At 53.5% G+C, this 107,149-nt stretch carries 77 protein-coding genes, 1 tRNA gene, 2 rRNA genes, 21 pseudogenes, 1 riboswitch and 1 other annotated feature (2 of these 103 only partly in view); of the genes and pseudogenes, 48 read left to right on the plus strand and 53 right to left on the minus strand.

Annotation, left to right across the window (positions count from 1 at the left end; genetic code table 11):
* The 5 genes in view from A4S02_RS04685 to A4S02_RS04705 are tightly spaced (at most 55 nt apart) and all read left to right on the plus strand, a layout consistent with a single transcriptional unit that may run on beyond the window.
* A protein-coding gene (locus A4S02_RS04685; RefSeq protein ID WP_070323101.1) for a TonB-dependent siderophore receptor crosses the window boundary here: on the plus strand, positions 1-86 show its end. 2,242 nt of this gene lie to the left of the window's left edge; only the last 86 of its 2,328 coding nucleotides appear in the window; its start codon lies beyond the left edge, outside the window; its stop codon occupies positions 84-86.
* Positions 16-1,776, plus strand: a complete 1,761-nt coding sequence (locus A4S02_RS04690) for an ABC transporter ATP-binding protein/permease (RefSeq protein WP_082246862.1) — start codon at positions 16-18, stop codon at positions 1,774-1,776. Before A4S02_RS04685 ends, A4S02_RS04690 begins: the two co-directional genes overlap by 71 nt.
* A gap of 29 nt (positions 1,777-1,805) precedes the next feature.
* Positions 1,806-2,561, plus strand: a complete 756-nt coding sequence (locus A4S02_RS04695; RefSeq protein WP_019088921.1) for a DUF72 domain-containing protein — start codon at positions 1,806-1,808, stop codon at positions 2,559-2,561.
* Positions 2,562-2,581: 20 nt separating this feature from the next.
* Positions 2,582-3,229 (plus strand): SOS response-associated peptidase, encoded by a 648-nt coding sequence (locus A4S02_RS04700; protein ID WP_070323103.1) that lies wholly within the window; start codon positions 2,582-2,584, stop codon positions 3,227-3,229.
* Positions 3,230-3,284: 55 nt separating this feature from the next.
* Positions 3,285-4,601 carry an Hsp70 family protein gene (locus tag A4S02_RS04705; RefSeq protein WP_070323104.1) on the plus strand — a complete coding sequence of 439 codons (1,317 nt, stop codon included), beginning with the start codon at positions 3,285-3,287 and terminating at the stop codon, positions 4,599-4,601.
* A 19-nt stretch (positions 4,602-4,620) separates the two neighbouring features.
* Here A4S02_RS04705 and A4S02_RS04710 read toward each other — a convergent pair whose 3' ends face one another.
* Both A4S02_RS04710 and A4S02_RS04715 read right to left on the minus strand, forming a co-directional pair.
* Positions 4,621-6,072 (minus strand): efflux transporter outer membrane subunit, encoded by a 1,452-nt coding sequence (locus A4S02_RS04710; protein WP_228142452.1) that lies wholly within the window; start codon positions 6,070-6,072, stop codon positions 4,621-4,623.
* A complete protein-coding gene (locus A4S02_RS04715) occupies positions 6,069-6,893 on the minus strand; it encodes an efflux RND transporter permease subunit (RefSeq protein ID WP_228142453.1) in 825 nt (274 codons plus the stop codon). Before A4S02_RS04715 ends, A4S02_RS04710 begins: the two co-directional genes overlap by 4 nt.
* Before the next feature lie 252 nt (positions 6,894-7,145).
* Here A4S02_RS04715 and A4S02_RS04720 point away from each other — a divergent pair, with 252 nt between their 5' ends.
* Complete coding sequence (locus A4S02_RS04720) at positions 7,146-8,228, plus strand: IS5 family transposase (protein WP_208858931.1); 1,083 nt, start codon at positions 7,146-7,148, stop codon at positions 8,226-8,228.
* A 106-nt stretch (positions 8,229-8,334) separates the two neighbouring features.
* Here A4S02_RS04720 and A4S02_RS04725 read toward each other — a convergent pair whose 3' ends face one another.
* Both A4S02_RS04725 and A4S02_RS15500 read right to left on the minus strand, forming a co-directional pair.
* Positions 8,335-9,744, minus strand: a complete 1,410-nt coding sequence (locus A4S02_RS04725) for an IS1380 family transposase (protein WP_070323106.1) — start codon at positions 9,742-9,744, stop codon at positions 8,335-8,337.
* A 31-nt stretch (positions 9,745-9,775) separates the two neighbouring features.
* On the minus strand, positions 9,776-10,135 hold the full coding sequence (locus tag A4S02_RS15500) for an efflux RND transporter permease subunit (protein ID WP_070323107.1): 360 nt from the start codon (positions 10,133-10,135) through the stop codon (positions 9,776-9,778).
* Between the two features lie 132 nt (positions 10,136-10,267).
* On the opposite strand from A4S02_RS15500, the pseudogene A4S02_RS04735 reads away from it, so the two are divergent.
* Positions 10,268-10,900: pseudogene (locus tag A4S02_RS04735) on the plus strand (IS5 family transposase); the annotation flags it as partial.
* Positions 10,901-11,084: 184 nt separating this feature from the next.
* Here A4S02_RS04735 and A4S02_RS04740 read toward each other — a convergent pair.
* A complete protein-coding gene (locus A4S02_RS04740; RefSeq protein ID WP_070323109.1) occupies positions 11,085-12,470 on the minus strand; it encodes an IS1380 family transposase in 1,386 nt (461 codons plus the stop codon).
* Positions 12,471-12,566: 96 nt separating this feature from the next.
* Between A4S02_RS04740 and A4S02_RS04745 the strand changes: the two are divergent.
* The 23 genes and pseudogenes from A4S02_RS04745 to A4S02_RS04875 all read left to right on the plus strand — a co-directional run.
* Positions 12,567-13,361 (plus strand): annotated as a pseudogene (locus A4S02_RS04745) (ABC transporter substrate-binding protein); the annotation flags it as partial.
* 20 nt (positions 13,362-13,381) lie between these two features.
* Entirely contained in the window at positions 13,382-14,344 is a 963-nt protein-coding gene (locus A4S02_RS04750) for an ABC transporter permease (protein ID WP_070323110.1), read from the plus strand.
* Positions 14,344-15,258, plus strand: coding sequence for an ABC transporter ATP-binding protein (locus tag A4S02_RS04755; RefSeq protein ID WP_019088048.1), 915 nt, complete (start codon positions 14,344-14,346; stop codon positions 15,256-15,258). The genes A4S02_RS04750 and A4S02_RS04755 overlap by 1 nt, the downstream gene beginning before the upstream one ends.
* Positions 15,259-15,269: 11 nt before the next feature.
* On the plus strand, positions 15,270-15,749 hold the full coding sequence (locus tag A4S02_RS04760; protein WP_019088047.1) for a CopG family ribbon-helix-helix protein: 480 nt from the start codon (positions 15,270-15,272) through the stop codon (positions 15,747-15,749).
* Between the two features lie 41 nt (positions 15,750-15,790).
* Positions 15,791-16,594, plus strand: coding sequence for an urea amidolyase associated protein UAAP1 (locus tag A4S02_RS04765; protein WP_019088046.1), 804 nt, complete (start codon positions 15,791-15,793; stop codon positions 16,592-16,594).
* A 16-nt stretch (positions 16,595-16,610) separates the two neighbouring features.
* Entirely contained in the window at positions 16,611-17,255 is a 645-nt protein-coding gene (locus tag A4S02_RS04770; protein WP_003624240.1) for an urea amidolyase associated protein UAAP2, read from the plus strand.
* Positions 17,256-17,273: 18 nt separating this feature from the next.
* Positions 17,274-17,944, plus strand: a pseudogene (locus A4S02_RS16265) (biotin carboxylase N-terminal domain-containing protein); the annotation flags it as partial.
* Between the two features lie 91 nt (positions 17,945-18,035).
* Positions 18,036-18,984 (plus strand): IS630 family transposase gene (locus A4S02_RS14825; RefSeq protein ID WP_249023703.1). Its coding sequence is split into 2 segments (ribosomal slippage): positions 18,036-18,376 and positions 18,375-18,984, totalling 951 coding nucleotides; the frame shifts between segments, so codons are not numbered across the junction.
* A gap of 12 nt (positions 18,985-18,996) precedes the next feature.
* Positions 18,997-21,609 (plus strand): annotated as a pseudogene (locus tag A4S02_RS04790) (5-oxoprolinase/urea amidolyase family protein); the annotation flags it as partial.
* Positions 21,610-21,696: 87 nt separating this feature from the next.
* Positions 21,697-22,176: pseudogene (locus A4S02_RS04795) on the plus strand (transposase); the annotation flags it as partial.
* Positions 22,177-22,230: 54 nt separating this feature from the next.
* Positions 22,231-23,159: pseudogene (locus A4S02_RS16030) on the plus strand (IS3 family transposase); the annotation flags it as partial.
* Positions 22,509-22,625 (plus strand) — a sequence feature (AL1L pseudoknot). It overlaps the preceding pseudogene by 117 nt.
* Before the next feature lie 257 nt (positions 23,160-23,416).
* Positions 23,417-24,496, plus strand: coding sequence for an IS110 family RNA-guided transposase (locus tag A4S02_RS04810; RefSeq protein WP_070323115.1), 1,080 nt, complete (start codon positions 23,417-23,419; stop codon positions 24,494-24,496).
* 16 nt (positions 24,497-24,512) lie between these two features.
* Positions 24,513-24,821 (plus strand): annotated as a pseudogene (locus A4S02_RS04815) (integrase core domain-containing protein); the annotation flags it as partial.
* A gap of 736 nt (positions 24,822-25,557) precedes the next feature.
* Positions 25,558-25,782, plus strand: a pseudogene (locus A4S02_RS04820) (transposase); the annotation flags it as partial.
* Positions 25,783-25,857: 75 nt separating this feature from the next.
* Positions 25,858-27,243: an IS1380 family transposase gene (locus A4S02_RS04825; protein ID WP_070322584.1), complete on the plus strand. Its 1,386-nt coding sequence runs from the start codon at positions 25,858-25,860 to the stop codon at positions 27,241-27,243.
* Between the two features lie 187 nt (positions 27,244-27,430).
* Positions 27,431-27,700 (plus strand): annotated as a pseudogene (locus A4S02_RS04830) (acetyl-CoA carboxylase biotin carboxyl carrier protein subunit); the annotation flags it as partial.
* A gap of 38 nt (positions 27,701-27,738) precedes the next feature.
* Complete coding sequence (gene atzF, locus A4S02_RS04835) at positions 27,739-29,541, plus strand: allophanate hydrolase (protein ID WP_070323118.1); 1,803 nt, start codon at positions 27,739-27,741, stop codon at positions 29,539-29,541.
* Between the two features lie 49 nt (positions 29,542-29,590).
* Positions 29,591-30,387, plus strand: a protein-coding gene (locus A4S02_RS14835) for an IS5 family transposase (RefSeq protein ID WP_198912025.1) whose coding sequence is annotated in 2 segments (ribosomal slippage) — positions 29,591-29,930 and positions 29,930-30,387 — 798 coding nt in all. Because the reading frame shifts where the segments join, the coding sequence is not laid out codon by codon here.
* Positions 30,388-30,609: 222 nt separating this feature from the next.
* The gene (locus A4S02_RS04850; protein ID WP_070323119.1) at positions 30,610-31,554 is read left to right on the plus strand and encodes an alpha/beta hydrolase; all 945 of its coding nucleotides are present in this window, start codon (positions 30,610-30,612) and stop codon (positions 31,552-31,554) included.
* 145 nt (positions 31,555-31,699) lie between these two features.
* Positions 31,700-32,454, plus strand: a protein-coding gene (locus A4S02_RS14840) for an IS5 family transposase (protein ID WP_099046878.1) whose coding sequence is annotated in 2 segments (ribosomal slippage) — positions 31,700-32,039 and positions 32,039-32,454 — 756 coding nt in all. Because the reading frame shifts where the segments join, the coding sequence is not laid out codon by codon here.
* A gap of 90 nt (positions 32,455-32,544) precedes the next feature.
* On the plus strand, positions 32,545-33,405 hold the full coding sequence (locus tag A4S02_RS04865; RefSeq protein WP_082246756.1) for an IS5-like element IS12528 family transposase: 861 nt from the start codon (positions 32,545-32,547) through the stop codon (positions 33,403-33,405).
* 241 nt (positions 33,406-33,646) lie between these two features.
* On the plus strand, positions 33,647-35,230 hold the full coding sequence (locus tag A4S02_RS04870; protein WP_228142455.1) for a DUF4011 domain-containing protein: 1,584 nt from the start codon (positions 33,647-33,649) through the stop codon (positions 35,228-35,230).
* Between the two features lie 67 nt (positions 35,231-35,297).
* Positions 35,298-35,645 (plus strand): annotated as a pseudogene (locus A4S02_RS04875) (transposase); the annotation flags it as partial.
* A 196-nt stretch (positions 35,646-35,841) separates the two neighbouring features.
* On the opposite strand, the gene A4S02_RS04880 reads toward A4S02_RS04875, so the two are convergent.
* Positions 35,842-37,227: an IS1380 family transposase gene (locus A4S02_RS04880; RefSeq protein WP_070323124.1), complete on the minus strand. Its 1,386-nt coding sequence runs from the start codon at positions 37,225-37,227 to the stop codon at positions 35,842-35,844.
* A gap of 93 nt (positions 37,228-37,320) precedes the next feature.
* Between A4S02_RS04880 and A4S02_RS04885 the strand changes: the two are divergent.
* A pseudogene (locus tag A4S02_RS04885) lies at positions 37,321-38,046 on the plus strand (transposase); the annotation flags it as partial.
* A gap of 130 nt (positions 38,047-38,176) precedes the next feature.
* Positions 38,177-42,637: pseudogene (locus A4S02_RS04890) on the plus strand (DUF3320 domain-containing protein); the annotation flags it as partial.
* Positions 42,638-42,779: 142 nt separating this feature from the next.
* Here the strand turns inward: A4S02_RS04890 and A4S02_RS04895 are convergent.
* The 3 genes and pseudogenes from A4S02_RS04895 to A4S02_RS04910 form a co-directional block, all read right to left on the minus strand.
* Positions 42,780-43,550, minus strand: a pseudogene (locus A4S02_RS04895) (LLM class flavin-dependent oxidoreductase); the annotation flags it as partial.
* 5 nt (positions 43,551-43,555) lie between these two features.
* Positions 43,556-44,353: pseudogene (locus A4S02_RS14845) on the minus strand (IS5 family transposase).
* 21 nt (positions 44,354-44,374) lie between these two features.
* A complete protein-coding gene (locus A4S02_RS04910) occupies positions 44,375-44,689 on the minus strand; it encodes a TetR/AcrR family transcriptional regulator (protein WP_070323127.1) in 315 nt (104 codons plus the stop codon).
* Between the two features lie 283 nt (positions 44,690-44,972).
* On the opposite strand from A4S02_RS04910, the gene A4S02_RS04915 reads away from it, so the two are divergent.
* Positions 44,973-45,995 carry an adenosine deaminase gene (locus tag A4S02_RS04915; protein WP_070323128.1) on the plus strand — a complete coding sequence of 341 codons (1,023 nt, stop codon included), beginning with the start codon at positions 44,973-44,975 and terminating at the stop codon, positions 45,993-45,995.
* 145 nt (positions 45,996-46,140) lie between these two features.
* Here A4S02_RS04915 and A4S02_RS04920 read toward each other — a convergent pair.
* A protein-coding gene (locus A4S02_RS04920; RefSeq protein WP_099046879.1) for an IS3 family transposase occupies positions 46,141-47,228 on the minus strand; the annotation gives its coding sequence in 2 pieces (ribosomal slippage) (positions 46,141-46,967 and positions 46,967-47,228; 1,089 coding nt in all).
* A gap of 150 nt (positions 47,229-47,378) precedes the next feature.
* Positions 47,379-47,611, plus strand: a riboswitch (cobalamin riboswitch).
* Positions 47,612-47,896: 285 nt separating this feature from the next.
* Between A4S02_RS04920 and A4S02_RS04930 the strand changes: the two genes are divergently transcribed.
* Both A4S02_RS04930 and A4S02_RS04935 read left to right on the plus strand, forming a co-directional pair.
* Positions 47,897-49,012, plus strand: coding sequence for an aromatic ring-hydroxylating oxygenase subunit alpha (locus tag A4S02_RS04930; RefSeq protein ID WP_070324181.1), 1,116 nt, complete (start codon positions 47,897-47,899; stop codon positions 49,010-49,012).
* A 150-nt stretch (positions 49,013-49,162) separates the two neighbouring features.
* The gene (locus A4S02_RS04935) at positions 49,163-49,987 is read left to right on the plus strand and encodes an IS5-like element IS12528 family transposase (RefSeq protein ID WP_082246712.1); all 825 of its coding nucleotides are present in this window, start codon (positions 49,163-49,165) and stop codon (positions 49,985-49,987) included.
* 8 nt (positions 49,988-49,995) lie between these two features.
* Here A4S02_RS04935 and A4S02_RS15505 read toward each other — a convergent pair.
* A pseudogene (locus A4S02_RS15505) lies at positions 49,996-50,145 on the minus strand (acyl-CoA dehydrogenase family protein); the annotation flags it as partial.
* A gap of 427 nt (positions 50,146-50,572) precedes the next feature.
* Between A4S02_RS15505 and A4S02_RS04940 the strand changes: the two are divergent.
* Positions 50,573-51,724 carry an acyl-CoA dehydrogenase family protein gene (locus A4S02_RS04940; protein ID WP_070323130.1) on the plus strand — a complete coding sequence of 384 codons (1,152 nt, stop codon included), beginning with the start codon at positions 50,573-50,575 and terminating at the stop codon, positions 51,722-51,724.
* Between the two features lie 32 nt (positions 51,725-51,756).
* Positions 51,757-52,374: a nitroreductase family protein gene (locus tag A4S02_RS04945; protein ID WP_070323131.1), complete on the plus strand. Its 618-nt coding sequence runs from the start codon at positions 51,757-51,759 to the stop codon at positions 52,372-52,374.
* Positions 52,375-52,516: 142 nt separating this feature from the next.
* Here A4S02_RS04945 and A4S02_RS04950 read toward each other — a convergent pair whose 3' ends face one another.
* From A4S02_RS04950 to A4S02_RS04985, 8 genes are all read right to left on the minus strand, one after another.
* Positions 52,517-52,909: a type 2 periplasmic-binding domain-containing protein gene (locus A4S02_RS04950; RefSeq protein ID WP_070323132.1), complete on the minus strand. Its 393-nt coding sequence runs from the start codon at positions 52,907-52,909 to the stop codon at positions 52,517-52,519.
* A gap of 42 nt (positions 52,910-52,951) precedes the next feature.
* Positions 52,952-53,776 carry an IS5-like element IS12528 family transposase gene (locus tag A4S02_RS04955; RefSeq protein ID WP_082246712.1) on the minus strand — a complete coding sequence of 275 codons (825 nt, stop codon included), beginning with the start codon at positions 53,774-53,776 and terminating at the stop codon, positions 52,952-52,954.
* Between the two features lie 270 nt (positions 53,777-54,046).
* Positions 54,047-54,367 carry an antibiotic biosynthesis monooxygenase family protein gene (locus A4S02_RS04960; protein WP_070324182.1) on the minus strand — a complete coding sequence of 107 codons (321 nt, stop codon included), beginning with the start codon at positions 54,365-54,367 and terminating at the stop codon, positions 54,047-54,049.
* Positions 54,368-54,387: 20 nt separating this feature from the next.
* Entirely contained in the window at positions 54,388-55,200 is an 813-nt protein-coding gene (locus tag A4S02_RS04965; RefSeq protein WP_070323133.1) for an ATP-binding cassette domain-containing protein, read from the minus strand.
* Positions 55,197-56,249 carry a FecCD family ABC transporter permease gene (locus A4S02_RS04970; protein WP_070323134.1) on the minus strand — a complete coding sequence of 351 codons (1,053 nt, stop codon included), beginning with the start codon at positions 56,247-56,249 and terminating at the stop codon, positions 55,197-55,199. Before A4S02_RS04970 ends, A4S02_RS04965 begins: the two co-directional genes overlap by 4 nt.
* On the minus strand, positions 56,246-57,232 hold the full coding sequence (locus A4S02_RS04975) for a heme/hemin ABC transporter substrate-binding protein (RefSeq protein WP_208858919.1): 987 nt from the start codon (positions 57,230-57,232) through the stop codon (positions 56,246-56,248). Before A4S02_RS04975 ends, A4S02_RS04970 begins: the two co-directional genes overlap by 4 nt.
* On the minus strand, positions 57,232-57,561 hold the full coding sequence (locus tag A4S02_RS04980; RefSeq protein WP_070323135.1) for an antibiotic biosynthesis monooxygenase family protein: 330 nt from the start codon (positions 57,559-57,561) through the stop codon (positions 57,232-57,234). The genes A4S02_RS04975 and A4S02_RS04980 overlap by 1 nt, the downstream gene beginning before the upstream one ends.
* Positions 57,562-57,749: 188 nt before the next feature.
* Positions 57,750-59,183: a coniferyl aldehyde dehydrogenase gene (locus A4S02_RS04985; protein ID WP_070323136.1), complete on the minus strand. Its 1,434-nt coding sequence runs from the start codon at positions 59,181-59,183 to the stop codon at positions 57,750-57,752.
* Positions 59,184-59,270: 87 nt separating this feature from the next.
* On the opposite strand from A4S02_RS04985, the gene A4S02_RS04990 reads away from it, so the two are divergent.
* A complete protein-coding gene (locus tag A4S02_RS04990) occupies positions 59,271-59,879 on the plus strand; it encodes a TetR/AcrR family transcriptional regulator (protein WP_070323137.1) in 609 nt (202 codons plus the stop codon).
* Here the strand turns inward: A4S02_RS04990 and mntR are convergent, their stop codons facing one another.
* Entirely contained in the window at positions 59,880-60,353 is a 474-nt protein-coding gene (gene mntR, locus A4S02_RS04995; RefSeq protein ID WP_070323138.1) for a manganese-binding transcriptional regulator MntR, read from the minus strand.
* A 190-nt stretch (positions 60,354-60,543) separates the two neighbouring features.
* Between mntR and A4S02_RS05000 the strand changes: the two genes are divergently transcribed.
* From A4S02_RS05000 to A4S02_RS05010, 3 genes are all read left to right on the plus strand, one after another.
* Positions 60,544-61,917: an Nramp family divalent metal transporter gene (locus tag A4S02_RS05000; protein ID WP_070323139.1), complete on the plus strand. Its 1,374-nt coding sequence runs from the start codon at positions 60,544-60,546 to the stop codon at positions 61,915-61,917.
* 173 nt (positions 61,918-62,090) lie between these two features.
* Positions 62,091-62,915, plus strand: a complete 825-nt coding sequence (locus A4S02_RS05005; protein ID WP_082246712.1) for an IS5-like element IS12528 family transposase — start codon at positions 62,091-62,093, stop codon at positions 62,913-62,915.
* Positions 62,916-63,413, plus strand: a complete 498-nt coding sequence (locus tag A4S02_RS05010) for a DUF4142 domain-containing protein (protein WP_070323140.1) — start codon at positions 62,916-62,918, stop codon at positions 63,411-63,413.
* A 208-nt stretch (positions 63,414-63,621) separates the two neighbouring features.
* Here the strand turns inward: A4S02_RS05010 and A4S02_RS05015 are convergent, their stop codons facing one another.
* Both A4S02_RS05015 and A4S02_RS05020 read right to left on the minus strand, forming a co-directional pair.
* The gene (locus tag A4S02_RS05015; RefSeq protein ID WP_070323094.1) at positions 63,622-64,701 is read right to left on the minus strand and encodes an IS5 family transposase; all 1,080 of its coding nucleotides are present in this window, start codon (positions 64,699-64,701) and stop codon (positions 63,622-63,624) included.
* A gap of 257 nt (positions 64,702-64,958) precedes the next feature.
* Positions 64,959-66,344 (minus strand): IS1380 family transposase, encoded by a 1,386-nt coding sequence (locus A4S02_RS05020; protein WP_070323141.1) that lies wholly within the window; start codon positions 66,342-66,344, stop codon positions 64,959-64,961.
* Between the two features lie 304 nt (positions 66,345-66,648).
* Here A4S02_RS05020 and A4S02_RS14865 point away from each other — a divergent pair.
* Positions 66,649-67,445, plus strand: a protein-coding gene (locus A4S02_RS14865; RefSeq protein ID WP_198912025.1) for an IS5 family transposase whose coding sequence is annotated in 2 segments (ribosomal slippage) — positions 66,649-66,988 and positions 66,988-67,445 — 798 coding nt in all. Because the reading frame shifts where the segments join, the coding sequence is not laid out codon by codon here.
* Here A4S02_RS14865 and A4S02_RS05035 read toward each other — a convergent pair.
* The 5 genes and pseudogenes from A4S02_RS05035 to A4S02_RS16035 form a co-directional block, all read right to left on the minus strand.
* Complete coding sequence (locus A4S02_RS05035; RefSeq protein WP_228142459.1) at positions 67,442-67,915, minus strand: tannase/feruloyl esterase family alpha/beta hydrolase; 474 nt, start codon at positions 67,913-67,915, stop codon at positions 67,442-67,444. The two genes, A4S02_RS14865 and A4S02_RS05035, sit on opposite strands and share 4 nt — an antisense overlap.
* A gap of 395 nt (positions 67,916-68,310) precedes the next feature.
* Entirely contained in the window at positions 68,311-69,615 is a 1,305-nt protein-coding gene (locus A4S02_RS05040; RefSeq protein ID WP_070323142.1) for an MFS transporter, read from the minus strand.
* Positions 69,616-69,785: 170 nt separating this feature from the next.
* Positions 69,786-71,453: a phosphoglucomutase (alpha-D-glucose-1,6-bisphosphate-dependent) gene (gene pgm / locus A4S02_RS05045; RefSeq protein WP_019088636.1), complete on the minus strand. Its 1,668-nt coding sequence runs from the start codon at positions 71,451-71,453 to the stop codon at positions 69,786-69,788.
* 197 nt (positions 71,454-71,650) lie between these two features.
* Positions 71,651-72,724 (minus strand): alkene reductase, encoded by a 1,074-nt coding sequence (locus A4S02_RS05050; protein ID WP_070323143.1) that lies wholly within the window; start codon positions 72,722-72,724, stop codon positions 71,651-71,653.
* 277 nt (positions 72,725-73,001) lie between these two features.
* Positions 73,002-73,157, minus strand: a pseudogene (locus A4S02_RS16035) (metallophosphoesterase); the annotation flags it as partial.
* A gap of 76 nt (positions 73,158-73,233) precedes the next feature.
* Between A4S02_RS16035 and A4S02_RS05055 the strand changes: the two are divergent.
* On the plus strand, positions 73,234-74,265 hold the full coding sequence (locus A4S02_RS05055) for an IS110 family RNA-guided transposase (protein ID WP_070323144.1): 1,032 nt from the start codon (positions 73,234-73,236) through the stop codon (positions 74,263-74,265).
* Positions 74,266-74,725: 460 nt separating this feature from the next.
* Here A4S02_RS05055 and A4S02_RS05060 read toward each other — a convergent pair.
* From A4S02_RS05060 to A4S02_RS05145, 18 genes and pseudogenes are all read right to left on the minus strand, one after another.
* Positions 74,726-75,692, minus strand: a pseudogene (locus tag A4S02_RS05060) (metallophosphoesterase); the annotation flags it as partial.
* A 106-nt stretch (positions 75,693-75,798) separates the two neighbouring features.
* Positions 75,799-76,536, minus strand: a pseudogene (locus A4S02_RS05065) (SDR family NAD(P)-dependent oxidoreductase); the annotation flags it as partial.
* 16 nt (positions 76,537-76,552) lie between these two features.
* Positions 76,553-77,377, minus strand: a complete 825-nt coding sequence (locus A4S02_RS05070) for an IS5-like element IS12528 family transposase (RefSeq protein WP_082246760.1) — start codon at positions 77,375-77,377, stop codon at positions 76,553-76,555.
* A 61-nt stretch (positions 77,378-77,438) separates the two neighbouring features.
* Positions 77,439-77,630: pseudogene (locus tag A4S02_RS16040) on the minus strand (SDR family NAD(P)-dependent oxidoreductase); the annotation flags it as partial.
* A 109-nt stretch (positions 77,631-77,739) separates the two neighbouring features.
* Complete coding sequence (locus A4S02_RS05080; protein WP_070323147.1) at positions 77,740-78,819, minus strand: IS5 family transposase; 1,080 nt, start codon at positions 78,817-78,819, stop codon at positions 77,740-77,742.
* 342 nt (positions 78,820-79,161) lie between these two features.
* Complete coding sequence (locus A4S02_RS05085) at positions 79,162-79,893, minus strand: AAA family ATPase (protein ID WP_070323148.1); 732 nt, start codon at positions 79,891-79,893, stop codon at positions 79,162-79,164.
* 131 nt (positions 79,894-80,024) lie between these two features.
* Complete coding sequence (locus tag A4S02_RS05090) at positions 80,025-81,410, minus strand: IS1380 family transposase (RefSeq protein ID WP_070323149.1); 1,386 nt, start codon at positions 81,408-81,410, stop codon at positions 80,025-80,027.
* A gap of 50 nt (positions 81,411-81,460) precedes the next feature.
* Entirely contained in the window at positions 81,461-83,128 is a 1,668-nt protein-coding gene (locus tag A4S02_RS05095) for an AAA family ATPase (protein WP_070323150.1), read from the minus strand.
* Positions 83,129-83,179: 51 nt separating this feature from the next.
* Positions 83,180-84,128, minus strand: a protein-coding gene (locus A4S02_RS14890; protein WP_249023703.1) for an IS630 family transposase whose coding sequence is annotated in 2 segments (ribosomal slippage) — positions 83,180-83,789 and positions 83,788-84,128 — 951 coding nt in all. Because the reading frame shifts where the segments join, the coding sequence is not laid out codon by codon here.
* A gap of 363 nt (positions 84,129-84,491) precedes the next feature.
* Positions 84,492-85,176: pseudogene (locus A4S02_RS05110) on the minus strand (YoaK family protein).
* A complete protein-coding gene (locus A4S02_RS05115; RefSeq protein WP_070323151.1) occupies positions 85,176-86,438 on the minus strand; it encodes a cation:proton antiporter in 1,263 nt (420 codons plus the stop codon). The pseudogene A4S02_RS05110 and the gene A4S02_RS05115 overlap by 1 nt, the downstream one beginning before the upstream one ends.
* Positions 86,439-86,569: 131 nt before the next feature.
* The gene (locus tag A4S02_RS05120; protein WP_070323152.1) at positions 86,570-86,863 is read right to left on the minus strand and encodes a type II toxin-antitoxin system RelE family toxin; all 294 of its coding nucleotides are present in this window, start codon (positions 86,861-86,863) and stop codon (positions 86,570-86,572) included.
* Positions 86,860-87,120: a type II toxin-antitoxin system RelB/DinJ family antitoxin gene (locus tag A4S02_RS05125; protein WP_003618686.1), complete on the minus strand. Its 261-nt coding sequence runs from the start codon at positions 87,118-87,120 to the stop codon at positions 86,860-86,862. Before A4S02_RS05125 ends, A4S02_RS05120 begins: the two co-directional genes overlap by 4 nt.
* Positions 87,121-87,269: 149 nt before the next feature.
* The gene (locus A4S02_RS05130) at positions 87,270-87,575 is read right to left on the minus strand and encodes a CcdB family protein (protein WP_012813344.1); all 306 of its coding nucleotides are present in this window, start codon (positions 87,573-87,575) and stop codon (positions 87,270-87,272) included.
* Positions 87,576-87,776: a type II toxin-antitoxin system CcdA family antitoxin gene (locus A4S02_RS14895; protein WP_012813343.1), complete on the minus strand. Its 201-nt coding sequence runs from the start codon at positions 87,774-87,776 to the stop codon at positions 87,576-87,578.
* Positions 87,777-87,970: 194 nt separating this feature from the next.
* On the minus strand, positions 87,971-88,375 hold the full coding sequence (vapC, locus tag A4S02_RS05135; protein WP_003630720.1) for a type II toxin-antitoxin system tRNA(fMet)-specific endonuclease VapC: 405 nt from the start codon (positions 88,373-88,375) through the stop codon (positions 87,971-87,973).
* Complete coding sequence (vapB, locus tag A4S02_RS05140; protein WP_019088952.1) at positions 88,375-88,686, minus strand: type II toxin-antitoxin system VapB family antitoxin; 312 nt, start codon at positions 88,684-88,686, stop codon at positions 88,375-88,377. Before vapB ends, vapC begins: the two co-directional genes overlap by 1 nt.
* An 18-nt stretch (positions 88,687-88,704) precedes the next feature.
* A complete protein-coding gene (locus A4S02_RS05145; RefSeq protein ID WP_070323153.1) occupies positions 88,705-90,138 on the minus strand; it encodes a DUF6880 family protein in 1,434 nt (477 codons plus the stop codon).
* Between the two features lie 11 nt (positions 90,139-90,149).
* Here A4S02_RS05145 and A4S02_RS15600 point away from each other — a divergent pair, with 11 nt between their 5' ends.
* The 4 genes and pseudogenes from A4S02_RS15600 (at position 90,150) to A4S02_RS05165 (ending at position 95,254) form a co-directional block, all read left to right on the plus strand.
* Positions 90,150-90,647 (plus strand): hypothetical protein, encoded by a 498-nt coding sequence (locus tag A4S02_RS15600; protein ID WP_157885528.1) that lies wholly within the window; start codon positions 90,150-90,152, stop codon positions 90,645-90,647.
* 15 nt (positions 90,648-90,662) lie between these two features.
* Positions 90,663-91,745 carry an IS5 family transposase gene (locus tag A4S02_RS05155; protein WP_208858931.1) on the plus strand — a complete coding sequence of 361 codons (1,083 nt, stop codon included), beginning with the start codon at positions 90,663-90,665 and terminating at the stop codon, positions 91,743-91,745.
* Positions 91,746-91,861: 116 nt separating this feature from the next.
* Positions 91,862-92,197: pseudogene (locus A4S02_RS05160) on the plus strand (integrase core domain-containing protein); the annotation flags it as partial.
* Between the two features lie 582 nt (positions 92,198-92,779).
* Positions 92,780-95,254 carry a heavy metal translocating P-type ATPase gene (locus A4S02_RS05165; protein WP_408736038.1) on the plus strand — a complete coding sequence of 825 codons (2,475 nt, stop codon included), beginning with the start codon at positions 92,780-92,782 and terminating at the stop codon, positions 95,252-95,254.
* Positions 95,255-95,256: 2 nt separating this feature from the next.
* Here the strand turns inward: A4S02_RS05165 and A4S02_RS05170 are convergent, their stop codons facing one another.
* From A4S02_RS05170 to recD2, 3 genes are all read right to left on the minus strand, one after another.
* A complete protein-coding gene (locus A4S02_RS05170) occupies positions 95,257-96,579 on the minus strand; it encodes a ClC family H(+)/Cl(-) exchange transporter (protein ID WP_228142460.1) in 1,323 nt (440 codons plus the stop codon).
* An 88-nt stretch (positions 96,580-96,667) separates the two neighbouring features.
* Entirely contained in the window at positions 96,668-97,945 is a 1,278-nt protein-coding gene (locus tag A4S02_RS05175; protein ID WP_070323155.1) for a type II restriction endonuclease, read from the minus strand.
* 179 nt (positions 97,946-98,124) lie between these two features.
* On the minus strand, positions 98,125-100,311 hold the full coding sequence (gene recD2, locus A4S02_RS05180) for an SF1B family DNA helicase RecD2 (protein ID WP_070323156.1): 2,187 nt from the start codon (positions 100,309-100,311) through the stop codon (positions 98,125-98,127).
* Between the two features lie 443 nt (positions 100,312-100,754).
* Between recD2 and A4S02_RS05185 the strand changes: the two genes are divergently transcribed.
* Entirely contained in the window at positions 100,755-102,281 is a 1,527-nt protein-coding gene (locus A4S02_RS05185) for a recombinase family protein (RefSeq protein ID WP_228142461.1), read from the plus strand.
* Positions 102,282-102,423: 142 nt separating this feature from the next.
* Here A4S02_RS05185 and A4S02_RS05190 read toward each other — a convergent pair whose 3' ends face one another.
* The 5 genes from A4S02_RS05190 to A4S02_RS05205 form a co-directional block, all read right to left on the minus strand.
* Entirely contained in the window at positions 102,424-103,809 is a 1,386-nt protein-coding gene (locus tag A4S02_RS05190) for an IS1380 family transposase (protein ID WP_070323157.1), read from the minus strand.
* 57 nt (positions 103,810-103,866) lie between these two features.
* On the minus strand, positions 103,867-104,001 hold the full coding sequence (locus tag A4S02_RS16445) for a hypothetical protein (RefSeq protein ID WP_456303823.1): 135 nt from the start codon (positions 103,999-104,001) through the stop codon (positions 103,867-103,869).
* A gap of 61 nt (positions 104,002-104,062) precedes the next feature.
* Positions 104,063-104,139 (minus strand) — tRNA-Met (locus A4S02_RS05195).
* A gap of 55 nt (positions 104,140-104,194) precedes the next feature.
* Positions 104,195-104,310 (minus strand): 5S ribosomal RNA (gene rrf, locus A4S02_RS05200).
* 108 nt (positions 104,311-104,418) lie between these two features.
* A 23S ribosomal RNA gene (locus A4S02_RS05205) occupies positions 104,419-107,149 on the minus strand (it continues 12 nt past the right edge of the window).

Raw genomic sequence — 107,149 nt, forward strand, 5'->3', positions numbered from 1 at the left:
ATTATGAACGTGCCAGTGGTATATGGCAGTTCAACATTCCCGCAGCCCCTCGCAATTTCATGGCAACGCTTCGTGCTACGTACTGATACCTCATCTCCTTCCCACTCCCTTTCAGACTGGAAAATTCTGTTTCCTTTTTGGGTATCTGCAGAAAAGTGGAAAGCATGGGGGCTGCTGGGGCTAATTATTGGGCTTTCGCTGCTTTATGTGCGCACTGCCGTATGGTTTGGCATTTGGGACCAGAAGTTTTTTGATGCCTTTTTTGCATTCCATGTAAGCAAAGCTCTGGGCTTGCTGCCGGTTTATATTGCGGCTTGCGTGCTTTCGGCTGGCATTTATGTGCTGCAAACCTATCTGACTCAGATCCTTTCCATGCGTTGGCGCTTATGGAACACAAAGATTTATCTGCAACACTATTTGAAAGACACAACCTATTACCGTTTGGAGCATGATGCCGCACAGGCAGATAACCCAGACCAGCGTATTGCAGATGATCTTGCACAAATGACAAACCTTGTTCTCAAACTTGGGTTGGATGCGATTCAGGCTGTGATGACGTTGCTGTCATTCTCTATTGTTTTATGGGAAATTGGCGGCGCGTTATCTGTACCACTTTGGGGGCATATCTATCATATTCCCGGCTATCTGTTTTTTGGAACAGTTCTTGCTTCTGTATTGGTTTCCTTTGTTATAGAAAAAGCAGGTGGCCCGTTAGTTAATGCCGATTATCAGCAACAACATTATGATGCTGATTTACGTGCAAGCCTGCTTGATTTGCGGCGCAATTCTGAACAGGTTGCGTTTTATAAAGGGGAAGATGCAGAGCATCTGCGCTTTTCCACCCACCTTTCCCATATTGCCAAAAACTGGCGTAAGGTTGTGCATTACACGTGGCGCGCCAATTTTGTGGGAACGTTTTATAATCAAACAGCTTCCATTATTTTATGGGTTTTGCTTGTGCCCAAAATTATGGTGCATGCGCTCACTTTTGGCGCTTATGCGCGTATTAATGCAGCTTTCATGCAGGTTCGGAGCAGCTTGCAATGGTTTGTTGATAATTATACAGATCTGGCCAGCCTGCGTTCTACACTGCAACGCCTTGCTGAATTTGAACGCATAATACAGCAGAAATCCATACCCGGCATTGTGTGTAAACCCACAAACCAAAACACAGTTTCAACCCATAATCTGGTTCTTAACCTGCCTTCCGGGCAGACACTTCTGGATTTTGGCAGCCTGACATTTCAAGCTGGCGAGCGATGGGCCATTTATGGTGCATCAGGCAGCGGGAAGAGCACATTTTTACGCAGTTTAGCCGGGTTATGGCCATATGGCAGTGGAGAAGTATGCCTTAACAGCCCAAAAGCCATGTTTGTTCCGCAGCAAAGTTACGTGCCAGCGGGGTCTTTGCGGCAAGCCCTCTCTTACCCCTTGCCCCCAGAGCAGCATGACCTCCACGCGTATGAAGTAGCACTTCATGCGACAAATCTGGGTGGTTATGTGTCTCGTCTGGATGAAGAGCAAGTATGGGGGAATATTTTGTCTGGCGGGGAGCAACAGCGCTTGGCCTTGGCCCGGGCTTTTCTATTTTGTCCTTCCATTCTGTTTCTGGATGAAGCCACTGCTGCACTGGATGCGGACAATGAGCGCTGTTTATATGATGCGTTATTAACTTTTTTGCCGAATTGCACAATTATTAGTGTGACACACCATCAAGCGCTGCAAGATTATCATCAAAAACAAATTATTTTGCAAAATGGCAGGGCTTTCTTTTAACCCTTGGCAAACGAGAGGAGAAACCGTTTATGCCTATTCGCATCGGCGTTGCGGGCTGGTCGGTTCCTACCAAACTTGCGGCAGAGTTTCCTTCAACCGGCACGCATCTTGAGCGCTATGGTACGCGTTTTTCTGCTGTGGAGATTAACAGCAGTTTCTATCGTCCTCATCAGCACAAAACTTACGTGCGTTGGGCGGCAAGCGTACCGCCGGACTTCCGTTTTTCCGTCAAACTCCCCAAGGTAATTACGCATGAGCAGCGCTTTATAGGGTGTCAGGATCTTGTCGCGCGCTTTGCTGAGGAAACCAGCGGTTTGGGCGATAAGCGTGGCCCTGTTTTGGTGCAACTTCCTCCTAGTTTTGCTTATCCCGGAGATATTGCAGAACAGTTTCTTCATGCTCTGAAAGTTATCATCAATGGCCCGGTTGTGCTGGAACCAAGGCATGTTAGCTGGTTTCAGCCAGAAGTGGATCTTATGCTAAAAAGGCAGCATGTCTCACGGGTTGCGGCAGATCCGGCTAGATTTGCTTCTGCTGCACAGCCCGGAGGATGGGATGGTCTTGCCTATTTTCGGCTGCATGGTTTCCCGCATATTTATGAATCATTGTATAGTGCGGAATCTGTACAGGCACATGCAAACAGTATTGCTGCGTTGAGCGCATGTGGCACGGATGTCTGGACAATTTATGATAATACTACCTTTGGTGCTGCCACACAGAATGCACTTGAACTGATAGAGGCATTGCAGGTGTTGAAACCTTTACCTGCAGCCAGCACGGATTAACGCGCCTTTGGAGCAAATAGATGTGTAATCTCTATTCCATGACATCCAACCCACAGGCCATTCGCAAGGCAGCAAAGGTGGTGGCAGATCATACAGGTAATCTTCAGCCATTGCCAGATATCTACCCCAACACCATGGCGCCAATTGTGCGTAATACAGCACAAGGACGGGAATTGGTGATGGCACGTTGGGGTATGCCCACTCCTCCAAACTACCTTAAAGGGCACAAGGTAGACCGGGGTGTGACCAACATCCGCCATCCGGCCTCTATGTGGTGGAAGCGTTGGGAGCATGTGGGGCATCGCTGCCTTGTGCCGCTAACAGCTTTTTCGGAACCCACTCGTTTGCCAGATGGTAAATCACAACCGGTATGGTTTGCCCGTAGCGATAATGAACCTCTGGCATTTTTTGCCGGTATCTGGTGCCAGTGGACATCCGTGCGCAAACTGGCAGATGGAGAAACAACGGATGACCTTTTTGGGTTTCTGACCACAGAAGCCAACCGAGAGGTTGGGGCAATTCACCCAAAGGCTATGCCGGTTATTCTCACACAGCCGGAAGAGCTGGACATATGGATGAATGCGCCAGCAGAAGAGGCCCTGCAGCTACAAAGACCCTTGCCAGATGGTGCGCTAAAGATGATTGCGCCAGCTAACGCCCCAAACTAATCCTGCTTGCTATCGAGAAAAATGCAGATATCTGGCGCGCGAGAGCATCAGAGGCATGGACAGCATGGCAAGTGGACACTATTTTCCGCCGGCCATGACTATTTCAGCCCGCCCTATCCAGATCGGCATTGGTTTCGGTACGACCAATAGTGTTATCGTTATCGCGCGCCCTGATCGTACCATCCAAACCATTTCTTTCCCCACGCCGGATGGTGGTTCCTCTCAAACCTGTCCCACACTTCTTGCTTTGTGGCAGGAAATGGAAGGGGGCAGGAGGCTGCTCCAGCGGGCCGTAGGTGCTTACGCTATTGAGGCGCATCTTGATGATCCGTCCGAAACGCGCCTTATCATGTCCATGAAGTCTTATCTGGCTCAAGCCAGCTTTCGTGAGACTCAGGTTTTTAGTCGGCGCCTTTCGTTGGAAAATCTGATTGCTACTTTTCTACAGGAATTGATGGCGCTTACAAATATTACCCCGGCAGAATGCCATGTTACGGTTGGGCGGCCGGTTCATTTTGTAGGCGAAAACGCAGATAACGCCTTGGGAGAAGCCCGGTTAAGGGCGGCATTTACGCAGGCCGGCTTTGCAGATGTTGCCGTTATGATGGAGCCAGAAGCTGCAGGTTGGCGCTTTATGCAGCGGCTAGATAGGCCCGCAACAGTGCTGGTTGGAGACTTTGGCGGCGGCACGAGTGACTTCTCAATCATGCGTTTTGATCCTGCCCGCAATCAACGGGCGCAACCACTTGGCCATACAGGTGTTGGGCTGGCTGGGGATCAGTTCGATTTTCGTATTATTGATAATGTTGTGGCCCCTTACCTTGGGCGTGATTGCACATTCCGCATTATGGGAGGCGAGCCTCTTCCGGTGCCGATTGAATGGTACCACTCTCTGGCCCGCTGGCATCGCCTCTCTCTCATGCGCACTCCGCGTATTCTTAATGAGATTGCAGACGTTGCCCGAACAGCTTCTGAGCCGGAAAAGCTGAAAAGTCTGATTGAGCTTGTGCGTGAGCAGCATGGGCAGGAACTTTACAACGCGGTTTCTGCCATCAAGCGTGCTTTATCCTCTGCGGAAAGTGCTGAGCTTTCTTTCTCGCAACCCGGTCTGGATATTAAAGCGACCGTCTCACGCGCAGATTTCAACCGCTGGATTGCCCCAGATATTGCCAAACTTGGTGCCGGTATTGATCAGGCACTTAGCCAAGCCTCTCTTGCGCCAGAGCAGATTGACCGAGTGTTTCTAACAGGGGGCACATCTTTCGTGCCCGCAGTTCGGCAGCTCTTTACCTCTCGGTTTGGAGAAGATCGGGTTGAATTGGGCGGGGAGTTTGTTTCTGTTGCTGAAGGGCTGGCATTGGCCTCTGTGTAGCTCTTGATAGGGCTACACTTTACCCGCCTGAAACGACATGCAGGCGGATGTAATTTTCCATCAGACGTTGTTGCAGGTTTAAAAGTTCAATCTCACTATCCAAATTTGCGAGTTGGCTGACAAGAAATTCCTCTTTGGATTCATCCCCACGGCGGTAAGAGGCCTCTACCCTTTTTGTGCTGATTTTTGCATTTTCAGCCATCTGCACAGCATTTCCATACTGCGTGCGTGTCATATTATAATTGGCAAGTGCATCTTCTGTTTCTTTCCACGCATTCATCACCGTTCGCTTATATTCCAGCCCGGCGCTTTTTAGTTCAGATTGGCGTAATTCTACTTGCCGCGCAATTTTACCACCTTCAAAAATAGGTAGTGTGAGTGTTGGGCCAAACTGGGTATTTCGTGCACCCCATCCAAATTCGGTTAAAGTTAACGCATCTATGGACAATTCGCCGGAAAACGTAATTCGTGGGTAAAAATCTGCTCTGGCAATACCAACCATGGCCGAAGCTGCATGCAGTCTTTGTTCCGCCGCACGGATATCCGGCCGCGTTTTTACCAATACTGATGGAATTTTCAAAGGTTCTGGTGTGATCTGAGTATAATCAATAGGTAAAAAATTCTGATCATTCACAGATAAGGCGTCAGGGCGGTTATATACCAGCATGGAAAGTGCTCGGCGCACAGCCTGTTCCGCATTGTCCAGCTCCTGATACTTCATAAAAACTTTATGGAACTGGTTGCTTTGTTCAAGAAGAACTGTTTGTGAAATGAAACCCCGTTGGTATGAGACATTATTTATGTTTTCTATTTCTTTTAAAATATCCGATGCCTTTTTTTCTACCTCTACCATTTGGGTAAGATTGACCCAGAGAAAATAGAGACGGCAGATTTCGGCCTCAAATGAAAGAGACACAGCATCAATATCATCTTGAAAGGCCTGACGGTTGGCATCCGCTACCTTTCGCATTAATTTATAGCGGCCCCATAGGTCTAACTCCCACGAGGCAAACATACCTGTGTTAAAATTACTATAAGAAACCCCTTTAGGCTCTAGATAAGATCCGCCCTGATCTAGCCCTAATAAAGGCCGCAATACATCCCCTATGCCTGCTGTAGATGTATAATTTCTGCTGTATCCTGCTGTACCATTAATTTCGGGCATATTTGCTGCATAGGCGATTTTTGTTTCAATACGAGATGCCTGTAGCTTTTCATAAGCAATATTGATGTCAATATTTTCCTGTAGACCAATACTTACTAGATTATTTAACTTTGGTTGATTAAAATTCTGCCACCAATTTTTTTGTGTTTTACCATAAAATGATTGAGCTGGTGCATTCTCCCATGTTTGTGGCAATGAGACTTTGGGGAGTGATGTTTTAGGTTGCAAGGAGCATGCACCCAGCAATACGGCTAGCGATAACAGTGCAATGCTATTTTTCTGGGATATAGAAAATATAAAAATCATTGCACAGCCTTATATTTTTGTTTTTCATCAAAAATGAGCAAGTAAAAAGCTGGTAAGGAAAGAAGAGTGAGAAATGTAGCAACACTCAGCCCGCCGATCATCACTATGGCCATAGGCCCCCAAAAAATATTGAATGCCAAAGGAATGAAGGCAAAAACAGAGGCCAAGGCCGTAAGTATAACAGGGCGCGCACGCAATATTGTCGCGTCAATAACAGAGTTATTTAAGGTTGATCCGTGGTGTTTGTTATATTCTATTTGATCAACCAATAATATGGTATTGCGCATAATCATGCCAGATAAAGCAATTAAGCCTAACAAAGCAACAAAACCAAATGGTGCATTAAAGATAAGTAAAGCCAATACGGCACCTATCAGACCTAAAAAGCTGGAGCATAAAACCAGTATAACACGGCTGAATTTTTGCAATTGCAGCATTAAGATAAGCAACATAATGCCTATTGTTGGGGGTAATAAAGCAAATATGGCATCATTTGCTGTTTGAGAAAGCTCCGCGTCTCCTCCTACTTCCACCCTATATCCGTATGGCAGATGTTTTTTTATATTATCTATTTCCTGTTTTATTTGTTCTACAATTTCCAAAGGTTCAACACCCGGCATGACGTCGGATTGAACTGTTATGCAAGGCTCTCCATTTCTTCTCCATAAGACTGGGAAAACCTGCTTGATTTCCAAGTTTCCTAATTGGCCTAGAAATACGTTTCCGATCTGTGTTTGTATTGGAAGCAGCGCCCATAATTGCGGATTATGACGGAATTTTTCTTCTGCACGAATAAATAATATTCGACGCGGATTTCTCACACTTGAGGCAATTTCGGGTCATTTTGTAGAATTCAGTCATCCCACAGGAGCCCGATCTGGAATATTGACGATATTCTGCTTCTGGCGGCGGGTTCTGAACGCAGTGAGGGTGTCACGGCCTGAGAAGGCAGTGTTGGTGGAAGCTATGTGGTCTGTGCACTGTCTGTTTCTTCAGATGGAGGGTTCGAAAAACCCTCTGGTTTTAGGTCTCTCTGTGTGATTCCCTCTCTTGTGTGATGACTGGAGGAGTGGCTGATGACGCAGTCTGGTTTCTTTGATGTTGAAGAGCGGCTTGCTCGGTTGAGTGGGCTTGGTGACCAACTTGAAGCATTTTCCCAGACTGTGGATTTTGAGGTATTCCGTCCGGAGCTGAACAAGGCGTTGGCCTATTCAGACAGAAGCAAAGGCGGGCGTCCTCCGTTTGATCCAGTGCTAATGTTCAAAATTCTGGTCATCCAGACGCTGAACAATTTGTCCGACGAACGGACGGAATACCTGATCAACGACCGCCTGTCCTTCATGCGCTTTCTTGGTCTGGGGCTGTCTGACCGCGTGCCTGATGCCAAGACCGTCTGGCTGTTTCGTGAGCGTCTGACACAGGCGGGAGCAATTGATGTTTTGTTCAACCGCTTTGATGCGACCCTGCGGAATGCCGGTTATCTCCCCATGTCAGGTCAGATCCTGGATGCTACACTGGTAGCGGCCCCAAAGCAGCGCAATACCAATGAAGAGAAGGCCGATCTGCGCGAAGGACGGATCCCGCAGGATTGGCAGGACAAGCCCTCAAAGCTGTCCCATAAAGATCGTCATGCCCGATGGACATTGAAGTTCACGAAAGCAAAGCGTCAGGATGACGGGAGTATGCCCGCAACAGATCTGGCCATCCCTTTCTTTGGCTATAAATCGCATGTTTCCATCGACCGGAAATTTCGGCTGATCCGCAAATGGAAAGCGACCGATGCAGCGGCCAGCGATGGTGCCAGACTACGCGAGGGCCTGCTGGATAAAACCAATATGGCATCAACAGTCTGGGCGGATACAGCCTACCGCTCAAAAGCCAATGAGGACTTCATGGACAAGCATGGCTTTGTCTCGAAGGTTCACAGGAAAAAGCCTCATCTCAAGCCGATGCCACGACATATACAGAGATCCAACGCCGGAAAGTCCGTTATTCGGTCGCGTGTCGAGCATGTTTTTGCCGATCAGAAATCGCAGACAGGACTGTTCATACGAACCGTAGGGATAACCCGAGCCACCATGAGGATCGGGCTGGCCAATATCGTCTATAATATGCGCCGCTTTCTCCTCCTGGAGCGGATTAACGCGAGCGCGTAGCAATTCAGGGCATGAGACCCTCTCTCTGCTCAATACGCAGAGTGAAAATCAGGTCCACGAACCAGCAATCAACTCGCTAAAAACCTGAAATCAGGCAGAAGGGAAATCAATCAACGGTTCTTCGAACCCTCCAGATGGCCTGCCGGAGCCTTCGCAATCGTGCATGAGCGAGGGCGAATTCATGCTGACAGGGGAACATGTCCGGCATGGACAGGACAATCCGACGGACGCTGAGCGTTACACGTGTCGCGATTTTGAGCAGTCGTGCGCGTATGGTGCCACAGGTCGCCGTCTCCAGGCTGGTCTGCCCAAGGGCCATCTTTTGCAGAGCGGTGAGCAGGACATAGGCTGCGGCCGAGAACCACAGCCGGAGCTGGTTGGCCCGGATGGTGTGGGACGAGGTCCTGTCTGAGAACAGATCCATCTGGCATTCCTTGATGCGGTTTTCCATATCCCCGCGTGCGCAGTAAATCTGTTCGTAGAGATGGCGGGGGTCGGACATTCCCTGCGGTAGCGTGGTGACAATAAAGCGATGATAGCGGTTGCCGTGGCGCCATTCGGCCTTGGCCACGACCCGCCTGCGGCGCGTCCAGCTGTCCTTTGTGATCCAGTCAAAGGAGGCAAAGCCGCGCGCCGCTTTGCCTGTCGTGGCGGCTTCGTCACGAACCTCAGCGGACAAAGAGGCAATCCGGTCATACAGGCGGGTGTTGCCTGCAAGCCCGAACAGGAAGTCAACGTGGTTGTCTTCGCACCATGTCATCAGACTGTCCCGGGCGAAACCGCTGTCCCCACGCACCAGGATACGCACCCGGGGCCAGCGGCTCCTGATCTGCTCCACGATCCGGCGGATGTCTGCCAGTGCTTCCTTCCTCGGGTCCCTGTCTGCCGTGCGCAGGGTAGCGCTGAGGAGATGGTCCCCGCAGAAGATGTATAACGGCAGATAGCAGTTATGGCCGTAATATCCATGAAAGGCCCGGCCTTCCTGATGGCCATGGATACGGTCATCGGTGGCATCCACATCCAGAACGATCCGGGCGGGTGCGCGCTCATGCTGGTCCATGAAAAGCGTCACGAACAGGGTAGCCAGGGCCTCATGATCAGCAATGATGCGGCAGTAACGATCTGCCTGCTGCCCACTGCGCTCTAGCCGGTTCAGCGTGGATTTTCCTGCCAGTGCCGCACAGTTGGCCCGGCTTCCTGACAGACGTCCCGATACCAGACCCATGACAGGATCATGACGTAAAGCGTCATGGTCATTAAGGTCTTCATAGCCCAGTGCCAGGCCCATGATCCGCTGACGGACAAGGTCTTCAACCCGGTATTCCACAAAGGCAGGATGCCGCTCATCGCGAAAACAGGCAGCAAAACGGCGACTGAACCCCAGACTATCATCGACCTGCTTTACCAGGATGACACCGCCATCCGAACTCATGCGACCCCCGTCAAAACGGGCTACAACACGCCGTCCATAGGAGGCTGGAAATTCATACGCGCCTGCGCTACACTCTGTCTGCATCGGGTTTTCTTATAGCTTACGAAAATTTCTTTTACACAAAATAGACTTTTTCATAATCTAACCCGATGTACAACCCTTCTGTGAGATTTCCGCGTCGATGAGTATCCGCATTAAAAACTGTCCCTACCGTCTCTCCCGAAAGAAAAGCCTGCATTTGTTGTGCAATAGCAATACGGTTACTTTCAAAGTGAACAATTTTTCCTGCATCCAAATTGAATAATTCTGAGATTATACGGTTGCCCCAATCAATCTGTACATCAGAGGTGCCGTGTGTATTTTTAAGAATATCTCTTATTTCATGTGAAATATTTATAATTTCACCTACATTAGGACCAATAATACGATACTGTACGGGAAAATCTGCGGTTGGCCCCAGGGAGAGCCTTTGCACATGAAGGCTTGCGGGAATATTACTAGAAAACTCTTTAATATTTTTGAAAAGTTCTTCTCTAGCCTTCAGAGCCCTTTTGGAAATTCGCTATGATAGGTTTTCAAGAGGTTTTGAGCGTGATTCAAAGGCAGGATGTGGACGCCAGCACAACGAGGCCGCATGGCCGGAATTACACGCAAGACGAAACGCTATCCGTCTGATCTGACAGATGAGGAATGGGAGCGCATAGCGCCTCTGATGCCCCCTGCGAACCGGCGTGGTCGGAAACGGACAACCGATTTCCGTGAGATCATCAATGCTCTGCGCTATCTCGTGCGCTCAGGCTGCGGTTGGGAGATGCTTCCGGTTCATTTTGGCCCATGTCAAACGGTTTACTGGTGGTTCCGCAGGCTGATGCGCCGTTTCCTGTTCCAGACCATTCATGATGTCTGTCTGATGCTCGATCGTGAAGCGGCAGGATGCGAAACCAGTCCATCGGGTGGTGTCATTGATAGCCAGAGTATCAAGGCACCCCACGCAAAGACACGTGGTTATGACGCAGGCAAGAAGATCGTCGGTCGGAAACGTCACATCGCAGTTGATACGGATGGCCGCCTTCTCCTGGTCCAGCTGACAACAGCCGATATTTCGGACAGTGCAGGAGGACAGATGATCCTTGATGCCATTCGTAAACGCTGGCCTTGGGTGAAGCACCTGTTTGCCGATGGAGCCTATGACCGCCTCCAGTTGATGGATAAGGCCACTTTTCTCGACTTCACAGTCGACGCGGATTTCTCACACTTGAGGCAATTTCGGGTCATTTTGTAGAATTCAGTCATCCCACAGGAGCCCGATCTGGAATATTGACGATATTCTGCTTCTGGCGGCGGGTTCTGAACGCAGTGAGGGTGTCACGGCCTGAGAAGGCAGTGTTGGTGGAAGCTATGTGGTCTGTGCACTGTCTGTTTCTTCAGATGGCCTGCCGGAGCCTTCGCAATCGTGCATGAGCGAGGGCGAATTCATGCTGACAGGGGAACATGTCCGGCATGGACAGGACAATCCGACGGACGCTGAGCGTTACACGTGTCGCGATTTTGAGCAGTCGTGCGCGTATGGTGCCACAGGTCGCCGTCTCCAGGCTGGTCTGGCCAAGGGCCAGTCTTTGCAGAGCGGTCAGCAGGACATAGGCTGCGGCCGAGAACCACAGCCGGAGCTGGTTGGCCCGGATGGTGTGGGACGAGGTCCTGTCTGAGAACAGATCCATCTGGCATTCCTTGATGCGGTTTTCCATATCCCCGCGTGCGCAGTAAATCTGTTCGTAGAGATGGCGGGGGTCGGACATTCCCTGCGGTAGCGTGGTGACAATAAAGCGATGATAGCGGTTGCCGTGGCGCCATTCGGCCTTGGCCACGACCCGCCTGCGGCGCGTCCAGCTGTCCTTTGTGATCCAGTCAAAGGAGGCGAAACCGCGCGCAGCTCTGCCTGTCGTGGCGGCTTCGTCACGAACCTCAGCGGACAAAGAGGCAATCCGGTCATACAGGCGGGTGTTGCCTGCAAGCCCGAACAGGAAGTCAACGTGGTTGTCTTCGCACCATGTCATCAGACTGTCCCGGGCGAAACCGCTGTCCCCACGCACCAGGATACGCACCCGGGGCCAGCGGCTCCTGATCTGCTCCACGATCCGGCGGATGTCTGCCAGTGCTTCCTTCCTCGGGTCCCTGTCTGCCGTGCGCAGGGTAGCGCTGAGGAGATGGTCCCCGCAGAAGACATACAGGGGAAGATAGCAGTTATGGCCGTAATATCCATGAAAGGCGCGGCCTTCCTGATGGCCATGGATACGGTCATCGGTGGCATCCACATCCAGAACGATCCGGGCGGGTGCGCGCTCATGCTGGTCCATGAAAAGCGTCACGAACAGGGTAGCCAGGGCCTCATGATCAGCAATGATGCGGCAGTAACGATCTGCCTGCTGCCCACTGCGCTCTAGCCGGTTCAGCGTGGATTTTCCTGCCAGTGCCGCACAGTTGGCCCGGCTTCCTGACAGACGTCCCGATACCAGACCCATGACAGGATCATGACGTAAAGCGTCATGGTCATTAAGGTCTTCATAGCCCAGTGCCAGGCCCATGATCCGCTGACGGACAAGGTCTTCAACCCGGTATTCCACAAAGGCAGGATGCCGTTCATCGCGAAAACAGGCAGCAAAGCGGCGGCTGAGACCCAGAATGTCATCAGCCTGCTTCACCAGAATGACGCCCCCATCCGAACTCATGCGACCCCCGTCAAAACGGGCCACAACACGCCGTCCACAGGAGGCTGGAAACTCATACGCGCCTGCGCTACACTCTGTCTGCATCGGGTTTTCTTATAGCTTACGAAAATTTCTTTTACACAAAATAGACTTTTTCATAATCTAACCCGATGTACAACCCTTCTGTGAGATTTCCGCGTTGATTACAGCGCCTCTCTTGATGCCTTTTCTGCGCACAAACTTGATGCCGTTATGGCAACAAATGGTGATGCACTGGTAACAGGCGCAAACGGACACAAGGGTGAGATGATCCTTGTGACAGACTATTCCGATGGCAATGATATGGTGGTGGCTCAGCCGGGCATTACCGATATGCAGGGCCTTAAGGGGAAGTCTGTCGCGGTTGAAGAAGGATTGGTAGACCATCTTCTTTTGCTTAAAGGTTTAGAAAAATCCGGTATGAGCGAGAAAGATATCAAACTGGTCAACACCAAAACCAATGAAACACCTCAGGTTCTGGCTTCTGGCGAAGTTGCTGCCGTAGTTGCTTGGCAGCCTAATGCCGGACAAGCCTTACATATGGTGCCCGGTGCACGCCCAGTGTTTACATCGCACGAAGCGCCCGGCCTGATTTATGATACGATTGTTGTTGATCCACAGTCTTTGCATGATAACCGTGATCAATGGCAGCGTCTGGTTGGTGTGTGGGATCATGTTGTAACTTACATTAATGACCCTAAAACGCAGCCCGATGTTCTGCGCATTATGGCAACCCGTACAGGGGTTTCTCCAGATACTTACAAACGCTTCCTTAAAGGCACGCATCTTCTGACACTTTCAGATGATAAGTCTGTCTTTACAAAAAAGGATGGTCTGGACTCTCTCTACGGTTCTTCTGCTATCTCTGATGCCTTCAATGTACGTTACGGCGTGTACAAAACGCCACAAAATATAAGCAGCTACATTGATCCATCTTTCGTAAACGCCGTGAAATAAGACTGAGGTAGGAGACCGCTATGCAAGGCCTTGCCGCCTCATGGAGATTGTGTGGCCGGACAGACCGAACGGCCCGTGGAGTGTTCGGTATTCTGGCGGTTCTCCTCCCTTTGCTTACATGGAGCGCTGTAAGCTACCTTCCTTTTGTATGGCATCCGCAAGTGCTCATCACTGATCCTGGTGGAGAGGATTATCTTGAATCTGGCATGCGGATGAAGCGTGCAGACTTCAACCGCGCTGTGGATGAGATGCGTGCAAAAAAACTGCCTGCTCCACAAGGGATTGCAACAAACCCAGTTTATTTCCCATCCCCCGGAGAAGTGCTTTCAGCTTTTGTGCATGCGTTTACTTCTTCGGCTCCAACAGGTGCAGAGCATTCCATCACACAGGCTTTCGGGCACAGTATTCGGATTATTTTCTGGGGTTTTGTCATATCTTCACTCATTGGTGTGCCGCTGGGTGTGCTGTGTGGTGCCTTACCGGGTATGGCGCGCCTTATTGAGCCATCTGTAGATTTTTTTCGCTATCTGCCTGCACCTGCCTTTGGTGCGCTCGCTGTTGCTATTCTTGGTATTTACGATGCGCCCAAGATTGCCATTATTGTTATTGGCACGCTGTTTCAGCAGATCCTTGTGATTGCCAACACAACACGGAAACTGGACTTTGCCCTGATCGAAGCGGCACGCACGCTTGGCGCAAGAGGATTACGGCTTCTTTTTCGGGTAGTCATTCCCGGCATTCTGCCCGATCTGTACCGCGATCAGCGCATCCTGCTGGGTTGGGCTTGGACGTATCTGATCGTAGCGGAACTGATTGGCACATCCTCTGGCATTACATGGTTTATTACACAACAAGCCCGCTACCAGCATTTTGATAATGTTTATGCCGCTATGGCTCTTATCGGAATTGTGGGGTTAGGTACAGACATGGTTTTGGGCCTGCTGGCACGTAAATTCTTTACATGGAAAAGGGAGAACGCCTGATGACCCAAAATTCTCTCCCTGACTACCGCATCTTACCGCCAGATGTGGCCGAGCGCATGGCGCATATCAAACAACGCGAATGTGTGTTGAAAATTGACCATGTCGGAAAAGTTTTCACCCAAAAGCGGAACCAGACTGTAGCGCTTGAAGACATCAATTTCGATATCCATCGGCGTGAATTTGTATGTGTTGTTGGCCCATCTGGTTGCGGCAAATCTACACTCATCCGCATTCTTGCCGGGCTGGAAGATACGACATCAGGCCGCATCCTTGTAGATGGAAAACCAGTAAACGGCCCAGGCCCTGATCGTGGCATGGTGTTTCAGAAATATACGCTTTTCCCGTGGATGGATGTTTGCCGCAATGTGATGTTTGGGATTGAAATGGGCGGAACTTCCAAGGTGGAAGCACGCCGAGAAGCCATGCAATGGCTCCAAATTGTGGGGCTGGAACAATTTGCCTCATCTTTTCCGCATCAGCTTTCGGGCGGCATGCAACAACGTGTTGCCATTGTGCGCGCATTGGCCGCACGCCCCCGCGTGCTGCTGATGGATGAATCCTTCAGTGCGCTGGATGCCCAAACACGCCTGAAAATGCAGAATTATCTGATGGAGATCTGGCGCAAAATAGACATCACCATTGTTTTTATTACGCATGATCTGGATGAAGCTATTTATCTGGCAGACCGGATACTTGTGCTTAAGCCTCGTCCGGGCCGGGTAGAGGAAGTTATCGAAGTGCCTCTTTCCCGCCCTCGTCGGGCTACACAGATGACCTCGGACGAATTCCTCGCGACAAAAGCCCATCTGGAGGCACTCATTCGCTCCTTTGGTGATAACACCGAGGAAATGGATGAAGGAGAGGAAGATTTTAACATCCCCCTTCTCACCCTCGTAACAGATAAGGCCGAATAGGAATAACAATAATGAGCAGCCGGGAAGCAAAAGAACAGGTTAGCCGTATCAGCGTTTCTCTGCCGCCGGGTATCCTGCATGAACTGGATGCCATGGTGGCTGAAAAAGGCTATGCCAGCCGCTCACAAGCCATACAGAACATCCTGCATCAGGAGCTTATGGCATCGCGGAAAGATTGTGCTGAGGAGTTGATGGCCGGTGTCATCATTCTCTTCTACAACAATGCCGCAACTGGCCTTTCTCAAAAACTGGCTGAACTGCAATACGAAAATCTGGCTGAAGTTATCAGTTCCCTGCATGTTAACCTTGTGCGTCGTCAGACACTTGAGGTGCTTCTGGTGCAAGGGCAGGTCAAAAAACTTCAGGAAATTGCAGATCAGTTCATGACGCAATCTGGGGTTATTTCGGGAAAACTCCATCTGATCGCGTCTCTTATCCCGCCTGTTCATGAAAAAGGTCGCCCCCCCAAGCTCGACACAGTGCCGTGTTGAGCAGCATTTTTTCAATTCACTCCATAATACAGGAGCGTTCCATGCAGATCGATCAACAGACTCCAGAATGGTATCGCGCCCGCTACAACCAGCTCCGCGATCAAGCACTCCTTAAGGAAAACAGTGCACGTCCTGCTGCTGCGCCTATCGAAATGGCGGAAAGCAGCATTCTACATCGTGAAACCATACCAGGAGGGTGGTACTGGAGCACGCTCCTGCCACGAGGGCAGGCCCTGCGGCTGATCAATACCTCTGGCAATAATGGTGTTTCCGTAGGTATTTGGAATGCGGATGATCATAGCGAGCGCTACAACGCAGGGGACACCATCAAACTGCAATGGACCACATGCCTTACAACAGGGCGTGTTCTGTTTTCTGATATGGGGCGCGTTCTTGCTTCCATTATCAATGATTCCTGCGGCTTTAGTGACACATTGATGGGTGGCAGCACGCCACAAAGCAATGCACACAATTTTGGTAATGCTGGCCTTCGCAATACCCGGAACAATCTGCGCTTGATTGCTGGCAAGCATGATATGGCCCAGCATGATGTTACGTCTTGCATCAGCTTCTTCTCTCATATCAGCACGCAGGCAGATGGCAGCTTCCGCTGGATTGAAGGTGATGTGCAGCCGGGGGATTACGTAGATTTACGTGCTGAAATGAATCTGCTTGTTGCTGTCTCCAACTGTCCGCACCCGTTGGCGCCAGATAAAGCCTTTGCCCCTGCCCCAATTGATGCCGTGCGCTGGCAGGCACCCGCCATTAAAGCGGATGATCTCTGTCGGACATTTTGTGAAGAAGCCCGCCGTGGTTTCGAAAACACAGATCCCCTCTTTGCCTGATCCAGGAGTCAGATCCATGCCAGAATATGATATCAGCAAAGTTTTCTCTGCCATCACTCTAGATCAGGTTGTGCCCGCCCGCGTGCCGTGGTCCGGCGTTGTGCGCAAGGGGCAGGTTTTGCGCATTATTGATCTTGAAAGCCAGCAGGCAGTGGATGCCCTGTTCTATAATGCACACGCTTATTACGAACGTTACAGTGCACAAGACACCCTTCTGAATCAGGGATCTGCCTATATTGGCAAGGGTGGCCGTCTGTTTTCTAACGAAGGTAATGTGCTCATGACCGTTGTGGAGGACACCTGCGGGCGCCACGATACACTGGCAGGTGCCTGTAGCTGTGAATCCAATACCGTACGCTTTGGCCACGAAACGAAATATATGCATGCATGCCGTGAAAACTTCCTTCTGGAAGTAGAAAAATACGGCATGGGCAAGCGCGATATCGTCAACAATGTCAATTTCTTCATGAACGTTCCCATTATGCAAAATGGTGAACTGGTTATTGACGATGGCCTTTCCGTCCCCGGTGGTTTTGTCGATTTGCGTGCCGAAATGGATACGCTTGTTGTTCTGTCAAACTGCCCACAGGTTAACAATCCCTGCAACGGTTTCACACCCACGCCTATCCGCGTGGTTATTGGTGACCCCGCTTCTATTTGACGCACCGAAAGATCAGCTATGTTCACTAAGGTTCTTATCGCCAATCGTGGAGAAATCGTCCGGCGTGTTAGTCGCACACTCCGGCGTATGAACATCGCCTCTGTAGCGGTGTGTTCAGAAGCAGATCGCTTCACCCCCCCCCTGTTCTGGAAGCAGATGAAGCCGTGCTGATTGGTCCGGCTACAGTAACTGACAGCTACCTGAACATGGATGCCATTCTGGATGCCTGTGCCGCTACGGGAGCACAGGCCGTTCACCCCGGCTATGGGTTCCTTAGCGAACGTGCGGAATTTGCTGAAAAACTGGCCGAACGCGGCATACGCTTCATGGGGCCGCGCCCTGAACACATGCGTATGTTCGGCCTTAAGCACACAGCGCGTGAACTGGCGAAACAGAACAATGTGCCGCTTCTGCCCGGCTCCGACATCCTAAATTCAGCCGATGAAGCGGCAACTGAAGCCACGCGCATTGGTTATCCCGTCATGCTTAAAAGCACGGCTGGCGGCGGCGGTATTGGCATGCAGGTGTGCCATAACGAGACAGAATTGCGAGATTGCTTTGCTGCTGTCTCACGCATGGGCGGTAATAATTTTGGTGATGCGCGCGTTTTTCTTGAAAAATTCATTGCCTGCGCACGTCACGTTGAAGTGCAAATTTTTGGTGATGGCAAAGGCAATATTCTCACACTAGAGCATAATCCGATCTAATAGGTTCATTTTAAGATTCCCATACTGGTCGAAATCTGATTCATACTATGTGCCGGTATGGAGGCCGGCCCGTATGACCCGAGCCCTGTCTGCTGACCTTCGCCGCCGCACGATTGCGGCTGTTGCCTCTGGCATGACCCGTCGTGCGGCGGCGGTTCGTTTTGGTGTGTCTTCGTCGAGCGTTATCCGCTGGGTTGCTGAGTGGCAGGCCAGCGGTCGTGACCATGCGCTTAAACAGGGCGGCGATCGCCGTTCTCACCGGATTGAAGCGTGGTCAACCTTCCTGCTGGCCGCGATTGAAACAAAGGCCGATATTTCCCTTGTCGAACTGGCGGAGACACTTGCAGCGGAACACGGTGTCCGCTTTGCGCCGAGCACGATCTGGCGCTGTCTCGACCGTCACGACATGACCATCAAAAAAAACGGCGCACGCCAGCGAGCAGACACGGCCCGACGTCGCACAGCAGCGCGAGGCCTGGTTTGACAGCCAGCCTGACCTTGATCCGACCCGTCTGATCTTCATCGACGAAACAGCCGTCTCAACGAAGATGGCTCGCCTGCGGGGGCGGTCACAACGGGGCACGCGCTGTCGGATGTCCGTGCCCCACGGGCACTGGAAAACCACGACGTTCATCGGCGGGCTGCGCCTCTCCGGCATGACAGCACCGATGATGCTGGACGGCCCAATGACCGGCGAATGGTTTGCCGCCTATACCCGCAAGGTGCTCGTTCCAACCTTATCACCGGGAGACGTCGTCATTCTGGACAATCTGCCCGCCCATAAAGGAGCCGTTGCCCGCGAGGCTGTGGAGGCAGTCGGCGCCAGGTTGTTGTTCCTGCCGCCCTACAGTCCTGATTTCAACCCGATCGAAAACATCTTCGCCAAAATGAAGGCGTGGATCAGACGGGTGGCACCGCGAACCCTCGACGCTCTTCAAAATACCGTCTGTGGAGCAATTGACGATATCTCTCATCGCCAGGCCGCCGCGTGCTTCACCGCCGCTGGATATGAACCAGACTGATCGGATTATGCTCTAGGTGAGCGCGATTGTTCCCTTCAGCGCCGCAACCAGAAGGTTATTGAAGAAACCCCAGCCCCCGGCCTGTCGGATACAACCCGCAAAGGCCTGCGTGAAGCGGCGCATGCATTGGGTTCTGCCGTTGCATATGAATCCGCTGGTACGGTGGAGTTTATTTACGATACAGAAAGTGGAGAGTTCTATTTTCTTGAAGTCAACACCCGGCTGCAGGTTGAGCACTGCGTTACCGAAGAAGTGTTTGGTATCGACCTTGTGGAATGGATGGTGCGTCAGGCAGATGGCAGCCTGACTTTACCACCGCAAGACAGCCTTATTCCGCAGGGTGTGGCGGTAGAAGCGCGTGTTTATGCGGAAAATCCTGCCGAAAATTTTCGGCCTTCAACTGGTCGCCTCACCGATGTGCGTTTTGCATCGAACGTGCGGGTAGATGGATGGATTGAGACCGGCACCGAAGTTACCCCTTATTATGACCCAATGCTGGCAAAAGTTATTGCGCATGGGGCCACGCGGGAGGATGCGTTCTGTAAACTTCATGAGGCTCTTTCAAGCTCTCGTATCGGTGGCCTAGAAAGTAATCTGGATTATCTGCGTGCCATTACAGCGGCCCCTGCCGTGCTTGAGGGGCGTGTTTTTACAGGCCTTCTCAACAACTTTGCCTATACGCCGACGACTATTGAAGTGATCTCTCCGGGTTTGCAATCCACCGTACAAGATTGGCCCGGACGCATTGGATATTGGGATGTAGGTGTTCCCCCCAGTGGCCCTATGGATGATCGTAACTTTCGTCTGGCCAATCGCATTGTCGGCAATGCGGATGGTGTGGCGGCGCTAGAATTCACCGTTTCTGGCCCGGTTCTGCGCTTTAACGCACCTGCCACCATAGGCCTTTCTGGGGCATTTATGCCAGCTACACTGGAAGGCAAAGAAATACCTTATTGGGAACCTGTTGAGGTCAAGGCCGGTCAGGTTCTAGCGTTGGGGCAGATTAAAGGGGCTGGTCATCGTACTTACCTTGCCATTCGGGGTGGTATTGATGCGCCGCTTTATCTGGGGTCTCGCGCCACATTCATGCTTGGGCAGTTTGGTGGCCATGCGATAGGCCAACTGCGTACAGGTGATGTTCTACGACTTGCCGCTCCACAGGTAGATGCTCAGCCTACAACCGCCATTGCACAGGAAGATCGTCCCGAACTCACGCGTATGTGGGAACTGGGCGTGCTATATGGCCCACATGGTGCACCGGATTTCTTCCGGGATGAAGATATTGCAGAGCTATTTTCTAGCGAATACGAGGTGCACTTCAACAGCGCGCGCACTGGTGTGCGGCTGATTGGGCCCAAACCGCGCTGGGCACGCACAGATGGCGGTGAAGCCGGGCTGCATCCTTCCAACATTCATGACAATGCTTATGCTATTGGCGCAATTGATTTCACGGGGGATATGCCTATCCTGTTAGGCCCGGATGGTCCCAGTTTGGGCGGTTTTGTCTGCCCTGCCGTGCTTGTGCGTGATGAACTGTGGAAGATGGGGCAGTTGCATCCCGGAGACAAAGTGCGTTTCCGCCGTGTGCAGCCTCAACCACTGAATGTAGGTTTTCTGCCAGCACCCATTATGGGTGACAGCCCTATTCTCTTCCGCTCGGAAGGTGAAATTCCCGTTGTTTACCGCCGCGCGGGCGAAAACTATCTGCTGCTTGAGTTCGGCCCCCCAGAACTGGACGTCACATTGCGGCTACGCGCGCAGCTTGTGCTGGAACGCCTGAAAGCCGAGGACATAAATGGTATTATAGACCTCACACCCGGCATCCGCTCCTTGCAGGTTCATTACAACCCCGATGTTATCTCTCTGTCCGCTCTGCTGGAAACCCTGCACGGCATTGAGCAGGCCCTGCCTTCGGGAGATGATGATATTATCGTGCCAAGCCGTATCGTGCATCTGCCCGTATCATGGGATGATGAGCAGGCACGACTGGCCATGCAGCGTTATCAGGAACTGGTGCGGCCCAATGCACCATGGTGCCCGTCTAACATTGAGTTCATTCGGCGCATCAATGGCCTTCCTTCTATTGAGGCTGTAAAGGATATCATCTTCAACGCATCATATCTTGTGATGGGGCTGGGCGATGTTTATCTGGGCGCCCCTGTTGCCACCCCTATTGATCCGCGCCATCGGCTTGTAACCACCAAATACAACCCTGCTCGTACATGGACACCAGATAACGTGGTGGGCATTGGCGGAAGCTATATGTGCATCTATGGCATGGAAGGTCCCGGTGGTTATCAGCTATTTGGCCGCACCACGCAGGTTTGGAATACATGGCGCACAACGGATGTATTCCATGAAGGCACGCCGTGGCTTTTAAGATTTTTTGACCAAATTCGTTTCTATCCTGTCTCACACGATGAGCTTATGGAAGCCCGTGCTGCTTTTCCGTATGGCCGGTTTTCCGTCAAGATTGAGGAAACACATTTCAGCCTAAAGGAATATCGCGCTTTTCTTGAAGCCAACAAAGAAGAAATTGCTGCCGCCCAAGCCCGACAACAGGCCGCCTTTGAAGCTGAACGGCAAGACTGGATTGCAAAGGGCCTTGATACCTTCGACGCGGAAATCTCACGGAAGGGTTGTACATCGGGTTAGATTATGAAAAAGTCTATTTTGTGTAAAAGAAATTTTCGTAAGCAATAAACGAACCCGATGCAGACAGAGTGTAGCGCAGGCGCGTATGAGTTTCCAGCCTCCTGTGGACGGCGTGTTGTGGCCCGTTTTGACGGGGGGCGCATGAGTTCGGATGGGGGCGTCATTCTGGTGAAGCAGGCTGATGACATTCTGGGGCTCAGCCGCCGCTTTGCTGCCTGTTTTCGCGATGAACGGCATCCCGGCTTTGTGGAATACCGGGTTGAAGACCTTGTCCGTCAGCGGATCATGGGCCTGGCACTGGGCTATGAAGATCTCAATGATCACGATGCCCTGCGGCATGACCTGATCTTTGGTCTGGCCTCGGGCCGTCTGTCAGGAGGCCGGGCAAACTGCGCAGCATTGGCTGGCAAATCTACACTGAACCGGTTGGAACGCAGTGGGCACAAGGCAGATCGTTACTGTCGGATCATTGCTGATCATGAGGCCCTGGCTACCCTGTTCGTCACGCTCTTCCTTGACCAGCATGAGCACGCCCCCTGAATTGCCCCGGGTTTTGTGGAGACGGAACGACCCGAGAGGTAAGAAGGATTCATGAGCAACAAATCGAAGCGTTTTCCACCTGAGTTTCGTGAACGTGCAGCCCGCATGGTTCTGGAGGAAGAGAAGAACCATCCATCACGCTGGTCTGCGGTGATGATGATCGCGCCAAAGCTGGATATTCATCCTGACACGCTGTCAAAATGGACCCGTCTGCATGAACGTGCCAATGCGCCTGCGGTGAGTGAGCTGCCTGATCGAGAGAAGATCAGGCAACTGGAGCGAGAGAACCGCGAATTGCGGCAGGCCAATGAAATCCTGCGCAAGGCGTCGGCATATTTTGCCCAAGCGGAACTCGACCGCATCTTCAAGCCATGACACGCTTCATTGAGGAGCATCGGCAGACATATGGTGTCGGGTCAATCTGCAGGGTTCTGTCGATTGCACCATCTGCCTATTATGCAACTGTTGCCAGACAGAAAAATCCGTGTGTGCGCAGCCAGAAAGACAAAGAGCTGTGCGATGACATCCGTAGAGTGTGGAATGATAATTTCTGCGTCTATGGAGCGCGCAAGGTCTGGCATCAGCTCAAACGTGAAGGCCTGGATGTCGCCCGCTGCACGGTAGAGCGGCTGATGCGCCGGATGGGGCTGAAAGGCGTCATTCGTGGCAAGGGGGTCAGAACCACACGGCCTGATCCGCAACGTCCGTGTCCGCAGGATCTGGTGCAGCGCCAGTTTCATGCTCCTGCCTCCAACAGACTGTGGGTTTCGGATTTTACTTACGTTTCCACATGGCAGGGCTTTGTTTATGTGGCCTTCATCATTGACGTCTTTGCACGGGTTATTGTGGGTTGGCGTGTCTCCTCAACGGCTCATACCGACTTCGTATTGGATGCCCTTGAGCAGGCTCTGTGCCAGAGGCAACCTGAGGGAAAAGTGACCCATCACTCAGACAGTCAGAAGATGGTCGCTAGCTTCCGGACGGTTTGTCTCACACTCCGATCGACCACGGTAGACTGGCACTGTGAGGTGCCCGGAACGGTTTGACCCGTATTCCGATCGACCGTTGTGTCTTTCCACGGACCTGTCGACTGTCCGGAAGCACCTCGCGGAAAGGCTATGCCTTGGCCATTGCCTGTGACCCGAGAAGGGCCTGACCTGATGAGGTCTCATGACTGTCCTGTCCATGCAGCGGACCTTGGCCTAGCCATCACGACAGAGAAGCGCGAGGAACCGTCATGGACAAAAACGAAGAAAGACTGCGTCAGGTTGTTGGCGGTGTCGACACCCACAAGGATCTGCATGTTGCAGCCATTGTTGACGAGCAGGACCATGTGATCGGCACACAGAGTTTCCCCACGACAAGACAGGGGTATCGGCAGATGCTGGCCTGGATGCGAGCCGCAGGTGATCTCGTGCGTGTGGGTGTTGAATCAACCGGCAGCTATGGTGCTGGCCTGTTGCGTTATCTTCAGGCTGCTGAGGTTGAAGTTCTGGAAGTCACGGCGCCGGATCGACATGATCGGCGTCGGCGTGGAAAGAATGATGATCTGGACGCCCAGAACGCAGCGCACGCCGCCTTTGCAGGCCAACGCACCGTTACACCACGACGCAGGGACGGCATGGTGGAAGCACTCCGGGTCTTGAGAGCGTGCCGCAAAACTGCCGTAAGTGCACGACGGATTTCCCTGCAGATGATCCAGAACACCATCATTGCGGCCCCAGATACCCTGCGTGAGCATCTTCGCTCCATGACCCGCATGCAGTTGATCCGCACTCTTGCTGCCTCCCGACCGGATCTCACGGCTTATCGCGATATCGAGGCAGCTTATCGGATCAGCCTGAAATCTCTTGCGCGTCGCTACCTTGAACTGCATGACGAAATTGGTGAACTGGATCTGATGATCAAGGCTATTGTTGAGGAACTGGCACCTGACCTCATTGCCAGAAATTCCATAGGCTATAATGGAGCAGCGCAACTTCTTCTGACGGCCGGCGACAATCCAGACCGCCTGAAATCAGAGGCCAGCTTCGCTGCCCTTTGCGGTGTCACGCCTGTTCCGGCGTCCTCTGGAAAAACAATTCGTCATCGTCTGAACCGAGGTGGTGATCGGGCGGCTAACAGCGCCCTGCATATCATCGCGATTAGACGCCTGCGAACAGATGAAAAAACACGCGCCTATGTTGCCAGGCGTGTGGCAGAAGGACATTCCAAACTTGAGGTTATCCGTATCCTCAAGCGCTATATCGCCCGTGAGGTCTACGGGATCATCATACGCCGACATCGGGACATCAACGCCACACGTTTTGCTACTTGACAAACAGAAGGGCGTCCGCGGCTGTCAATATGTGTCCATTCTCTACACGCAAAGACTGGCTGAAGCGGGGCTCGTTGCTTCTGTCGGCAGTGTTGGGGATTCCTATGATAACGCCTTGGCAGAGACCATTAACGGGCTCTACAAAACCGAACTCATCTATCGGCAGGGGTCATGGAAAAACAGGGAAACTGTTGAACTGGCAACACTTAAATGGGTCGACTGGTTCAATAATCGGCGGCTCCTGTCCTCCATTGGAAACATCCCGCCAGCAGAAGCTGAGGCACGCTTTTATGCACAACAGAAATCACATGCATTAGCCGCTTAAATCAGATAAAAAACGTCTCCACAAAACCCGGGGCAATTCAGAACGCTGCTTTCTGTCCCGGATAAAATCCTGTCCGGGGCAGAGGTGTGCTACTCATCAAGTTAAATGCCACCTGCGGCTCAAGTGATACGAAGAAATGGTATATGCCTGCTTTGGCAACCGCACGATTAGTCATCGAATGACCGGAACTAGGCGTAAGCGGAATGCCTGGATCTGTCCGCATGGTTGTCGGGACTTCTGCTTGATTGGCAGATTTATCATTATCTTCTGGCTTTCGACAAACCTCCCTTTTTCCGTGCGCCACCTACTTGCGATAAGTGGAATTATCGCAAGTAGGTGGGGGGGAAGGGGGGCGGATTTTCGAAAAAAGATGGAGTTTGAAGTTAATGGCCTTATAGAGTAAATCAAATAGAAGCTCACCGTTGAATATTGCACCATTACGAGACCGCTTATCTGTCTCATTTATCGTATCAATGGAGTTCAGATTTTCTTCGCAAGTTGGTTTCACGAGCAATAGGATTTGAGAGCATTTGCAGGATCTGTTCCATGTTCGCCGATAAGCTTGCTACCAATACGATCAGTACGTCGACTTATGACGGTTATCTTGTAACGGAAACCCACAATCCCGCCCTTCCTACTCGACGCGGAAATCTCACAGAAGGGTTGTACATCGGGTTAGATTATGAAAAAGTCTATTTTGTGTAAAAGAAATTTTCGTAAGCTATAAGAAAACCCGATGCAGACAGAGTGTAGCGCAGGCGCGTATGAATTTCCAGCCTCCTATGGACGGCGTGTTGTAGCCCGTTTTGACGGGGGTCGCATGAGTTCGGATGGCGGTGTCATCCTGGTAAAGCAGGTCGATGATAGTCTGGGGTTCAGTCGCCGTTTTGCTGCATGTTTTCGCGATGAGCGGCATCCTGCCTTTGTGGAATACCGGGTTGACGCGGAAATCTCACAGAAGGGTTGTACATCGGGTTAGATTATGAAAAAGTCTGTTTTGTACAAAATAATTTTTCATAAGCAATAAACGAACCCGATGCAGACAGAGTGTAGCGCAGGCGCGTATGAGTTTCCAGCCTCCTGTGGACGGCGTGTTGTGGCCCGTTTTGACGGGGGTCGCATGAGTTCGGATGGGGGCGTCATTCTGGTGAAGCAGGCTGATGACATTCTGGGTCTCAGCCGCCGCTTTGCTGCCTGTTTTCGCGATGAACGGCATCCCGGCTTTGTGGAATACCGGGTTGAAGACCTTGTCCGTCAGCGGATCATGGGCCTGGCACTGGGCTATGAAGACCTTAATGACCATGACGCTTTACGTCATGATCCTGTCATGGGTCTGGTATCGGGACGTCTGTCAGGAAGCCGGGCCAACTGTGCGGCACTGGCAGGAAAATCCACGCTGAACCGGTTGGAGCGCAGTGGGCAGCAGGCAGATCGTTACTGCCGCATCATTGCTGATCATGAGGCCCTGGCTACCCTGTTCGTGACGCTTTTCATGGACCAGCATGAGCGCGCACCCGCCCGGATCGTTCTGGATGTGGATGCCACCGATGACCGTATCCATGGCCATCAGGAAGGCCGGGCCTTTCATGGATATTACGGCCATAACTGCTATCTGCCGTTATACATCTTCTGCGGGGACCATCTCCTCAGCGCTACCCTGCGCACGGCAGACAGGGACCCGGGGAAGGAAGCACTGGCAGACATCCGCCGGATCGTGGAGCAGATCAGGAGCCGCTGGCCCCGGGTGCGTATCCTGGTGCGTGGGGACAGCGGTTTCGCCCGGGACAGTCTGATGACATGGTGCGAAGACAACCACGTTGACTTCCTGTTCGGGCTTGCAGGCAACACCCGCCTGTATGACCGGATTGCCTCTTTGTCCGCTGAGGTTCGTGACGAAGCCGCCACGACAGGCAGAGCTGCGCGCGGTTTCGCCTCCTTTGACTGGATCACAAAGGACAGCTGGACGCGCCGCAGGCGGGTCGTGGCCAAGGCCGAATGGCGCCACGGCAACCGCTATCATCGCTTTATTGTCACCACGCTACCGCAGGGAATGTCCGACCCCCGCCATCTCTACGAACAGATTTACTGCGCACGCGGGGATATGGAAAACCGCATCAAGGAATGCCAGATGGATCTGTTCTCAGACAGGACCTCGTCCCACACCATCCGGGCCAACCAGCTCCGGCTGTGGTTCTCGGCCGCAGCCTATGTCCTGCTGACCGCTCTGCAAAGACTGGCCCTTGGCCAGACCAGCCTGGAGACGGCGACCTGTGGCACCATACGCGCACGACTGCTCAAAATCGCGACACGTGTAACGCTCAGCGTCCGTCGGATTGTCCTGTCCATGCCGGACATGTTCCCCTGTCAGCATGAATTCGCCCTCGCTCATGCACGATTGCGAAGGCTCCGGCAGGCCATCTGAAGAAACAGACAGTGCACAGACCACATAGCTTCCACCAACACTGCCTTCTCAGGCCGTGACACCCTCACTGCGTTCAGAACCCGCCGCCAGAAGCAGAATATCGTCAATATTCCAGATCGGGCTCCTGTGGGATGGCTGAATTCTACAAAATGACCCGAAATTGCCTCAAGTGTGAGAAATCCGCGTCGAGGAAGAAACGCATGACAATCAGGCAGATGAATCTATCCTGCCCGAAGGCCATATGGGTGTGGATAGCCCGGTACCCGGCAATGTATGGCAACTGCCCGTAAACGTAGGAGATCACGTTACGGTAGGTGATACGGTGGCCATTATTGAATCCATGAAAACGGAAATGAAGATTTCCTCACCAGCCACCGGTGTTGTGACTGAAATTCTCTGCCGCAAAGGGCGTGAAGTGCGAGGCGGTGAACGCATTATGGTTGTTCGCACAAGCTGATTTTTATGCGCCCTAACGCTGATAGAACAGGAAAAAACATGACCGTGCCCAATATGTTGCAGATCACTTCGCTGCTTTCCGCCTATCGCGCCGGAACGCTTACACCTACCAACATGGTGCATGACGTTATTGCACGTATTGATGCCTATACCACCAAAGACCCAGCTGTATGGATCAGCCGGGTTTCAGCAGAGAAGCTTTTGGCCCGAGCTGCTGAACTGGAAAAAGAAACTGCCACTGACCTTCCGCTTTACGGCATTCCGTTTGCTGTAAAGGATAATATTAACGTTGCAGGCCTCCCCACAACTGCCGCCTGCCCAGCTTTTGCCTATTATCCCCAAGAAAGCGCTGAAGTTGTACAGCGTTTGGAAGCTGCAGGAGCTATTGTTATTGGCAAAACCAATCTTGACCAGTTTGCAACTGGTCTTGTTGGAATGCGCTCACCTTATGGCCAGCCACATTGTGTGTTTAACCCAGAATATGTCTCGGGCGGTTCAAGCTCCGGGTCTGCTGTAGCTGTTTCCGCGGGGCTGGTATCATTCGCGCTTGGCACAGATACAGCAGGTTCGGGCCGCGTGCCGGCTGCATTTAACAACATTGTCGGGCTTAAACCATCACGAGGCGCGCTTAGCACATACGGCCTTGTTCCTGCCTGTGAATCTCTTGACTGTATCTCAGTTTTTGCAGGCTCTACTGCTGATGCGTGGGAAGTTGAACACATTGCAGCTGCGCCCGATGCGCGTGCTCCCTATTCGCGCACGTTAGATGCTCGGCCATTGCCTCTCACAACCTTTCGTTTTGGAGTGCTGAAAAAAGAAGATCAGTTTTTTGATGGAAACACAGCAAACGCAGCGCTCTATGCTCGTGCTATCCATCTACTTGAACAGATTGGCGGTACGCCCGTTGAGCTGGATTTTGCTCCGCTAAAAGAAACTGCAGCTCTACTCTATAGCGGCCCCTTTGTGGTGGAAAGATTAGCCGCAATAAAGGATTTTTATAGTAATCATCGTCAGGATATGGATCCAACAGTTGGTTCTATTATTGACGGTGCCAAAAATTATACAGCCACAGATGTATTCGAAGGCATTTATCGCCAGCACAGCCTCCAGCAAGTGGCACAACGTATGTGGGCTGATTTTGACATCATGCTGTTGCCAACTGCACCGCGCATTGTCACAAAACAGGAGGTTATGGAGCAACCCATCGCAGCAAACAGTTTGCTTGGGGCCTATACCAATTTTGTAAATCTACTTGATATGGCTGCCTGTGCCGTACCAGCCGGTTTTGCGCCAGATGGCCTTCCTTTTGGGGTGACATTTATTGCCCCTGCCTTCACTGATAAAGATTTGGCAGCATTGGCTGGGCGTTTTCATAATGCGTTAGATGAGGCTATTGGGGCTGCACGCACTGATAAACTAGCATCGAAAGCAGATGATAATACACCCCCGCATGGTCGTGTGCTTCTGGCTGTAGTTGGGGCGCATTTAAAAGGCTTTCCCCTGCACTGGCAGCTTGAGCAGGAACACGCTGTTTTACGGAGCACTACGCGCACAGCTCCAGATTACCGCCTGTTTGCCTTACCCAATGCCACACCCCCCAAACCGGGCCTTGTGCGAGAGCAAGGCTTTAAGGGTAATGGGCTGGAAGTGGAGGTTTATGAACTTGATGCCGCAGGTTTTGGGCGCTTTGTAGCCTCTGTTCCGCAACCCATGTCCATTGGTCGGATTACGTTAGAGGATGGACAAGAAGTTTGCGGCTTCCTTTGCAGTGAAGCTGTGGCACGTAGTGGTGCTGATATTACGGAAACAGGTGGTTGGCGGTATTATATGCAAACGCGTTAAACAACGCTTAGGGCCTGTTAGATCTTGAATTTCTTCCCATATTGTAGGGATGGAAGAAGGAGACAGAACAGGCACCTTTACGGACGAGACATGGGCGATCTGGGAACCTCTGATTGAGGCGGTTCGCCCAAGGGGCAAGACGCCGCCCCATGATCTGCGGCGTACGATAGCAGCAATTTTCTGGCGTCATGAGAATGGCGCGAAATGGCGGAGCATCCCCGCTGAACTGGGTCCATGGTGGCGAGCGGCGCAGCTTTTCATCCGCTGGGCGAAGCTGGGTGTGTGGGAACGCCTGCTCGCACTGGTTCAGGAACAACAGGGAGTAGCACTCGGCATGACTTTTCTGGATGGCACGAATATCAGAGCTCACCACAAGGCGGCGGGAGCCCCAAAAAAGGGGGCTCTTTTGAAGAGCGAGACCATCGTGAAGCACTTGGCCGCTCTCGCGGCGGCTATGGCACAAAAGTCTGCGTGATAGCAGACGGGCATGGAAAGGCTGTTGGTTTTGCCCTGGCGCCCGGCCAGGCCCATGAACTGCCGCTGGCTCCAGATATGCTCGATAGCCTTCCCGCCATTCCTTTGTGGGTGGTGGCGGACAAGGGCTATGCCTCGGACGCCTTCCGTGAACGTATCTGGGACATGGGAGCCCGACCGGCCATTCCCGCAAAACGACGCGATGCGCCGGTTGCCTGCCCCAGATGGGTCTATCGGTGTCGGCACCTGGTCGAGAACCTCTGGGCCCGTCTCAAGGAGTGGCGTGCTGTTGCAACCAGATACGAGAAAACCGCAGCGTCGTTCCTGGCCGTCATACACATCGCTGCAGCCGCAGACTGGATCAAGTGCTAACAGGCCCTAGCTGCTCTTTACCGTTTCCCGCCGTATAACGCTATGCTTGCGCCCTTAGGCATCTGCCCGCCCGATCTTGGATAGGGTGGGTAGATGTAAGCGCAATCGCATACAAATCTCCAAAAAACTACGGTAATTCAAATTATTGTAGGGTCATTGTTATCTCGATCGACAGATCTTTATGATCCTGTTGCCCCTCAAGAGAAATGGAGAGTTCTCCCAATGACTACCCTTGCTTTGGTTGATGCCGAACAACGCGACATGATCGCTTCGTTTCCATCCTTCGATCCTGAACAGGATGATCTGATGGAATTCCGCCGTGGCCTCGTTGAAGGCACAACAACTCTTCTAAACTCTGGATCGGTTAAATATGAGGAACGATTGATCCTCGGTCCTGTTTCAGCCCCAGATGTTCGCGTTCTCTTATTTCAACCACCCAAAACCAAGAGAACGAGATCTGCCATTCTCTATATTCATGGTGGCGGTATGATTGCTGGTACACCTGATATGCAGGCCGGTATGTTTAACCGACTGGCCTTAAAAACAAACACCCTGATTGTCTCTGTTGATTATCGGCTTGCACCGGAAACGCCTTTTCCTGGTGGCTTGGAAGACGTTTATGCTGCCCTTGTATGGTTACATGAGTGTGCAAAAGAACTGGGAGTGGATCCCGATCGTATCATGATTATGGGTGACAGTGGTGGAGGTTGCTTAGCTGCGGCTACAGCTCTTCTGGCGCGTGATCGCGGTAAGGCAAAATTGCATGCCCAAGTTTTAATTTACCCAATGCTTGATCTGCGCACAGGTGGGCCAGATGCCCTTTCCGATGATCCTACAACAGGGGAATTTGTATGGACACGCGCTCAGAACCAACACGCTTGGTCCGCCGTGCGCGGAGGATTGACAGTGGATGATCCACGATTTGCCTATTTGTCACCTGCTTTCATGCATGATCTCTCTGGGTTGCCGGAAACATTCATGATTACGGGTGCTTTGGATCTGTTTCGCGATGAAGATATAACTTTTGCGCAGCGCCTATGGAAAGCCGCGGTCCCGACAGAACTTGTCGTCTATGCAAATGCGGTGCACGCTTTTGACCTGTTGCCTTCCGCCCTTGGTGAACGTGTCCGTCATGATGTGTTAGAAGCAGTGCGTCGGCTACTGTAACGCGCATGTGTCTGTTCACATCGAAAAAATCTGAAGCCCTCAGTTACGGCGTGTCGTCAGTTAAGCCCTGAGAGTGGCACGTGAGGGTTGTACTTTGTGTCTGCGTGTGCTGACTGTTTTCCCGTTTTTTTGGGGAGACAGACAGATGCGGCGCTATAGTTTACGCGATGACCAGTGGGAGCGGATAAAGGATCTTCTTCCTGGTCGAGAAGGCTATGTCGGCGGCACTGCGGTGAACAACCGTCTGTTCGTGGAGGCGGTGCTGTATCGCTATCGCGCGGGTATTCCATGGCGCGACCTTCCTGCCCGTTTCGGTGACTGGAAAAACGTGCACCGGCGTCTGCGCCACTGGTGTGAAAGCGGCGTCATCGAACGGATATTTCGTTATCTGGCCGCTGATTACGACAACGAATACATGATGATCGACAGCACAATTGTCCGAGCGCATCAGCATAGTGCCGGAGCTCTCAAAAAAGGGGCACGGATCAGGCCATCGGACGATCACGAGGCGGGCTAACTACAAAGATCCATGCCATCTGCGACGCTCTGGGCAATCCAGTGGAACTCGGCATCACACCGGGACAGGATGCCGATATCACCCAGGCAGAACCACTTCTGGAAAACATCGAACCGGATGCTTTCCTTGCTGACAAGGCGTATGACGCGGACAGGTTGATCGATCGGCTGATACAGCGCGGGATTACCCCGGTCATCCCGCCAAAACGCAACAGAACGACACGACGGAAAACCGATTTTTCTCTCTACCGCGAACGGAACCTTGTTGAGAGGTTCTTCAATAAACTCAAGCAGTTTCGCGCTATCGCAACCCGCTACGATAAACTGAAATCGACCTTCCTCGCAGCCGTACAGTTCGCCTCAATCATCATCCTGCTTAACTGACGACACGCCGTAGAGCTACTTTCTTAGAGCCCTTTTGGAAATTCGCTATGATAGGTTTTCAAGAGGTTTTGAGCGTGATTCAAAGGCAGGATGTGGACGCCAGCACAACGAGGCCGCATGGCCGGAATTACACGCAAGACGAAACGCTATCCGTCTGATCTGACAGATGAGGAATGGGAGCGCATAGCGCCTCTGATGCCCCCTGCGAACCGGCGTGGTCGGAAACGGACAACCGATTTCCGTGAGATCATCAATGCTCTGCGCTATCTCGTGCGCTCAGGCTGCGGTTGGGAGATGCTTCCGGTTCATTTTGGCCCATGGCAAACGGTTTACTGGTGGTTCCGCAGGCTGATGCGCCGTTTCCTGTTCCAGACCATTCATGATGTCTGTCTGATGCTCGATCGTGAAGCGACAGGACGCGAAACCAGTCCATCGGGTGGTGTCATTGATAGCCAGAGTATCAAGGCACCCCACGCAAAGACACGTGGTTATGACGCAGGCAAGAAGATCGTCGGTCGGAAACGTCACATCGCAGTTGATACGGATGGCCGCCTTCTCCTGGTCCAGCTGACAACAGCCGATATTTCGGACAGTGCAGGAGGACAGATGATCCTTGATGCCATTCGTAAACGCTGGCCTTGGGTGAAGCACCTGTTTGCCGATGGAGCCTATGACTGCCTCCAGTTGATGGATAAGGCCACTTTTCTCGACTTCACAGTCGAGATCATCCGGCGGTCAGAGACAGCAAAAGGGTTTGAAATCCTGCCGCGTCGGTGGGTTGTGGAACGGACCTTCGGTTGGATGATCCGCTGGCGTCGCCTTGTGAAGGACTACGAACAGCGGATCGACGTCGCAGAGGCCATGATCCACATCGCCATGGGAAGCCTCATGCTACGCCGAAACGCTCATCCGTCAATTTCCAAAAGGGCTCTTAACCTGCGGGCCTTCTAGCCTGCTGCTTTTGGGGAATGGCACCAGAATTCTGGCACTTAAAGCGGACCCAACCAAAAGATAAGAGGGTTCGCCCAATATATTACCCTGCATGTCAGCTAAAAGCTGACCACCCTATCAAGCACCCGCATTCTACCATCACTTGCAAATCTGTTACCAATTACACACACTCCTCTTTCTCATGAAACAAGAATAACTTTGTCATAATACGATAGATAGTTGTGTTATTGAGCGCATGAATATGGAAGATAGAAGGGAATTTTCGGTGGATACAGAGCATAAACAGATTTCTGAAGACACCGATCAACCCTTGCCTACCGAAACACCATCTCTGCAAATTGCACTGCAAGAAGCCGTAAATGCAAGCCTTTGGGAAAACAGTGTTCCCATTCTTGAAGAGCTTGCCTTCGACAACAAAACCGATATCGAATATCCCGTTGTTGACATTACCATCAGCAGCGAGCCCCCGTTTCTTACGCCGCGTTCATGGAAGTTGCAGCAGGTAAGGCCCCAAGAACTGCGCGTGTTGAATGACCGTGACATCACACTTGATGGAGCCTTGCTCTCTGCCCAAACCGAAGCATCCAAAGCAGTAGTAACAGTGACTGCGTGTGCTGGAGAGCTGGAGCTAACCAAAACCACCCGTGATGTGCGCGTATTGGCTCGTAATGAATGGGGAGGCCTGTGTGGCATTCCTGATATTCTTGCCGCATTTGTTTTACCGAATGATCCTGCTGTTGCTCGCATTTTACGCACGGCATCCGATATTTTGCGGCAGGCAGGGCAAACCCACTCGCTGGAAGGATATCAAGGCGATAAAGCCAGAGTATGGGCACAAGCACAGGCAATCTGGTGTGCCATTTGTGGGCTGAACATCACCTATATCAATCCACCAGCATCGTTTGTGGAATATGGACAACGCATCCGCCTGCCCTCTCAGGTCTATGAAGAACGGCTGGCAACCTGTTTGGATACCACCGTTCTATTTGCAGCTTGCCTTGAGGCCATTGGTCTGCGCCCCTTGATTGTTCTTACCAAAGGGCATGCCTTTGCAGGTTTCTGGCTTTCCCTGCAGGATGCTGGCGCATCTGTTGTTCAAGATTTGCCGGGTATACGCAACCGCCTGAAGCTTGATGATCTGCGCGTTTTTGAAACAACGCTGGTAACAGCTACCCGCAAACCCAGCTTTGCAACAGCTTGTGAGCGCGGAGAAGCTAATCTGCGTGATATCGGCGATGAGGATGAGGACTCATTCCGCGAAATTATTGATGTGCATCGCGCTCGTCTGCGCCGCATTCGTCCTCTTTCCACTCCGGGTTCTCGCGCAGATACTGATCTCGATGAAACCTCGGATGACACTTCCGAGCAGCCGCTCTTTGAAGCCCCACCAGATCTGCGTGAGGAACGCGAGGAAGAACAGCTACCAGATCGCCCGGCTGATCGTGTTCAGCGCTGGTGCAATCGTCTTCTTGATATGTCGGCACGTAACCGCTTGCTCAATTTGCCAAAGTCTGACCGCCAGCAGATTGAGATAAATTGCCCAGAGCCTGCCAAACTGGAGGATATGCTGGCAGACATGCGCGCAGGCGGTAACGCTAAGCCTTTGCGCTTTATTTCTGCACCAGATCTGATGGATGAGGATGATCCTCGCAACAAAGCCCTTCATCAAAGCCGCTATCAGGAGGATGCCGCACGTGCCTATGCTATAGAGGCTCTTGCACGGCGCGAAATTGTTGTACCGCGCAAGAAAGAAAATCTTCAGAACGCTCTTATCGAGATTTATCGCCAAGCTAGATCAGCCGAGCAGGAAGGTGGAGGGTTCTAAAAACCCCCTGGTTTTGAGGTCTTCTGTATGATTCTATTTCTTCTGCGTTGATTGAGGGAATGGCGATATGAAGCAGTCTGGTTTCTTTGATGTTGAAGAGCGTCTTGCCCGGCTGAGTGGGCTTGGCGATCAGCTCGAAGCGTTTTCCCGGACTGTGGATTTTGAAGCGTTCCGTCCTGATCTGGACAAGGCCCTGGCGTATTCCGATGGAAGCAAGGGCGGACGACCGCCATTTGATCCTGTGCTGATGTTCAAGATCCTGGTGATCCAGACGCTCAACAATTTGTCTGATGAGCGGACGGAATATCTGATCAACGATCGCCTCTCCTTTATGCGTTTCCTTGGGCTGGGACTTTCAGATCGGGTGCCGGATGCCAAAACGGTCTGGCTGTGTCAAAAGCGTCTGACCCAGGCGGGTGCGATCGACGCGGATTTCTCACACTTGAGGCAATTTCAGGTCATTTTGTAGAGTTCAGTCATCCCACAGGAGCCCGATCTGGAATATTGACGATATTCTGCTTCTGGCGGCGGGTTCTGAACGCAGTGAGGGTGTCACGGCCTGAGAAGGCAGTGTTGGTGGAAGCTATGTGGTCTGTGCGCGGTCTGTTTCTTCAGATGGCCTGCCGGAGCCTTCGCAATCGTGCATGAGCGAGGGCGAATTCATGCTGACAGGGGAACATGTCCGGCATGGACAGGACAATCCGACGGACGCTGAGCGTGACACGTGTCGCGATTTTGAGCAGTCGTGCGCGTATGGTGCCACAGGTCGCCGTCTCCAGGCTGGTCTGGCCAAGGGCCAGTCTTTGCAGAGCGGTCAGCAGGACATAGGCTGCGGCCGAGAACCACAGCCGGAGCTGGTTGGCCCGGATGGTGTGGGACGAGGTCCTGTCTGAGAACAGATCCATCTGGCATTCCTTGATGCGGTTTTCCATATCCCCGCGTGCGCAGTAAATCTGTTCGTAGAGATGGCGGGGGTCGGACATTCCCTGCGGTAGCGTGGTGACAATGAAGCGATGATAGCGGTTGCCGTGGCGCCATTCGGCCTTGGCCACGACCCGCCTGCGGCGCGTCCAGCTGTCCTTTGTGATCCAGTCAAAGGAGGCAAAGCCGCGCGCCGCTTTGCCTGTCGTGGCGGCTTCGTCACGAACCTCAGCGGACAAAGAGGCAATCCGGTCATACAGGCGGGTGTTGCCTGCAAGCCCAAACAGGAAGTCAACGTGGTTGTCTTCGCACCATGTCATCAGACTGTCCCGGGCGAAACCGCTGTCCCCACGCACCAGGATACGCACCCGGGGCCAGCGGCTCCTGATCTGCTCCACGATCCGGCGGATGTCTGCCAGTGCTTCCTTCCCCGGGTCCCTGTCTGCCGTGCGCAGGGTAGCGCTGAGGAGATGGTCCCCGCAGAAGACATACAGGGGAAGATAGCAGTTATGGCCGTAATATCCATGAAAGGCCCGGCCTTCCTGATGGCCATGGATACGGTCATCGGTGGCATCCACATCCAGAACGATCCGGGCGGGTGCGCGCTCATGCTGGTCCATGAAAAGCGTCACGAACAGGGTAGCCAGGGCCTCATGATCAGCAATGATGCGGCAGTAACGATCTGCCTGCTGCCCACTGCGCTCTAGCCGGTTCAGCGTGGATTTTCCTGCCAGTGCCACACAGTTGGCCCGGCTTCCTGACAGACGTCCCGATACCAGACCCATGACAGGATCATGACGTAAAGCGTCATGGTCATTAAGGTCTTCATAGCCCAGTGCCAGGCCCATGATCCACTGACGGACAAGGTCTTCAACCCGGTATTCCACAAAGGCAGGATGCCGCTCATCGCGAAAACATGCAGCAAAACGGCGACTGAACCCCAGACTATCATCGACCTGCTTTACCAGGATGACACCGCCATCCGAACTCATGCGACCCCCGTCAAAACGGGCTACAACACGCCGTCCACAGGAGGCTGGAAATTCATACGCGCCTGCGCTACACTCTGTCTGCATCGGGTTTTCTTATAGCTTACGAAAATTTCTTTTGTGCAAAACAGACTTTTTCATAATCTAACCCGATGTACAACCCTTCTGTGAGATTTCCGCGTCGATGGGCTGTTCAACCGCTTTGATGCGACCCTGCGTAACGCCGGTTATCTCCCGATGTCCGGCCAGATCCTGGATGCAACACTGGTGGCTGCTCCAAAGCAGCGCAATACGAACGCTGAGAAAGCGGATCTCCGGGCAGGACGTATTCCTGAAGACTGGCAGGACAAACCCGCAAAGCTGTCGCACAAGGATCGTCATGCGCGCTGGACACTGAAGTTCACGAAGGCGAAGCGGCAGGATGATGGAACCATGCCATCCAGCGATCTCGCCATCCCGTTCTTTGGCTATAAATCGCATGTTTCCATCGATCGGAAATACCGGTTCATCCGCAAATGGAAAACAACGCATGCCGCTGCCAGTGATGGCGCGCGATTGAGAGAGGGGCTTCTGGATAAAACCAATATGGCCTCAAGTGTCTGGGCCGACACGGCCTATCGCTCAAAAGACAACGAAGACTTCATGGAAAAGCAGGGCTTTGTCTCCAAGGTTCATCGCAAAAAGCCGCATCTCAAGCCTATGCCCCGGCATATCCAGAAATCAAATGCTGGAAAGTCGGTCATCCGCTCGCGTGTCGAGCATGTCTTTGCCGATCAGAAGTCACAGACGGGGCTGTTTGTCCGGACTGTCGGTATCAGTCGAGCCACCATGAGGATCGGGCTCGCCAATATCGTCTACAATATGCGCCGCCTCCTCTTCCTCGAAAGATTGAACGCGAGCGCATAGCCATCCAGCGAGAGACAACTCCCAATCCGCTCAAAACGCAGACTGGACGCCATCGCAAAAACCGTCAATCAAATCGCCAAAACCCAGAAATTACCGGCCAAGCACATCAATCAAGGGTTCTTCGATCCCTCCAGGTGGCACAAACGTGCTCTTTCTGACCATAGGAGCCTTAGCATGGACACCAGAGGACAAGAGCAAACCTTACCTTGCGCCGCTAATCCTTGTGCCGGTTATTCTAGAGCGCGCCAGCATCAAATCGCCCTTTACGCTGCGTGCGCATAGCGATGAAACTCGCATAAACACGACTCTGCTGGAAATGCTGCGCGCGGATTATGATATCCGCATCCCCCTACTAGAGCATGAAAACCTTCCCGAAGACGGTTCTGGACTGGATGTGCCAAAAATTATTGAAGCATTTCGGCTTCATCTGCGCCACATTCCGGGTTGGGAAATCCGTGAACATGTTAGCCTGACAACATTAAGTTTTTCAAAATTCTTAATGTGGAAAGACCTTCTTGAACGGCGGGACAAGCTCGCCACCAACGATGTTGCTAGCCGCCTGTTAAATGGTATCAAAGAGACTGAACAAGATGGCGCAACACCATCTGCTGTGTTTGATGCTTCTCAGGATCTTGATACAGCATTGGCCCAAGCTGATCTTGTCTGCCCGATGGAAGCTGATTCATCACAACTCAAAGCTGTGGCACGCGCCGCTGCGGGCGAAAACTTTGTGCTGATTGGGCCACCCGGAACAGGTAAAAGCCAGACAATTGGCAACATCATTGCCAATACCCTTGCGCAAGGCCGTACCGTATTATTCGTGGCCGAAAAACGCACTGCACTGGAAGTTGTGCGTAATCGGCTGGAAAAGCTAGGTATTGCCGAATTCTGTCTGGATCTGTTCTCGCCAAAAGCCAGTAAAATGGGCGTGCTCCAACAATTTCAGACAGCCCAAGCCGCATTGGAAGATTTTCAGCAGGAAGAATACGCACACACAAAACAGACACTTGATGCGTTGCGCCTTGAGCTAAATGCTTATGTTCACGCGCTTCATGCCCCTCGCCGAAATGGCTGGACGCCATATCGGGGCATTGGCATGACTTTGCGTGCGCAAGAAGAAAAAATCGTACGCATTCCCCTTGTATGGGCCAATGCTGATACGCATTCAAAAACAGATTACGACACTCTCGTGCAGGCAGCCGAAGACCTCGCCACGCTGTATACTCGTATTGGCGATATTGTTGTGTCACCCCAATTGGCTGGGCTTGGGCAGACAGAATGGTCTCCGTTATGGGAGGCTCGGTGGCTGGATACAGTCAATGCAACATTGTCTGCCTTAGGAGAGCTCCGCAACGCAGTAGATGATATGGGTAAAGCGCTTGCATTAGGGACCGATGATTTATCATTTGTGCGCCTTGGCCAGATTGATGCGCTATGTGCACATTTATTACAGCCGCATGCTGCTGGCTGGGCGTTTGGAGATACCGCGCAGGACATTTGCAACCAAGTGCTTGCAGAAAAAGAACGTATTGCCCAACATCGCGCTTTGACTGAAGACCTGAATACCCGCTGGAAAGAAAGTGCTGGCATACTTCCTGTGTCTGACATTCTTGCTGAATGGCGCACGGCAAAGGAAAAATGGCTGATAGCGCGTTCCATGGGGCAAAAAGCCATCCGCAAGCGGTTGAACGAGCATGCCATAGCCATGCCAGAAGATTGCGAAAGCGATCTGGAAAAGCTGGTGGAACGCCAGACCATTGCCAGCAAGTTGGAGGAAGCTCCGCACAAGGCACATATTGGTGGCTTATGGCGTGGACTTGATACGGATTTCGATCAGATAAATCTTGTTTTTGAATGGGGCCAACAAGCCAGAAGTCACCTTGGCGAGTGTATGGCGGATACTGCTGCCCTTCTCTCGGCTCGTACTCACCTCAAAACCTTATTGACCGAAGGGCAAGATCTGCTAGCACCGGGAGGCAGCGTTCATACTGCGCTGACACAGTATCGGGCTGCCTTTTCAACACTGGAAGTAGCCTTGAAAACGCTTGCCGAGTGCAGTGCTAGTAATATCAGCGCTTTGGTAAGCCCCAAGGCTCCAGATTGGCTGCGCGAAACCAACAAAAAACTACAAAACTGGAAAAATTCTGCGCGTGAATTGCGAGATTGGTGCGCGTGGCAACGTGCCTGCCACCATGCAGCACAACTGGGCTTAACGCCTTTGGTAACTGCAATTGAGCAAGGCCTGGTTGCGCAGGAAGATGTTCTTTCTGTTTTTGAAGCAAATTATGCCCGTTGGTGGACCATGCATGCCGTAAGCGATTCCGCCCTGTTAAGCGGTTTTGTGGCAGCAACGCATGAAGGCCGTATCCTGCGTTTTCGTGAGCTTGATGAAAAACTGAAGAACCTTGCGATACGGTTGATACGTGCACGCTTGGCAGGAAAAATTCCGGGGGAAACCGAACGGCAGCACGACCCCGAATATAAAATATTAACCCGCGAAATTGCAAAAAAAACGCGCCACCTTCCGGTACGCCAATTGGCTGAGAAAATGCCCAGTGCCCTACGGACTTTAACGCCTTGCCTGATGATGAGCCCTCTTTCAGTGGCTCAATATCTGCCAGCAGATGCAGAACCTTTCGATCTGGTGATTTTTGATGAAGCCTCCCAGATTGCAACATGGGATGCCATTGGCGCTATTGGCCGGGGGAAACAGGTTATTGTTGTAGGAGACCCCAAGCAGCTTCCGCCAACCGATTTTTTTGTAGCCGGCAAAGCGGCTGACGATATTGCAACATCTGATGAAATAACTGACCTTGATTCCATTCTCGATGAATGTCTTGGAGCAGGCATTCCTGCCATTAGTCTGGAATGGCATTATCGAAGCCGGCATGAAAGCCTGATCGCCTTTTCTAACCAGACATATTATGGCGGCAACCTTGTTACCTTCCCCTCACCTGTCACGTCCGATCAGGCTGTATCGTTCCGTTTCGTGCCCAAAGGTGTTTACGAACCCGGACGCAACGGGTCCCACACCAACCCTATAGAAGCACGTATGGTGGTTGCGGAAGCTATAAAAATCATACGTGATGGGCGCGAACGCTCGGTTGGTATCGTCACCTTTAATGGTGAGCAGCAAAAACTGATTGTTGATTTGCTAGAAGCGGAAGTTCGCAAAGATCCAAGTCTTGAAAGATTTACGGGTGATGCCGCGCCAGAGCCTCTGCTTGTAAAAAATCTAGAAAATATTCAGGGTGAAGAGCGTGATGTCATGTTATTCTCCTTAACTTATGGTCCTGATATTACAGGCAAGATTTCCATGAACTTCGGCCCCCTTAACCGGGAGGGCGGTGAACGACGGCTGAATGTTGCCATCACCCGTGCCAGAGAGCAGTTGATTGTGTTCGGTTCACTCCGTGGAGATCAAATTGCCATTGAGCGAACACGTGCCGCAGGTGTGCGTGATTTGCGCCGCTTCCTGCTATTTGCTGAACGTGGCGCAACCGCACTGGCAGGCGCACATGAAGGGTCCGTGGGCGGTTATGACAGCATATTTGAAGTTGAAGTTGCCACCATGCTGCGCGCCAAGGGATGGAACGTTACAACGCAAATTGGCGTATCTGGATTCCGTATTGATCTGGGCGTGATAGACCCTGATCTGCCCACCACATTTTTGGCCGGTATTGAATGTGACGGGACAACTTATCACCGCAGTGCTACTGCCCGTGATCGGGATAGACTGCGGCAAGCTGTGCTCGAAAACCTTGGCTGGAACATCCTCCGTATCTGGTCCACAGACTGGTGGACCAATGCACCGCGTGAAGTGGAACGGATTGACCACGCCTTGAATGGTTTTTTGGAAGAAACCCGCAAAAAACGTGCTGAACAAGCAGAACACGATGCGGCAATGGCGGCTACGAGCCATAACGAAATTTCCCCCGATATAGAGGATATTTCAGATCACCCTCTCGACGCGCAGCAGGCAGAACCAACCCCGGAAACAGCACCACCAGAAGCGCTAGCAATATCTGCACCACCAGCAGAACCTCTTTATGCCAAAGCACCTACTGAGGATGTTGTATCTCCTACTCAAAAACCGGTTATTGATCCCTCCCGTTTTAATCAAGAAGATTATCTTCCAACCTTAACACAACTCATTCGTCAGATTGTGGATGAGGCAGGTGTTATGCGTGAAGACGTGCTAATTCAGACACTCTCGCGTGATCATGGCTTCGCACGGGTGGGCAGAGAAATACGCGAGCGCATTCAAAGCGCTGTTCCTGCATCACTTGGCCGCACCGAGGAAAGTGTTGGTGCTTTCCTGTGGTCAGAGCGCCTTCCTGTGACTTCACGCTTGCCTTTGGCTTCGTGCACTTCAGAAAAAAACGTAGATCCAGCCAAGGTGCCCCTGCCTGCTCTTGTTGACCTTGCCTGCCGCGCTATTGCGATTGACTGCCCTGATGATGAAGCCATTACGCGTATGCGTGATGCCTGCGGTATGAGCCGAATGGGGCAAGCAACGCGCGCACGCTTTGCTGAAGCTTTGCAAGAAGCACGTCAGATGAATGGTAATCAAAGTGAGGTATTATTCTAAAATATCAGCACCTTACGCAGCTACCATTGGGTAGCTGTGCTGCAGGATATACGGCAGTTATTGAAAGATACTGGATCAGGCCCCATCATCCCCAATACTGCCGGGCTTGCGCACCATTCAAACTAGATTACTCATATCAGTATCAGTTGCCGATATGGGCATTATCAAGCTTATCGCCGCGGCCAAATAGCTTGTTGCGCAATGTTCCCGGCTGGTAAGCTGTTTTATAGCGGCCTCGTTTCTGAAGTTCAGGAATAATAAGGTCTACAATGTCCTCAAACGTTTCGGGGGCTACTGCATAGGCAAGATTGAACCCATCAATGCCTGTTTCTTCCATCCACGCTTCCATCTGGTCAGCAATTTCGGTAGGGCTGCCAACAATTGTAACCCCCATGCCCCCGATTGCCGCGTGCCGCGCCAGTTCACCCACTGTCCATATCTTGTCTGGGTTAAGTATAGTCAGAGAATCAATGGCGGAATTAATAGCATCATTTCGCACGTGCCTTATGGGGGCATCAAGTTCGTACTGCGAAAAATCAACGCCAGTCCATCCCGACAAAAGTGTTAATGCTCCTTCCAAACTGATATACCGTTTATAATCTTCATATTTTTCCCATGCGGCCTTTCGCGTTGGTGCCGTGATAATAGTTAACAAAGAGAAAATAAGTGGATCTTCTGCGCGGCGCCCTTGAAGTCTGGCTTGGTTGCGTATGCTGGCAACCGTTTTGCCAACAATTTGCTGAGATGGCCCTGCAATAAAAACACATTCTGCATGGGCTCCGGCAAACTGTTGCCCTCGTTTAGAGGCCCCAGCCTGAAATAGCACAGGCGTGCGTTAAGGTGATGGTTCTGACAAATGAATGGCATCTACTGTGAAATATTTACCATCATGGCGCACCGGATGCACTCTAGGGCCTGTTAGCACTTGATCCAGTCTGCGGCTGCAGCGATGTGTATGACGGCCAGGAACGACGCTGCGGTTTTCTCGTATCTGGTTGCAACAGCACGCCACTCCTTGAGACGGGCCCAGAGGTTCTCGACCAGGTGCCGACACCGATAGACCCATCTGGGGCAGGCAACCGGCGCATCGCGTCGTTTTGCGGGAATGGCCGGTCGGGCTCCCATGTCCCAGATACGTTCACGGAAGGCGTCCGAGGCATAGCCCTTGTCCGCCACCACCCACAAAGGAATGGCGGGAAGGCTATCGAGCATATCTGGAGCCAGCGGCAGTTCATGGGCCTGGCCGGGCGCCAGGGCAAAACCAACAGCCTTTCCATGCCCGTCTGCTATCACGCAGACTTTTGTGCCATAGCCGCCGCGAGAGCGGCCAAGTGCTTCACGATGGTCTCGCTCTTCAAAAGAGCCCCCTTTTTTGGGGCTCCCGCCGCCTTGTGGTGAGCTCTGATATTCGTGCCATCCAGAAAAGTCATGCCGAGTGCTACTCCCTGTTGTTCCTGAACCAGTGCGAGCAGGCGTTCCCACACACCCAGCTTCGCCCAGCGGATGAAAAGCTGCGCCGCTCGCCACCATGGACCCAGTTCAGCGGGGATGCTCCGCCATTTCGCGCCATTCTCATGACGCCAGAAAATTGCTGCTATCGTACGCCGCAGATCATGGGGCGGCGTCTTGCCCCTTGGGCGAACCGCCTCAATCAGAGGTTCCCAGATCGCCCCATGTCTCGTCCGTAAAGGTGCCTGTTCTGTCTCCTTCTTTCATCCCTACAATATGGGAAGAAATTCAAGATCTAACAGGCCCTAGCGTTTGTCTTACACAACCATCTTCTAACACAAGTCCTTCAAGTGGCTTTGCCAGCTTCCGGCACTCGTCTGTTATAACTGCAACAAACAGTCCTTCTTTACCACCAAAGCGCTCATATATGTTGCGTCGTGATCCCCCTACTTTTTGGATCACCATGTCCATGGAAGTGGCTTCATAACCATGTTCAAGGAAAAGGTTTGTGGCAGAATCCTTTAGCTTTTTCAGCCGTTCAGCCCCCTTGGGACGTAACCTTTTTTCTGATGATACAGAATATTGGGGGCTAGAAGACATCATAAACAAAAACCACTCCTTCACATTTTAGATATGGTATTATACCGTACCTAAAATGCAATAGATAAATTGCTTATCTGCCACCTATAGCCATTCGTAATGTATGGGCTTTCATGCACCCGCCCCTTTTAAATTTCATAGATTTCAAAACATTATTATATATTCGCCTTATATCATAATATTTTTAATTACATCTGGTGATATATGCGGCAATGGTCTTCATCTGCCGCTGCTGCAAATATATAGAGCAACTTGTCAAATGGTCGCAGAATGATAATAATACACCATGGTACACGATACATTCATCACCAATATTCCCAAAGCGGAACTACATCTACATATCGAAGGAAGCCTAGAGCCGGAGCTGATGTTCCGACTAGCTAAGCGCAACCGGATATCAATTCCTTTCCAATCTGTTGAAGATGTCAAAAAGGCTTATAATTTTAACAATCTTCAGGATTTTCTAGATATCTATTATGCTGGCGCTTCTGTTTTGCAAACTGCAGAAGATTTTCATGATCTGGCCACTGCCTATTTTGCACGTGCCGCAGCAGATGGCGTGACCCATACAGAAATCTTTTTTGATCCGCAAACGCACACAACACGGGGCATTCCCTTTGATGTGGTGATGGAAGGCCTACTATCTGGAATTGCAGAAGCAAAGGCCCAACATGGCATAAGCGTTCTGCTTATTATGTGCTTCTTGCGTCATCTGGACGAAGACTCTGCGTTTGCAACCTTTAAGTCAGCAGAAAAATGGATCCCTCATATCTCTGGCGTTGGCCTTGATTCATCTGAACTAGGCCACCCTCCTTCAAAATTTGCACGTGTTTTTGCCGCTGCTGGAAGTGCCGGCCTCATGCGAGTTGCACATGCGGGAGAGGAAGGTCCGCCATCTTATGTGGTGGAAGCCTTGGACTTGCTGAATATTAATCGTCTTGATCATGGTAATCGTGCATTGGAAGATGCCGCCCTAACGGCACGTCTGGCCCGAGAAGCGATGACACTAACGGTCTGCCCTTTGTCTAATCTGAAACTGTGCGTTGTAGATAATCTGAATAACCACCCAGTAAACCGCATGCTGGATGCTGGATTGCGTGTCACCATCAATTCAGATGATCCTGCGTATTTTGGTGGATATATAAACGATAACTTCCGAGCATTAGTGGCCGCAGGAAAAGTGTCGCGCGAAGACATTATCACTCTGGCCCGAAATAGTTTTCTGGGCTCGTTTCTGAAGGATGAGGATCTCGCAACACAAATTGAGGCACTCAACACTTTTGTTGCAGCACACACTGTAAGCCACTGAAATAAACAAAAAGACAAGCCGGAAAATACCTTTTCGTTCACAACGGTTATCGGCAGGTATTTTCCGGCATAAAAGGCTATTTTATATTCAGTCTCAACTGGCATTGGGTAATCCCCCCATTTTTAGTGGGGTGCTGAATGAGAATTCAGGCAGCTGTTTTTAGTTTCTGGGCGGGGGGTAGCCCGCTGTTCCCCATGTTGGGTCTGTCATGGTTATATGTCCAGAGCCATTGTGTTGCGACCTCCTGCACGTCCTGAATGCTTTCAAACAGATACTGCTCCAGCCATTCCTGCCGGACAGTTCTGTTGTAGCGTTCAATATAGGCGTTCTGCTGCGGATTACCCGGTTGCGTATAGATCAGGGTAATCCCCTGTTTTTCGGCCCATGAAACCAGCGTATGACTGACATATTCAGGGCCATTATCCATTCGGATGGCTTCTGGCCTGCCACGCCACTCCATAACCTGTTCCAGACAGCGGACAACCCGACAGGCTGGCAGGGAAAAATCAACCTCGATCGCCAGTCCTTCACGATTGAAGTCATCCAGAATGTTCAGGAGCCGAAAAGCACGTCCATCCATCAGCCTGTCCGCCATAAAATCCATGGACCAGACCCTGTTGGGAAGGGCCGGAACCGACAGCTTTTCTGGCTTTTCGCGAACCAGACGCTTGCGGGGTTTAATCCGCAGGTTGAGTTCCTGTTCCCGATAGATCCGATAAACCCGCTTATGATTCCAGAGCTGTCCCTGCACATTGCGCAGATACAGGAAACACAGACCAAATCCCCATCTCCTGTGAGCCTGGGTCAGTCCCACCAGAAGAGCGGCAATCCTGTCGTTCTCCGCTGCCAGTCGCGGACGATAGCGAAAGCAGGCCTCGGATATCCCAAAAATCCGACAGGCCAGCGCAATGCTGACCCCATGATGCGCCACAGCTTGTGCGGCCAGTTCCCGGCGCTGGGCTGGCCGCTTCATTTTTTTCCAAGGGCTTCCTTCAGGATATCCGTCTGCATGCTCAAATCCGCATACATGCGCTTCAGCCGACGGTTCTCCTCTTCCAAAGCCTTCATCTGACTGATCATCGAAGCATCCATGCCGCCATATTTCGCGCGCCACCGGTAAAACGTGGCGTTGCTAATCCCATGCTCCCGGCACAGGTCAGGAACCGGGACACCGCCCTCAGCCTGGCGGATCACACCCATGATCTGGGCGTCAGTAAAGCGATCACTCTTCATCAGAATCTCCTCAATTCTTACGCTGAGAAAATTCTCATTCAAAAGCCACTCTTTTTATGGGGGGATTACCATTGCACAAATTTGATATCAGCATTTCATCCTATTCTGTAATTCTGCTTTGCTCTTATCAAAAGATAAGTTACAAACTGCCTCACCAAAAACCACGATGGCCCCGCGCGAGCGGGTTAATAGGGAACACCGTCAGCATCTGGTCTTATCGTTTTTTTCAGATGCCTAGTCGGGGCTGCTCCCGCAACTGTAAGCGGTAGCCGCTGGTTCGTTCACGGATAACGTGAACCACTGTCTCCAAATGGAGATGGGAAGGTAGAGCCAAGCGGTTCTGATCCGCAAGCCAGGAGACCTGCCATCGTTCAGCCACCATACCGTCGGGCGGGATGTACCGAAGGTGGGGGAAGTTACTATGTCCAACTGCCTTACCTCGTATGCTGCAATATCTTCTACAGTCTGGTGCTTTGCCAGTTATCTGTGCAGGATAGTGTAAATAAACCCCTTTTTCCCCTGTCAGTACATCTATTCCAAAAGAGCATCATTTAGTGATGCGGCTTTGGATGACATTTGTCTGCTGATACGTACAGAACGGCAAGCATTATCAATTCTTATTGCCTTACTCTTTCGTTTCCAGCAGGCCTTAATGAATGGCCCAAACAATGCAAAATGGATTCCGCGCAGCCGGTTCAAACACCGTCGATCTCAAACAAACTGATTTAAGACGCGTCAAAAGTAATCCAAACTTCTGGTATCCTCTCGCATGGTCGCGCGAAGTAAAACGCGGAAAGGCCCTCGATGTTGTTTTTGCCGGGCATCATATTGTTATTGTCCGCCCGCTCACTGGGCTACCTTATGCCCTAGATGGACTTTGCCCTCATCGCCAAGTGCTCCTTGGTAAGGGAGACGTGCATAACAACCTCATCACCTGTATGGCGCATGGCATAACATTTAACCGCGAGGGACAATCTGTTGCACCAAACCCCCAGCCCGGAGCAACCTGCCTTAAGCTGAAAACATGGGCATGTCAGGAAAAAGGCGGCCTTCTTTTTGTGTTTATGGGAGACCAAACACTTGCCAACACCGTACCGTTGCCTAACTTTCCGCGGGTAAGCGACAGGCATTACCGGACGCGCCGTTTCGGACAGGTGGTGAATTGCCATTACAGTTTTATGCATGAAAACCTCATGGATATGAATCATCAAGTTTTGCACAGCAAACTTGTGGGCAAGATGAAACCGCGTTTTCTTGGCATGGAGAGTGGAGAAAATTTTGTTGAAGCGCGTTACACCTTTGCCAGAACAGGAGGCAAGCAGCCTATTAGTGAAGCACTGATTTATGGCCAAAGGCGGCGCGATGGCCGTGACTTTGCTTATCGTGATATCATGACCATTCGTACTCAATATCCTTATCAAACTCTCAGGATCGAAACGCAGGGCATTGATGAACCCGTTATGGAGCTATGGATTTCCTACGTTCCGCAAGATAGCGAAGAACTGACCAATCGTGTTTTTGGTTTGCTCTCTATCCGACGATTAAAAGTGCCCCTATTGCTAGATCTGGCATGGCCATTACTTATTGCTTTTACAGAACGTGTCTTTTTCGAAGATCGTGAAATTGTGGAGCTTGAGCAGCGCGCATGGAAAGATCTTGGCGGTGATCATAACGCCGAGGTTTTTCCGGTTATTCTGGCACTAAGGCAACTTTTGCGTGCACGAGGTATCTCGCCTGATACTGGAGGACTGAATCATGATACTCAAAAACGTGCATCTTCATAAAATGATTGCTCAAGGAAATTATTATACCCAACAAGGCTATCATCAATAAAAGCCATTGTACGTGCACCCCGGCCCATCGCCTGTTAGAGCCCTTTTGGAAATTCGCTATGATAGGTTTTCAAGAGGTTTTGAGCGTGATTCAAAGGCAGGATGTGGACGCCAGCACAACGAGGCCGCATGGCCGGAATTACACGCAAGACGAAACGCTATCCGTCTGATCTGACAGATGAGGAATGGGAGCGCATAGCGCCTCTGATGCCCCCTGCGAACCGGCGTGGTCGGAAACGGACAACCGATTTCCGTGAGATCATCAATGCTCTGCGCTATCTCGTGCGCTCAGGCTGCGGTTGGGAGATGCTTCCGGTTCATTTTGGCCCATGGCAAACGGTTTACTGGTGGTTCCGCAGGCTGATGCGCCGTTTCCTGTTCCAGACCATTCATGATGTCTGTCTGATGCTCGATCGTGAAGCGACAGGACGCGAAACCAGTCCATCGGGTGGTGTCATTGATAGCCAGAGTATCAAGGCACCCCACGCAAAGACACGTGGTTATGACGCAGGCAAGAAGATCGTCGGTCGGAAACGTCACATCGCAGTTGATACGGATGGCCGCCTTCTCCTGGTCCAGCTGACAACAGCCGATATTTCGGACAGTGCAGGAGGACAGATGATCCTTGATGCCATTCGTAAACGCTGGCCTTGGGTGAAGCACCTGTTTGCCGATGGAGCCTATGACCGCCTCCAGTTGATGGATAAGGCCACTTTTCTCGACTTCACAGTCGAGATCATCCGGCGGTCAGAGACAGCAAAAGGGTTTGAAATCCTGCCGCGTCGGTGGGTTGTGGAACGGACCTTCGGTTGGATGATCCGCTGGCGTCGCCTTGTGAAGGACTACGAACAGCGGATCGACGTCGCAGAGGCCATGATCCACATCGCCATGGGAAGCCTCATGCTACGCCGAAACGCTCATCCGTGAATTTCCAAAAGGGCTCTTACGGCATCATGGGCCAGAATACGGTTTTCTTCCCGATCAATGGCACCATCTGCAATACGTGCAAAAATGGGACGTAGCTTTTGCGCAAGCGCATCAATCCGTGGAGAAAAATTCTGAGAGGAACGTGCATGATATGTCATTGCGACCTCGTTGCTTACATATAACAACTATTTTTAATGCGCATTTTACGTTTCAACACGCTAACAACCATTATAAATGAGTCAATAAAATAATTACTATTTAATGTAGTTTTATGTTGTGAGAAGTGCTAGATCGAGAATTTTCCCTCTAAAAATCACTTACTGAATTTTTGTATTTATTTGTTTTTAAAAGATATATTTTTAATATAATAACAATTATATATAGTGAATTTAAAAGAGAATCCTTTTTGATCACGTGCGCAAATAAGGTGCCATATAAGTTTCGAACGCCCTCTTTCAGTGAATCGAAATTTAGCTAACCACTTCACATCTTTCTTGAGGAAAAAATCTCTCATTGACATATATATTCACGTCATAAATGTTATATTTCATTACCACCTCATGAAAATGGTGAAATATATATTCCATGTCGATTGATCTACAGACCGTGCACGATGCCATTGATGCAGCTACGCATCTCAAACAGCAGTTTGCCACACGGGCAGCTCATCATGATCGCACTGGGGTTTTTGCACAGGAAAATATTGATGATCTACGTCAGGCAGGTCTGCTGTCTTTACGTATATCCACACCAGAGCGCCCTACTCCCTTCACTCTAGGTGTTGTGCAGGACATCGTTGGACAGATTGCTCAGGGGGATGCCTCTACAGCGCTAGTTATGGTCAATCATTACATGGTGCGTGCCGCCATTGCTCACCATGAGTTCGGATCTGGAGATATGCCCCGTTGGATAGAAGATGAACAGCACGATCAACTGCTGAATATCCTGCTAGCTGAACCTGATCTTGGTTCTGCCTCTCGGGGTGGACTGCCCAGCACAATAGCCACCCGTACGGCAACCGGATGGAGTTTAACTGGGCGAAAGGCCTATGTAACAGGTATTCCCGGTTTATCTTGGCTTTTGGTACGTGCTCGCACAGATGATGACCCCGCGCAGGTTGGTACATTTATTGTGCCAGCCAAAGCAGATGGGATCCATGTGCTTGAAAACTGGGATCACATCGGCATGCGTGCCAGCAATAGCCATGAAGTTACATTTACAAATGTTATCCTGCCACCCGATGCCGCGCTAGAACTCTATGCGCCTGATGCACCACCAGCAGGGCGCAATACCCTCGTTATATGGAATACTGGGCTATTGGGTGCTTTGTATAATGGTATCGCAACCTCTGCACTGGCATGGTTTTGTGAGTTCCTGAAAACCCGTGTTCCATCTAATCTGGGGGCACCGCTGGCAACGTTACCTTCAATGCGCGATGCCGTTGGGGGATTTACCATTACATTACACATGAACGCCATGCTGCTCCGGCTTTACGCCATGGATGTAGAAGCTGCTCGTCCACCCCATGAACTGAAAGCTCATGCAGCGGTTATAAAGACACGTGTTGTTGATGCTGCCGCTGACTTTACATCTGCTTTACTTGGTTTGGCAGGCAATGCTGGGCTATCTGCCCATAACCCATTAGAGCGCGCTCATCGTGATGCGCTATGTGGGCGTATTCATGCACCACATGCTGAATTACTCCGGCGGATCGCAGGACAGCAGGCTCTTTCATAAATTCAGAACCGTTTCTTGCTACGGGAAAAACCATGACAACAGCGCCAGGCCGTGCTCCCAATTCTTCCGTGCTGCCGGCTATTCTTAACCGTTGGTCTCCACGAGCATTCCAGCCAGAAAGCATCAGTAAGGAAGAACTTCTTTCGCTAATAGATGCCGGACGATGGGCTCCTTCTGCCTATAACATGCAGCCTTGGCGCTTTATTTATGCACGGCGTGGGACTGCAGAATGGGAACGCTTTTTATCATGGCTTATACCATTCAATCAGTTCTGGGCAGAAAATGCATCGGCCATCATTTATGTGGCTTCTCAAACCATAACGCTTTCAAGCCGCACAGGAGAACCCTCCCCACTGCCAACGCACGCATTTGATGCCGGTGCGGCGGCGGTTCTCATACAAATTCAAGCGGCGCATAACGGCTGGGCGACGCACCCCGTAAGTGGTTTTGACCACGCTTTGGCCCATGCTGGCTTAGAACTGCCTGAAGAGTATGAATTGCATGCAGCTATTATTGTTGGGCGACAGGGAAACATAGAAACTCTACCGGAAGCCTTGCAAAAACGTGAGGCGCCCTCAGACCGAAATGCTCTGAACGAAATTTCTTCCGAAGGGAGATGGAATGCTTCAACACAAACCAATATAGATTAACGCATAGCATCAGTTTATTTCTGTAGCCATCACGCTGATATAACCTTCGCTTCCGGAGCAGATTGTTTTATTTGCTCCGACTTGCGACCGCTCACACCATATCTGTCCTTCAAAAGCTAATAACTTTGATGCGTAAGCGTCTCTATGGGTGCAAGTTCTTAATATACTGATAAAACTCTTTCCGAAACTGATCTCGAGCAGGATTGATACCGATATCATAGGTTGCCATACCAACCTCCCACCTTGCAGCCGGATGCTGTAATGCGTGAATGGTAAATTTCTTTTCTGTTTCTGATAAAATAGACAAGCTTGAGCGATGTATCAAAGCGCACGCAAGACCAGAGCGCACCACCTGAATAGCGCTCAATGTTTCATTAAACCATAAGATACGGTGTGGCTGTATGATATGATCGCTTAATATTTGTTCTGTCCGCTCATAAATACCTTGTGAAAATTCTTTTCTAAAGCGAACCAAGGGTAAATTGAAGTGAGACAGGCCTTTCAGGCTAACAATAGTATCTTGATCATATGGCACAAGGAATACAAGCTCTTCCTGTGTGAGAGCCCTTTTGGAAATTCACGGATGAGCGTTTCGGCGTAGCATGAGGCTTCCCATGGCGATGTGGATCATGGCCTCTGCGACGTCGATCCGCTGTTCGTAGTCCTTCACAAGGCGACGCCAGCGGATCATCCAACCGAAGGTCCGTTCCACAACCCACCGACGCGGCAGGATTTCAAACCCTTTTGCTGTCTCTGACCGCCGGATGATCTCGACTGTGAAGTCGAGAAAAGTGGCCTTATCCATCAATTGGAGGCGGTCATAGGCTCCATCGGCAAACAGGTGCTTCACCCAAGGCCAGCGTTTACGAATGGCATCAAGGATCATCTGTCCTCCTGCACTGTCCGAAATATCGGCTGTTGTCAGCTGGACCAGGAGAAGGCGGCCATCCGTATCAACTGCGATGTGACGTTTCCGACCGACGATCTTCTTGCCTGCGTCATAACCACGTGTCTTTGCGTGGGGTGCCTTGATACTCTGGCTATCAATGACACCACCCGATGGACTGGTTTCGCGTCCTGTCGCTTCACGATCGAGCATCAGACAGACATCATGAATGGTCTGGAACAGGAAACGGCGCATCAGCCTGCGGAACCACCAGTAAACCGTTTGCCATGGGCCAAAATGAACCGGAAGCATCTCCCAACCGCAGCCTGAGCGCACGAGATAGCGCAGAGCATTGATGATCTCACGGAAATCGGTTGTCCGTTTCCGACCACGCCGGTTCGCAGGGGGCATCAGAGGCGCTATGCGCTCCCATTCCTCATCTGTCAGATCAGACGGATAGCGTTTCGTCTTGCGTGTAATTCCGGCCATGCGGCCTCGTTGTGCTGGCGTCCACATCCTGCCTTTGAATCACGCTCAAAACCTCTTGAAAACCTATCATAGCGAATTTCCAAAAGGGCTCTTAAAAGTGCCATTGATCATGCAGGGTTTAACCCAGCACGCGCAGCAGATGGAGCGCGGGCTGGTTTTATGTGTGTTAAAAACTATATGATTACGCCTAATGTGCTTATCAGCACACCAAACTGATTTTCTAAAGAAATAGAAATGACCTGAAACCCCTTTGGATTTCAGGTCATTAAGTCATTTTCACATGTCAGATATAGAATATCAGACCGTCACATTCTGCAAAACGCTAAACCCTTCAAACACTGGGGGGCCTGCCGTCAAAGCACGGCCCTGCCCTGCACCTGCATGTGCCTGACGAAACTGCTCAGATTGTGTCCAAGCCACAAAGGCATCGTATGAATCCCACACTGTATGAGAAGCATATAGCCTAGCGCCTTCTTTTTCCGGCCCTTTAAGAAACTGAAAACTAACAAATCCTGGAACTGTTTTTAATAAAACCTCACGATCCAGCCAACGCTTTTGAAAGGCTTCCTCATTTTCCGGTATCACCAAAAATCGGTTCATAGCAATATACTGAGACATAGCCTGCTCCTTTCCTTCAATCATGATTGGCACATCATATCATGCGGCAAAACGTAGGGTTTGCCGCTACCTACGTGCATGCGCACTCGCCCGTCTTCCAACCCAAAAACATGGCTGGCCAACGCATTGGTTAAAACCTGTTCTGGTGGCCCCTGCGCATAAATAGCCCCTTCATGCATCACCACAATGTGGTCCGCACAGGCTGCCGCCCAATTTAGATCATGAATAACCACCACTACACCACCACCAGCTAAGGCATGGGCGCGTGCAAGGTTAAGCACCAGATGCTGCCGGGATAGATCCTGCGCGGAAATTGGTTCATCCAGCAACAAAAAACCCGGAGGCCTGCCATTACCATGCGCTGCGGCCTCTAGCTGCATCAGAACCCGAGCCAGATGAACGCGCTGACGCTCTCCTCCAGACAGATCCATTACATCGCGCTCAGAAAACGCCGCCAGTCCAACCCGTTCAAGCAACTGCCCGGCTAGCTCTAAACGAACTGAAGTGCTCATGAATGGCGCAGAAATCCGCCCTCCCATCGCCACCAACTCACGCAACGAAAACTGAGCCCGCAAAGGAGAGTCCTGCATTAACATAGCCCGACGGGCCGCCAGACAAGCAGAAGAAAATCTGGTTATAGGAGCACCATCAATCCATACATCACCGCTGGTTGGCGGCAATAAACCACTGGCAAGGCGGAGCAATGTGCTTTTACCTGCCCCATTCGGCCCGATAATGGCCGTCATCTGCCCAGCCTCAAAGTTCAGAGAGGCTTCATGCACAATGTCTTGGCCGCGAACACGCCAACCTGCGTTGCGCAAAGAAAGCTTCATGCCAGTCTTTCCTTGTCATGCGTGCGTGTAAGCAGCCAAACAAAAACTGGCGTGCCTAAAACCGCGGTTACAATCCCCACAGGCACATCTGCCGGCATGGCAATAATGCGCGCCAACGTATCTGCCGCTATTAACAGGATAGCCCCCAACAAGGCACTTCCCGGCAGTACCAGCCGATGATCTGGCCCAGTTACCAAACGCACCAGATGGGGAACCACAACGCCAACAAACCCAATTGCCCCCACAAAGGAAACCGTAGGACCAACAGCACAGGCAACCGAGAACATAGCAAGCCGCTTAATACGCTCCACGGGATATCCCATGAGCCGTGCATCGCTCTCCCCCAACAGCAGAGCATTCAGGGGCGAAGCCAGACGCACCGTTACCCATGTAGCCACCAACAGGAAAGGACATAACAGGCCTATACGTGACCAAGTTGTTCCTGCAAAACTGCCCATTGTCCAAAAAGTTAGATCACGTAAAGCCGTGTCGTTAGCACGAAAAATAAGGATACCCGTTAAAGCGCCAGAAAATGCGCTAAACGCCACCCCTGCCAGCAAGATCATGCTAACAGATGTGGTGCCCCCGCGTGTTGCAAACATGTAAAGCAAACATGCAGCTACAAAGCTGCCCAGCATCCCCGCCACGGGCACAGCCCATGCGGTGCTCATAATTGCTGCGTGCACGTCTCCTGCCCCTAAATCAAGCCATGCGCCGCCCAATACAATTATACACGCCGTGGCCAAAGCAGCCCCGGAAGACACGCCAATCAACCCCGGATCGGCCAACGGATTTCGAAAAAGCCCCTGCATGACAGCGCCAGCGACAGCTAGAGCCGCTCCCGTAAGCCCAGCCATAACAACACGAGGGCCACGGATCTGGGTCAACACAACCCGGTCTGCAAAGCTATTGGCCTGTAGGTCATTCTGCCACAAAGCCGAAAGATGTACGCCTGTTGCCCCGATATTGAGAGAGATTGCCATGATCAGCATCAACAATGGTAACAAGGCACATAGAAACAGAATGGTGGACCGCCGAACCATTGTCATACAGGATGGCTCACCGCCGCCATCATTCTAGCAAGGTCTAACGCAGCCTGAGGTGTACGGGGGTCAAAGCCCAGCAGGCGTTCCCCTTCCATGCTCACAAAAGCATTATTACGCCCTGCCGGAGTGAGCTTGAAGCCGGGGTCTGCCTGCAAGGCTGTACGAATAGATGTTGCTGTCTGATCCATAAGCAGAATAATGTCAGGCCGCAGAGCGACCAGATTTTCCTGATCCACAATCTTGTAACCCTGCATATCAGCACCGGCATTAACGCCCCCAGCAAGACTGATCATCGCATCTGCTGCTGTACCTTTACCTGCAGCCATGGGGCGGTTATTTGTCATGCGCATGATAAACAACACGCGTGGCTTCCCTGTATGCGTGGCGCGCCATGCTTCCAATTGCTGAAACTGCCCGGTAAGAGCGCTGCATAGCTGCTCTCCTGCTGCCTGAGCCCCAACAATCCCGGCTAAAAAACGGGTACGCTGTTCAATGGCCTCGGGAGATGGTGTAGCGTCTACAAACACAACAGGAACACCTGAGGCCACAAGCTGATCCCTGGCTGCGGGTGGGCCTGCATCGTTCATGGTCAACACGAGATCTGGACGCAGAGACAAAACCCCCTCGGACGAAATAGCACGCATGTAACCAAGATCTTTTTTCTCTTTCCGTGCTTGCTCTGGCCATGTGGAAGTTTGATCTACAGCTAAAATCGCAGGTGATCGCCCAAGCGCGTACAGGGTTTCGGTTATAGTGCCACCAATACTGGCTATTCTTGTTGCTCCGTGGAGTGTAACACGTCGGCCCCGGCAATCTGTTACACTTCTGGGCGTAACTGCATCTGTCACATCTTGCGCTAACTCAGCACGGGGCATGCAGATTGAGGCCATGCCACAAATCAGCGCAACACCTACAGATCGGCGAGACAGCAAAAAGGTAGCTGCAATCTGATCAGTGCCCTTGCTTGTTGTCCATTGGTTTTTCATCAGGCTGCCTGCTCCTGCCCTGCGACAGTACGCAGTACGTCATACCCACTGAACTCGCGTTTTTCGATCGTCAAAACCTCACTCTGGCCCATGCCTTTATGCGCGGCATGAAACAGTTCCGATTGACGCCATGCTTGATATGCCTCACGAGAGGTCCAAATTGTTTGAGATGCGTAGGCTACATAATCTGGCAGCGCCTCGCCGCGCATAAACTGGATCATTAAAAAACCGGGGGCAGCACTTAACAGAACCTCCCGTTCAAGCCAGCGACTTTTGAACTCGGCTTCTTTTTCTAGCCGAACTTTAAAACGGTTCATGCCGATAAACATTGACCCTCCACACCACAAAATGCCGTTAGATCCAACATTTTTCACAAACGCAGCGCGGCTGTGCGCATTAAATCGTAATCACCCTTTCACAATTGATAATGAGAATCAATATCATATTATAAGCAAAACCATGAGATGCACATGATGCTCATGAAACTTTAGAACTTTATTTGAATAAAATCAGGATATTATCTCAGAAGTAAATTTGTGATCGCAGTCGTAAGCTTTCCGAAAGGAGGCTGAAGCAGCGTTGCGGCATTAAAACGGCCCTGTTGGTAGACCCCACGCGCATGGGTAAGGGCGATAAACCCCTCCTTCCCATGATATGCCCCAATGCCACTGTCCCCTACGCCGCCAAAAGGCAAATCGTCCTGCGCAACATGTAACAAAGTGCCATTGATTGTAACATTTCCTGAAATTGTATATTTCAATACTTTCTTACACGCATTACGGTCACTCCCAAAATAATACAATGCAAGTGGTCGTGGTCGAGCATTAATAAAGGCAATCGCTTCATCAAGTTTTCTGTAGGTTAATACCGGCAGAATGGGCCCAAAAATTTCCTCCTGCATAACCGTCATCTGGGGGGTGACATTCAGCAGAAGTACGGGAGCCATGACATGATGCTCTTGTGAATCTCGCCCTAAATGGATGACCTGTGCGCCTTGAGCCTCCGCATTGTTAATCAGGCCGGTCAACCGTTCGTAGTGATGTTGGTTGAGAATGGCCGTATAATCTGATGACCCTGCAAAGCCATCCGGGTACAACTTCCTTATGATATTCTGATAGACTGCGGTAAAAGCATCCAAATCATTTTCATGCAGCAGCACGTAGTCTGGCGCGATACAGGTTTGTCCGGCGTTGGTAAGTTTACCGAATGCTATCCGGTCCACTACTCGTGCCATGGGAAAATCAGGCTCAATCACCGTAGGAGATTTGCCGCCAAGCTCTAGCGTGATTAGAGTTAGATTTCGAGCAGCAGCGGCCGCAACTTTCTTTCCCACAGCAGTACTGCCGGTGAACAGGATATGATCGAACGGCAAAGCAGAAAACGCTGCACCTAGTTCTGCATCCCCTGTGACAACAACAACCTGTTCTGGCGAGAAAACAGCTTGAACAATCTTCTCAATCACGGCGGATGTGGCTGGCGTAAATTCTGAAGGCTTGAGCATAGCACGGTTGCCAGCTGCAATTGCTGTAGCCAGCGGCACGAGGGCAAGAAAAACTGGATAATTCCACGGTGCAATAATCCCCGCAACACCAACAGGCTGCCGGATCACCCATGCATGGCCAAACTGGAAATACGCGGAAACGTGGCGACGTTCCGGCTTCATCCAACGTCCTACGTGTCGGATCATGTAGTTAATGGATTGCACCAGCGGAATTAGTTCCACAATGGCACTTTCACGCTCTGAGCGCTGTCCGAAATCTGTATTCAAAGCCTGAACAATATCGGTTCGTCGCTTCAGTATTTCGGCTTTCAGGCGACGCAGATCGGTCTGCCGCTGCCGTAAGCTAGGAGGCCCATTACGCAAGAACGCGGTACGCTGGCGATCTAGTAACTTTGGTAGATCAGTTGCTGTAGCAGAAGCTGAAACAGTATCGGACATTATGCCCTCCATGTTTACAGGAGAAACTTATGCAGGCAGGATATGAAGCATAACGCATTGGTGTCAACAAAGTTTCTGCTGTAAACATGGACCTCACAAATGAGTGAAATGAAGGACCGTCCCTATCATCATGGTGATCTGCGCCACGCTCTCATCAACACAGCGCTTGCCATGCTGGCGGCAGACCAAAACTGGACTTTTACCTTAAGAGAAGTCGCGCGCCGTACCGGCGTGAGCCACGCTGCGCCTTACAAACATTTCCGAGATAAAGAGATGTTGCTACGGGAACTTGCCCAGATCGGTTTCTTTAGGCTTGGAGAGGCCATGATGGCTGCCATATCCTCAAACCAATCTTCATCACGCATGCAATTTGTGGCTGCGGCGCAGGCTTGTATAGAATTTGCGCTCTGCAACCCCGGTCTTTATCGCCTGATGTTCAGCTCCGATGCGGACAAGACGATTGATCCTGAATTGCAGAGCACGGCTATGAATACATTCGAGATCCTTCTGAAACTTCTTGAAGAAGGGCAGCACAATGGCAGTTTCCGCCCAGTTGCCATCAATGCACAAGCGGCAGCCAGTTGGGCACAGGTGCATGGTCTTGCCATGCTCGCGATTAGTGGTCAGCTTCTTGAAGAGAAGGTTGGATCAGATCCGGTTGAAGCCGCACTCGATGTGCTACTGGATGGCATGTGCCACAGGAGTTGATTAGGCTCTGGCTTTTTGCATGAAGTCCTCCAAACCAGCATCTATGGCAAGCTGAAACGCTTTTAGTGTTTCAGCGCCCACGTAATGTTCCAGACCTTCTGCATCAATCCGTGCATTGCATGGGCTCACACCAAGAGCCAGAAGAAATGCTTCAACAATGCGATGCCGTGTGCGCACTTTTTCCGCCAGTGCACGCCCCTCGGGCGTTAAAAAAATACCGCGATAAGGTTTGCGTGCAACCAAACCTTCATCGCTCAGGCGCGTCAACATTTTGGCCACGGTTGGCTGAGAAACACCCAGCCGCGTTGCCAAATCAACTTGCCGGGCCTCCTGCCCTTCATCCAGAAGGTCTGCAATAAGTTCTACGTAATCTTCAATAATGGCATGTTGCCGCGCTACACGGCTGATGCGAAAACCTTCTGAATGCGTTTGTGCATCGGGTAGCGTATCTGCTGTATCAAAAGTTTGTTGCATTCTCTTTTTCCAACCGGTCCGTAGGGCTTCGTTGGCTCCATGCCGTCAAGATATTCCATTAAGCATAAAGTATTCCAAATGGAATATCTTGCGCTGGACATTATGCACATACACTGCAACCAAAAGTTTCCTTGTGCTTTCTAATATAGCATGTTGCATATTTTAATCAGGTACAGTTTAGTCTGAATTTATGCCTCAAGACTCGCAAGCTCCTGCTCCACCGTTGTCTGCCCAAAAAGCTGCATGGCGTTTTGCTAAAACGACAGAAGCAGGCAGCCAAAGTTTGCCGGAATCTTTTGCCAGCATTAAATTGCCGGCGGCAAATACATCGTGGTTCAAGCGCTTTCTGGCTTTTGTCGGGCCGGGTTACATGGTTTCCGTAGGATATATGGACCCCGGCAACTGGGCGACTGATTTACAAGGCGGTGCTCAGTTTGGGTATACGCTGCTTGCCGTCATCATGCTTTCAAACCTGATGGCCATTCTTCTGCAGGCTCTCTCTGTCAGATTGGGCATTGCAACAGGTCGTGATCTGGCTCAAGCTTGTCGAGATCATTTTCCACCAGTTATCAATATTGTTCTGTGGCTGGCTTGCGAACTTGCCATTATTGCGTGTGATCTGGCTGAGGTTATTGGCACAGCCGTAGCACTTCAGCTTTTGTTTGGTATTCCGCTTTTAGGAGGTACCATTATTTCGGTTCTTGATGCCTTTCTTGTGCTGTTTTTAATGAACCGTGGTTTCCGATATCTGGAAGCGTTTGTGATTGTATTGCTCAGCATTATTGCTATCTGTTTTGGCGTGCAGATTGTGGCTGCGGCTCCACCTGTTGCTGAAGTGCTCAAAGGCTTTATTCCCTCACCCGAAATCATGACCAACAGCCATATGCTTTACATTGCCATCGGCATTATTGGCGCTACGGTCATGCCGCATAATTTGTATCTTCATTCATCTATCGTACAGACACGTGCGTTTGAGCACACTGTATCTGGACGTAGGGAGGCTATCCGGTGGGCTACATGGGATAGCTCAATTGCTCTTGTGCTGGCATTGTTCATTAATGCTGCCATTTTGATTGTTGCCGCATCCGCTTTCCATACAACGGGCCATCAGAATGTTGCGGAAATTGAGGACGCCTACCGCCTGCTCTCTCCCGTTCTTGGCTTAGGTATTGCATCAACCCTGTTTGCGGTTGCCCTTTTGGCCGCCGGAACGAATTCAACTGTTACCGGCACGTTGGCTGGGCAAATTATTATGGAAGGCTTTTTACGGTTAAAAATACCGCACTGGTTGCAACGGCTGCTCACACGCGGCCTTGCCATTATTCCTGTTATAGTGGTGACCGCTCTTTACGGTAATAAAGGGGTGGGAGAACTGCTGATGCTCAGCCAGGTTATCTTATCCATGCAACTCCCTTTTGCCGTTATCCCTTTAATTCTGTTTGTATCTGACCGCCAGAAAATGGGGGAGCTTGTCATTTCTCGTAAAACAACCATTTTTGCCTGGGGTATGGCTGCTCTTATTCTGGTTCTCAATTTTAAACTTTTATATGATACAATTTTATAGAATATCTACACACGCTGTTACCTACAAAATCTTTATCTGGAACATGAAAATTTTTACAAACTTAATACAGAAGCCTTTTCTCGTTGCTGCTTTTATCTGTACGTTCTTAGAGCCCTTTTGGAAATTCGCTATGATAGGTTTTCAAGAGGTTTTGAGCGTGATTCAAAGGCAGGATGTGGACGCCAGCACAACGAGGCCGCATGGCCGGAATTACACGCAAGACGAAACGCTATCCGTCTGATCTGACAGATGAGGAATGGGAGCGCATAGCGCCTCTGATGCCCCCTGCGAACCGGCGTGGTCGGAAACGGACAACCGATTTCCGTGAGATCATCAATGCTCTGCGCTATCTCGTGCGCTCAGGCTGCGGTTGGGAGATGCTTCCGGTTCATTTTGGCCCATGGCAAACGGTTTACTGGTGGTTCCGCAGGCTGATGCGCCGTTTCCTGTTCCAGACCATTCATGATGTCTGTCTGATGCTCGATCGTGAAGCGACAGGACGCGAAACCAGTCCATCGGGTGGTGTCATTGATAGCCAGAGTATCAAGGCACCCCACGCAAAGACACGTGGTTATGACGCAGGCAAGAAGATCGTCGGTCGGAAACGTCACATCGCAGTTGATACGGATGGCCGCCTTCTCCTGGTCCAGCTGACAACAGCCGATATTTCGGACAGTGCAGGAGGACAGATGATCCTTGATGCCATTCGTAAACGCTGGCCTTGGGTGAAGCACCTGTTTGCCGATGGAGCCTATGACCGCCTCCAATTGATGGATAAGGCCACTTTTCTCGACTTCACAGTCGAGATCATCCGGCGGTCAGAGACAGCAAAAGGGTTTGAAATCCTGCCGCGTCGGTGGGTTGTGGAACGGACCTTCGGTTGGATGATCCGCTGGCGTCGCCTTGTGAAGGACTACGAACAGCGGATCGACGTCGCAGAGGCCATGATCCACATCGCCATGGGAAGCCTCATGCTACGCCGAAACGCTCATCCGTGAATTTCCAAAAGGGCTCTGAGCGCCTGTATTAGCCCTGGTCAGCCCCCTGCCCCTCCTTTGCCTGCTCTGGCAAAAGCTGCACCTTTTACGTCTGCTGATGCAAATTTTGTCCAACAACTTAATGAAATGGATCTCACCCATATTGCGTTAGCAAACCTTGCCAAAACCCATTCAGCTCGCAACGATATCGCTCTTCTCAGCCCGACTATCGTAAAAGACCTGACGGCAAACCATGATACGCTCACTAAACTGGCAACAGATCACACCTTAACTCTGCCTACAAAACCCTCTGCTCAAAACCAAAAAATTATTGATCGGCTGCAACATTTATATGGCGCGGCGTTTGACCGAGGCTACTCTCGCTATTTCATGAGCAGCACAACCAAGATGAAATCAGCCATTACGGCAGAAATCACCACATCTAAAAATACAGATTTGGTTAAGCTTGCCACCGACACCAATACAAAAATCACAACGTATCAATCACAAATAAAGTGAATGGTCCCAACTTGACCTATTAAGTCCGTCCGACGTTAAAAGTCGGGCGGCACAGTTTTTGTTACTTCGTGACTTGGAGGGATCGAAGAACCGTTGGTTGATGCGCTTGGCTCGTGATTTCAGGCTTTTGGCGATTTGATTGACGGTTTTTGGGGTAGCTTTTGATCTGCGTTTTGAGCAGATCGGGGACTGCCGTCCCGCTGGATGACTACGCGCTCGCGTTCAACCTTTCGAGGAAGAGGAAGCGGCGCATGTTGTAGACGATATTGGCCAGCCCGATCCTCATGGTGGCCCGGGTGATACCGACAGTTCGGATGAACAACCCCGTCTGTGATTTCTGGTCGGCAAAGACGTGCTCGACGCGTGATCGGATCACGGACTTTCCAGCATTCGATTTCTGGATATGTCGGGGCATAGGCTTGAGATGCGGCTTTTTTCTGTGAACCTTTGAGACAAAACCCTCTTTGTCCATGAAGTCCTCATTCGCTTTCGAGCGATAAGCTGTATCAGCCCAAACGCTTGAGGCCGTATTGGTTTTATCTAACAGCCCCTCTCTCAATCGCGCACCATCACTGGCGGCGGCATCCGTCGTCTTCCATTTTCGGATGAACCGAAACTTCCGGTCGATGGAGACGTGGGATTTGTAGCCAAAGAACGGGATGGCGAGATCGCTCGACGGTATGGTTCCATCGTCCTGCCGCTTCGCCTTCGTGAACTTAAGTGTCCATCGTGCATGACGATCCTTATGCGACCTCTTTGCGGGCTTGTCCTGCCAGTCTTCTGGAATACGTCCTGCCCGGAGATCCGCTTTCTCAGCGTTCGTATTGCGCTGCTTTGGAGCAGCCACCAGTGTTGCATCCAGGATCTGACCAGACATCGGGAGATAACCGGCGTTCCGCAGGGTCGCGTCAAATCGGTCAAACAGCCTTTCAATGGCACCCGCCTGTGTCAAACGCTCACGAAACAGCCAGACCGTTTTGGCATCCGGCACGCGGTCCGACAGCCCCAATCCCAGAAAGCGCATGAACGACAGGCGGTCGTTGATCAGATACTCTGTCCGTTCATCAGACAAATTGTTCAACGTCTGGATGACCAGAATTTTGAACATCAGCACCGGATCAAACGGCGGACGTCCGCCTTTACTTCCGTCTGAATAGGCCAGAGCCAGCTCCAGATCAGGGCGGAACACCTCAAAATCCACAGTCCGGGAAAAGGCCTCCAGCTGATCGCCAAGCCCGCTCAGCCGAGCAAGGCGCTCTTCAACATCAAAGAAACCAGGCTGCTTCATCTTCCACCATCCCCAATCAACGCCGAAGAAATGGAATCACACAGAACAGCTCAGAACCAAAGGGTTTTTCAACGCGGATTTCTCACACTTGAGGCAATTTCAGGTCATTTTGTAGAGTTCAGTCATCCCACAGGAGCCCGATCTGGAATATTGACGATATTCTGCTTCTGGCGGCGGGTTCTGAACGCAGTGAGGGTGTCACGGCCTGAGAAGGCAGTGTTGGTGGAAGCTATGTGGTCTGTGCGCGGTCTGTTTCTTCAGATGGCCTGCCGGAGCCTTCGCAATCGTGCATGAGCGAGGGCGAATTCATGCTGACAGGGGAACATGTCCGGCATGGACAGGACAATCCGACGGACGCTGAGCGTGACACGTGTCGCGATTTTGAGCAGTCGTGCGCGTATGGTGCCACAGGTCGCCGTCTCCAGGCTGGTCTGGCCAAGGGCCAGTCTTTGCAGAGCGGTCAGCAGGACATAGGCAGCGGCCGAGAACCACAGCCGGAGCTGGTTGGCCCGGATGGTGTGGGACGAGGTCCTGTCTGAGAACAGATCCATCTGGCATTCCTTGATGCGGTTTTCCATATCCCCGCGTGCGCAGTAAATCTGTTCGTAGAGATGGCGGGGGTCGGACATTCCCTGCGGTAGCGTGGTGACAATAAAGCGATGATAGCGGTTGCCGTGGCGCCATTCGGCCTTGGCCACGACCCGCCTGCGGCGCGTCCAGCTGTCCTTTGTGATCCAGTCAAAGGAGGCAAAGCCGCGCGCCGCTTTGCCTGTCGTGGCGGCTTCGTCACGAACCTCAGCGGACAAAGAGGCAATCCGGTCATACAGGCGGGTGTTGCCTGCAAGCCCAAACAGGAAGTCAACGTGGTTGTCTTCGCACCATGTCATCAGACTGTCCCGGGCGAAACCGCTGTCCCCACGCACCAGGATACGCACCCGGGGCCAGCGGCTCCTGATCTGCTCCACGATCCGGCGGATGTCTGCCAGTGCTTCCTTCCTCGGGTCCCTGTCTGCCGTGCGCAGGGTAGCGCTGAGGAGATGGTCCCCGCAGAAGACATACAGGGGAAGATAGCAGTTATGGCCGTAATATCCATGAAAGGCCCGGCCTTCCTGATGGCCATGGATACGGTCATCGGTGGCATCCACATCCAGAACGATCCGGGCGGGTGCGCGCTCATGCTGGTCCATGAAAAGCGTCACGAACAGGGTAGCCAGGGCCTCATGATCAGCAATGATGCGGCAGTAACGATCTGCCTGCTGCCCACTGCGCTCTAGCCGGTTCAGCGTGGATTTTCCTGCCAGTGCCGCACAGTTGGCCCGGCTTCCTGACAGACGTCCCGATACCAGACCCATGACAGGATCATGACGTAAAGCGTCATGGTCATTAAGGTCTTCATAGCCCAGTGCCAGGCCCATGATCCGCTGACGGACAAGGTCTTCAACCCGGTATTCCACAAAGGCAGGATGCCGCTCATCGCGAAAACATGCAGCAAAACGGCGACTGAACCCCAGACTATCATCGACCTGCTTTACCAGGATGACACCGCCATCCGAACTCATGCGACCCCCGTCAAAACGGGCTACAACACGCCGTCCATAGGAGGCTGGAAACTCATACGCGCCTGCGCTACACTCTGTCTGCATCGGGTTTTCTTATAGCTTACGAAAATTTCTTTTACACAAAATAGACTTTTTCATAATCTAACCCGATGTACAACCCTTCCGTGAGATTTCCGCGTCGAACCCTCCACTTGCAAATATCATGGGCACGAACACTGGCGATTTCACAGGCCGGTAATTCTGTGCATCCTTCACGTCCCCTGTTCCAGTATACTGCACAATATATGGATAGGGATAAACTGGATTGCTGGCAGTCGACGCGACATTAGCCTGTGCATAAGGCTGGCTAGGGCCTGTTAGATCTTGAATTTCTTCCCATATTGTAGGGATGGAAGAAGGAGACAGAACAGGCACCTTTACGGACGAGACATGGGCGATCTGGGAACCTCTGATTGAGGCGGTTCGCCCAAGGGGCAAGACGCCGCCACATGATCTGCGGCGTACGATAGCAGCAATTTTCTGGCGTCATGAGAATGGCGCGAAATGGCGGAGCATCCCCGCTGAACTGGGTCCATGGTGGCGAGCGGCGCAGCTTTTCATCCGCTGGGCGAAGCTGGGTGTGTGGGAACGCCTGCTCGCACTGGTTCAGGAACAACAGGGAGTAGCACTCGGCATGACTTTTCTGGATGGCACGAATATCAGAGCTCACCACAAGGCGGCGGGAGCCCCAAAAAAGGGGGCTCTTTTGAAGAGCGAGACCATCGTGAAGCACTTGGCCGCTCTCGCGGCGGCTATGGCACAAAAGTCTGCGTGATAGCAGACGGGCATGGAAAGGCTGTTGGTTTTGCCCTGGCGCCCGGCCAGGCCCATGAACTGCCGCTGGCTCCAGATATGCTCGATAGCCTTCCCGCCATTCCTTTGTGGGTGGTGGCGGACAAGGGCTATGCCTCGGACGCCTTCCGTGAACGTATCTGGGACATGGGAGCCCGACCGGCCATTCCCGCAAAACGACGCGATGCGCCGGTTGCCTGCCCCAGATGGGTCTATCGGTGTCGGCACCTGGTCGAGAACCTCTGGGCCCGTCTCAAGGAGTGGCGTGCTGTTGCAACCAGATACGAGAAAACCGCAGCGTCGTTCCTGGCCGTCATACACATCGCTGCAGCCGCAGACTGGATCAAGTGCTAACAGGCCCTAGGCATGGGAGCCATGTGGATCTGCCCACCTGCAGTTGGCTTGCCGTGTTCACCCAGTGGCGGCAACATCGGCCCTTCACCCAGCACTGGCCGTTCGGTGCGGATAGTGTTAGGCATCGTCTCGGTTTCCGTCCAAGCCATGAGCGGGGTTAGAAAATCGACCGGCAGAAAACCCTCGCCGTTACGACAATGTCCGACACCGGGCAGCAGGTAAAATTTCAGGAAGCTGTCGGTCTGCTCCACGCCCATTTCTCGCTGCACGCCTTGATAATACGCAATGGTGTTCAAAGGCGAAATCGACTGATCCGCCAAGCCGTGCCACAGAATAAGGTGACCGCCACGCTTGTGAAACGAATGGAAATTTGTGTTCTCAGCATTATACAACGGCGCCAGTTTGGTCATGTAGGCAAAGGATGCATCATCAAAGTGGAAGCCCGTCAGGTCAGTCGCCTTTTCATCCACCTCCGATCATCCACCTCCGATGGGATAACATAAGCAATGGCAGAAACCGCAATGCCTTGGCTCCTTGCGCTGTGGCTGGGAGCTCCCATTGTAGTTCCGATCCCGCGGCAATGGGCCGCCAATAATGTAAGGATGCCCAGCCCCATCCGTAGCCCCTTTGTAAAGCCGTAGGGCAGCCTGTGTTTCCTCCCCCGTCAGGCAGTGTGAGGTGTCACTTTGACCAGCCGGGCACTGCACCCACAATTCCGCACAAAGCAATCAAATTTAGAGGTATTCTTTTCATTTGTGTTAACCGAAATGATGCACTGAATAGAATGTATGCTTTTATAATAAATACAGCAATTCAGAACCCGTTACTCTGCATTACCCATAAAATTACAACACCGGCAGAACATTTATTTCTTGTTGGGCCATGCCAGAAGGCAAAGCGCCTGCATACATACCGCCCCCAGTGGCAACCATACAAAGCCCGCAGCAATCCATGCAGACAATTCCAACGGCTGAGCAATTCCACCCTCAACGTAATGGCCTTGTGACAGGAACTGCGCCAGAACGAAGCCAGTTACCCCCATCGCCAGTTTAGTGACCCATGTATTGATTGAATAAGCCAGACCAGGCGAGCCAGTTGAGGTCTGCGGATCACCATTATCCACGGCTTCCGCCAGTAAGGTGTAATACAGCGGAGACATCACGCCCTGAGCCAATGCCAGAAGCGCTACAGACAGGAAAAAACCTATCATGGACGCACCAGCCATAGCCATTGCCAGATAGGCTGCTCCCTGTGCGATCAGGCATATAATCCCGCTACGGATAGTTCCCACACGTTTGGCAAGCGGAAGGCACGTGGGCACCCCTGCAAACAGCAGGACGGTAATGAAGGTGATAATATTGGCACCAAGTTGCTCCGTGCCACCCAGAATAATGCGGGCGTAATACAGGGCAAACCCGAACAGAGCAGTCTGCCCCACAAAATAGAAGAATGCGAGCAGATTACTCAGCACCCAGGGCCTGTTTCCACATAGATGCTGCAACGTTACCGTCAGGTTCTGTCGGACAGGCGCTGGCGGATGCCTTACGGTGCAGCCGCGCGCCACACACAGCCATAAAACACTCCCCAGAATTGACAGCGCCAGCACATACACCGCCATGCCATACTGGTGCTGTGCCACACTTTCGCCCCCACCCAGCCAGCTAATGGCGGGAATAGTTAGCAGCGCCACAAACAACGACCCGGCCTGACAGCCCATCATGCGGAATGCATTCAAGCCAACCCGCTGCGTTGCGGAACGGCTTATCATAACAGCGAGCACACCATAGGGCGTGTTGATGCATGAATAAATCGCACCGAATACGATATAGGTCAGCACTGCCCATAGGACCTTACCCATAGGTGAAAGCGGGAGGGCAAGAAAACACAGAAAGCCTGTTAGGCCAAAGGGAATGGCAAGAACCCGGATCAGGCGCGGCACGATCAGGCCGCCCAAACGGTCCACAACATAGCCGATGGCCGGATCGCAGAAGGCATCTACAACACGCGCCACTAGAAGTATCCACGATACGGCAATCAGCGGTAGACCATATATATCTGTATAATAATACATGAGGTAGGATGACGTCATACCCCACATCATGTTGGAGGCAGCATCACCACACCCGTAGGCCATCTTTTCTTTTACGGAAAGCGTCTGTTTGTTCTCCATTACCCTGCTTTCCATGAAAATTCAGACCAAGCCTTACGCTATCATGTGGTTATAAAACGACAAGCCGGGCCAGATCTTTTGCGATACCGCAAAAAAAATGCCACCTACCCATGACGGGTAGATGGCACTAACCCATGCCCCAATGATAGGGCATAGGAGTTACTCAAAAATCAGTCAGCCTTCTTCTCAGATGCCTTAGTGAACAAGGCAGAAATTGCATCTTGTGCTTCGGTCTGAATGGCCTTGAGGTGCGCCTCGCTTTTAAAGCTTTCAGCGTAGATTTTATAGACATTTTCCGTGCCCGATGGACGAGCTGCAAACCAGCCATCCTTAGCAGAAACCTTTAGCCCGCCAATGGCTGCCCCGTTACCCGGCGCATTGGTTAAAGTACTAATAATCGGCTCACCCGCCAGTTCAGTCATACCAATCTGCTCAGGCGATAGATTTTTCAAGATAGCCTTCTGTTCCGGGTTGGCTGGGGCATCAATACGCGCGTAGTACGGCGTACCAAGGCGTTTGGTCATGTCCTCATACGCAGCCCCGGGGGTACGCTTGGTACGAGCCGTAATCTCGGCTGCCAGCAAGCCAAGGATAATACCATCCTTGTCTGTGCTCCAAACCGTGCCATCACGGCGCAGGAAGGATGCACCCGCACTTTCTTCCCCACCAAAGCCCAATGTGCCGTGGTACAAACCATCAACAAACCACTTAAACCCAACCGGCACTTCCACCAGCTTACGGCTGATTTCCTTGGCCACGCGGTCGATCATGCTGCTGCTGACCACCGTCTTGCCTACGCCCGCATTGGCGTTCCAGTTTTTGCGGTTGTTGAACAGATATTCAATCGCAACTGCCAAATAATGGTTGGGGTTCATCAACCCATATTTGCCAGACACGATGCCATGACGGTCAGCATCGGTATCATTGGCAAAGGCGATATCGAATTTGTCCTTCATCTTCACCAAACGCGCCATGGCGTAAGGCGAAGAGCAGTCCATGCGGATCTGCCCATCCCAGTCGGCGGTCATGAAACGGAAGGTCGGGTCCACATCCTTACTGACGATCGTGGCGTTGATACCGTATTTGTCAATGATCGGCTGCCAGTAATCCACCGCAGCCCCACCCAACGGATCGATACCAATGGATACTCCAGCTTCGCGAATAACATCCATGTCCACCACGGCAGCCAGATCGTCCACATACGGAGTGATGTAGTCATGGCGCTTTGTGGTGGCGGCTTTCAGCGCATCTTCAAGACTAACGCGCTTCACCCCTTCCATGCTTTTGGCCATGTAATCGTTGGCTGCACCTTCCACCACCTTGGTGATATCAGTATCCGCCGGGCCGCCATGGGGAGGATTGTACTTGTAGCCACCATCTTCTGGCGGGTTGTGTGATGGCGTAATCACCACGCCATCTGCCAGACCGCTGCTACGTCCGCGATTATAAGTCAGGATCGCGTGCGAGATGACCGGCGTGGGGGTGTAGCCATCCTGCGCATCAATGCGAACTTCCACACCATTGGCGGCAAACACTTCCAGCGCAGACTTCAGCGCCGGTCGTGATAGCGCGTGGGTATCAATACCGATGAACAGAGGTCCGGTAATACCTGCGCCCTTGCGATAGTCGGCAATCGCCTGACTAATCGACAGGATGTGATTTTCATTGAAACTGGTAGTCAGCGAAGACCCACGATGCCCCGATGTGCCAAACGCCACACGCTGCGTTGCAATGGCGGGATCGGGCTTGCGGGTATAATAGGCGTCAAGCAGGGCGTCGATATTGACAAGACGATCCGGATTGACCGGTTTGCCGGCAAATGGGCTTACGCTGGGCATTCACTACTCCCGAAATACGATATGAAAAACGCGTATATTCTACAAATTCTCTTACAGGCCGGTAATGGCTACGTCCACCTGCAAGCCTTCTCACGCACTCAAGACTTTGCTCAGTTTCACCCAGTATCTCAATTTTCCTACAGAAAAAATGAAAGCCCCTTTTATCTAAAAAGGAGCTTTTAGAAAATGATGAGGCTTCACCGAGCAAATGGATAATCGGTATAACCTTCTGCCCCCTGCGTGTACCATGTACGGATGTCATCTTTGTTCAGGGGAAGGTTATCTTCCAGACAATACACCAAATCTGGATTAGCAAGGAAAGGCCGACCGAATGCAATGGCGTCAGCCACACCGGTTGCGACCGCTTCAATTGCTTCCTCCCGTGTGTAATCCTGATTTAGAACCAGTGGTTTCGTGAAGACTTCACGGATCGGACCATGCAGCTTCGGCTGATCGGTCTTGCCAAAGGTGCCATTGGGTCCGGGTTCGCGTAATTCGAGAAAAGCAATACCGAGATCATTTAAAAGCTTTGCGGCAGGCACAAAAACCTGTTCGGGGTGGCTATCAATGCACCCCTGTGTGTCGCCATTGGGTGAAAGCCTTACTGACGTTCTGTCCGCGCCAATCGTGGTGATTATCCGCTCCGTAACTTCACGCAGGAAACGGATGCGGTTTTCAGGAGAACCACCATATTCATCAGAGCGATGGTTGGTACCGTCCCGCAGGAATTCATCGATCAGATAACCGTTGGCTGCGTGAATCTGAACACCATCAAAGCCGGCCTCAAGAGCATTGCGAGCTGCTTTTTCGTAATCGTTTAGAATACGAGCAATGTCATCTTTGGTAAGGACGCGGGCAATTTCGGGAGGCTGCTTACCGTCATAAGTATGAAGTGGCTCAGGCGCCTTTGTTGCCGAGCAAGAGACCGGCTGCTGGCCCGTCACACTTGAATGCACCATGCGCCCCATGTGCCAGAGTTGGGCTACAATCTTTCCACCCTTTGCATGCACAGCCGCAGTAACCGGCTTCCAGGCTTCCACTTGCTCCTGTGACCACAGGCCTGGCGCATAAGGCCATCCAAGACCTTCCCGGCTGATCCCGGTTGCTTCCGAGATAATCAGACCTGCGCTGGCACGCTGCGCATAATACTCGGCCATAATGGGTGTTGGAACATGCTGACGGGTCGCTCTGCCACGCGTCAGTGGCGCCATAAGAATTCTGTTTTTGGCGTAAACACTTCCCAGTTCAATCGGCTCAAACAGGCTGGGCATAACAGATCCTTCCTAAAAGACGCGGTTCTTATGAGTTGGGGAAGTCTCACGTCGATTACAACAGGAGGCTTGCCTCTAACCTTATGAATTGAAGAGGGGCTGAATTGTGGGACAGGAAGTACCCGTAGCCATTCACCCAGAATCTGATGCCACTTGATGTAAACCAGTTGAGACAAGTTGACATCCTTTTCTAGGATATTAAAGGCACCTACTTTCGGGAAACACAAACGGACGAGAATGACTGTACATGAAGCGAAATGCGGCTAAAGCGCCAATATTATCCCGCATGCAGACTGAAACAAGTGATCTCGGAAGGCCTGCCTAGCCGCAGCGCGAAGCCCGGCCACAACCCGGTACCGTTACTGACGTAAAGCGTCATGCCATCCACATCGTAGCGCCCAGATACAAATCCGTTATTCCCACGCGCAACAAGATGGGGTGGACGGCCTCCCTGCGGCATCAATGTGCCATGATGGAGGTTCACTGACCATCAGGAGGAGACCGCCCGTATGAAAGCTATCATAATTGGCCTTGATATTGCCAAATCCGTTTTTCAGGCTCATGGAGCTGACGCAAATGGAAAGTGTGTTTTCAAATGCAAGCTTGGTCGCAGTGAAGTTTCAGCATTTTTTGCAAAACTTGACCCATGTGAAGTTGTTCTGGAAACCTGTGGTTCGGCTCACTACTGGGCGCGGGTAATCAGCAGCGTAGGTCATGATGTCAGATTGGTTCCTCCTGATCGGGTCAAACCATTTGTCAAAAAAGGCAAGAAAAACGATGCTGTTGATGCGGCTGCGATCTGTCTGGCAGCAATTCATCCTGATACGATGTGTGTTCCGATCAAGAGCGAAGAGCAGCAAGGTGTCTTGTCACTGCATTCTACCCGCGCTCTTCTGGTCAAACAGCAGACCATGCTGAGTAATGCGTTACGGGCTCTTGCTTCCGAGTTCGGGCTGATAGCCCCTCTGGGCACACGCCATCTGCCAGAACTGATGGCAAAAATAGAGACATCAGCCGACCTGCCGGCTACCATGAAGCAGAGTGCCATATTGTTATTTGAGCATTACGAAAAGGTCGTTCAGAGCATTGATGCTTTGGAAGTGCAGATCCGGGCGCGTGCAAAAAGCGATGAGGATGCGCGTCGGCTGATGACCATCCCTGGGGTCGGTCCCATAACGGCTTCTCTGATTGTCGCCTCGGTCGCGGATATTGGCTCCTTCGCCTCTGCGCGCCATTTTGCCGCTTGGCTTGGGCTTGTGCCTCGTCAGCATTCTACCGGCGGTAAAACCCGTCTGGGAAGGATTACCAAAACGGGCAACCGGCAGATAAGAACGTTGCTGGTTCTTGGTGCGACGGCCATGCTTCATCGTGCCCATAAGTGGGATAGCGCTGCGGGTCAGTGGCTATGCGAACTCATGGCGCGTCGTCCAAGGCGTCTGGCAACAGTTGCACTTGCCAATAAAATGGCTCGTATCATCTGGGCGTTGTTGTCACGTAAAGAGATCTATCGTCCGGCTGGTGTCAGTGTTTCAGCAGGCTGACCTGCACCAGCAGAACGATGGACACCGGAGCTTGCTCCGGTAGATCCGGCAGTATGTACGAACCGACGTGATGGGAAGACTGTCATTCAGCAACAGTTCAGGCCATACCGTTCGACCGTCTGTGCCCCTGAGCACGCGATACGAGATTGGTGCCTGACACGTGAGCGCACACCCATGATGGCCAGCGCATAAAGTCGCATAAACAGGCCGGACATAAGAGCGCATCTGACCGGGTCTTCGCGTTAAATCGGTATTCATCATCCAGCCGGTAGAATAATACGTTTTGGAAATGACATCGGGAGAACAATATGAGGTATTGCGCTTAAACGGCCGTCCACATAAGCGCATCTGACCGGGTCTTCGCGTTAAATCGGTATTCATCATCCAGCCGGTAGAATAATACGTTTTGGAAATGACATCGGGAGAACAATATGAGGTATTGCGCTTAAACGGCCGTCCACATAAGACGGTCGAGACCGAGGATCATCCCGCCATGCGTATGGCCCGACAATTGAAGGGCGACACCTTGAGTTGCAGCCCCACGCGCATCACCGGGTTGGTGATCAAGAAGTACGATCGGAGCCCCTGCGGGACTATCTGCGAGGGCTGCAGCAAGATCGGGGCCAGCCTGCCCATGCGCTGGTGCCGACCGATCGGTAACGCCCGCAATGACCAACTCAGCCCTGCCCCTTGAAATGACCGTGTGACGGTTCAGTTGCATGCGAAAACCCAATTCCGTCAGGTGACGCATCCAGTCGGTATAATCAAAGTAATATTCATGATTTCCCGGAATCGCCAGAACACCGTCTGGCGCGTGTAATTGTGCAAGGGGGGGCCACATCAGCACGACGCATGGCTACCGAGCCGTCAATAAAATCGCCTGTCACGACAATCATATCAGCACCGATCGCATTGGTGCGGTCTACAACTCCCTTTGTCCATCTGGCGGGAAACAGCCGACTGATATGCAGATCTGTCAACTGGACCAGTCGATACCCTTCAAACGCTGGTGACAGGCCGGGAATAGTGACGGTCACGTTCCTGACCGGTGGCACACGCAGCGCATTGGTAACACCGATTGCGGCAAGCACCCCAGCAATACCCCCCACGGCCACCCGTGCACCCACTGGGATATGAACCGGCTGCCACGTTACCAGTGCAACCAGCAATGCACCAAAATCCAGCGCAATCTGGAGTAGCGTGAGAAGCAGGATTGTCCCGAATGCCCAGTTAAATAGGATGACAATAGGCCGAGGGAACTCCGGGGCAAAAACGGACCCCGAGGAGAGCCGGGACCAGTAGTGATAAAGTGCTGCCACCACTACCAAAGCAGCCGCAGTAATCTTCAGGCCCAAAGGCAATGGTAACGGCCAGAGCCAGTTCAGGATCACGACAAGAAGGGGCAAGCCGAAAACAACAAGGTGCATTGCAATTAATATCCTCGCACGAAAGCGCAGAGAGACATCTTCCCTCCCCTGCGCCCGGGCTACACACATCTTTATCCGTTATGCCAGAGACAGAGGCACGGATGTTTTAGGAAAATTTTTCCCCGACCATTTCCTCGCTTTTTGACCATAGCGCCTCGGCATGAACGGGATCGACCGCGTAGGCCCGCACGCCTTCACTGACCAAACTGATAGGCTGATCATCGGGCACGACCGGGCTTACGTGGCAGTCTTCGCAGTAATGGCCACCAACTGCGTCAGCGTCCGCCACAACGCCGGCCCAGACTGATGTGGCTGCACCCTGCGGAATGGTCTTGAACTGAAATGGTGGTTTGCCTTCTGCAGCAGCCTGTTCATTGATCCCCGCCACCATCGCCTCAATGGCACCTGCCTGCATATAACGCGGCAGTTCAGTCATGATCCCGCCCGGATGCACCGCTGTCGCACGCACACCACGTGCGCGATGTCGTGCATCAAACGCAACGGCAAAAAGGATATTGGCTGTTTTGGAACGTCCGTAAGCGATGAATGGATCGTATGGCGTATGCTCGAAATTTGGGTCTTTCAGATCAACATCTGCAAAGCGATGTCCGGCCGAAGAGACATTGACCAACCGGGCCCCATGACGCATCAACCCTGCTATCCGGTTGACGAGGACAAAGTGCCCCAGATGATTGGTGCCGAACTGTGTCCCGAACCCATCCTTCGTATGACCAAACGGCGTGGCCATCACACCCGCATTGGCAATTACCAGATCGAAAGGCAAACCTGCTGCATTCAGTTGATCGGCACAGGCGCGGACACTGGCCAGATCTGTGAGGTCTAAGAGCCCTTTTGGAAATTCACGGATGAGCGTTTCGGCGTAGCATGAGGCTTCCCATGGCGATGTGGATCATGGCCTCTGCGACGTCGATCCGCTGTTCGTAGTCCTTCACAAGGCGACGCCAGCGGATCATCCAACCGAAGGTCCGTTCCACAACCCACCGACGCGGCAGGATTTCAAACCCTTTTGCTGTCTCTGACCGCCGGATGATCTCGACTGTGAAGTCGAGAAAAGTGGCCTTATCCATCAACTGGAGGCAGTCATAGGCTCCATCGGCAAACAGGTGCTTCACCCAAGGCCAGCGTTTACGAATGGCATCAAGGATCATCTGTCCTCCTGCACTGTCCGAAATATCGGCTGTTGTCAGCTGGACCAGGAGAAGGCGGCCATCCGTATCAACTGCGATGTGACGTTTCCGACCGACGATCTTCTTGCCTGCGTCATAACCACGTGTCTTTGCGTGGGGTGCCTTGATACTCTGGCTATCAATGACACCACCCGATGGACTGGTTTCGCGTCCTGTCGCTTCACGATCGAGCATCAGACAGACATCATGAATGGTCTGGAACAGGAAACGGCGCATCAGCCTGCGGAACCACCAGTAAACCGTTTGCCATGGGCCAAAATGAACCGGAAGCATCTCCCAACCGCAGCCTGAGCGCACGAGATAGCGCAGAGCATTGATGATCTCACGGAAATCGGTTGTCCGTTTCCGACCACGCCGGTTCGCAGGGGGCATCAGAGGCGCTATGCGCTCCCATTCCTCATCTGTCAGATCAGACGGATAGCGTTTCGTCTTGCGTGTAATTCCGGTCATGCGGCCTCGTTGTGCTGGCGTCCACATCCTGCATTTGAATCACGCTCAAAACCTCTTGAAAACCTATCATAGCGAATTTCCAAAAGGGCTCTAAGGCGATCAGTTCAAACGTCCCTCCCCCATGCTCGGCATCTGCACGGACCTGTCCGGTGGCATGCTCTGCTTTTGTCAGGTTGCGCGCGGCACCCACCACTTGGGCGCCATGTGCAGCAAGGGCGCGCACGGTTTCAACGCCCAGACCAGCAGAAACGCCAGTTGGAGGGATCGAAGAACCCTTGATTGATGTGCTTGGCCGGTAATTTCTGGGTTTTGGCGATTTGATTGACAGTTTTTGCGATGGCGTCCAGTCTGCGTTTTGAGCAGATTGGGAGTTGTCTCTCGCTGGATGGCTATGCGCTCGCGTTCAATCTTTCGAGGAAGAGGAGGCGGCGCATATTGTAGACGATATTGGCGAGCCCGATCCTCATGGTGGCTCGACTGATACCGACAGTCCGGACAAACAGCCCCGTCTGTGACTTCTGATCGGCAAAGACATGCTCGACACGCGAGCGGATGACCGACTTTCCAGCATTTGATTTCTGGATATGCCGGGGCATAGGCTTGAGATGCGGCTTTTTGCGATGAACCTTGGAAACAAAGCCCTGCTTTTCCATGAAGTCTTCGTTGGCTTTTGAGCGATAGGCCGTGTCGGCCCAGACACTTGAGGCCGTATTGGTTTTATCCAGAAGCCCCTCTCTCAATCGCGCGCCATCACTGGCAGCGGCATGCGTTGTTTTCCATTTGCGGATGAACCGGTATTTCCGACCGATGGAAACATGCGATTTATAGCCAAAGAACGGGATGGCGAGATCGCTGGATGGCATGGTTCCATCATCCTGCCGCTTCGCCTTCGTGAACTTCAGTGTCCAGCGCGCATGACGATCCTTGTGCGACAGCTTTGCGGGTTTGTCCTGCCAGTCTTCAGGAATACGGCCTGCTCGCAGATCCGCTTTCTCTGCATTGGTGTTCCGCTGCTTCGGAGCCGCTACCAGCGTGGCATCCAGGATCTGGCCTGACATCGGCAAATACCCGGCGTTACGCAGGGTCGCATCAAAGCGGTTGAACAGCCCATCGATCGCACCCGCCTGGGTCAGACGCTTTTGACACAGCCAGACCGTTTTGGCATCCGGCACCCGATCTGAAAGTCCCAGCCCAAGGAAACGCATAAAGGAGAGGCGATCGTTGATCAGATATTCCGTCCGCTCATCAGACAAATTGTTGAGCGTCTGGATCACCAGGATCTTGAACATCAGCACAGGATCAAATGGCGGTCGTCCGCCCTTGCTTCCATCGGAATACGCCAGGGTCTTGTCCAGATCAGGACGGAACGCTTCAAAATCCACAGTCCGGGAAAACGCTTCGAGCTGATCGCCAAGCCCACTCAGCCGGGCAAGGCGCTCTTCAACATCAAAGAAACCAGGCTGCTTCATATCGCCATTCCCTCAATCAACGCAGAAGAAATAGAATCATACAGAAGACCTCAAAACCAGGGGGTTTTTAGAACCCTCCAGGTCCTGTTCTTCACCCATCATCCACATCTTGTGGAGATCGCAAAGTCGGTCGTCGGGCGCGAGATGCACTCCGAGTGCTCATTGTCGTGACGGCAATCGGCGGCCGAGGGGACGTGACGGTATCCGTAACATCCGTCGAACCCGCCTAACATTCCGTGCGGGGAATCGTCGACGATAAACGCGGGCCGAGCTAATCGGGATGTAGCCGAATTGATCGACAGTCACCGGGGGCGACACGGATCTGACCGGTCGCCCGCCGCCTCACGCCGCTGGGGCCGAAGCTGGCGTGCCCTGAGGTGGAGATGCCGCTTCGACGGCGGCAGGGTGCGTCTCGCCTTCCGCCGGCTCGCCCTCGTCCTCGTCGCTGATCCGCATCATCATGCTGTAGTGGGCGATATGACCGGTTTTCTCAAAGACCTGCTCGAACACGCGAAGGTAGCTCTGGACGGCGTTGTCGTCGGCTGCCAGATAAATGTCGTCGTGCGCGCTGTGAGACCCGTCATTGATCCATGAGAACAGCGAGGCGCAGACTTGGGCGTCGCGACCGGTGAAGAGCGCGACAATGGCATCCTGTTTCCAGCCGCCGAGGACAACGAGATAGTTCTCGACGATCCGCCGCAGCGTGTTCTGGATGGTGAGGTTGGCGCGCTCGGAATTGCGCACGTCCTCCCAGAGCAGCTCGTAGGATGTCTTCACCGGATTGAACGCGTAGTGGTGAAGCGACGAGACGTTGTCGCGCTTCCGCACTACCCAGAAAGTCTCGTCCCGTCGGCAACCTGAGGCGGGGCGATCCCGATCGTAGCTCACCTCCTTATGAAAGTAGATGTTATGCGTCAGCACAAAGACCTGCCGGACCGAGCCCTTTCCGGCGCGCACATCGCCGACCACCTTCCGGATGAGCGCGCTGACGATGAACAGAACATCGGAATCTAGGCTCGACGCGGATTTCTCACACTTGAGGCAATTTCGGGTCATTTTGTAGAATTCAGTCATCCCACAGGAGCCCGATCTGGAATATTGACGATATTCTGCTTCTGGCAGCGGGTTCTGAACGCAGTGAGGGTGTCACGGCCTGAGAAGGCAGTGTTGGTGGAAGCTATGTGGTCTGTGCACTGTCTGTTTCTTCAGATGGCCTGCCGGAGCCTTCGCAATCGTGCATGAGCGAGGGCGAATTCATGCTGACAGGGGAACATGTCCGGCATGGACAGGACAATCCGACGGACGCTGAGCGTTACACGTGTCGCGATTTTGAGCAGTCGTGCGCGTATGGTGCCACAGGTCGCCGTCTCCAGGCTGGTCTGGCCAAGGGCCAGTCTTTGCAGAGCGGTCAGCAGGACATAGGCAGCGGCCGAGAACCACAGCCGGAGCTGGTTGGCCCGGATGGTGTGGGACGAGGTCCTGTCTGAGAACAGATCCATCTGGCATTCCTTGATGCGGTTTTCCATATCCCCGCGTGCGCAGTAAATCTGTTCGTAGAGATGGCGGGGGTCGGACATTCCCTGCGGTAGCGTGGTGACAATAAAGCGATGATAGCGGTTGCCGTGGCGCCATTCGGCCTTGGCCACGACCCGCCTGCGGCGCGTCCAGCTGTCCTTTGTGATCCAGTCAAAGGAGGCAAAGCCGCGCGCCGCTTTGCCTGTCGTGGCGGCTTCGTCACGAACCTCAGCGGACAAAGAGGCAATCCGGTCATACAGGCGGGTGTTGCCTGCAAGCCCAAACAGGAAGTCAACGTGGTTGTCTTCGCACCATGTCATCAGACTGTCCCGGGCGAAACCGCTGTCCCCACGCACCAGGATACGCACCCGGGGCCAGCGGCTCCTGATCTGCTCCACGATCCGGCGGATGTCTGCCAGTGCTTCCTTCCCCGGGTCCCTGTCTGCCGTGCGCAGGGTAGCGCTAAGGAGATGGTCCCCGCAGAAGACATACAGGGGAAGATAGCAGTTATGGCCGTAATATCCATGAAAGGCCCGGCCTTCCTGATGGCCATGGATACGGTCATCGGTGGCATCCACATCCAGAACGATCCGGGCGGGTGCGCGCTCATGCTGGTCCATGAAAAGCGTCACGAACAGGGTAGCCAGGGCCTCATGATCAGCAATGATGCGGCAGTAACGATCTGCCTGCTGCCCACTGCGCTCCAACCGGTTCAGCGTGGATTTTCCTGCCAGTGCCGCACAGTTGGCCCGGCTTCCTGACAGACGTCCCGATACCAGACCCATGACAGGATCATGACGTAAAGCGTCATGGTCATTAAGGTCTTCATAGCCCAGTGCCAGGCCCATGATCCGCTGACGGACAAGGTCTTCAACCCGGTATTCCACAAAGCCGGGATGCCGCTTATCGCGAAAACAGGCAGCAAAGCGGCGGCTGAGCCCCAGAATGTCATCAGCCTGCTTCACCAGAATGACACCGCCATCCGAACTCATGCGACCCCCGTCAAAACGGGCCACAACACGCCGTCCACAGGAGGCTGGAAACTCATACGCGCCTGCGCTACACTCTGTCTGCATCGGGTTTTCTTATAGCTTATGAAAATATCTTTTCTACAAAACAGACTTTTTCATAATCTAACCCGATGTACAACCCTTCTGTGAGATTTCCGCGTCGAGACGGGATCGTCGAACACCACCACCTTATCGGCTGTAGTGCCTGAGCCGGATGTGCTGCCGGCCAGCATGTGATAGAAGTAGAGGAAGGTGATGAACGACCGCTCGCCTTCGCTCAACGTCTTCGCGGCGTCGGATCCATCGAGACGAACGATCCGGTACATATCCCCGCGCTCGCTAGCGACGGCCAGCTTGAAGCTGGTGAAGCCGAATGAGAAGAGGATGCGGTTGATCTCGTCAACCGTCGGCTTAACGCTCGTGATACTAGCTTCCTTGGCCTTCAACTGAGCATCGAGCCGCGCACGCTCGCCCTTCTTTTCTGCGATCTTGGCTTCGAGGCCCTCGATCATCTTGCCGAGCTTGGTCGCTGACGCGTCGTACGTTGTAAGGTCGGTCCGGCGCTCCTCGACAATGAAGCGCCATACCTGCGAGGTCAGGGTGCGTTTCGACTTCGACAGGTCACGGATGGTCTCGTTGTATTCATCGATCACGGTGTTCGCCTGCATCAGCAGATCGCTGATCGCGCTCGCGAACTCCTTCGTATACTCGAGCGTGATCTCGCTGCTGGGTTCGCGACGCTTCGCTACCAACCACTCGTGGTTGAGTTCGAACGCCGTCTTCAGGGCGTGGTAGCGCTCGGTGAGTGTCTCCGAATCGATAAACCTGCCAGGCGAGGCCACGAGGACATCGAGGCGATCACACACGGCCTTCGTGGCTGCTTCGTAGCGTGTGGACAGTTGCGCGATCTCTGCGAGATCCGCCTTATACTGCTCGTCGAAGAATGCGTTCAGATCTTCGATCAGATTCGCCGGGGCAACCTGCTGGCAGAATGGGCACGAGCCGTCCGCTGCCGCAAGATACTCCACGCCCTGCTTGACCCAGTCGCTGTTGCCCAGCCGACCTATCAGGGCCGCAACGACGACGTCGTCACGGCCGACAATCTTCCGTCCGAGGATCGCCGACTTTTCCAAGGTGGGGAAGGCGGTGAAGGCGATCGGCTGGATAGCGGCTTCCGGCGGCGTTGCATCCTTAAAGACGGTCGCGGCGCGCACGATGAGATCCTCAAGGGTGGCGACGTCGGTGTTGTTCTCCGCAGCCTCCTTCAGCACCTTGTCGCAGAAGGCGACCTTGCCATGGCGGTGGCCGGTCATGGCTTTCTCGAAAACCGCCTTGTGGGCTTGCTGCGATTTCCAGCATGCCTCGTCGAGGAGCGATCGCGCGTCTGCAAGATCCTTACGGCTACCTCCCGTGCCATCGTCGCCTTCGAGCTTTTGGCGCAGCCCGCCGATTTCGCGGTCGAGCTTGCCGATCTGCTGCTGCAGGCTCTCGATCTTCTCGACGGCTTTCGTTGAATCCTCGCCGAGTGTGAAGATGCCCTTCAGCTGCTCTCCGAAGTTGGCTTCGGCGAAATCACGGTTGTAGACGAGTGTCGCTATCGCCCGGCCGTCCTTCCATGAGACGCTATAGCCGGCACGGACGGCAGGATCGTGGATGGCGCGGGATACAGTGGTCTTCCCGCAGCCATTGTGACCGAAGAGGTAGTTGATTTTCTTGAGGTCGGTGAGCGTCTCACCTGCGGCTGGATATGTCGCCTCGCCAGCAATCCCAATTAAAGTCAGCATCTACGCCCCCAAGAAATGGACTCCCTGGAACTAAGCTAGAGCATAATCCGATCAGTCTGGTTCATATCCAGCGGCGGTGAAGCACGCGGCGGCCTGGCGATGAGAGATATCGTCAATTGCTCCACAGACGGTATTTTGAAGAGCGTCGAGGGTTCGCGGTGCCACCCGTCTGATCCACGCCTTCATTTTGGCGAAGATGTTTTCGATCGGGTTGAAATCAGGACTGTAGGGCGGCAGGAACAACAACCTGGCGCCGACTGCCTCCACAGCCTCGCGGGCAACGGCTCCTTTATGGGCGGGCAGATTGTCCAGAATGACGACGTCTCCCGGTGATAAGGTTGGAACGAGCACCTTGCGGGTATAGGCGGCAAACCATTCGCCGGTCATTGGGCCGTCCAGCATCATCGGTGCTGTCATGCCGGAGAGGCGCAGCCCGCCGATGAACGTCGTGGTTTTCCAGTGCCCGTGGGGCACGGACATCCGACAGCGCGTGCCCCGTTGTGACCGCCCCCGCAGGCGAGCCATCTTCGTTGAGACGGCTGTTTCGTCGATGAAGATCAGACGGGTCGGATCAAGGTCAGGCTGGCTGTCAAACCAGGCCTCGCGCTGCTGTGCGACGTCGGGCCGTGTCTGCTCGCTGGCGTGCGCCGTTTTTTTTGATGGTCATGTCGTGACGGTCGAGACAGCGCCAGATCGTGCTCGGCGCAAAGCGGACACCGTGTTCCGCTGCAAGTGTCTCCGCCAGTTCGACAAGGGAAATATCGGCCTTTGTTTCAATCGCGGCCAGCAGGAAGGTTGACCACGCTTCAATCCGGTGAGAACGGCGATCGCCGCCCTGTTTAAGCGCATGGTCACGACCGCTGGCCTGCCACTCAGCAACCCAGCGGATAACGCTCGACGAAGACACACCAAAACGAACCGCCGCCGCACGACGGGTCATGCCAGAGGCAACAGCCGCAATCGTGCGGCGGCGAAGGTCAGCAGACAGGGCTCGGGTCATACGGGCCGGCCTCCATACCGGCACATAGTATGAATCAGATTTCGACCAGTATGGGAATCTTAAAATGAACCTATTAGATCGGATTATGCTCTAGCCGTCTGCGCGCCATGCTTCCAGCCGCATTCTCCACATGGGTCCGTTCTTGTGCTGGAGGGTTCATGCCAATGACCCTTGCACATGTACGGTAGGACCGTCTGTCCATCGGGTAACGTCTACTTCACGTTCCTTGAGCGGACAGGCAGTTCAGAGGGGAAAGGAGAATGTCGGCTGTCAGGCATGAAAACCCGACCTAACCGAGAGGCATATTCGCATTCGTGAACGCATTACGTCCCACGTCTGATCTGGTCCTGCCGGACTGAGTGTTCAATTATCGTCTTGCCCTGCACGTTCTGTTTTCCAGATATCCCGGTATAGAAAGACAAGGAGCGGGACGGGCCACAGGAACGGAAAACTACCGTGCAGGGCCAGCCCCGTAGCGGCGGCCATCACGCCTGCCAGAAAAGCCCCCCACGAAAGTAGCGGCAGAAAAATGCTTCCTGCGATAGGGCGAATGTTCCTGTCCGGCGCAATCCATGACGCCATCCATTCCGCAATTCCCGATGCGGCTTTTAACAGGTTTGTCGTCACGACGATCGTGGGCATGGGCGTGCCGGAGAATTTCGCGATCGTTTCGCCCTGCACGGCCAGAAGCGCCGGAAGCACGAGAAATTCTCCCCAGTAACGCAGGGACGATCCCTGAACCGCCTGCGCCAGAACCATGAAGATCGTCATGACCATGACCCCGCAAGCTGGCGACCATAACAGCCGCATCAGGCTGGCCAGAATAGCGGCAAGAAAAAAATACGCCCAGCACACCCATCAGAAGCAGGCCGTGCTGCCAGTTCCCACTGATAAACGAGGCACCCATATGCGTGGTATTGCCGGTCATCGCGCCGGCAAAGACACCGCTCAGATCGACGAAACTCAGGGCATCCACATAGCCTGCGACAAGCCCGAGAATGAGAACCCGCCGGGCGGAAATCGAGACCGGGAGAAGGGAGGAGGGCATTATTGCGACCGGGAAGCGATTGACGGATAGAGCCTGCGGGCGACCCGCTCCATGGTCAGACCCTGCACGATGATGGTGAACACCACGACACCATAGCAAACAGGCAGTAGCAGGTCGCGCAGGTCTCCGGGTGGTAGGCCAAGCGCCAGAGAAACCGAGATGCCGCCACGCAGGCCGCCCCATGTCAGGATGCCGAGGACACGGCCCCGCTCCCACTGCCGGAGATGAACCGGCAGGGTGGAGAACAGCACACTCAATGCCCGCACGGCAATGGACAGCGGGATCACGGCAAGCGTCGCCAGAACCGTGAACAGATGCGGCGTGATCTCCAGTATTTCAAAGCCGATGAGCATGAACAGCAGGACGTTCAGCACTTCGTCAATCAGCGTCCATGCAATGTCGAGTTCCTTGCGCGATACTTCATCGAAAATGGAATGGCTGTAGCTGGTTCCGAAGCAGAGACCGGCCACGACGACAGCAATCGCACCGGACATCCCCAACTGATTGGCGATGCTGAAGGTTCCGGTCGCCAGAGCCAGCGAGGTCAGCAGATCAATATGCGGGTCACGCTGTCCCTTGAGCACACGAAGAGCAATCCACCCGGTTATCGCTCCAAGAAGACCACCACCGAGCGCTTCGCGGCAGAAGCTCATGGCAATCTCAGAAGCGCCCACCCCTTGACTGTCTCCAGTCGCCAGCCCGATCGTCACACCGAAAATGACGACGCCCACGCCGTCATTGAACAGGCTCTCGCCCGCAAAGACGGCCTGTAGCGGTCCTGGCAGTCCCAGACGTTTCAGCATTCCCACGACCGAAACCGGGTCTGTCGGAGCGAGGATAGCGCCGAGCACGATGCACCATGTAAAGGGAACGGCATGGCCCAGCAGCGGGAAAACACACCACGCCGCGACCGCCAGAAACGCCACGGCCAGAACGGTTCCCAGAATGGAGAGAGCGGTCACAGACATCAGCTTTGCTCGCAGATGCCCGGCATCCACCTGCATGGCTCCCGCAAAAAGCAGCAGCGACAGGGCACCGTTCAGAAGTGCCGCAGGCAGATTGATCGCGCCGAGTACAGACCGTGGGAGAGCCTGAAGGTCATAGGCCGGGATCAGAGGGTTCAGGATCATGACCAACAGCGAGGTCAGCAATGAGAAGACCAGAACGCCAATCGTGACAGGAACACGCAATGTGTGGTGGTTGAGAATGCTGAAGCCTGCCGAGAAGGTCAGGAGCAGGGCAAGAAGACTGATTGTATCCATGGCCTCATCGCTGGCCGCCCTGGCGCCTCACGTCAAGAAAAACCGGGAATAGTCTGTTATTCGAGAAACTTAACCGGACATTGAATGGCAAAAATGAGGGCGGGAGCTGACTTTCTACCAAGAAAGTAAATTCACTCTGTTCGGTTCGAAGCCAGTTCATAAATCTCATTATCGGCTCTCCGGTCAACGGCAATTACATAGATGACGATCCGTTCGTCGATGACCTGATAAACAAGGCGGTAACCATCTTTCAGAAGCTTGATCTTATAAAACCCTGATAGGTCGCGATGCAGTTCGTTTCCTGGAGAGTGAGGGTTCCAGATCAGCTTTTCCAGCTTCTTTTCAAATTTCTTACGCACGCTGCCGTCAAGAGCATCCCACTCTCTGAGTGCTCTGTCGTCGAATTCAAGACAATACTCTTTCATTCGCGATGACGGTTCTTAAGCTCTGCAAAAGTCATACGATGCTTTTGGGCAGGGTTTTTTAGGCGTTCGCGCACAATCTCGATAAGCTCCGCATCCTCGTCTGTGACAAGCCTCCGCTTGACGGGAGAGCGACCCGTTTCAGCAATATACGCGAGCGTATCGCGCAGTGCGTCAGAAAGTGAAATGCCTTGAGCCGACAACTTCTTAACTGCGGCTGCCTTCAGCGTTTCATCTACCCGGAATGTAACAGCAGACATACAAAGCCTCCTTGCGTGTATGCACATATGTATCACAGTTGTTGGTACAAATGAAGCGAAAGATGGTCGATGCTGATGTCTGCATTCGAGAAACCTGATCGGTTGCGGAAACGGCAGAAAAGAGGGCGGAAGCCGACCAAGGCTCTCCCTCAGAAACCAGTTAAAAGTAGATCAATAGCCTGGATGATTTCATCCTGATAAAGAGACAATGACGTCACGACTTTTTTCAGATCACGGTCAGGTACAGCAGCCATAAACTGTGTCATCATAACGAACGACTGGTCATCGACTACGAAAATCGGATTCAGTCTCTTTGCCGGCCTGGGTGCCACTTTCTGTGATAAAAGCGGCACCACAATGCGGGTGCCCAACTCGTCAAGCAGGTCTGCCTGCACATCTAAAACGAAACGCGCTTCACCTCGTCCGGCCAAACAATACACATCAAAACGCGCCATTCAGAAGTTCCGATAATCCGCCAGAGGAAGACCATTCTTTTCGACATACTGTCGGGATGCTTCAAGAGAGGAGCGATTTTCTGCGAGCCATTGTTGAGCACGAACCGAAGCGATCGCTGACTTCAACCCCTGTTCGCAGGCCTGCGATATGTTGAGATCAAGCGATCTGGCTTCTTCGAGTAACTGAGCAGGTAACGTCACATTAGTGGGACGACGTAACGGGCTGGTGGAGTGCACACGAACCATAGCTTTGATCCTATTTACATGAGAACTGAAACATAGCACATGTTTATGCACATTTCCATGCGCATATTATCATCTCGCTATATGCCTGCTTTCAGAAAACTCCGGCAATTCCTGTTACGTCTGACATGAGGCAGAAGCTCATCTTACCCCTAACCGGCCGTCCAATCCTCAGATCGCAACCCATCTACCCTCGTAAGTTCTCGTAAGTTTCCAGTCACAACGACAAGCCCCCTGCTTCGAGCGTGCCCGGCAATCATCAAATCGTATGGGCCGATGACACAGCCACGCTTTTCCAGCTCTGCCCTGATTTCCGCTGTATGGGCTGCGGCGTCATCATCAAACGGCAAAACAGACAGACGTGCGGCAAAATGCTCAACCTCACGTCGAATCTTTGCCGGATCGTGAGATTTTTCGGCTCCATAGAGAAGTTCGTAAAGCACGACATCCGAGATGCAGAGCGCCTCGGCGTTATCATTGAAACGCTCACGCAAGCCTTGCGGACGATCACGCAGGACACGAATGCAAAAGTTTGTATCCAGAAGATAACGAAGCATCAGAAGCTTTCGCGTTCCTGCATCCTCGGCTGATCACGCTCAGGCAGTGGAGTGCCCGGCGCGGCAAAGAAATCGTCCCATGCGGCATTTGCAGGTGCGATTATACGACGCGCACCGTCCGGGATGATCACGACGTCTTTCAGGTTGACGTCAAATGCAACCGCTTTGGGAAGACGCACGGCCTGGGAGCGATTGGACAGAAAGAGCGTCGTGCGGGTGAGCATCGTAACCTCCATTTGGGATATGCCGACAGTATATCCAAACTCTTGCCGGGTAACAATGGAATTCGCTCGCAATACTGGCCAGACCATTTTCCCCCAACCCTGCTCTCAGGGCACGGCGATCAATGACCAGAATCCCAGTTTGCGCTTATGTGAAGCCTTCAACCGGGTCATGAACGTTTCATGGGATTCCATGCCTTCAGCCATGGTCAACATGGGTGCAAGTCGCTGACAGGACGCAAGATCCTTTGCGGCATAGGCGTAGTAACGGGAAAGCGCCCTGTCCAGCACGGCCTCGACCAGCAGACGGTAGAGCAGCGTCGCTTCGTTGGGATAAGCTTCAGATAGACGTTCCGCTGCCGGACGCAGCGTCCCGTAGTCCCGTCCGTCCAGTTCCGCTGTATGATGCCGCACGAGACGGGCAGCTTCGTCGAGAGCGGGCCATTCCAGAAGAGTAGACAGGACCACGCTTCTATTCGGGAAATTCCGGATGTGATCGAGTGCCTGCTCTTCGGCGTCGATCGCATCATAATCACTGAGATGACGCTGATAGGCTTTCCAGTGCGGCAGGCTCAGGCGTTCCCGAAAAACGTTCCATCGCAGAGCCTGAGCTTTGTCTCGGTCTCCAACGGCCTCGTATGCTTCAATCCGCAGATCGTCGTTTTCCTTGTAAAAGCGAGAGTTCTCTTCAGTTTCCCGGTCGAGCCAGTCAAGTGCCTCCCGGGCGCGCCCCTTGTCCAGCAAGCGGCGTGCGACGTCGCCGGTATAGGCATACTGGCGGTCACTCAGGCTGACAGCTTCACTATACGCATCAACGTCACCCATGGCATCCGCAAGATCCCGCAGGTGCCTGATCACCTGCATACGCGCGATGTCGGTATGATAATCGCTATTCCCCTTTGACGCAGGAAGGTCGCGCAGTCGTGCCAGAAGCATAGTTCTGAGCATGGCTGCGCCCGTTTCGCCTAATGCCGTGCCGCACGCGGCGATCAGACGATCACAGGTGCCATACCCGTCATCATCGAGAAGCGTAAGAAGGTCTGTGACAACGATGGCGGGATCCCGGTTGGCCTGTCGTCCCCAGAGAACGCCAAGATCAGAAGCGGCCTCCCGGAAGACGTCCGACAGGTATCCGGAACTGTCGTCCGAGCGCTCGTAGACGGATGGGGCAATCTCCACAAGCAGCCTCATGGCTGAAATGGCCTGCCCGACATCGGCAGAGGCAACGTCACCCAGGATGGATTGCCGCAAGGTATCAAGTTCAGCAGCCAGAGGACGGATCCGGTCCCAGGGCAGAAACCCACGGGAACGCTGGATCGTGCGCAGTCTCTTTTCGATCTCCTTGCCGAGTTTATCCTTCGCGTGAACCGCTGTCAGCGCCATGCGAAGCCTGCGGGTCAGTGCGGTGTCCTGCCCTGCCAGTTCGATGAGCAGGTCCGCAAGTCGGTTCGCACCAAGCGCCTTCAGATTATCCTTCGTGACAGTCGTGCCGACTTTCGCTGAGGCACGGGACTTGGGCTTTTCAGAGGGATTTCGAGTCATGGAAGCAGGTTATGGCTCTCCCTCAGGAAGCGCAATCGCCCAGTGTTGGTCCGGCGTGTCAGGGCCTTCCTTTCATCGGATACGCCCATCCAAGCCGGACGGACGTATCCGATGTCAGCTATTCACCCCCTGGTTTTTACCCAGAAGCGCCCGGTGGCGGTCCTTCGTGGCTCCCATCCTGCATTTTTGAGCATAACAAGCAGCTCTTTTTCCGGCGGCACATCGATCACGTTTTGCATGATTTCTGCAAGGGTCGCCCGTTCTCGCGCTGCCAGGAACGCGGCCAGAGTCACCGCGACCGGCGCTGGCGGCGACAGAGATGGCACAGGAACTGCCTCAATCCGAAGCCCTTCCCGTTCGAGATGATCGACGACGCGATGGAGCCCAAGAAATTGCACCCCGGCCAGACGATCATCAGCGTAAACGCCGCTTCCAGCCGCGTCACAGATGGAGGGTTCGAAAAACCCTCTGGTTTTAGGTCTCTCTGTGTGATTCCCTCTCTTGTGTGATGACTGGAGGAGTGGCTGATGACGCAGTCTGGTTTCTTTGATGTTGAAGAGCGGCTTGCTCGGTTGAGTGGGCTTGGTGACCAACTTGAAGCATTTTCCCAGACTGTGGATTTTGAGGTATTCCGTCCGGAGCTGAACAAGGCGTTGGCCTATTCAGACAGAAGCAAAGGCGGGCGTCCTCCGTTTGATCCAGTGCTAATGTTCAAAATTCTGGTCATCCAGACGCTGAACAATTTGTCCGACGAACGGACGGAATACCTGATCAACGACCGCCTGTCCTTCATGCGCTTTCTTGGTCTGGGGCTGTCTGACCGCGTGCCTGATGCCAAGACCGTCTGGCTGTTTCGTGAGCGTCTGACACAGGCGGGAGCAATTGATGTTTTGTTCAACCGCTTTGATGCGACCCTGCGGAATGCCGGTTATCTCCCCATGTCAGGTCAGATCCTGGATGCTACACTGGTAGCGGCCCCAAAGCAGCGCAATACCAATGAAGAGAAGGCCGATCTGCGCGAAGGACGGATCCCGCAGGATTGGCAGGACAAGCCCTCAAAGCTGTCCCATAAAGATCGTCATGCCCGATGGACATTGAAGTTCACGAAAGCAAAGCGTCAGGATGACGGGAGTATGCCCGCAACAGATCTGGCCATCCCTTTCTTTGGCTATAAATCGCATGTTTCCATCGACCGGAAATTTCGGCTGATCCGCAAATGGAAAGCGACCGATGCAGCGGCCAGCGATGGTGCCAGACTACGCGAGGGCCTGCTGGATAAAACCAATATGGCATCAACAGTCTGGGCGGATACAGCCTACCGCTCAAAAGCCAATGAGGACTTCATGGACAAGCATGGCTTTGTCTCGAAGGTTCACAGGAAAAAGCCTCATCTCAAGCCGATGCCACGACATATACAGAGATCCAACGCCGGAAAGTCCGTTATTCGGTCGCGTGTCGAGCATGTTTTTGCCGATCAGAAATCGCAGACAGGACTGTTCATACGAACCGTAGGGATAACCCGAGCCACCATGAGGATCGGGCTGGCCAATATCGTCTATAATATGCGCCGCTTTCTCCTCCTGGAGCGGATTAACGCGAGCGCGTAGCAATTCAGGGCATGAGACCCTCTCTCTGCTCAATACGCAGAGTGAAAATCAGGTCCACGAACCAGCAATCAACTCGCTAAAAACCTGAAATCAGGCAGAAGGGAAATCAATCAACGGTTCTTCGAACCCTCCAGGTTATGGAGTGGCGTGGCAGGCCAGAAGCCATCCGAATGGATAATGGCCCTGAATATGTCAGTCATACGTTGGTTTCATGGGCCGAAAAACAGGGGATTACCCTGATCTATACGCAACCGGGTAATCCGCAGCAGAATGCCTATATTGAACGCTACAACAGAACTGTCCGGCAGGAATGGCTGGAGCAGTATTTGTTTGAAAGCATTCAGGACGTGCAGGAGGTCGCAACACAATGGCTCTGGACATATAACCATGACAGACCCAACATGGGGAACAGCGGGCTAACCCCCGCCCAGAAACTAAAAACAGCTGCCTGAATTCTCATTCAATGCCCCACTAAAAATGGGGGGATTACCAACGGACCATTGTTGGACTGAGAATCCTTAACTCCCAGACTGTGGAAACAAATTTTTTTCTAACGCTTCAATCGCGTAAATTTAACCAAAGTGAAACCATCATGCGTCTGTTGTTCCGCATTGACTTGGATTCCGTCAATTCAACTGGAGCATAATCTGGTTCATATCCTTCAACAGTGAAGCTGGCGGAGATCTGATTGCGACAGACACCGTCACTTGTACCACACTGCGCGTTCTGAACCGCATCGATGGCTCGGGGCTACTCACTTACATAACCTCGAGTTGGAATCCGGCCATATCCATTCGCCACGTTCTCAAACCACTTTTTATACTCATTTTTCACTCTTTACCACCTCGACGCCTCAACGTGGCTCTCGCAACTCAGTGCAACCTGATCGCGGTCTTTCTCAGATTCATGCTTGCCCGGATGCATAATCACGCGCATCACCGAATAAGGTCTTAAGAATGAAGACACCGTCACATCTTCTGTCGAGGCACCGGTAACTTAAAGACATTCACCTCTTCATATCCGGAACAAAAACAATGCCAACGATGTTATTAGCCAACACGAAAACACGCGATCCCGTATGCGGGATGCTGGTTGATCCGGCTACCAGCAGGTTCAAAAGCGATCGTAATGGTCACATCTCTTTTTTCTGCAGCGGCCACTGTCAAAAGAAATTCGAGGATAATCCAACGGCATTCGTCAAAAATGATGTGATACCTGCAACCGTCTGGACATGTCCGATGCATCCCGAGATCAGGGAAGCGCATCCCGGCACATGCCCCAAATGCGGCATGACGCTGGAACCTGTGAAAGAAGTGCAGGAAAAGGCGGTGCCTTCCATGCGGGGCATGAGCTGCCATCATGCGCCGCAACGGCCTTCCGCCGCCGGAGAGGGTACGCCGGGGATGATCTGGACCTGCCCGATGCATCCGCAGATCCGGCAGGATCATCCGGGGAACTGTCCGCTCTGTGGCATGGCGCTGGAGCCGGAGGAACCGACGGGAGCAGAGACGGAAAACCCCGAACTGCATGATTTCAGACGTCGTCTGATCGTCTCCGTGCTTTTTGCGGTTCCTCTGATGCTCATTGCCATGGGGGGCGATGTCGGCCTGCACCTTGTTCCGGGACCATGGTCTCCCTGGGTTCAGCTTGCGCTGACCACTCCGATTGTCTGCTGGGCAGGACTGCCTTTCTTCCAGCGTGGACTCGCCTCACTGCGGACCGGTCACTTCAACATGTTCACGCTCATCATGTTCGGCGTCGGCGCCGCGTTTGGCTATAGTCTGGCCGCGACGTTCGCACCGGGGGCGTTCCCGGCCAGCTTCAGGATGCCCGACGGAGCCCTGCCGGTCTATTATGAGGCGGCGGGCGTGGTCGTTGCGCTGGTTCTGCTGGGACAGGTTCTGGAACTCCGTGCACGTGCCGCCACCGGTGATGCCATTCGCGCCCTGCTGGATCTCACACCAAAACAGGCTCACCGTATCGGAGAGAACGGGCAGCCGACAGACATAGCCGTGGACGCTGTCGGGGTCGGAGACCGACTGCGGGTGCTGCCGGGAGAGTCGATCCCTGTCGACGGCAGGGTTCTCGATGGCACATCCAGCGTTGACGAAGCCATGATTACCGGGGAGCCAGCACCCGTTGCCAAAAAGATCGGCAGCACGGTGACTGGCGGTACGATCAACGGCAATGGCAGCCTCGAAATCGAAGCGCAGGCCGTCGGCAGCGATACCATGCTGGCGCGGATCGTGAAGATGGTTGCCACCGCCCAGCGCAGCCGCGCACCCATTCAGGCCGTGGCCGACCGGGTGGCCGGATGGTTCGTCCCGCTGGTGCTGGCTATTTCCGTGCTGACTTTCATCGTATGGTACGCCGTTGGACCGGCTCCGCGCTTTGGGCATGCTCTTCTGAATGCCATCTCGGTGCTGATCATTGCCTGTCCCTGCGCGCTTGGGCTGGCCACGCCCATGTCAATCATGGTCGGTACAGGGCGGGGCGCACGCGAGGGCGTTCTGGTCCGCAATGCCGAAGCGCTTCAGGCGCTCGACAGGGTGGATACGCTGGTTGTGGACAAGACCGGCACGCTGACGGAAGGACACCCCAAGCTCATCGCCGTGGAGGCAGCCAATGGCTGGCCGGAAAACGATGTGCTGTGTTATGCCGCCTCTGTGGAGACACACTCCCAGCATCCTCTGGCACAGGCTATCGTTCAGGGCCTGAAAGACCGCCATGGGGAGCCCGGCGTTCTTACCCATTTCGAGTCGCAGCCGGGACTGGGCGTGAGCGGCAGCGTTGAGGGCCATGTCGTCGTCGTGGGCAATGCCGAGTGTCTGAAGCAGGCTGGCGCTGATGCGTCCCCTGTTGAAGCTAGCGCGACGGCGCATCGTGAAGCCGGAGCCGGGGTGATGTTTGTGGCGGTAGACGGCAGGCTCGCCGGGCTGATCGCCGTGGCGGACCCTCTCCGCGCGGATACGCGGGCCTCTCTTGCGGCGCTCCACGCCGATGGTCTGCGGATCATCATGCTCACGGGTGACAGCGATGCGACGGCGAAGGCTGTGGCGGCGCAGGCGGGAAATATCGCGGAAGTCCATGCCGGTCTGAAGCCACAGGACAAAGCCGATATCGTCAAACACCTGACGGCGCAGGGCGCACATGTCGCGATGACGGGCGATGGCGTGAATGATGCTCCAGCTCTTGCGGCCGCATCCGTCGGGATCGCAATGGGAACCGGCACTGACGTAGCGATCGAAAGCGCCGGGATCACTCTGGCGCATGGCAGCCTGGAAGCACTGGTCCGGGCCAGACGGCTTGCCCATGCGACCATGCGCAACATCCGGCAGAACCTGGCTTTCTCTTTCCTGTTCAACGGGATCGGCATTCCGATCGCCGCCGGTGTGCTCTATCCGATCTGCGGGCTTCTTCTCTCACCGGTTATCGGCGGCGCGGCCATGGCTCTGTCGTCCGTGACGGTTGTCACTAACGCGCTTCGGCTTGGTCGGGGGAAAGACTGAACCTAGCGTTTTTCGGCCGCGGCGCGGGTGCGTAATGCCTCATAAATCGGTGCTTCCCCCATGCCGTCGGCCACGAACATCGCGGCAAAACTGCCCGAAAGCAGCGGAAGCAGCAGGCTGGGCGTATTTGTCATTTCCGTCACAAGAATGATCCCGGTCAAAGGTGCCCGCACTGCTCCCGCAAACATTGCCGCCATACCAACCACAACAAAGGGTGTGCTCCGCCCCGCCAGCGTGGGCGCCAGAACATGGGCCAGATCTCCGCAGCCCAGACCGGTCAGAGCACCCAGAGTCAGCATGGGAGCGAAGAGGCCACCCGGCGTTGCTGCGGCATAGGAAATCGAGCCGAAGACCAGACGCAGGGCATACAATCCTGGCAGCGCTGTCCAGATCAGCGTTCCATCGATGGCGCTTTGCGTGATCCAGTCGCCTCCACCAGCAAGGTGAGGTGTAAGCCAGACGATCAGCCCACCGATCGCGCCGATTGCCGCAGCCCGGATTTCCACGCTGGCATTCATCCGTTCAGCCAGCCGTAACGTGGCCAGAACTGTCCGGTTGTAAACGACCGAGAGCAAGCCAACTGCAAGCCCCGTCAGCAAGAACAGCACCTGCGTTGAAACGCTGATGATCATGGGACTGTCGGCCACCACGAAATCAGGATCACCGCCCAGCAACGCGCGGGCGACAAGGATGGCGGACACGGAAGCACCGAGTGCGGAACAGGCGGTTCGCGCCTCGAATTTGCCGACCAGCTCTTCCAGCACAAAGATCGCGCCAGCGCCTGGCGCATTGAACGCTGTCGCCAGTCCAGCTCCGGCACCAGCCGCCAGCAATGACCGGCAATCCGCCGGTCCCAACCGTAACAGCCGACCGATCGTATTGGCAGCCGTGGCACCCATCTGCACGCTCGGCCCCTCACGCCCCAGCGCTAGTCCTCCGCCGATGGCCAGCAATCCTCCGATGAACTTGACCGGGATCAGGCCGACAGAAGCTGGTGTTGCAAGTCCGGCCAGGACGGCCTCGACATGAGGGATCCCACTTCCAGAAGCCAGAGGCGCCAGCCGCCTGACCATCCAGGCCGCGATGAAGGCCGTGATGCTGCCGATCGCAATAATCATCAGACCGGCGGGAAGCGGGTGCAGGACATCAAGCGCCAGCGTCGTTCTCAACCCCGCAGCATGTTCAAGTAACAGCCGGAATGTCCCACAGACCGCTCCGACAACGACACCTGTCAGAATGGAAAGAAGGGAAAGCACAGTGAGACTGCTAGGCGGCTGGATCATCACCGCGTGCTGTGTTTCCTGACTATGAGTGGTGTCTGCCATCGCCTTCTTGCCGGATTATCATCGTTGCAAACCCGACCCCGGAGTCTGAGAAAAGTTTAGCATCTTTGCTCTTATGCCGATAACAACATCAGATCGGTGTCAAAGCATGCGAAATCGCCTGGACAGGCTTCAGTCCGTGACCAAAGCGGGCGATAGCTGCGCGATCCTTCTCCAGCGCCCCATAAGGTAGATACCGGACTTTCAGATCGGCAATCCTGCTGAAGGCCGGTCGCTTCAACTGTTCGCGCACATCGGCTTCCCGCTTGTCTGGAGCAACAAGGAACAGTCCTTCCAGAGCCTGCGCCTCCGACCCAAGAGCAAGATCCAGCATGCGCACGATGCCTGAATAGATGGTCGTTGAATGCTCGACCTCGAAGGCTGCCACAATCCTGTGGCTGTCCCGGTCTAGCCATAGGACATCGATCAGATGCACGGATTCCGCTCCCTGCGTTTCCGTCGTGAACCCTGGCAACACCGACAGGCAGCCATCCCCCAATTTACCGTCCTGCCATGGACGACTGTGATCATTGGCCGCAATCCAGACATCGTAACCCAGAGAATGCCCCAGATCGCGAAGCCAGCCCTGAATCTCGGTATGGGTATGATCCGTTTCCCGCTCTGCTGCCAGTATCCGAGCCTCTTTTGCGCTCTGCTCCCTCACCTGGTGAAGATCGGCTTCCCAGAGTTTCCGCGCTGTTTCGTTATCCTCGAGAGGTGGCGCTGTATAGCGTCCGCTTCCGAGATCAAACAGCAGTCCTCCGATAGCGCCCAGATCATTGGACAGCAGCGAACGATAGGTCGCATTCAGCTTCAGAATGCCCTGCCGCATGGCAAGATATTCCTCCCATCGGCCCAACTTCATCTTTGATCCGGTCAAGGCGTTATAGCCGTTCACGATTGCCGTATTGAAAGGCGGCATGATCGTAGGATGCAGGAAATACAGCAGATTGGCGACGGCTGGTCCCAGCCCTTTTATCTTCCGGGCATCGATCGCGTGGATGGCCGAGACCACGTGCTCGTCGGTATTGCAACACAGGCAGGTATCGAGAAGCTGCCCGAATGCTTTCTGGTTTGCAGGATTTTCGTAGATATCGGGAATGCGTAGCTTCGGCTTCCACAGGAATGCATGATCCGCACCCTTGAATATCTGACGCTGTTCAGCGATCGAATGAACAACTGTTTCCAGGGATGAGCCACGATAGGCGACCCCGAATGTGCCAGCGGTAATCTCGGTAACGACCTGCTGCAGACCACGGCGGATAGACCGGAAGTTCTTGAGGCGTTCATCCCACAAAAACCAGCTCTGATAGGTGCCTGCCGGATCATCACGCCAGCGAAGGATAAGGTCTCGAATAAGGTCGGTCATCAGTCCAGAAGCTACAATTATATTCGCTCTTGACACTGATTGTAACAGCATCTCACGTCAATGCGGATAATCGCAAGGCCTGGCGAGGTTTAAGATACTCATGTCCGCTTTCCGGAAAGTCGAATAGCCCCGCTTATGACCGGGATGAGGGCGGAAGCCGACATGGAGGCATCGCTCCGTCATGCAAAACTACCCGCAAGCCATTCCCTGAGCTTCGACCACCGCCGCCGCCCGCCCTGGTTGCGCACAGCGATGGCAAGCGCCTTCTTCTGCCCCACCAATACGACGAGTTTCCTTCCCCGTGTCACGCCGGTATAGAGCAAGTTCCGCGCCAGCATGGCGTAGTGCTGGGTCACCAGCGGGATCACCACCGCCGGGTATTCCGAGCCCTGGCTCTTGTGGATGGTGGTGGCGTAGGCCAGCACCAGTTCGTCCAACTCGCCGAAGCCGTAAACGACATCCCGTCCATCGAATGAGACCGTCAGTTCGCCCTCTTCCACATCGATCCTGCCGATAACGCCGAGGTCTCCATTGAAGACATCCCGGTCATAATCGTTGGCGATCTGCATCACCTTGTCGCCCGGACCATAGGTCCAGCCGAACCGCTCGACCTTCACCTCGTCCGGCGGGTTCAGCGCCTGCTGCAATTCAATATTCAGCGACCGCGCCCCAAGGCCACCCCGGTTCATCGGGCAAAGCACCTGCACGTCGCGAACAGGGTCCAGCCCGAACCGCGCCGGGATGCGATCCCTCACCACGGCCAGCAACTTGCGCAGCCCGACCTCGGGCTCGACCGCCTCCACGAAGTAGAAATCCGATCCCTCTTCCGCGCTCAGTTCGGGCATCCTGCCCTCGTTGATCCGATGCGCATTGGTGATGATCCGGCTCTGTGCCGCCTGACGGAACACCTCAGTCAGCCGCACCACAGGGACAGCACCGGAGCCGATGATGTCGGCCAGCACCTGCCCCGGCCCGACAGACGGCAACTGGTCTACGTCGCCCACAATCAGCAGAGCCGCGCTGTCGGGCAAGGCGCGCAGCAGGGATCGCATCAGCAGCACATCGACCATGCTGGCCTCGTCCACGACCAGAAGATCGCAGGTCAGCGGGTTGGTATCGTCCCGCTTGAAGGTGCCACTGGCCGGATCCGTCTCCAGCAGTCGATGGATGGTCTTGCCTTCCAGTCCGGTGCTTTCCGACAGGCGCTTCGCCGCCCGGCCGGTCGGGGCGCAGAGCTGCACGTCCGTGCCCTTGGCGGTCACGATCTTGAGGATGGCGTTGACCAGCGTGGTCTTGCCCACGCCAGGACCACCCGTGATCACCAGCACCTTGCTGTTCAGGGCAAGGCGCACCGCCTCCTGCTGGCTGGAGGCCAGAGCCAGCCCGGTCTTGCCTTCCACCCAGGTCATGGCCTTTTCAGCGTCGATGTCAGGCCAGGGTGGACAGCCAATGGCACAGGCGCGCAACCGCTCGGCGATGCTCTGCTCGGCACGATAGAGACCAGTCAGGAAGATACAGCCCGTATCGCCCACGCTATCAGCGACCACGTCTCCCGCTTCCAGCTCCAGCGCGAGGGCTGTTTCGATCAGAGGGGCGGCGACCTCCAGCAGTTCGGCGGTGCTGGTCAGGAGTTCACCGACCGGGAGGCCGCAATGCCCTTCATCCATCGCCTTACCAAGGGCATAGGAGATCCCGGCCCTCACCCGGATCATGGCATCAGGCGCGATCCCCATCTTCCGGGCGATCTGGTCGGCGGTTTTGAAGCCGATGCCCCGGATGTCCTTCGCCAACCGATAGGGGTTCTCGCTGATCAGTTGGACCGCGTCCTGCCCGTAGGTCTTGAAGATCCTTACCGCCCGCGAGGTGCCGACGCCGTTGCTGTGCAGGAACAGCATGATCTCGCGGATCACCTTCTGGTCTGCCCAGCCACCGACAATCCGTTCGGCCCGCTTGGGACCAATGCCTGTCACTTCCCGCAGGCGATGCGGTTCCTGCTCGATCAGGTCGAACACGGCCTCGCCGAACGCTTTCACCAGTTTTTTGGCATAGACGGGACCAATGCCCCGGATCATGCCCGAGCCGAGATAGCGCTCTATGCCTTCGACCGTGGTCGGCGGACTGGCCTTGAGGAACTCCGCCTTGAACTGCAAGCCGTGGGTGTGGTCGTTGAACCAGCGCCCCGACATCTGCACGAACTCGCCTGCCGAGATCATGGCGGCATGGCCGACAACAGTGACCAGATCGCGCTGCCCCCGCACCTTCACCCGCAGGACGCAGAAGCCGTTCTCGGCGTTGTGGAACGTCACCCGCTCCACGAGGCCAGCCAGCGCTTCCGTGGGCGAAGAGTCGATGGCGCGCCCGCTCATCCGACCTGCCGGAAGAACGGCACTCCCGTATCGTTCATGACTCGCCCTCCCCTTCCGTGATGCCGCCGTAAGCCAGTATTTGTACGACGCGCCACTATCCGGGACTACCCATAACTACGATTCCGCACTCTGGAGCACGCGCATGCACGCCTTCTCGTATTACCGTTTTCCATTGAAATAACAGTCATCTGTCCGGATCGTGTGTCTGTTTTCCTTGCCTTACGGTCGGAAGAGAGCGACGATGACGGACAGACCCAGCCAGTCCATTGCCACGGCGTATCGGCCGCCCGAGCCCGAGTTGCGGCTCGTCCTGCGCCTCAATGCCCCCGACCCGCGTCTTGTGGCGCTGGTCCGCCTCATGGCCCGTCGTGCGGCACGGGACTGGTTCCGGTCGCAGCAACAGGAGCAGCGCCGCCGCTCCGGACCGTAAGGGATACCCCGTCATGAAGGTCGCGCTCTACGCCCGCTATTCCTCCGACAACCAGCGCGACGCCTCGATCGCCGACCAGCTTCGGGTCTGCCGCACCCACGCGGAGAAGCAGGGCTGGAGCATCGTCGAGGAGTATACCGACCACGCCATCTCGGGTGCCTCCCTGATGCGGCCCGGCATCCAGGCGCTGATCGCGGATGCACAGCGCGGACGGTTCCAGATCGTGCTGGCCGAAGCGATGGACCGTTTGTCCCGAGACCAGGAGGACATCGCCGGCGTCTTCAAGCGCATGAACTATGCCGGCGTGCGGATCGTCACCCTCTCCGAGGGCGAAGTCTCCCACCTCCATGTCGGCCTCAAGGGCACGATGAACGCCCTGTTCCTGAAAGACCTGGCCGAGAAGACGCATCGCGGCCTGAGAGGCCGGGTCGAACAGGGCAAGTCCGGCGGCGGCAATGCCTACGGCTATGATGTCGTGCGCAGGCTCGACGCCAATGGCGAGCCCATTCGGGGCGACCGCACCATCAATCCAGCGGAAGCCGACGTGGTCCGTCGCATCTTCCGTGACTTCGCGGCAGGCCTGGGACCGCGCGCGATCGCTTTCCGTCTCAATGACGAAGGCATCTCCGCACCGGGTAGCGGTGCCTGGGGTTTCTCGACCATCAACGGCAACCGGCTACGCGGCACCGGTATCCTCAACAACGAGATGTACGTGGGCAGGCTGGTGTGGAACCGGCAACGCTTCATCAAGGATCCCGATACCGGCAAGCGACAGGCCCGACCCAATCCGGAATCCGAATGGGTAATCCAGGAGGTGCCGGAACTGCGGATCGTCGATCAGGAACTGTGGAACGCGGTCAAGGCACGGCAGGCCAGCGTCAGCGCCAGCCGGGACACACGCGACACGTCATCGCCCGACCACTTCCGCGAGAAACGCCGCCCCCGTTACCTGTTCTCGGGCCTCAGCAAGTGCGGTTGCTGTGGTGGCGGCTACTCCATGATCTCCAGCGTGCTGCTCGGCTGCTCGACGGCACGCAACAAGGGCACCTGCGACAACCGGACCAATATGCGCCGCGAGGAACTGGAACGGCGCGTTCTCGACGCCCTGCGTCATCACCCCATGGACCCGGACCTGTTCGCCGAATTCTGCACAGCGTTCACCACCGAGATGAACCGGCTGCGCATGGAGGCGTCGGCCGACATCGGCGCGTCAGAGGCAGAACTGAAGCGGGTTGAACGCGACATCCAGCGGTTGATGGATCTCTACCTCTCGGAAGCGCTTTCGATCGAGACGGTCAAGGAGCGCGGATCCAAGCTCGAAGTCCGCAAGGCGGAACTGACGGAGTTCCTTGCAACCGCCGAGGCGCCCCCGCCCCTGCTCCATCCCCAGATGGCGGAATTCTACCACCGGCAGCTCGCGCGCCTGCACGACATGCTGCATTCGGATCTAGACGAGAAGCGCCAGGAGGCGGCCGAGGTGATCCGCTCCCTGATCGACGCGGATTTCTCACACTTGAGGCAATTTCAGGTCATTTTGTAGAGTTCAGTCATCCCACAGGAGCCCGATCTGGAATATTGACGATATTCTGCTTCTGGCGGCGGGTTCTGAACGCAGTGAGGGTGTCACGGCCTGAGAAGGCAGTGTTGGTGGAAGCTATGTGGTCTGTGCGCGGTCTGTTTCTTCAGATGGCCTGCCGGAGCCTTCGCAATCGTGCATGAGCGAGGGCGAATTCATGCTGACAGGGGAACATGTCCGGCATGGACAGGACAATCCGACGGACGCTGAGCGTTACACGTGTCGCGATTTTGAGCAGTCGTGCGCGTATGGTGCCACAGGTCGCCGTCTCCAGGCTGGTCTGGCCAAGGGCCAGTCTTTGCAGAGCGGTCAGCAGGACATAGGCTGCGGCCGAGAACCACAGCCGGAGCTGGTTGGCCCGGATGGTGTGGGACGAGGTCCTGTCTGAGAACAGATCCATCTGGCATTCCTTGATGCGGTTTTCCATATCCCCGCGTGCGCAGTAAATCTGTTCGTAGAGATGGCGGGGGTCGGACATTCCCTGCGGTAGCGTGGTGACAATAAAGCGATGATAGCGGTTGCCGTGGCGCCATTCGGCCTTGGCCACGACCCGCCTGCGGCGCGTCCAGCTGTCCTTTGTGATCCAGTCAAAGGAGGCGAAACCGCGCGCAGCTCTGCCTGTCGTGGCGGCTTCGTCACGAACCTCAGCGGACAAAGAGGCAATCCGGTCATACAGGCGGGTGTTGCCTGCAAGCCCGAACAGGAAGTCAACGTGGTTGTCTTCGCACCATGTCATCAGACTGTCCCGGGCGAAACCGCTGTCCCCACGCACCAGGATACGCACCCGGGGCCAGCGGCTCCTGATCTGCTCCACGATCCGGCGGATGTCTGCCAGTGCTTCCTTCCTCGGGTCCCTGTCTGCCGTGCGCAGGGTAGCGCTGAGGAGATGGTCCCCGCAGAAGACATACAGGGGAAGATAGCAGTTATGGCCGTAATATCCATGAAAGGCGCGGCCTTCCTGATGGCCATGGATACGGTCATCGGTGGCATCCACATCCAGAACGATCCGGGCGGGTGCGCGCTCATGCTGGTCCATGAAAAGCGTCACGAACAGGGTAGCCAGGGCCTCATGATCAGCAATGATGCGGCAGTAACGATCTGCCTGCTGCCCACTGCGCTCTAGCCGGTTCAGCGTGGATTTTCCTGCCAGTGCCGCACAGTTGGCCCGGCTTCCTGACAGACGTCCCGATACCAGACCCATGACAGGATCATGACGTAAAGCGTCATGGTCATTAAGGTCTTCATAGCCCAGTGCCAGGCCCATGATCCGCTGACGGACAAGGTCTTCAACCCGGTATTCCACAAAGGCAGGATGCCGCTCATCGCGAAAACAGGCAGCAAAACGGCGACTGAACCCCAGACTATCATCGACCTGCTTTACCAGGATGACACCGCCATCCGAACTCATGCGACCCCCGTCAAAACGGGCTACAACACGCCGTCCACAGGAGGCTGGAAATTCATACGCGCCTGCGCTACACTCTGTTTGCATCGGGTTTTCTTATAGCTTACGAAAATTTCTTTTACACAAAATAGACTTTTTCATAATCTAACCCGATGTACAACCCTTCTGTGAGATTTCCGCGTCGAGGCCATCATTCTCACACCATCCGACAAGGGCCTCCAGATTGATGTCCGGGGCGATCTGGCCGGCATCCTGACGGTGGCGTCGGGCAGCGGACAAACGAAAACCCCAGCCCGTTTCCGGACTGGGGTTCGTGATGCGTTCGCATCGCAAGTTCAGATGGTTGCGGGGGCAGGATTTGAACCTGCGGCCTTCAGGTTATGAGCCTGACGAGCTACCGGGCTGCTCCACCCCGCGGTTGTAAGTGTGTTGAAATTTGCTGGGGTAATATTTGAGTAGGGTGGATTGGAAGACCTGGCGGCGACCGACTTTCCCGTGGCTTAAGCCACAGTATCATAGGCGCTGGGGGTTTTCACGGCCGAGTTCGGGATGGGATCGGGTGGATCTCTCCCCGCCATGGCCACCAGGTCATCCAGTCCACCCTGTAGAGGGTGTGTGGAGGACGGTTGGTATGAAGAAGTAGGCGTCTATATGGATGATTTCTGTGCACGGGCTGTCCTTTTAAGGGGACAGTAAGAGAGTGAGCCTATTGGGTGATTAGGACCAGTTAGCTGCACGTGTTACCACGCTTTCACACCTGGCCTATTAACGTGGTGGTCTACCACGACCCTCAGGGAGACCTAGTTTTGAGGTGGGTTTCCCGCTTAGATGCTTTCAGCGGTTATCCCTTCCATACTTAGCTACCCGGCGGTGCCGCTGGCGCGACAACCGGTGCACCAGAGGTATGTTCATCCCGGTCCTCTCGTACTAGGGACAAATCCTCTCAAGTCTCCAACATCCACGGCAGATAGGGACCGAACTGTCTCACGACGTTCTAAACCCAGCTCACGTACCACTTTAATCGGCGAACAGCCGAACCCTTGGGACCTGCTCCAGCCCCAGGATGTGATGAGCCGACATCGAGGTGCCAAACCTCCCCGTCGATGTGGACTCTTGGGGGAGATCAGCCTGTTATCCCTAGAGTACCTTTTATCCGTTGAGCGATGGCCCTTCCACGCGGGACCACCGGATCACTATGGCCGACTTTCGTCTCTGCTCGAGCTGTCACTCTCGCAGTCAGGCGGGCTTATGCCATTGCACTCAACAGCCGGTTTCCGACCGGCCTGAGCCCACCATCGCGCGCCTCCGTTACACTTTGGGAGGCGACCGCCCCAGTCAAACTGCCCACCATACAGGGTCCCGGATCAGGCTAACTGACCACGGTTAGACATCAGAAAAATTCAGGGTGGTATTTCAAGGATGGCTCCACAGGAACTGGCGCCCCTGCTTCAAAGCCTCCCACCTATCCTACACAGAATGTCTCTGATGCCACTGTAAAGCTGCAGTAAAGGTTCATAGGGTCTTTCCGTCTGACCGCGGATACCCCGCATCTTCACGGGGAATTCAATTTCGCTGAGCCGATGCTGGAGACAGCGGGGAAGTCGTTACGCCATTCGTGCAGGTCGGAACTTACCCGACAAGGAATTTCGCTACCTTAGGACCGTTATAGTTACGGCCGCCGTTTACCGGGGCTTCAATTCAGTGCTCTCACACCTCCTCTTAACCTTCCGGCACCGGGCAGGCGTCAGACCCTATACGTCGTCTTTCGACTTCGCAGAGTCCTGTGTTTTTAATAAACAGTCGCTACCCCCTGGTCTGTGCCACCCGCCAATGGTTGCCCACCAACGGGTCTCGCTTATCCCGAAGTTACACGAGCAATTTGCCTAGTTCCTTCAGCATCGTTCTCTCAAGCGCCTTGGTATTCTCTACCAGTCCACCTGTGTCGGTTTCGGGTACGGTCTATACGCCAGAGCTATTTCCTGGAATGCTCCAAAAGCCAAGTCAATCCGTTAAGACCTGACAACATATCGCATTCGTCACTTCTGGCAGGTACAGGAATATTCACCTGTTTCCCATCGACTACGGCTCTCGCCCTCGCCTTAGGGGCCGACTAACCCTGCGTGGATTAACCTTGCGCAGGAACCCTTGGACTTTCGGCGACAGTGTTTCTCGCACTGTTTGTCGCTACTCATGTCAGCATTCGCACTTCCGATATCTCCAGAGAGGGTCACCCCGTCTCCTTCACTGACTTACGGAACGCTCCGCTACCGCGCATATCATAGATATGCACCCACAGCTTCGGCACGTGGCTTGAGCCCCGTTACATTTTCGGCGCAGGGTTTCTATTAGACCAGTGAGCTATTACGCTTTCTTTAAAGGATGGCTGCTTCTAAGCCAACCTCCTGGTTGTTATGGAATCCCCACATCCTTTCCCACTTAGCCACGATTTGGGGACCTTAGCTGGTGGTCTGGGCTGTTTCCCTCTCGACAATGGACCTTAGCACCCACTGTCTGTCTGCCAGGCTATACTTCCGGGTATTCGGAGTTTGGTTGGGTTTGGTAAGGCTTTGGGCCCCCCTAGCCCATCCAGTGCTCTACCCCCCGGGGTAACCACCTGACGGTCTACCTCAATAGATTTCGCGGAGAACCAGCTATCTCCGAGTTTGATTGGCCTTTCACCCCTAGCCACAGCTCATCCCCGACTTTTTCAACAGGCGTGGGTTCGGCCCTCCAGTGCGTATTACCGCACCTTCAGCCTGGCCATGGCTAGATCACTCGGTTTCGGGTCTTCTGCCAGCAACTATGCGCCCTATTCAGACTCGCTTTCGCTACGCCTACACCTACCGGCTTAAGCTCGCTGCAAACAGAAACTCGCTGACCCATTATACAAAAGGTACGCCGTCACCCCATAAGAGGCTCCGACTGCTTGTAGGCATCCGGTTTCAGGTCTCTTTCACTCCCCTCGTCGGGGTGCTTTTCACCTTTCCCTCACGGTACTTGTTCGCTATCGGTCACTAGGGAGTATTTAGGCTTGGAGGGTGGTCCCCCCATGTTCAGACAGGGTTTCACGTGCCCCGCCCTACTCAAGCATCCTCAAAGACACTACACATACGGGACTGTCACCCACTATGGTCAGCCTTTCCAGACTGTTCTGCTTCTTCTTCAAAAATGACTGGCCTGTTCCGCGTTCGCTCGCCACTACTAGCAGAATCTCAATTGATGTCTTTTCCTCCAGGTACTGAGATGTTTCAGTTCCCCGGGTTCGCCTCGTAACCCTATGTATTCAGATCACGATACCCATCGCTGGGTGGGTTGCCCCATTCGGAAATCTGCGGATCAATGCCTGCTCGCGGCTCCCCACAGCTTATCGCAGCGTGCTACGTCCTTCGTCGCCTCCTAGTGCCAAGGCATCCACCGAATGCCCTTC

Source organism: Acetobacter ascendens (genome assembly GCF_001766235.1).
GTDB lineage: Bacteria > Pseudomonadota > Alphaproteobacteria > Acetobacterales > Acetobacteraceae > Acetobacter > Acetobacter ascendens.

Coding starts and splice junctions, on each gene's coding strand:
- A4S02_RS05020 (WP_070323141.1), bottom strand. CDS start 66,344: ATGCAGACAGAGTGTAGCGCAGGCGCGTATGAGTTTCCAGCCTCCTAT.
- A4S02_RS05050 (WP_070323143.1), bottom strand. CDS start 72,724: ATGCCCAGCCTGTTTGAGCCGATTGAACTGGGAAGTGTTTACGCCAAA.
- mntR (WP_070323138.1), bottom strand. CDS start 60,353: ATGCAACAAACTTTTGATACAGCAGATACGCTACCCGATGCACAAACG.
- A4S02_RS04870 (WP_228142455.1), top strand. CDS start 33,647: ATGGAAGATAGAAGGGAATTTTCGGTGGATACAGAGCATAAACAGATT.
- A4S02_RS04940 (WP_070323130.1), top strand. CDS start 50,573: ATGTCGATTGATCTACAGACCGTGCACGATGCCATTGATGCAGCTACG.
- A4S02_RS15600 (WP_157885528.1), top strand. CDS start 90,150: ATGGCTCTCCCTCAGGAAGCGCAATCGCCCAGTGTTGGTCCGGCGTGT.
- A4S02_RS05120 (WP_070323152.1), bottom strand. CDS start 86,863: ATGAAAGAGTATTGTCTTGAATTCGACGACAGAGCACTCAGAGAGTGG.
- A4S02_RS04945 (WP_070323131.1), top strand. CDS start 51,757: ATGACAACAGCGCCAGGCCGTGCTCCCAATTCTTCCGTGCTGCCGGCT.
- A4S02_RS04705 (WP_070323104.1), top strand. CDS start 3,285: ATGGACAGCATGGCAAGTGGACACTATTTTCCGCCGGCCATGACTATT.
- A4S02_RS05115 (WP_070323151.1), bottom strand. CDS start 86,438: ATGGATACAATCAGTCTTCTTGCCCTGCTCCTGACCTTCTCGGCAGGC.
- A4S02_RS04710 (WP_228142452.1), bottom strand. CDS start 6,072: ATGATTTTTATATTTTCTATATCCCAGAAAAATAGCATTGCACTGTTA.
- A4S02_RS04970 (WP_070323134.1), bottom strand. CDS start 56,249: ATGACAATGGTTCGGCGGTCCACCATTCTGTTTCTATGTGCCTTGTTA.
- A4S02_RS05130 (WP_012813344.1), bottom strand. CDS start 87,575: ATGGCGCGTTTTGATGTGTATTGTTTGGCCGGACGAGGTGAAGCGCGT.
- A4S02_RS04755 (WP_019088048.1), top strand. CDS start 14,344: ATGACCCAAAATTCTCTCCCTGACTACCGCATCTTACCGCCAGATGTG.
- A4S02_RS05000 (WP_070323139.1), top strand. CDS start 60,544: ATGCCTCAAGACTCGCAAGCTCCTGCTCCACCGTTGTCTGCCCAAAAA.
- A4S02_RS04725 (WP_070323106.1), bottom strand. CDS start 9,744: ATGCAGACAGAGTGTAGCGCAGGCGCGTATGAATTTCCAGCCTCCTAT.
- A4S02_RS05005 (WP_082246712.1), top strand. CDS start 62,091: ATGTGGACGCCAGCACAACGAGGCCGCATGGCCGGAATTACACGCAAG.
- A4S02_RS04770 (WP_003624240.1), top strand. CDS start 16,611: ATGCCAGAATATGATATCAGCAAAGTTTTCTCTGCCATCACTCTAGAT.
- A4S02_RS04750 (WP_070323110.1), top strand. CDS start 13,382: ATGCAAGGCCTTGCCGCCTCATGGAGATTGTGTGGCCGGACAGACCGA.
- A4S02_RS05190 (WP_070323157.1), bottom strand. CDS start 103,809: ATGCAAACAGAGTGTAGCGCAGGCGCGTATGAATTTCCAGCCTCCTGT.
- A4S02_RS05170 (WP_228142460.1), bottom strand. CDS start 96,579: ATGGCAGACACCACTCATAGTCAGGAAACACAGCACGCGGTGATGATC.
- A4S02_RS04865 (WP_082246756.1), top strand. CDS start 32,545: ATGTGGACGCCAGCACAACGAGGCCGCATGGCCGGAATTACACGCAAG.
- A4S02_RS04810 (WP_070323115.1), top strand. CDS start 23,417: ATGGACAAAAACGAAGAAAGACTGCGTCAGGTTGTTGGCGGTGTCGAC.
- A4S02_RS04700 (WP_070323103.1), top strand. CDS start 2,582: ATGTGTAATCTCTATTCCATGACATCCAACCCACAGGCCATTCGCAAG.
- A4S02_RS05080 (WP_070323147.1), bottom strand. CDS start 78,819: ATGAAGCAGCCTGGTTTCTTTGATGTTGAAGAGCGCCTTGCCCGGCTG.
- vapB (WP_019088952.1), bottom strand. CDS start 88,686: ATGGTCTGGCCAGTATTGCGAGCGAATTCCATTGTTACCCGGCAAGAG.
- A4S02_RS04990 (WP_070323137.1), top strand. CDS start 59,271: ATGAGTGAAATGAAGGACCGTCCCTATCATCATGGTGATCTGCGCCAC.
- pgm (WP_019088636.1), bottom strand. CDS start 71,453: ATGCCCAGCGTAAGCCCATTTGCCGGCAAACCGGTCAATCCGGATCGT.
- vapC (WP_003630720.1), bottom strand. CDS start 88,375: ATGCTTCGTTATCTTCTGGATACAAACTTTTGCATTCGTGTCCTGCGT.
- A4S02_RS05185 (WP_228142461.1), top strand. CDS start 100,755: ATGAAGGTCGCGCTCTACGCCCGCTATTCCTCCGACAACCAGCGCGAC.
- A4S02_RS05175 (WP_070323155.1), bottom strand. CDS start 97,945: ATGACCGACCTTATTCGAGACCTTATCCTTCGCTGGCGTGATGATCCG.
- A4S02_RS04850 (WP_070323119.1), top strand. CDS start 30,610: ATGACTACCCTTGCTTTGGTTGATGCCGAACAACGCGACATGATCGCT.
- A4S02_RS05095 (WP_070323150.1), bottom strand. CDS start 83,128: ATGCTGACTTTAATTGGGATTGCTGGCGAGGCGACATATCCAGCCGCA.
- A4S02_RS04955 (WP_082246712.1), bottom strand. CDS start 53,776: ATGTGGACGCCAGCACAACGAGGCCGCATGGCCGGAATTACACGCAAG.
- A4S02_RS04935 (WP_082246712.1), top strand. CDS start 49,163: ATGTGGACGCCAGCACAACGAGGCCGCATGGCCGGAATTACACGCAAG.
- recD2 (WP_070323156.1), bottom strand. CDS start 100,311: ATGAGCGGGCGCGCCATCGACTCTTCGCCCACGGAAGCGCTGGCTGGC.
- A4S02_RS05055 (WP_070323144.1), top strand. CDS start 73,234: ATGAAAGCTATCATAATTGGCCTTGATATTGCCAAATCCGTTTTTCAG.
- A4S02_RS04695 (WP_019088921.1), top strand. CDS start 1,806: ATGCCTATTCGCATCGGCGTTGCGGGCTGGTCGGTTCCTACCAAACTT.
- A4S02_RS05145 (WP_070323153.1), bottom strand. CDS start 90,138: ATGACTCGAAATCCCTCTGAAAAGCCCAAGTCCCGTGCCTCAGCGAAA.
- A4S02_RS04930 (WP_070324181.1), top strand. CDS start 47,897: ATGCAAAATGGATTCCGCGCAGCCGGTTCAAACACCGTCGATCTCAAA.
- A4S02_RS05125 (WP_003618686.1), bottom strand. CDS start 87,120: ATGTCTGCTGTTACATTCCGGGTAGATGAAACGCTGAAGGCAGCCGCA.
- A4S02_RS05165 (WP_408736038.1), top strand. CDS start 92,780: ATGCCAACGATGTTATTAGCCAACACGAAAACACGCGATCCCGTATGC.
- A4S02_RS04760 (WP_019088047.1), top strand. CDS start 15,270: ATGAGCAGCCGGGAAGCAAAAGAACAGGTTAGCCGTATCAGCGTTTCT.
- A4S02_RS04985 (WP_070323136.1), bottom strand. CDS start 59,183: ATGGAGGGCATAATGTCCGATACTGTTTCAGCTTCTGCTACAGCAACT.
- atzF (WP_070323118.1), top strand. CDS start 27,739: ATGACCGTGCCCAATATGTTGCAGATCACTTCGCTGCTTTCCGCCTAT.
- A4S02_RS04765 (WP_019088046.1), top strand. CDS start 15,791: ATGCAGATCGATCAACAGACTCCAGAATGGTATCGCGCCCGCTACAAC.
- A4S02_RS04740 (WP_070323109.1), bottom strand. CDS start 12,470: ATGCAGACAGAGTGTAGCGCAGGCGCGTATGAGTTTCCAGCCTCCTGT.
- A4S02_RS04825 (WP_070322584.1), top strand. CDS start 25,858: ATGCAGACAGAGTGTAGCGCAGGCGCGTATGAGTTTCCAGCCTCCTGT.
- A4S02_RS04880 (WP_070323124.1), bottom strand. CDS start 37,227: ATGCAGACAGAGTGTAGCGCAGGCGCGTATGAATTTCCAGCCTCCTGT.
- A4S02_RS04975 (WP_208858919.1), bottom strand. CDS start 57,232: ATGAAAAACCAATGGACAACAAGCAAGGGCACTGATCAGATTGCAGCT.
- A4S02_RS04965 (WP_070323133.1), bottom strand. CDS start 55,200: ATGAAGCTTTCTTTGCGCAACGCAGGTTGGCGTGTTCGCGGCCAAGAC.
- A4S02_RS05070 (WP_082246760.1), bottom strand. CDS start 77,377: ATGTGGACGCCAGCACAACGAGGCCGCATGACCGGAATTACACGCAAG.
- A4S02_RS05085 (WP_070323148.1), bottom strand. CDS start 79,893: ATGACTGAATTCTACAAAATGACCCGAAATTGCCTCAAGTGTGAGAAA.
- A4S02_RS05040 (WP_070323142.1), bottom strand. CDS start 69,615: ATGGAGAACAAACAGACGCTTTCCGTAAAAGAAAAGATGGCCTACGGG.
- A4S02_RS04910 (WP_070323127.1), bottom strand. CDS start 44,689: ATGATGTCTTCTAGCCCCCAATATTCTGTATCATCAGAAAAAAGGTTA.
- A4S02_RS05090 (WP_070323149.1), bottom strand. CDS start 81,410: ATGCAGACAGAGTGTAGCGCAGGCGCGTATGAGTTTCCAGCCTCCTGT.
- A4S02_RS04980 (WP_070323135.1), bottom strand. CDS start 57,561: ATGTTTATCGGCATGAACCGTTTTAAAGTTCGGCTAGAAAAAGAAGCC.
- A4S02_RS05015 (WP_070323094.1), bottom strand. CDS start 64,701: ATGAAGCAGCCTGGTTTCTTTGATGTTGAAGAGCGCCTTGCTCGGCTG.
- A4S02_RS04960 (WP_070324182.1), bottom strand. CDS start 54,367: ATGTCTCAGTATATTGCTATGAACCGATTTTTGGTGATACCGGAAAAT.
- A4S02_RS04915 (WP_070323128.1), top strand. CDS start 44,973: ATGGTACACGATACATTCATCACCAATATTCCCAAAGCGGAACTACAT.